The sequence below is a fragment of the Elusimicrobium simillimum genome (genome assembly GCF_049639735.1).
Classification (GTDB): Bacteria; Elusimicrobiota; Elusimicrobia; order Elusimicrobiales; family Elusimicrobiaceae; genus Elusimicrobium; species Elusimicrobium simillimum.
Genome location: NZ_JBEVVA010000003.1, coordinates 1 through 113,576, shown reverse-complemented (window position 1 = coordinate 113,576; position 113,576 = coordinate 1). Strand labels below are relative to the sequence as shown.

At 43.8% G+C, this 113,576-nt stretch carries 115 protein-coding genes, 7 tRNA genes and 3 rRNA genes (1 of these 125 running past the window's edge); 79 read left to right on the top strand and 46 right to left on the bottom strand.

The window, feature by feature from the left end:
• The 5 genes from AAIR98_RS01175 to AAIR98_RS01155 all read left to right on the top strand — a co-directional run.
• Positions 1-830: the 3' portion of a Gfo/Idh/MocA family protein gene (locus AAIR98_RS01175; protein ID WP_423970418.1), read on the top strand. 244 nt of this gene lie to the left of the window's left edge; only the last 830 of its 1,074 coding nucleotides appear in the window; its start codon lies off the left edge, out of view; the stop codon is at positions 828-830.
• 2 nt (positions 831-832) lie between these two features.
• Positions 833-1,972 carry a lipid-A-disaccharide synthase gene (lpxB, locus tag AAIR98_RS01170; RefSeq protein WP_423970417.1) on the top strand — a complete coding sequence of 380 codons (1,140 nt, stop codon included), beginning with the start codon at positions 833-835 and terminating at the stop codon, positions 1,970-1,972.
• 24 nt (positions 1,973-1,996) lie between these two features.
• Complete coding sequence (locus AAIR98_RS01165; RefSeq protein WP_423970416.1) at positions 1,997-3,454, top strand: RelA/SpoT family protein; 1,458 nt, start codon at positions 1,997-1,999, stop codon at positions 3,452-3,454.
• Complete coding sequence (locus AAIR98_RS01160; protein ID WP_423970415.1) at positions 3,454-3,816, top strand: hypothetical protein; 363 nt, start codon at positions 3,454-3,456, stop codon at positions 3,814-3,816. Before AAIR98_RS01165 ends, AAIR98_RS01160 begins: the two co-directional genes overlap by 1 nt.
• Before the next feature lie 254 nt (positions 3,817-4,070).
• Positions 4,071-5,396: a peptide MFS transporter gene (locus tag AAIR98_RS01155; RefSeq protein ID WP_423970414.1), complete on the top strand. Its 1,326-nt coding sequence runs from the start codon at positions 4,071-4,073 to the stop codon at positions 5,394-5,396.
• Positions 5,397-5,805: 409 nt separating this feature from the next.
• Here the strand turns inward: AAIR98_RS01155 and AAIR98_RS01150 are convergent, their stop codons facing one another.
• The 5 genes from AAIR98_RS01150 to AAIR98_RS01130 are packed head-to-tail and all read right to left on the bottom strand — an operon-like array spanning position 5,806 to position 9,439.
• Complete coding sequence (locus AAIR98_RS01150; RefSeq protein ID WP_423970413.1) at positions 5,806-6,069, bottom strand: hypothetical protein; 264 nt, start codon at positions 6,067-6,069, stop codon at positions 5,806-5,808.
• Positions 6,069-7,259 (bottom strand): tetratricopeptide repeat protein, encoded by a 1,191-nt coding sequence (locus AAIR98_RS01145; RefSeq protein ID WP_423970412.1) that lies wholly within the window; start codon positions 7,257-7,259, stop codon positions 6,069-6,071. Before AAIR98_RS01145 ends, AAIR98_RS01150 begins: the two co-directional genes overlap by 1 nt.
• Positions 7,259-8,542, bottom strand: a complete 1,284-nt coding sequence (serS, locus tag AAIR98_RS01140; protein ID WP_423970411.1) for a serine--tRNA ligase — start codon at positions 8,540-8,542, stop codon at positions 7,259-7,261. Before serS ends, AAIR98_RS01145 begins: the two co-directional genes overlap by 1 nt.
• A 2-nt stretch (positions 8,543-8,544) precedes the next feature.
• A complete protein-coding gene (locus tag AAIR98_RS01135; RefSeq protein WP_423970410.1) occupies positions 8,545-8,766 on the bottom strand; it encodes a hypothetical protein in 222 nt (73 codons plus the stop codon).
• A complete protein-coding gene (locus AAIR98_RS01130) occupies positions 8,753-9,439 on the bottom strand; it encodes a CsgG/HfaB family protein (protein ID WP_423970409.1) in 687 nt (228 codons plus the stop codon). Before AAIR98_RS01130 ends, AAIR98_RS01135 begins: the two co-directional genes overlap by 14 nt.
• 37 nt (positions 9,440-9,476) lie before the next feature.
• Between AAIR98_RS01130 and AAIR98_RS01125 the strand changes: the two genes are divergently transcribed.
• The 5 genes from AAIR98_RS01125 to tuf (AAIR98_RS01105) all read left to right on the top strand — a co-directional run bounded on the left by AAIR98_RS01125 (position 9,477) and on the right by tuf (AAIR98_RS01105) (position 12,211).
• A complete protein-coding gene (locus AAIR98_RS01125) occupies positions 9,477-10,082 on the top strand; it encodes a KdsC family phosphatase (RefSeq protein WP_423970408.1) in 606 nt (201 codons plus the stop codon).
• A 9-nt stretch (positions 10,083-10,091) separates the two neighbouring features.
• A complete protein-coding gene (locus tag AAIR98_RS01120) occupies positions 10,092-10,676 on the top strand; it encodes an outer membrane beta-barrel protein (RefSeq protein ID WP_423970407.1) in 585 nt (194 codons plus the stop codon).
• Between the two features lie 105 nt (positions 10,677-10,781).
• A tRNA-Gly gene (locus tag AAIR98_RS01115) sits at positions 10,782-10,852 on the top strand.
• A 47-nt stretch (positions 10,853-10,899) separates the two neighbouring features.
• Positions 10,900-10,972: transfer RNA gene (locus tag AAIR98_RS01110), tRNA-Thr, on the top strand.
• Between the two features lie 51 nt (positions 10,973-11,023).
• Positions 11,024-12,211, top strand: a complete 1,188-nt coding sequence (tuf, locus tag AAIR98_RS01105) for an elongation factor Tu (RefSeq protein WP_423970368.1) — start codon at positions 11,024-11,026, stop codon at positions 12,209-12,211.
• Positions 12,212-13,069: 858 nt separating this feature from the next.
• Here tuf (AAIR98_RS01105) and AAIR98_RS01100 read toward each other — a convergent pair.
• The gene (locus AAIR98_RS01100) at positions 13,070-13,567 is read right to left on the bottom strand and encodes a type IV pilin protein (protein ID WP_423970367.1); all 498 of its coding nucleotides are present in this window, start codon (positions 13,565-13,567) and stop codon (positions 13,070-13,072) included.
• A 315-nt stretch (positions 13,568-13,882) separates the two neighbouring features.
• Between AAIR98_RS01100 and rpmG (AAIR98_RS01095) the strand changes: the two genes are divergently transcribed.
• From rpmG (AAIR98_RS01095) to AAIR98_RS01040, 12 genes are all read left to right on the top strand, one after another.
• On the top strand, positions 13,883-14,044 hold the full coding sequence (gene rpmG, locus AAIR98_RS01095; RefSeq protein WP_423970366.1) for a 50S ribosomal protein L33: 162 nt from the start codon (positions 13,883-13,885) through the stop codon (positions 14,042-14,044).
• A gap of 96 nt (positions 14,045-14,140) precedes the next feature.
• Positions 14,141-14,215, top strand: a tRNA-Trp gene (locus AAIR98_RS01090).
• A 198-nt stretch (positions 14,216-14,413) separates the two neighbouring features.
• Positions 14,414-14,605, top strand: a complete 192-nt coding sequence (gene secE, locus AAIR98_RS01085) for a preprotein translocase subunit SecE (protein ID WP_423970365.1) — start codon at positions 14,414-14,416, stop codon at positions 14,603-14,605.
• Positions 14,606-14,607: 2 nt separating this feature from the next.
• Entirely contained in the window at positions 14,608-15,144 is a 537-nt protein-coding gene (gene nusG, locus AAIR98_RS01080) for a transcription termination/antitermination protein NusG (RefSeq protein ID WP_423970364.1), read from the top strand.
• A 71-nt stretch (positions 15,145-15,215) separates the two neighbouring features.
• On the top strand, positions 15,216-15,650 hold the full coding sequence (gene rplK, locus AAIR98_RS01075) for a 50S ribosomal protein L11 (protein WP_423970363.1): 435 nt from the start codon (positions 15,216-15,218) through the stop codon (positions 15,648-15,650).
• A gap of 29 nt (positions 15,651-15,679) precedes the next feature.
• On the top strand, positions 15,680-16,084 hold the full coding sequence (locus AAIR98_RS01070; protein ID WP_423970362.1) for a hypothetical protein: 405 nt from the start codon (positions 15,680-15,682) through the stop codon (positions 16,082-16,084).
• 46 nt (positions 16,085-16,130) lie between these two features.
• Positions 16,131-16,811: a 50S ribosomal protein L1 gene (rplA, locus tag AAIR98_RS01065; RefSeq protein ID WP_423970361.1), complete on the top strand. Its 681-nt coding sequence runs from the start codon at positions 16,131-16,133 to the stop codon at positions 16,809-16,811.
• A 46-nt stretch (positions 16,812-16,857) separates the two neighbouring features.
• Positions 16,858-17,172 carry a hypothetical protein gene (locus AAIR98_RS01060; RefSeq protein WP_423970360.1) on the top strand — a complete coding sequence of 105 codons (315 nt, stop codon included), beginning with the start codon at positions 16,858-16,860 and terminating at the stop codon, positions 17,170-17,172.
• Positions 17,173-17,560: 388 nt separating this feature from the next.
• Positions 17,561-18,304: an acyl-CoA dehydrogenase family protein gene (locus tag AAIR98_RS01055; RefSeq protein ID WP_423970406.1), complete on the top strand. Its 744-nt coding sequence runs from the start codon at positions 17,561-17,563 to the stop codon at positions 18,302-18,304.
• Entirely contained in the window at positions 18,304-19,200 is an 897-nt protein-coding gene (locus AAIR98_RS01050) for an acyl-CoA dehydrogenase family protein (protein ID WP_423972029.1), read from the top strand. The genes AAIR98_RS01055 and AAIR98_RS01050 overlap by 1 nt, the downstream gene beginning before the upstream one ends.
• An 8-nt stretch (positions 19,201-19,208) precedes the next feature.
• A complete protein-coding gene (locus tag AAIR98_RS01045) occupies positions 19,209-19,997 on the top strand; it encodes an electron transfer flavoprotein subunit beta/FixA family protein (RefSeq protein WP_423970358.1) in 789 nt (262 codons plus the stop codon).
• Positions 19,994-21,187: an FAD-binding protein gene (locus tag AAIR98_RS01040; protein WP_423970357.1), complete on the top strand. Its 1,194-nt coding sequence runs from the start codon at positions 19,994-19,996 to the stop codon at positions 21,185-21,187. The genes AAIR98_RS01045 and AAIR98_RS01040 overlap by 4 nt, the downstream gene beginning before the upstream one ends.
• Positions 21,188-21,656: 469 nt before the next feature.
• On the opposite strand, the gene AAIR98_RS01035 is transcribed toward AAIR98_RS01040, so the two are convergent.
• From AAIR98_RS01035 to AAIR98_RS01020, 4 genes are all read right to left on the bottom strand, one after another.
• Entirely contained in the window at positions 21,657-22,112 is a 456-nt protein-coding gene (locus tag AAIR98_RS01035; RefSeq protein WP_423970356.1) for a hypothetical protein, read from the bottom strand.
• A 9-nt stretch (positions 22,113-22,121) separates the two neighbouring features.
• The gene (gene pdxA, locus AAIR98_RS01030) at positions 22,122-23,051 is read right to left on the bottom strand and encodes a 4-hydroxythreonine-4-phosphate dehydrogenase PdxA (RefSeq protein ID WP_423970355.1); all 930 of its coding nucleotides are present in this window, start codon (positions 23,049-23,051) and stop codon (positions 22,122-22,124) included.
• Positions 23,052-23,133: 82 nt separating this feature from the next.
• Positions 23,134-24,315 (bottom strand): peptidylprolyl isomerase, encoded by a 1,182-nt coding sequence (locus tag AAIR98_RS01025; RefSeq protein WP_423970354.1) that lies wholly within the window; start codon positions 24,313-24,315, stop codon positions 23,134-23,136.
• Positions 24,302-25,159 carry a peptidylprolyl isomerase gene (locus AAIR98_RS01020; protein ID WP_423970353.1) on the bottom strand — a complete coding sequence of 286 codons (858 nt, stop codon included), beginning with the start codon at positions 25,157-25,159 and terminating at the stop codon, positions 24,302-24,304. The genes AAIR98_RS01025 and AAIR98_RS01020 overlap by 14 nt, the downstream gene beginning before the upstream one ends.
• 69 nt (positions 25,160-25,228) lie before the next feature.
• Here AAIR98_RS01020 and AAIR98_RS01015 point away from each other — a divergent pair, with 69 nt between their 5' ends.
• Both AAIR98_RS01015 and AAIR98_RS01010 read left to right on the top strand, forming a co-directional pair.
• Positions 25,229-26,425: a spinster family MFS transporter gene (locus AAIR98_RS01015; RefSeq protein WP_423970352.1), complete on the top strand. Its 1,197-nt coding sequence runs from the start codon at positions 25,229-25,231 to the stop codon at positions 26,423-26,425.
• 91 nt (positions 26,426-26,516) lie between these two features.
• Positions 26,517-27,662 carry a hypothetical protein gene (locus tag AAIR98_RS01010; RefSeq protein ID WP_423970351.1) on the top strand — a complete coding sequence of 382 codons (1,146 nt, stop codon included), beginning with the start codon at positions 26,517-26,519 and terminating at the stop codon, positions 27,660-27,662.
• A gap of 74 nt (positions 27,663-27,736) precedes the next feature.
• Here AAIR98_RS01010 and AAIR98_RS01005 read toward each other — a convergent pair whose 3' ends face one another.
• The 4 genes from AAIR98_RS01005 to AAIR98_RS00990 form a co-directional block, all read right to left on the bottom strand.
• The gene (locus AAIR98_RS01005) at positions 27,737-28,273 is read right to left on the bottom strand and encodes a 2-oxoacid:acceptor oxidoreductase family protein (RefSeq protein WP_423970350.1); all 537 of its coding nucleotides are present in this window, start codon (positions 28,271-28,273) and stop codon (positions 27,737-27,739) included.
• Position 28,274: 1 nt separating this feature from the next.
• Entirely contained in the window at positions 28,275-29,018 is a 744-nt protein-coding gene (locus tag AAIR98_RS01000; protein ID WP_423970349.1) for a thiamine pyrophosphate-dependent enzyme, read from the bottom strand.
• A gap of 2 nt (positions 29,019-29,020) precedes the next feature.
• Positions 29,021-30,145, bottom strand: a complete 1,125-nt coding sequence (gene vorB / locus AAIR98_RS00995) for a 3-methyl-2-oxobutanoate dehydrogenase subunit VorB (protein ID WP_423970348.1) — start codon at positions 30,143-30,145, stop codon at positions 29,021-29,023.
• Positions 30,146-30,295: 150 nt separating this feature from the next.
• Complete coding sequence (locus AAIR98_RS00990; RefSeq protein ID WP_423970347.1) at positions 30,296-30,499, bottom strand: 4Fe-4S dicluster domain-containing protein; 204 nt, start codon at positions 30,497-30,499, stop codon at positions 30,296-30,298.
• Between the two features lie 140 nt (positions 30,500-30,639).
• Between AAIR98_RS00990 and AAIR98_RS00985 the strand changes: the two genes are divergently transcribed.
• The 4 genes from AAIR98_RS00985 to AAIR98_RS00970 are packed head-to-tail and all read left to right on the top strand — an operon-like array spanning position 30,640 to position 35,217.
• Positions 30,640-32,118: a bifunctional metallophosphatase/5'-nucleotidase gene (locus AAIR98_RS00985; protein ID WP_423970346.1), complete on the top strand. Its 1,479-nt coding sequence runs from the start codon at positions 30,640-30,642 to the stop codon at positions 32,116-32,118.
• A complete protein-coding gene (locus tag AAIR98_RS00980) occupies positions 32,118-33,617 on the top strand; it encodes a bifunctional metallophosphatase/5'-nucleotidase (protein ID WP_423970405.1) in 1,500 nt (499 codons plus the stop codon). The genes AAIR98_RS00985 and AAIR98_RS00980 overlap by 1 nt, the downstream gene beginning before the upstream one ends.
• A complete protein-coding gene (dusB, locus tag AAIR98_RS00975; protein ID WP_423970343.1) occupies positions 33,614-34,570 on the top strand; it encodes a tRNA dihydrouridine synthase DusB in 957 nt (318 codons plus the stop codon). Before AAIR98_RS00980 ends, dusB (AAIR98_RS00975) begins: the two co-directional genes overlap by 4 nt.
• Positions 34,567-35,217, top strand: a complete 651-nt coding sequence (locus AAIR98_RS00970; RefSeq protein WP_423970342.1) for an NAD(P)H-hydrate epimerase — start codon at positions 34,567-34,569, stop codon at positions 35,215-35,217. Before dusB (AAIR98_RS00975) ends, AAIR98_RS00970 begins: the two co-directional genes overlap by 4 nt.
• A gap of 103 nt (positions 35,218-35,320) precedes the next feature.
• Here AAIR98_RS00970 and AAIR98_RS00965 read toward each other — a convergent pair whose 3' ends face one another.
• The 8 genes from AAIR98_RS00965 to AAIR98_RS00930 form a co-directional block, all read right to left on the bottom strand.
• Entirely contained in the window at positions 35,321-37,228 is a 1,908-nt protein-coding gene (locus AAIR98_RS00965; RefSeq protein WP_423970404.1) for a ComEC/Rec2 family competence protein, read from the bottom strand.
• An 8-nt stretch (positions 37,229-37,236) separates the two neighbouring features.
• Complete coding sequence (gene recR / locus AAIR98_RS00960) at positions 37,237-37,830, bottom strand: recombination mediator RecR (RefSeq protein ID WP_423970403.1); 594 nt, start codon at positions 37,828-37,830, stop codon at positions 37,237-37,239.
• Positions 37,830-39,758 (bottom strand): DNA polymerase III subunit gamma/tau, encoded by a 1,929-nt coding sequence (dnaX, locus tag AAIR98_RS00955; RefSeq protein WP_423970402.1) that lies wholly within the window; start codon positions 39,756-39,758, stop codon positions 37,830-37,832. Before dnaX ends, recR (AAIR98_RS00960) begins: the two co-directional genes overlap by 1 nt.
• A 12-nt stretch (positions 39,759-39,770) precedes the next feature.
• Entirely contained in the window at positions 39,771-40,217 is a 447-nt protein-coding gene (locus tag AAIR98_RS00950; protein ID WP_423970401.1) for a DoxX family protein, read from the bottom strand.
• 9 nt (positions 40,218-40,226) lie between these two features.
• Entirely contained in the window at positions 40,227-41,054 is an 828-nt protein-coding gene (locus tag AAIR98_RS00945; RefSeq protein ID WP_423970400.1) for a hypothetical protein, read from the bottom strand.
• Between the two features lie 26 nt (positions 41,055-41,080).
• Positions 41,081-41,722, bottom strand: a complete 642-nt coding sequence (locus AAIR98_RS00940) for a DUF7840 domain-containing protein (protein WP_423970399.1) — start codon at positions 41,720-41,722, stop codon at positions 41,081-41,083.
• Between the two features lie 20 nt (positions 41,723-41,742).
• The gene (locus tag AAIR98_RS00935; RefSeq protein WP_423970398.1) at positions 41,743-42,765 is read right to left on the bottom strand and encodes a lipoprotein N-acyltransferase Lnb domain-containing protein; all 1,023 of its coding nucleotides are present in this window, start codon (positions 42,763-42,765) and stop codon (positions 41,743-41,745) included.
• A gap of 123 nt (positions 42,766-42,888) precedes the next feature.
• The gene (locus tag AAIR98_RS00930) at positions 42,889-44,028 is read right to left on the bottom strand and encodes a 1,9-bis(guanidino)-5-aza-nonane synthase (protein ID WP_423970397.1); all 1,140 of its coding nucleotides are present in this window, start codon (positions 44,026-44,028) and stop codon (positions 42,889-42,891) included.
• 335 nt (positions 44,029-44,363) lie between these two features.
• Here AAIR98_RS00930 and AAIR98_RS00925 point away from each other — a divergent pair, with 335 nt between their 5' ends.
• From AAIR98_RS00925 to metG, 6 genes are all read left to right on the top strand, one after another.
• A complete protein-coding gene (locus AAIR98_RS00925; RefSeq protein WP_423972028.1) occupies positions 44,364-45,611 on the top strand; it encodes a serine hydroxymethyltransferase in 1,248 nt (415 codons plus the stop codon).
• A gap of 106 nt (positions 45,612-45,717) precedes the next feature.
• Positions 45,718-46,314 carry a KdsC family phosphatase gene (locus AAIR98_RS00920; RefSeq protein WP_423970396.1) on the top strand — a complete coding sequence of 199 codons (597 nt, stop codon included), beginning with the start codon at positions 45,718-45,720 and terminating at the stop codon, positions 46,312-46,314.
• Positions 46,315-46,336: 22 nt separating this feature from the next.
• Positions 46,337-46,951: a dTMP kinase gene (tmk, locus tag AAIR98_RS00915; RefSeq protein ID WP_423970395.1), complete on the top strand. Its 615-nt coding sequence runs from the start codon at positions 46,337-46,339 to the stop codon at positions 46,949-46,951.
• Positions 46,951-47,193 carry a hypothetical protein gene (locus AAIR98_RS00910; protein ID WP_423970394.1) on the top strand — a complete coding sequence of 81 codons (243 nt, stop codon included), beginning with the start codon at positions 46,951-46,953 and terminating at the stop codon, positions 47,191-47,193. Before tmk ends, AAIR98_RS00910 begins: the two co-directional genes overlap by 1 nt.
• On the top strand, positions 47,183-48,145 hold the full coding sequence (gene holB / locus AAIR98_RS00905) for a DNA polymerase III subunit delta' (protein ID WP_423970393.1): 963 nt from the start codon (positions 47,183-47,185) through the stop codon (positions 48,143-48,145). Before AAIR98_RS00910 ends, holB begins: the two co-directional genes overlap by 11 nt.
• Positions 48,146-48,154: 9 nt before the next feature.
• The gene (gene metG / locus AAIR98_RS00900; RefSeq protein ID WP_423970392.1) at positions 48,155-49,678 is read left to right on the top strand and encodes a methionine--tRNA ligase; all 1,524 of its coding nucleotides are present in this window, start codon (positions 48,155-48,157) and stop codon (positions 49,676-49,678) included.
• A gap of 232 nt (positions 49,679-49,910) precedes the next feature.
• Here the strand turns inward: metG and AAIR98_RS00895 are convergent, their stop codons facing one another.
• The 3 genes from AAIR98_RS00895 to AAIR98_RS00885 form a co-directional block, all read right to left on the bottom strand.
• Positions 49,911-50,387 carry an SEL1-like repeat protein gene (locus tag AAIR98_RS00895; protein WP_423970391.1) on the bottom strand — a complete coding sequence of 159 codons (477 nt, stop codon included), beginning with the start codon at positions 50,385-50,387 and terminating at the stop codon, positions 49,911-49,913.
• Entirely contained in the window at positions 50,387-50,776 is a 390-nt protein-coding gene (locus AAIR98_RS00890; protein ID WP_423970390.1) for an acyl-CoA thioesterase, read from the bottom strand. The genes AAIR98_RS00895 and AAIR98_RS00890 overlap by 1 nt, the downstream gene beginning before the upstream one ends.
• Before the next feature lie 211 nt (positions 50,777-50,987).
• Complete coding sequence (locus tag AAIR98_RS00885) at positions 50,988-51,404, bottom strand: secondary thiamine-phosphate synthase enzyme YjbQ (RefSeq protein ID WP_423970389.1); 417 nt, start codon at positions 51,402-51,404, stop codon at positions 50,988-50,990.
• Between the two features lie 34 nt (positions 51,405-51,438).
• On the opposite strand from AAIR98_RS00885, the gene AAIR98_RS00880 reads away from it, so the two are divergent.
• The 13 genes from AAIR98_RS00880 (at position 51,439) to AAIR98_RS00820 (ending at position 66,354) form a co-directional block, all read left to right on the top strand.
• Positions 51,439-52,185, top strand: coding sequence for a hypothetical protein (locus tag AAIR98_RS00880; protein ID WP_423970388.1), 747 nt, complete (start codon positions 51,439-51,441; stop codon positions 52,183-52,185).
• Positions 52,186-52,227: 42 nt separating this feature from the next.
• Positions 52,228-52,298: transfer RNA gene (locus tag AAIR98_RS00875), tRNA-Gly, on the top strand.
• 716 nt (positions 52,299-53,014) lie between these two features.
• A complete protein-coding gene (locus tag AAIR98_RS00870; RefSeq protein WP_423970387.1) occupies positions 53,015-54,994 on the top strand; it encodes an ATP-binding protein in 1,980 nt (659 codons plus the stop codon).
• Positions 54,995-55,147: 153 nt separating this feature from the next.
• A complete protein-coding gene (locus tag AAIR98_RS00865) occupies positions 55,148-55,504 on the top strand; it encodes a type IV pilin protein (RefSeq protein WP_423970386.1) in 357 nt (118 codons plus the stop codon).
• Between the two features lie 314 nt (positions 55,505-55,818).
• A complete protein-coding gene (locus AAIR98_RS00860; RefSeq protein WP_423970385.1) occupies positions 55,819-56,742 on the top strand; it encodes a TerC family protein in 924 nt (307 codons plus the stop codon).
• Positions 56,743-56,834: 92 nt separating this feature from the next.
• On the top strand, positions 56,835-58,097 hold the full coding sequence (locus AAIR98_RS00855; RefSeq protein ID WP_423970384.1) for a hypothetical protein: 1,263 nt from the start codon (positions 56,835-56,837) through the stop codon (positions 58,095-58,097).
• Positions 58,098-59,105: 1,008 nt separating this feature from the next.
• A 16S ribosomal RNA gene (locus tag AAIR98_RS00850) occupies positions 59,106-60,617 on the top strand.
• Positions 60,618-60,780: 163 nt separating this feature from the next.
• Positions 60,781-60,854 (top strand) — tRNA-Ile (locus tag AAIR98_RS00845).
• A gap of 30 nt (positions 60,855-60,884) precedes the next feature.
• Positions 60,885-60,957, top strand: a tRNA-Ala gene (locus AAIR98_RS00840).
• Positions 60,958-61,353: 396 nt separating this feature from the next.
• Positions 61,354-64,384: ribosomal RNA gene (locus tag AAIR98_RS00835) — 23S ribosomal RNA — on the top strand.
• Between the two features lie 239 nt (positions 64,385-64,623).
• Positions 64,624-64,742: ribosomal RNA gene (gene rrf, locus AAIR98_RS00830) — 5S ribosomal RNA — on the top strand.
• The 16S, 23S and 5S rRNA genes sit together here with 2 tRNA genes alongside, the layout of an rRNA operon.
• Positions 64,743-64,961: 219 nt before the next feature.
• Positions 64,962-65,165, top strand: a complete 204-nt coding sequence (locus AAIR98_RS00825) for a cold-shock protein (RefSeq protein WP_423970383.1) — start codon at positions 64,962-64,964, stop codon at positions 65,163-65,165.
• A gap of 217 nt (positions 65,166-65,382) precedes the next feature.
• Positions 65,383-66,354, top strand: a complete 972-nt coding sequence (locus AAIR98_RS00820; RefSeq protein WP_423970382.1) for a phosphoheptose isomerase family protein — start codon at positions 65,383-65,385, stop codon at positions 66,352-66,354.
• Positions 66,355-66,579: 225 nt separating this feature from the next.
• On the opposite strand, the gene AAIR98_RS00815 is transcribed toward AAIR98_RS00820, so the two are convergent.
• Positions 66,580-67,047 carry a type IV pilin protein gene (locus AAIR98_RS00815; protein WP_423970381.1) on the bottom strand — a complete coding sequence of 156 codons (468 nt, stop codon included), beginning with the start codon at positions 67,045-67,047 and terminating at the stop codon, positions 66,580-66,582.
• Between the two features lie 88 nt (positions 67,048-67,135).
• On the opposite strand from AAIR98_RS00815, the gene AAIR98_RS00810 reads away from it, so the two are divergent.
• A complete protein-coding gene (locus AAIR98_RS00810) occupies positions 67,136-67,597 on the top strand; it encodes an alanyl-tRNA editing protein (RefSeq protein WP_423970380.1) in 462 nt (153 codons plus the stop codon).
• Positions 67,598-68,206, top strand: a complete 609-nt coding sequence (locus tag AAIR98_RS00805) for an LA_2272 family surface repeat-containing protein (protein ID WP_423970379.1) — start codon at positions 67,598-67,600, stop codon at positions 68,204-68,206.
• On the opposite strand, the gene AAIR98_RS00800 is transcribed toward AAIR98_RS00805, so the two are convergent.
• Positions 68,203-68,625, bottom strand: coding sequence for a hypothetical protein (locus AAIR98_RS00800; protein WP_423970378.1), 423 nt, complete (start codon positions 68,623-68,625; stop codon positions 68,203-68,205). The two genes, AAIR98_RS00805 and AAIR98_RS00800, sit on opposite strands and share 4 nt — an antisense overlap.
• Positions 68,626-68,658: 33 nt before the next feature.
• On the opposite strand from AAIR98_RS00800, the gene AAIR98_RS00795 reads away from it, so the two are divergent.
• The 11 genes from AAIR98_RS00795 to tuf (AAIR98_RS00745) all read left to right on the top strand — a co-directional run bounded on the left by AAIR98_RS00795 (position 68,659) and on the right by tuf (AAIR98_RS00745) (position 85,191).
• Positions 68,659-69,204, top strand: coding sequence for a DUF4269 domain-containing protein (locus AAIR98_RS00795; RefSeq protein ID WP_423970377.1), 546 nt, complete (start codon positions 68,659-68,661; stop codon positions 69,202-69,204).
• Entirely contained in the window at positions 69,204-69,974 is a 771-nt protein-coding gene (locus tag AAIR98_RS00790; RefSeq protein WP_423970376.1) for a DUF4846 domain-containing protein, read from the top strand. Before AAIR98_RS00795 ends, AAIR98_RS00790 begins: the two co-directional genes overlap by 1 nt.
• 48 nt (positions 69,975-70,022) lie before the next feature.
• Positions 70,023-70,817 (top strand): EFR1 family ferrodoxin, encoded by a 795-nt coding sequence (locus AAIR98_RS00785; RefSeq protein WP_423970375.1) that lies wholly within the window; start codon positions 70,023-70,025, stop codon positions 70,815-70,817.
• Positions 70,818-71,106: 289 nt separating this feature from the next.
• Entirely contained in the window at positions 71,107-71,628 is a 522-nt protein-coding gene (gene rplJ, locus AAIR98_RS00780) for a 50S ribosomal protein L10 (protein ID WP_423970374.1), read from the top strand.
• Positions 71,629-71,786: 158 nt separating this feature from the next.
• Positions 71,787-72,167 (top strand): 50S ribosomal protein L7/L12, encoded by a 381-nt coding sequence (rplL, locus tag AAIR98_RS00775; protein WP_423970373.1) that lies wholly within the window; start codon positions 71,787-71,789, stop codon positions 72,165-72,167.
• A gap of 435 nt (positions 72,168-72,602) precedes the next feature.
• Entirely contained in the window at positions 72,603-76,415 is a 3,813-nt protein-coding gene (gene rpoB / locus AAIR98_RS00770) for a DNA-directed RNA polymerase subunit beta (protein WP_423970372.1), read from the top strand.
• Between the two features lie 17 nt (positions 76,416-76,432).
• Positions 76,433-80,590, top strand: coding sequence for a DNA-directed RNA polymerase subunit beta' (rpoC, locus tag AAIR98_RS00765; protein ID WP_423970371.1), 4,158 nt, complete (start codon positions 76,433-76,435; stop codon positions 80,588-80,590).
• 171 nt (positions 80,591-80,761) lie between these two features.
• A complete protein-coding gene (gene rpsL / locus AAIR98_RS00760) occupies positions 80,762-81,142 on the top strand; it encodes a 30S ribosomal protein S12 (RefSeq protein ID WP_423972027.1) in 381 nt (126 codons plus the stop codon).
• Positions 81,143-81,401: 259 nt separating this feature from the next.
• Complete coding sequence (rpsG, locus tag AAIR98_RS00755) at positions 81,402-81,881, top strand: 30S ribosomal protein S7 (RefSeq protein ID WP_423970370.1); 480 nt, start codon at positions 81,402-81,404, stop codon at positions 81,879-81,881.
• 11 nt (positions 81,882-81,892) lie between these two features.
• A complete protein-coding gene (fusA, locus tag AAIR98_RS00750; RefSeq protein WP_423970369.1) occupies positions 81,893-83,992 on the top strand; it encodes an elongation factor G in 2,100 nt (699 codons plus the stop codon).
• Between the two features lie 11 nt (positions 83,993-84,003).
• Positions 84,004-85,191, top strand: coding sequence for an elongation factor Tu (gene tuf / locus AAIR98_RS00745; RefSeq protein ID WP_423970368.1), 1,188 nt, complete (start codon positions 84,004-84,006; stop codon positions 85,189-85,191).
• Positions 85,192-86,049: 858 nt separating this feature from the next.
• Here tuf (AAIR98_RS00745) and AAIR98_RS00740 read toward each other — a convergent pair.
• Positions 86,050-86,547, bottom strand: coding sequence for a type IV pilin protein (locus AAIR98_RS00740; RefSeq protein WP_423970367.1), 498 nt, complete (start codon positions 86,545-86,547; stop codon positions 86,050-86,052).
• Between the two features lie 315 nt (positions 86,548-86,862).
• Here AAIR98_RS00740 and rpmG (AAIR98_RS00735) point away from each other — a divergent pair, with 315 nt between their 5' ends.
• From rpmG (AAIR98_RS00735) to AAIR98_RS00685, 11 genes are all read left to right on the top strand, one after another.
• Positions 86,863-87,024 carry a 50S ribosomal protein L33 gene (gene rpmG, locus AAIR98_RS00735; protein WP_423970366.1) on the top strand — a complete coding sequence of 54 codons (162 nt, stop codon included), beginning with the start codon at positions 86,863-86,865 and terminating at the stop codon, positions 87,022-87,024.
• A 96-nt stretch (positions 87,025-87,120) separates the two neighbouring features.
• A tRNA-Trp gene (locus tag AAIR98_RS00730) sits at positions 87,121-87,195 on the top strand.
• Between the two features lie 198 nt (positions 87,196-87,393).
• On the top strand, positions 87,394-87,585 hold the full coding sequence (gene secE / locus AAIR98_RS00725; RefSeq protein WP_423970365.1) for a preprotein translocase subunit SecE: 192 nt from the start codon (positions 87,394-87,396) through the stop codon (positions 87,583-87,585).
• Positions 87,586-87,587: 2 nt separating this feature from the next.
• Positions 87,588-88,124, top strand: coding sequence for a transcription termination/antitermination protein NusG (nusG, locus tag AAIR98_RS00720; RefSeq protein WP_423970364.1), 537 nt, complete (start codon positions 87,588-87,590; stop codon positions 88,122-88,124).
• Between the two features lie 71 nt (positions 88,125-88,195).
• Positions 88,196-88,630: a 50S ribosomal protein L11 gene (rplK, locus tag AAIR98_RS00715; RefSeq protein WP_423970363.1), complete on the top strand. Its 435-nt coding sequence runs from the start codon at positions 88,196-88,198 to the stop codon at positions 88,628-88,630.
• Between the two features lie 29 nt (positions 88,631-88,659).
• The gene (locus tag AAIR98_RS00710; RefSeq protein WP_423970362.1) at positions 88,660-89,064 is read left to right on the top strand and encodes a hypothetical protein; all 405 of its coding nucleotides are present in this window, start codon (positions 88,660-88,662) and stop codon (positions 89,062-89,064) included.
• 46 nt (positions 89,065-89,110) lie between these two features.
• Positions 89,111-89,791 carry a 50S ribosomal protein L1 gene (gene rplA / locus AAIR98_RS00705; RefSeq protein ID WP_423970361.1) on the top strand — a complete coding sequence of 227 codons (681 nt, stop codon included), beginning with the start codon at positions 89,111-89,113 and terminating at the stop codon, positions 89,789-89,791.
• 46 nt (positions 89,792-89,837) lie between these two features.
• On the top strand, positions 89,838-90,152 hold the full coding sequence (locus AAIR98_RS00700) for a hypothetical protein (RefSeq protein ID WP_423970360.1): 315 nt from the start codon (positions 89,838-89,840) through the stop codon (positions 90,150-90,152).
• Between the two features lie 388 nt (positions 90,153-90,540).
• Complete coding sequence (locus AAIR98_RS00695) at positions 90,541-92,181, top strand: acyl-CoA dehydrogenase family protein (RefSeq protein ID WP_423970359.1); 1,641 nt, start codon at positions 90,541-90,543, stop codon at positions 92,179-92,181.
• A gap of 8 nt (positions 92,182-92,189) precedes the next feature.
• Positions 92,190-92,978 (top strand): electron transfer flavoprotein subunit beta/FixA family protein, encoded by a 789-nt coding sequence (locus AAIR98_RS00690; protein WP_423970358.1) that lies wholly within the window; start codon positions 92,190-92,192, stop codon positions 92,976-92,978.
• Positions 92,975-94,168 carry an FAD-binding protein gene (locus AAIR98_RS00685; protein ID WP_423970357.1) on the top strand — a complete coding sequence of 398 codons (1,194 nt, stop codon included), beginning with the start codon at positions 92,975-92,977 and terminating at the stop codon, positions 94,166-94,168. Before AAIR98_RS00690 ends, AAIR98_RS00685 begins: the two co-directional genes overlap by 4 nt.
• A gap of 468 nt (positions 94,169-94,636) precedes the next feature.
• Here the strand turns inward: AAIR98_RS00685 and AAIR98_RS00680 are convergent, their stop codons facing one another.
• The 4 genes from AAIR98_RS00680 to AAIR98_RS00665 form a co-directional block, all read right to left on the bottom strand.
• On the bottom strand, positions 94,637-95,092 hold the full coding sequence (locus tag AAIR98_RS00680; RefSeq protein WP_423970356.1) for a hypothetical protein: 456 nt from the start codon (positions 95,090-95,092) through the stop codon (positions 94,637-94,639).
• A gap of 9 nt (positions 95,093-95,101) precedes the next feature.
• Positions 95,102-96,031 (bottom strand): 4-hydroxythreonine-4-phosphate dehydrogenase PdxA, encoded by a 930-nt coding sequence (gene pdxA / locus AAIR98_RS00675; protein WP_423970355.1) that lies wholly within the window; start codon positions 96,029-96,031, stop codon positions 95,102-95,104.
• Positions 96,032-96,113: 82 nt separating this feature from the next.
• The gene (locus AAIR98_RS00670) at positions 96,114-97,295 is read right to left on the bottom strand and encodes a peptidylprolyl isomerase (protein WP_423970354.1); all 1,182 of its coding nucleotides are present in this window, start codon (positions 97,293-97,295) and stop codon (positions 96,114-96,116) included.
• Entirely contained in the window at positions 97,282-98,139 is an 858-nt protein-coding gene (locus tag AAIR98_RS00665) for a peptidylprolyl isomerase (protein ID WP_423970353.1), read from the bottom strand. Before AAIR98_RS00665 ends, AAIR98_RS00670 begins: the two co-directional genes overlap by 14 nt.
• Before the next feature lie 69 nt (positions 98,140-98,208).
• On the opposite strand from AAIR98_RS00665, the gene AAIR98_RS00660 reads away from it, so the two are divergent.
• Both AAIR98_RS00660 and AAIR98_RS00655 read left to right on the top strand, forming a co-directional pair.
• Positions 98,209-99,405 carry a spinster family MFS transporter gene (locus AAIR98_RS00660; RefSeq protein ID WP_423970352.1) on the top strand — a complete coding sequence of 399 codons (1,197 nt, stop codon included), beginning with the start codon at positions 98,209-98,211 and terminating at the stop codon, positions 99,403-99,405.
• Positions 99,406-99,496: 91 nt separating this feature from the next.
• Positions 99,497-100,642, top strand: coding sequence for a hypothetical protein (locus AAIR98_RS00655; protein WP_423970351.1), 1,146 nt, complete (start codon positions 99,497-99,499; stop codon positions 100,640-100,642).
• 74 nt (positions 100,643-100,716) lie between these two features.
• Here the strand turns inward: AAIR98_RS00655 and AAIR98_RS00650 are convergent, their stop codons facing one another.
• The 4 genes from AAIR98_RS00650 to AAIR98_RS00635 form a co-directional block, all read right to left on the bottom strand.
• A complete protein-coding gene (locus AAIR98_RS00650) occupies positions 100,717-101,253 on the bottom strand; it encodes a 2-oxoacid:acceptor oxidoreductase family protein (RefSeq protein WP_423970350.1) in 537 nt (178 codons plus the stop codon).
• A 1-nt stretch (position 101,254) separates the two neighbouring features.
• Positions 101,255-101,998 carry a thiamine pyrophosphate-dependent enzyme gene (locus AAIR98_RS00645; protein ID WP_423970349.1) on the bottom strand — a complete coding sequence of 248 codons (744 nt, stop codon included), beginning with the start codon at positions 101,996-101,998 and terminating at the stop codon, positions 101,255-101,257.
• Positions 101,999-102,000: 2 nt separating this feature from the next.
• Positions 102,001-103,125, bottom strand: coding sequence for a 3-methyl-2-oxobutanoate dehydrogenase subunit VorB (gene vorB / locus AAIR98_RS00640; RefSeq protein WP_423970348.1), 1,125 nt, complete (start codon positions 103,123-103,125; stop codon positions 102,001-102,003).
• Positions 103,126-103,274: 149 nt separating this feature from the next.
• A complete protein-coding gene (locus AAIR98_RS00635) occupies positions 103,275-103,478 on the bottom strand; it encodes a 4Fe-4S dicluster domain-containing protein (protein WP_423970347.1) in 204 nt (67 codons plus the stop codon).
• A gap of 140 nt (positions 103,479-103,618) precedes the next feature.
• Between AAIR98_RS00635 and AAIR98_RS00630 the strand changes: the two genes are divergently transcribed.
• The 5 genes from AAIR98_RS00630 to AAIR98_RS00610 all read left to right on the top strand — a co-directional run bounded on the left by AAIR98_RS00630 (position 103,619) and on the right by AAIR98_RS00610 (position 108,195).
• Positions 103,619-105,097 carry a bifunctional metallophosphatase/5'-nucleotidase gene (locus AAIR98_RS00630; RefSeq protein ID WP_423970346.1) on the top strand — a complete coding sequence of 493 codons (1,479 nt, stop codon included), beginning with the start codon at positions 103,619-103,621 and terminating at the stop codon, positions 105,095-105,097.
• Entirely contained in the window at positions 105,097-105,852 is a 756-nt protein-coding gene (locus tag AAIR98_RS00625) for a bifunctional UDP-sugar hydrolase/5'-nucleotidase (RefSeq protein ID WP_423970345.1), read from the top strand. The genes AAIR98_RS00630 and AAIR98_RS00625 overlap by 1 nt, the downstream gene beginning before the upstream one ends.
• A gap of 182 nt (positions 105,853-106,034) precedes the next feature.
• The gene (locus AAIR98_RS00620; RefSeq protein ID WP_423970344.1) at positions 106,035-106,595 is read left to right on the top strand and encodes a 5'-nucleotidase C-terminal domain-containing protein; all 561 of its coding nucleotides are present in this window, start codon (positions 106,035-106,037) and stop codon (positions 106,593-106,595) included.
• Positions 106,592-107,548 (top strand): tRNA dihydrouridine synthase DusB, encoded by a 957-nt coding sequence (gene dusB, locus AAIR98_RS00615; RefSeq protein WP_423970343.1) that lies wholly within the window; start codon positions 106,592-106,594, stop codon positions 107,546-107,548. The genes AAIR98_RS00620 and dusB (AAIR98_RS00615) overlap by 4 nt, the downstream gene beginning before the upstream one ends.
• Positions 107,545-108,195, top strand: coding sequence for an NAD(P)H-hydrate epimerase (locus tag AAIR98_RS00610; RefSeq protein WP_423970342.1), 651 nt, complete (start codon positions 107,545-107,547; stop codon positions 108,193-108,195). The genes dusB (AAIR98_RS00615) and AAIR98_RS00610 overlap by 4 nt, the downstream gene beginning before the upstream one ends.
• 169 nt (positions 108,196-108,364) lie before the next feature.
• Here the strand turns inward: AAIR98_RS00610 and AAIR98_RS00605 are convergent, their stop codons facing one another.
• The 8 genes from AAIR98_RS00605 to AAIR98_RS00570 all read right to left on the bottom strand — a co-directional run bounded on the left by AAIR98_RS00605 (position 108,365) and on the right by AAIR98_RS00570 (position 112,647).
• On the bottom strand, positions 108,365-108,904 hold the full coding sequence (locus tag AAIR98_RS00605) for a hypothetical protein (RefSeq protein ID WP_423970341.1): 540 nt from the start codon (positions 108,902-108,904) through the stop codon (positions 108,365-108,367).
• A gap of 38 nt (positions 108,905-108,942) precedes the next feature.
• Positions 108,943-110,205, bottom strand: coding sequence for a ComEC/Rec2 family competence protein (locus AAIR98_RS00600; protein ID WP_423970340.1), 1,263 nt, complete (start codon positions 110,203-110,205; stop codon positions 108,943-108,945).
• Between the two features lie 8 nt (positions 110,206-110,213).
• Positions 110,214-110,291, bottom strand: a complete 78-nt coding sequence (locus tag AAIR98_RS00595; protein ID WP_423972026.1) for a hypothetical protein — start codon at positions 110,289-110,291, stop codon at positions 110,214-110,216.
• Between the two features lie 29 nt (positions 110,292-110,320).
• A complete protein-coding gene (recR, locus tag AAIR98_RS00590; RefSeq protein ID WP_423970339.1) occupies positions 110,321-110,806 on the bottom strand; it encodes a recombination mediator RecR in 486 nt (161 codons plus the stop codon).
• Positions 110,806-111,183 (bottom strand): hypothetical protein, encoded by a 378-nt coding sequence (locus AAIR98_RS00585; RefSeq protein ID WP_423970338.1) that lies wholly within the window; start codon positions 111,181-111,183, stop codon positions 110,806-110,808. Before AAIR98_RS00585 ends, recR (AAIR98_RS00590) begins: the two co-directional genes overlap by 1 nt.
• A 761-nt stretch (positions 111,184-111,944) precedes the next feature.
• Positions 111,945-112,103 (bottom strand): hypothetical protein, encoded by a 159-nt coding sequence (locus AAIR98_RS00580; protein WP_423972025.1) that lies wholly within the window; start codon positions 112,101-112,103, stop codon positions 111,945-111,947.
• Positions 112,104-112,115: 12 nt separating this feature from the next.
• Positions 112,116-112,355 (bottom strand): hypothetical protein, encoded by a 240-nt coding sequence (locus AAIR98_RS00575; protein WP_423970337.1) that lies wholly within the window; start codon positions 112,353-112,355, stop codon positions 112,116-112,118.
• Positions 112,324-112,647, bottom strand: coding sequence for an AAA family ATPase (locus AAIR98_RS00570; protein ID WP_423970336.1), 324 nt, complete (start codon positions 112,645-112,647; stop codon positions 112,324-112,326). Before AAIR98_RS00570 ends, AAIR98_RS00575 begins: the two co-directional genes overlap by 32 nt.
• 214 nt (positions 112,648-112,861) lie before the next feature.
• Between AAIR98_RS00570 and AAIR98_RS00565 the strand changes: the two genes are divergently transcribed.
• Positions 112,862-113,029: a hypothetical protein gene (locus tag AAIR98_RS00565; RefSeq protein ID WP_423970335.1), complete on the top strand. Its 168-nt coding sequence runs from the start codon at positions 112,862-112,864 to the stop codon at positions 113,027-113,029.
• Here AAIR98_RS00565 and AAIR98_RS00560 read toward each other — a convergent pair whose 3' ends face one another.
• Complete coding sequence (locus AAIR98_RS00560) at positions 113,030-113,167, bottom strand: hypothetical protein (RefSeq protein ID WP_423970334.1); 138 nt, start codon at positions 113,165-113,167, stop codon at positions 113,030-113,032.
• A gap of 9 nt (positions 113,168-113,176) precedes the next feature.
• The coding region (locus AAIR98_RS00555) for a hypothetical protein (RefSeq protein ID WP_423970333.1) at positions 113,177-113,576 on the bottom strand (400 nt) is incomplete at its 5' end.

Below are 113,576 nucleotides of genomic sequence, written 5' to 3'. Positions count from 1 at the left end.
TGTACTCTTTAGAACACGGCGTGCATACAATGATGGAAAAACCGATAGCCTCAAATATGGCCCAGGCCAGAGAAATGATAGACATGGCCAAAAAAAGAAATGTAGTGTTCCAAATAGGCCACGTAGAACGTTTTAACCCCGCGGTAGTAGAAGCCACCAAATATATTAAAAACCCCAGATTTATCAGCATCAACCGCCTTGGCCCCTATGACCCGCGCATGGCCGCCGTTGGCGTAGTGCTTGACCTTATGATCCACGACATTGACCTTATTTTAACTATGGTGGACAGCCCGATAGTAGATATTGAAGCCACCGGGCTTAGCGTATTTTCAGAAGCTGAAGACATTGCAAACGTACGCTTTAAATTTGAAAACGGCGCTATAGCGGACGTTACCGCGTCCCGCGCCAGCTTTGAGCGCGCGCGTTACATGCACCTGTACCAGCCAGACGCCTATATTTCAGTAGATTTTATGAACGCCGGCGTAAAAATTTATAAAAAAGAAAAACCGGTAATAAAAGACCTTAAAGACATTAGCGTTATTTACCCCGTTGTAAATAAGCAAATGCCTATTACGTCTGAACTTTTGCATTTTAAAGACAGCATTTTACATGCCAGCCCCACGGGCCCCAGCGGTGAACGCGGCGCCATGGCGTTGGAGATTGCCATGCAGATAGAAGAAAAAATTATGCGTTATGATTTGCCAAAATCCCCGTCTTCAGGCCCGGCCACGGCGCCGCAGTCTCTTAAGGCTGTGGTAGACGTTGCCCGCGCCGCCAAAATAGTTATGGACGAAGCCATAGGCAGCATTAGAGGAAAAGGAGAAAAATAGTTATGGCTACAATTTTGCCTACAAGCAGGAACGTTTTAATTATAGCGGGTGACGTAAGCGGCGATTTGCACGCCAGCAATTTAGTGCGTGAAATGAAAGCCCAGCACCCCGAACTTAACATTACCGCCATGGGCGGCCAGCGCCTTAAAGCGGTTGCCGATAATTTTTTGTTTGACCTTGCCGCCAAAGGCGCCAGCGGGTTTGTGGCACCGCTGCTCAAAATACCGTTTTGGATAAAACTGCTAAGCATGGTGCGTAATTATATGGACACACAGCACCCCGCTTGTGTAATTGTGGTGGATTTTTACGGGTTTAACTCACAGGTTTTGGGTATGGCCAGGCACCGCAAAATACCCGCCTACTACTACGTAACCCCGCAGGTTTGGGCCAGCAGGCAGTATAGAACCAAAAGCATCGCGCTTAATACCAAAAAAGCTATTACCATTTTCCCCTTTGAGCCTGAATTCCACGCCAAATACGGCGGCAACGCTGTATTTTTAGGCAACCCGCTTTTAGATATTATGCCCCAGCCGGAAGAAAAGGTTTTTGACGGTACATACCATTTAGGTTTGCTGCCCGGCAGCAGAGTGGGCGAGATTAAAAGGCATACAGAACTTTTTTACCAGACTTACAGAGAAGTGTTAAAACAATTCCCCAGCACAAAGGCGTATTTATTCTGCGTGCCGGAATTTGACGACGCTTACTACCGTGAGTTGCTTGGCGACAAAAGCGCCAGCGTAGAGCTTGTGCGCGAAACTAATTATGAACAACGCGCCAAGATGGACTTTTTAATAACCTGCTCCGGTACCGCCACCTTAGAAAACGCCTTGCTTGGCGTGCCCATGCTGGTGGCGTATAAAATGAGCGCTGTTACCTACCGTATAGCCAAGGCTATTATAAAAGTGCCTTATATTTCCCTTGTCAATATTTTGGCTAAAAAGGAAATTGTAAAAGAATTTATCCAAGACAGCGCGAATGTTAAAAACCTTTCCGGCGAGGTTATGTCATACTTCCAAAACCCCGGCAAGATGCAAAACATGAGAGAAGAATTGCTTAAAATAAGACACTCCTTAGGGGAGCCGGGCGTGGCAAAGCGCGCGGCCGAGCTTATTTTGGGCGAGGTTTTCCCACAGCAAAACTAACCCCTTGGCAACAGGAATCACGCTATGGCTAACATGACCAAGCAGGAAATGCTTGAAAAATTTAAAAGCTACAACCCCACGCAAGATACAGACCTTCTTGAGCGCGCCTATGAGTTTGGCAGAAAAGCGCATGAAGGGCAGATGCGCGCGTCGGGCGACCCGTACTTTGATAACCACTGTATGGCTGTTGTAGAAATACTGTTAGACCATAAACTTGATATGGAAACGCTGTGCGCGGGCCTCTTGCACGACATTTTGGAAGATACAAAGTATAAAGTAGCTGATATGGAAAAAATGTTTGGCAAAAACATTACCCATATGGTGCAGGGCGTTACCAAAATAAGTGACCTTAAATTTACCTCCAGCGACGAAGAAACCGTAGAAAACTGGCGCAAAATGCTTGTGGCCATAGCTAAAGACGTGCGCGTGGTACTGGTAAAACTGGCTGACAGAACGCACAATATGCGCACACTGGAATTTTTGCCTGACCCGGCCAGAAGAAAGCGCAAAGCTACCGAGACCCTTAACCTGTACGCGCCCTTAGCGCAGCGTCTTGGTATGTTCAGCTTAAAATCAGAGTTGGAAGACCTTTCTTTTAAACATTTACACCCGGAAGAGTTTAATAAACTTGTAGCGCAGGTAGAAAAAAGGAATAAAGACAGAGAGGCGTCTTTAGCTTCCTTCCGCGCAAAACTTACACAGATTTTAGAGCAGGAAGGCATACCGTACAGGCTGCTTTCAAGGGCGAAAAACTACTATTCTATTTACCGCAAAATGCAAAAGCAGGATTTGACTTTTATGCAAATCCAAGATTCTTTAGGCGTTAGGATTATTACGCAGACGGTTGGTGATTGTTACAGAGCGCTTGGTATAGTGCACAGCGCTTTCCGCCCGCTTACAGGCTCTTTTACCGACTATATCGCCATGCCTAAGGTAAACATGTACCAAAGTATACATACCACTATTATTTGGGAAACCGGCGACGTTATAGAAATTCAAATACGTACAGAAGAAATGCACAGAATTTGCGAGTACGGTATCGCCGCGCACTGGCGTTATAAAGTAGGCGCGACCAAATCGGATAAAAACTTTGACGAAAAGATTAACTGGCTGCGCCAGTGGATAGAGTGGCAGCAGGATATTACCGCGCCGAGGGAATTTTTAGAAGGTTTTAAAACAGACATCACCTTACAACAGGTATTTGTATTTACACCTAAAGCGGAAGTAAAAAGCTTGCCGGAGGGCTCCACACCTATAGACTTTGCTTACTCCATTCACTCTGACATTGGCGACAAATACTGGGGCGCCAAAGTTAATAATAAAATGGTGCGTATGGATTACGTTTTTAAAACAGGCGACATTTGCGAAATTATTACACGCAACGCCTCCGGCCCAAAATATGATTGGCTGGAATTTGCCAAAACCTCGCACGCCCGCTCCAGAATAAAACGCGTGCTTAAAGAAAAAGGAATACAATTCTAATGGACAATATCCCCGGGCAGCCGCCGCTTGCGGCGGCCACAAAAACTTGCTGGAAGTGTAGCTCCGCTATAGACGCGCAGGATAATTACTGCAAGTATTGCGGCGCGGGGCAGGGTAACCATGTGGCTTGGTATTACCAGCAGTGGGGTATAATACTTTTAATATTTTTAATAGGACCGTTTGCGCTGTACAGCGTTATCAAAAGCCCGGTGCTTAGCAAAAAAGCAAAATGGGGTTACGCTATAGCGGTGGCGGTCTTTACTTTTTATATAGGTTTTGAAATATACAGGCTTACAAACTTTTTAAATACCGCTATGGAAAATTTGCTCAACGGGCGTATTGACCAATTGCCCACGTTTTAGGGTGTTTGAAATATTTAAGAGCACGAACTGTAAAATAGAGTCATGTTGAGGAGGCGCGCCAACGCGCTGATGTGGCATCTGTCTTATAAATAACAACGGGCGGAGACAAGCTCCGCCCCTACAGTTTTTGTAAAGAAGATTTGCTTTTAACCCTTTAGGGTTGGTTTAAAAATAGGACTTTTTTTAACGTAATTACATAGTTATATTTTTGTAAAATTTAATTTTAGAGTAAAACTTAGGTGTATGGAGGAATAATGCAGTCTAGCCAAACAATACAAGAGAAGCAACCTGCAGGCTTGTACCTATTAGCTGCGACTGAAATGTGGGAACGTTTCAGTTATTATGCAATGAGAGGTCTTTTTGTACTCTATTTAGTGAACGCCTTGGGCTTTGCCCAAGATAAAGCCAGCAACTTATACGGCTCATTCACAAGTTTAATCTATTTAGCGCCTTTAGCGGGCGGTTTTATAGCTGACAAATACTGGGGCCAGAGAAAGGCCATTATAGTAGGCGCCTTATTTATTATAGCCGGCCAGGTTGTAATGGGTATTAAAGGCATCAGCTTCGCTTACGTCGCCATGGGCTTGTTAATTATAGGCAACGGTTTGTTTAAACCCAATATCTCCACCATCGTGGGCGAGCTTTATGAAAAGAACGACCCCAGACGCGACGGCGGTTTTACAATTTTTTATATGGGTATTAACTTAGGCGCTTTCATCTGTAACCTTATCGCCGGTACACTGGCCGAAAAAGTTGACTGGCACTGGGGTTTTTGGACAGCGGCTTTAGGTATGGTATTCGGCCTTGGTTTATTTTTATGGGGCAAAGACAAGTATTTACAGGGCAAAGGCTTGCCCCCGGCCCAAAACAAAGCTATAGCGGCTGAAAAGAAAGAAGAAAAGAAAGAAGCCGGTTCCGAAAAACTGACCAAGCAGGAATGGCAGCGCATCGCCGTTATCTTCATATTGGCCTTCTTCAGCATTTTCTTCTGGTCCGCTTTTGAACAAGCCGGCGCCGCGCTTAACCTGTTTGCTTACCAGCATACGGATAGAGTGATAAGCTTCCTTAATTGGGAAGTGCCCGCCACATGGTTCCAGTCTTTAAACCCCATGTTCATTATTTTATTTGCCCCCGTGTTCTCTAAAATGTGGGTAGGCCTTGCTAAAAAAGGTAAAGAACCTTCCACACCTATTAAATTCGTTATAGCTTTATGGCTGCTTGCCATAGGTTTTGGCGTAATGGTACTTGGCGCTATGGCTTTAGGCCCCGGCATCAAAATAGGTATGTACTACTTAGCGCTTGCGTACATGTTCCACACACTGGGTGAATTATGTTTATCACCCGTGGGTCTGTCAATGGTTACAAAGCTTGCTCCCGCAAAGTTTGTATCGTTGCTTATGGGCGTATGGTTCCTGGCTAACGCCACGGCCAACAAACTTGCCGGTACATACTCCAGCTTGTTTGGCAAAATAGATAACGTTCAGTTCTTCTTATGGTTAGTAATAGCGCCAATGGTAGCCTCATTTGTACTGTTAGCGTTAGTAAAACCCCTCAAGAAGTGGATGCACGGTATTAAATAAGTTTTATTTAAAAAGCCCCGCCTTTTGGCGGGGCTTTTTTGTATCACAAAAAAGATTTTGAATATTTTGGCTTTGCCAAAATAAAAGCTTTCAAAATCTACTTATTAATACGGCCGTCCAGTTGGGCGGCCTTTTTGCGCTTCGCGTCTTCCAGGTGTCGCTCTCTGCGTTCGCTTAGACTCATTAGCGGTATAAATTTTCTTCGGATTTTGGCGGATTTTTAATTTTTCTACTTCCACCACACCCACCGTGTTCCCGCACCAAGTGTGCCGGAAGTAGAAAAATTAAAAATCCACTCAAACTCCTGTGAAAATCACTTTCACAACGGCACTTATAAAAACATAAAAACAGCCTCGTCCTGTTATGGGAGCGGCTGTTTTTATGGGAGCAAAAACTATTTAGATGAGGATTATTTTTTAATTTCTTCTTTGAAGTATTTTGGTGTTTTTCCGGTGATGTTAAGCCTGTAGTAGTAGTTTTTATCCTTAGCGCTAATCCATCCGCCGCCGCTGCCGCTGTCAAACTCAACAGGAGTAAATATGAAGATATTGCTTTCTTGAGGGATAAAATATTGCCCCTTGTCAGTAAGTAAGAACCACAGGTTTGCAGGAGCTTGTGTAAAAAACAGTAAGTAAAATAATACGCAAGAGAATAATATTATAAGTTTTTTCATTATAGTGGGGGCAGGGGGCCTAGCTCTGTGTCTTTGGTAAAAGGCGTTTTAAGGTATTTTTTGGCCTCGCCGTTTATGTCCCAGGTGTCGTGCTGGCGCAGGATAAGCTTGTAGATGGCCTCGGCTTCCTTTCTCTGGCCAAGCGCGTCATAGGTTTGGCCCAGGCGCAGCAGGTTCCATACCGCCCAGCGGCTGGGTTCTTTGCCGTCAAAGGAAACTTCTTTAGCTTTTAAAAGTGTTTTTAGCGCCTCATTCCACTGCCCTTTGGCCATTTGCGCCGTGCCTATGGCGGTGTATGAGCGGGGGACGTACATTTCTGTAAAAAACGGTTTTTTGCCAATATTATTTAAAAATTTGCGGGCCAAAACTATAACGGTGTCATAGTTCTTATTTTCATACTGCACAATAATTTCTACAAAGCCCATCAGCGGGTTGGCGGGGTATTTTTTAGCTACTTCCCTTATATAACCCAGCGCTTCCTGCGGGTTGTAAAAAGCGGATATACGGCTGTTATAAATTTCTACCAACAGCAGCTTGGAAGCGTCTTTAGTAAACATGCCCTTTTCGCGCGAAGTGTTAAGATAGTCAACGCCTTTTTGCGGGTCGCCTTTCATAGCTACTATTTTGGCAAGTATTTTGACAACGCTCGGCAATGTGCCCGTATAATATTCAAACATGCCCAGGCCAAAATAGGCGTCGTAAAAATCAGGGTCAACCGCTACCGCCTTTTTCATGTAAGACACGCCTTTACGGGCTGAAAAATACGCAGTTACCCAGCTTTTATTATCCATGGCAAACAAACCGCGCAGTCCGTACGCGCCGCCAAGGGCCATAAAAGCCATAGGGTCGTCGGGGTGCGTTTTAAGCCAGGAGGAAATGCCAGTTATAGAGTCCTGCAAAACAGCTTCAAAAACCTTTTTTTGCTGGGGATTACTTTTTTCAAACTCATATTCAAAACGCCCCCACTCCACCAGCATGTTGCCAAAGTGAGCGTATGGGTGATTGGGATATTTTTCAAAAGCTATGTCTATGTTTTTGCGGGCTGTTTTAAAGTCCAGGTTATAAACGGCGGTAATGCCCTCCCCGCCGTATTTTAAAACGTCATCAAGATGCTTGTCTTTTTCTTGTGAGTCTGCCATAGCTGGCGCCGTAAGCAGCACCAGCATTAGCGCAGTCAAAAATTTTCTCATTATTTTACCGTAATTTTATCTTTGCCAAAATAAGGTTTTAACGCTTCAGGTATTGTTACCGAGCCGTCCTCATGTTGGTAGTTTTCTAATATAGCGGCCAAGGTTCTGCCTACCGCTATACCGCTGCCGTTAAGCGTGTGCACAAACTCTGGCTTGTCATCGGCGTTTTTATAGCGCATGTTCATGCGTCTGGCCTGAAAGTCCGTACAGTTTGAGCAGGAAGATATTTCCCTGTATTTATTTTCGCTTGGCATCCATACTTCTATATCATATGTCTTTGCTGAAGAGAACCCCATGTCCCCCGTACAAAGTTCCACCACCCTGTAAGCCAGGCCCAGGCCTTTTAATACGTCCTCGGCCGCGCCTGTCATTTCTTCAAGGCATTTAAAAGAATCATCTTTATTTGACAGCATTACAAGCTCCACTTTATCAAACTGGTGGTTGCGTATAAGGCCGCGCGTGTCTTTGCCGTAGGCGCCGGATTCCTTTCTAAAACACGGCGTGCAGGCCGTAAGTTTTACCGGTAAATCAGCGGCGGGCAAAATGCTGTCTCTGTTCATATTGGTTAAAGCAATTTCGGCGGTGGAAATTAAAAATTGTTTAGGTTCACCTTCAAGCGCGTACATGTCGTCCCTAAATTTAGGTAATTGGCCGGTGCCGTACATAACGTTTTCGTTAACGATAACCGGGGGCACAACTTCCATAAATCCTTTTTTGTAGTGCAGGTCTAACATATAGCTGATTAAGGCGCGTTCTAACCTGGCGCCGTCGCCTTTAATTAAAGAAAACCTGCTGCCGGATAGTTTGGCGGCTGTCTCAAAATCTAATATGCCAAGGCCCTCGCCCACGCCGTGGTGGTCAAGCGGTTTAAAATTAAACTGCGGCGGTGTGCCTATTTTGCGTATTTCTTTATTATCATTTTCGTCTTTGCCAACTGTAACGCTTGCGTCTGGCATATTGGGGATATTTAAAAGCATGTCTTCAACTTTTGTTTTAAGTTCTTCAAGTTTTACTTCGTTTTCAGACATTACGGCTTTTATTTGAGCTACTTCTTTGGTAACGGCTTCCGCTTTTTCAATTTCTTTTTGGGCACGTAACGCGCCTATGGTTTTGGAAAGGTCGTTTCTTTTTGCTCTAAGTTCTTCTACGGAGGTTAGAATCTTTTTATATTCCCCGTGCGCGGCTAGTACATTGTCTATGGCGTCCGCCAGTTTTGGGTTTCTGTTTGATAAAGCTTTTTTAACTTCTTCTGTATTTGCTGCTATAAGTCTGATGTCTAACATAATTACTCCGCGTTAACTATAATTGGTTTTGGAAAATATTTTTTGTAAGGGTCAGCCTTTTTCACGGCCGACTCAAAGGTGTAGTCTAACAAAACTTTAAAGTTGGGCGGGCAAAAAGACGTCTGCCCCACCGCCACCAAAGACGCCGCCAGCAAGGTTATAAAAATAATAACTCTGCTGGCCTTGCCTATAAAATTGATGATATCGTTGCTATTGGGCTGCATATTTTTTTTGGTTTTTTAATTCTTTATTAAAACTTTTGATAAGGCGTTTGGCTATAGAATCTACCGCCGTAAGAGAGTTGGAGCTGGACGCCGTGTCCGTGCCTATCCACACAATTTCCGCTGTCTGCACGTCTACCAATTTTGCCACTATGCCGACCTGGGCGTTTATGGTGTATTCGCTTGGCTGCACGTCGCTTTGTCTAGTAACTTTTTGGCCCACGGGGCGGGAGGAAACTGTCAGCTGGCCGTCGGGCCCTTTGGTGTATTGGGTGGAATAAACAGGGTCTGTTCTGTAATTGCGTGTTTCAACCATGGTTAAGGTCTTCTTCTCAGGCGAGTAGTTGGTAATCTCACCCATTAACAGCAAATCCACACCTAAAATTTTACCAAGCATCTTTGTTGTTTCAGGTGATAAATAACCTGTAATAGAAAGGTTGTGCTCTTCAAGCACTTGTTCTATTTTTGCCCTTTCCACCACTATAAAACCGCTTTCAAGCAGGTATTTGGCAAAAGTATTTTCCGTCCCCTGGAACGCCTGCCAAGGGGAATCAAAGGCCATTATGCCAATGCGTTTAACATTGTTAAAATTGTAACTAGGGCTTATAACCGTTTTTGTGCCGCACGCAGCCAACAGTAAAACGGAGACAAGTGAAAGTATAAAAATATTTCTCATATAACTATTATATAATAACTTTAAGGACAAAAATGATATGAAAAACATTGAAAGAGCAAAAAAAATTAAAATATTGATAACCGATGTTGACGGGGTGTTGACGGACGGTAAGCTGCAGTTTTTTAACCCGGCGGGGCTGGACCCTGCCAGCGTGGAAATAAAAAACTTCTATTCCTTAGACGGCATGGGGCTTATGGCCCTTAAACTTTGCGGAGTAAAAACGGGTATTATAACGGGCGGCTCGCTTAGCGCTACGGGCGTATTTTCCAAAATTACGGCTATGGACTATGTGTACCACGGCTTTCTTGCCAAAAAACCCGCGCTTGAGCACCTGGCCAATCTTACGGGTTTTAGTTACGAAGAAATGGCTTTTGTTGGCGACGACGTTATAGACCTGCCTATTTTAAAAAGAGTAGGCCTTGCCTGCGTGGTGCCAAACGCGGCGCAGGATATGCTAAACTATGCGCATTACAAAACAACAAACGCGGGCGGTTACGGCGCTATAAGAGAAGTGGCGGAGCTTATACTGCGTGCGCAGGGTAAGTGGCAGCATTTCTTAGACTTAATTGAAGAAGGGGATTTGTACGGCGGGGCGACGGGCCAGCCGCAGCAAATATTCAGCAGGAAAGATATTGAGAAATAAGGAGAAAGCATGAAAAAAATATTATTACTTGCAGTACTTTTTGTATCGGTAAGCGCTTTCGCCGGGATAGATTACGGCTTGGAAGCGGGGCAGACGCGTCTTGGCGTATACGGCGGTATTTCCGTTCCGCAAGACTGGGATTTAGCTAACGGCGCAAGTGAAGCGCCCGGTGAAACAGGCCCTTTATTTGGTATTGAGCTTATCAGAAACATTAATACCATTTTCGCTTTAGGTATAGATCTTAACTACGCTTCTTACGGAAACAATGATATTGGTAATGGCGGAAAAATAAAATCACACCGTTTTGGCGGCAACGTGGTAGGCAGAATTAATTTTTTCCCGGAACAGCCCACACGCATTTACATTCCTGCTGGCGTGGGTTTAAATTATTATAAAGCGGAAGATAATGCCGGTAATTCAGAAAACCAGACAGGCGTTGCCTTTTTTGGCGGTGTGGGCGTAGAGTTTGACTTAAGCCCCGTTTGGACATTAGGCATGGAGGGCAGATATACTTTTATGCCTTTGGATTCTGATAAATTTGCAGATGATTTTTCATCTTTGGATTTAGTGCTTAAACTTGGCGCGAGATTCTAGTTTTTACGTTTTACGCGCGAAACCCCGGGTGAACGCCCGGGGTTTCGCCGTCTTAAAATAACAAATAAGAAATAAATTTTTGTATAATATCTTGAAACGTCCTTTGCGGGCGTAGTTCAATGGCAGAACCTTAGTTTTCCAAACTAATGACGTGGGTTCGATTCCCATCGCCCGCTTGATTTTTGGCGAGAAGAATGCCCGCTTTTTTAATAAGCGAGTTTTTGCTGGGATAGCTCAGCTGGTAGAGCATCTCCATGGTAAGGAGAAGGTCGTGGGTTCGATTCCCATTCCCAGCTTATTTTTAAAAAACAAAGCAAACAGTTAAACAAATCAGGAGAAAAAACAATATGGCAAAGGAAAAATTTGTAAGAACGAAGCCACACGTAAACGTAGGCACAATTGGACACGTTGACCACGGTAAAACGACATTAACGACAGCGTTAACGAAGGTATTAGCAAAAGAAGGCAAAGCAAAAGAGATGGGTTACGCTGATATCGCCAAAGGCGGTGTAGTAAGAGACGCGTCAAAGATCGTAACGGTAGCGGTATCACACGTTGAGTACGAATCAGACAAAAGACACTACGCGCACATTGACTGTCCGGGTCACGCAGACTATATTAAGAACATGATCACGGGCGCGGCGCAGATGGACGGCGCGATATTAGTAGTATCAGCGCAAGACGGTCCTATGCCTCAGACGAGAGAGCACGTATTGTTAGCCAAGCAGGTAAACGTACCTAAGCTGGTAGTGTTCTTAAACAAAGTAGATTTAGCGGACGCTGATTTATTAGACCTCGTAGAAATGGAAGTACGCGAACTTTTAAGCAAATATGAATTTGACGGTGACAATACGCCGGTGGTAAAAGGTTCAGCTCTTAAAGCCATTGAGGGCGACAGCAGCGAAATTGGTGAACCTTCAATTAAAAGACTTTTAGACGCGTTGGACACATGGATCCCTGAGCCTAAGAGAGAAACGGACAAACCGTTCCTTATGGCAGTGGAAGACGTGTTCTCCATCACAGGCCGCGGCACAGTAGCCACAGGCAGAATTGAGAGAGGTGTCGTAAAAGTAGGCGATACGATAGAGATAATAGGTTTTAGAGACACAATGAACACAGTAGCTACGGGTATAGAAATGTTCCGCAAACTGCTTGACCAGGGTGAAGCGGGCGACAACGTAGGTGTGTTGCTTAGAGGTGTTGAAAAGAACCAGATAGAAAGAGGGCAGGTATTAGCTGCTCCTAAATCAATCAAACCGCACACGCAGTTTAAAGGGCAGGTCTATATCTTGAAGAAAGATGAAGGCGGCAGACATACGCCGTTAACACCTGGTTACAAACCGCAGTTCTATTTTAGAACGACGGACGTAACGGGCGAGCTTGCATTTAGCGGCGACATGATAATGCCTGGTGATAACGCTGAAATAGAAGTAAAGCTTATTACTCCTGTAGCTATGGAAGAAGGCTTAAGGTTCGCAATCCGTGAGGGTGGCAGAACAGTAGGCGCAGGCGTAGTAACCAAAGTAATAGCGTAAAAGATTGAAAAAATAAAAGAGCGTTCCGTTAGGAACGCTCTTTTTTTACTTTGTAAAAAAGATTTTGAATATTTTAGCTTTGCTAAAATAACTGTTTCAAAATCATCTTATTAATACGGCCGTCCAGTTGGGCGGCCTTTTTTATCAATCAATCCCCAAATCTTTGAGTTATTTTACGTTTTTATTTTTTGACCACACCCCGTCCGCCCTTTGGGCTCCTCGCGCAAGTGTGCCCAAAAAATAAAAACGTAAACTAATCTCAAATCTTCGGGGCCCCTGGTAATTTAGCAACAAAAAAGCCCCGCCATCCGGCGGGGCTTTTTTGTTTGTAAACAACTCTTTTTTCGCTTCGCGTATCCAATGTGCCGCTCCCTTTGTTCGCTAGGGTTTCAATAATCGGAATAAAATTTCTTCGGCTTTTGGCGTCTTTTTGACTTTTCCGGTTTCAACACACGCACCGTGTTCCCGCACCAAGTGTGCTGAAACCGGAAAAGTCAAAAAGCCACTCAAACCCCTGTGAAATTCACTTCTATAACAGCACTAATAACGACATAAAACATAAGCAGATAAAAATATCGTGGCCCCAAAGAATGAAAAAATAAAAGAGCGTTCCGAATAGAATGCTCTTTTTGTTGTTAAAATACTTACTGTGCTTTTATTAATACAATATAGGCAGTTACCTCAGCGAAGTATGAACGTGAGGGTCACAAGCCAAAGCTAGGAGGAATTGAAGATATTAAAACCCCATGCTTGTAATTAAGCTTGAGCCCCTCACGGGCCTGCAGCCCTGAGGGAACGGCACTTGTTAGATACAACAAAAAGCCCGCACAATTGTGCGGGCTTTTTGTTGCAAATATACTAATTTAGTTCATATTCTGTTCTGTCACCGCTTGCTGTGGGGTTTTTGCCGCCGATAGCCGCGCAAAGCTGTTTGCCCTTGTCGTTGATTGCGGTACAAAAACGTTTGTTGTTTTTTGTTGTGTCATTAGTGTAGTTGGGGCCAAAAAATTGGATGTGATAGTCATACGCGCTGTTAACACGCCACGCGTAAGCATTTTCCGCCCCGCCTTCATCCAAAGAGTATTCAAAATTCTTTGTAATCAAAAGCTCCCCGCCGCCATCGGACGTGTCAACATTAGGTAATTCTATGTCTAAATCATCATACCAACATGAAGACTCGCTGTTGGCCAGCCTGCAGGCCAGGCCTGCTGTTTGTAATGCCTTTAATGTTGTCATAGCCTCCGCCGCGCGGGACTTTTCCACCGCTTTTGTATATTGCGGCAGCGCAATGGCGGCCAAAATGCCTATAATTAATACTACTACCAACAATTCAATTAATGTAAAACCTTTTTTCATATAAACTCCTTAATATATAATTATTAATGATACTTTTTTTGTGACGGGGTGTCTAGCGGCTTGTATAAAAGGACTATAAATACTAAAATATATAAATAGTAGATTATGCAACATTAAAACGCCAGCAGAAAGAGCGCTTTTTTGTTATAATATCTATAAGCGGAATATGCAGCCGCTTGCAAATGCTTCTAGAGGACAGATTCCCCGACGGGAAATGATGCCCTCAAGGGCGTTTATTCTATGTTAAGCATAAGTGTCGGCTAAGCCGCACTAACTATAATGTCCAATCGTACGGATACTTAAGAGGAACAAAATATGGCTAATGAAAGACTTACAATCGTGCTCTCATGCACAGAATGCAAAAATAAAAACTATTACTATGCCCGCGGCAAAAAGAAAGATTTTAAACTTGAAATGAACAAATTTTGCAAAGCCTGCGGTAAATCAACCAAGCATAAAGAAGGCAAAGCCAACTAATTGGTTTTAAGTTTTAGCAGTATTGTTTTTTGACAATTTAGATTTAGAGTCTGCGGCATTTTTATGCGAGAGCATAAAAAACGCTTAAAGATTTATGGGAGCGTCGGTTAACTGGTAAACCACTGGTCTCCAAAACCAGGACTGAAGGTTCGAGTCCTTCCGCTCCTGCCATTTTCTTCGGATTTTGGCTTATTTTCCATTTTTTCTTATGTTCGGATATGTCCGCGCTTCGCGTGTTACTTCGTAAATATACCGAACAACGAAGAAAATGAAAAATAAACTCAAACTCCTGTGAAAATCCGCGGGTTTGTGTATCCGCGTTTCTAATCTAAATAATTTGATGTAAACTCAGTAATAGAGAGAAAAATAATGAATAAAATAATAAAATTTTTCCACGAAGCCTACGGCGAACTTAAAAAGTCTAAATGGCTTAGCAGGCAGGAAGTTATACAATCCACAATATTAGTTTTTATAGTGGTGGCAATCGCTTCCGCTTATGTGGGCGCTATAGATTTTGGCCTTTCTAAAGTTATAGGTTATATTTTGGGCAGAGGAGCTTAACCATGTCTGAAAATAAAGCTTGGTACATAGTACACACCCAAACAGGGCACGAAGACAGAGTAAAAGAAAAAATTTTACTTCAGGCTGAAGTGCAAGGTTTTAACGACAGGATTTTACAGGTTTTGGTTCCTACCGAAGACGTGGTGGAAGTAAAACAAAACAAAAAAATCCAGAGAAAAAGAAAGTTTTTCCCCAGCTATGTTTTAGTTGAAATGGACATGACGAGCGAAGCCTACTGGTTTATACGCAATATTTCCGGCGTAACAGGCTTTCTTGGCGACCCTAACCCGGTTGCTTTGCCTGAGGAAGAAATTGCGGGTATTTTAGAGCTTACCCAGCCCGGCGATGGCAGACCTAAACACGTTATTGAGTTTGAAACCAACGAAAGCGTGCGCATTACAGAGGGTCCGTTTAAACATTTTATCGGCGTTGTGCAGGAAGTTAACAACCAGAAGACAAAGCTTAAAGTTATGGTTAACGTTTTTGACCGTTCCACCCCTGTAGAAGTAGATTTCTTACAGGTAGAAAAAATAAACTAATTTGATGTAACCCGGTTTAACATTTTAAGCCGGCTTACAAAAGAAGTAAACTCAAGGAGTAGTTAAATAGTATGGCAAAAGAGAAGAAAATAAAAGGTTATATTAAACTGCAAATTGGCGCAGGGTCAGCTAACCCGGCACCCCCGGTCGGTCCCGCTTTGGGCCAGCACGGCGTTAACATCATGGAGTTCTGCAAACAGTTTAATGCTAAAACCGCAAAATTAGAAAAAGGGATTAAGATTCCTGTAGTCATCTCAGTTTATGAAGACAGAACTTTCTCCTTCATCACAAAAATGCCGCCTATGGCTGTATTAATTGTTAAAAAGCTTGGCGCCGCCAAGGGTTCCGGTACACCCCATAAAGATAAAGTGGGCAAACTTACCCAAAAGCAGTGTGAAGAAATCGCCGCGGAAAAACTGCCCGATTTAAACACAAAAGACATCAAGCAAGCAGCTGAAATGGTAAAAGGCACAGCCCGCAGCATGGGTGTAGATATCGCAGGTTAGAAACGAAAGCAAGATTGTCGGAGGCTTTTATGAGAAAAGTTTTTCTTGGAATATTGTTTTTTAGTATGTTTTCCTCTTTTGGTTTGAATGCCAAAGAGTATAATTACAATAAAGAAAATGTTACGGAAAAACAAATGTCAGTTTTTAAAAGTATTTTATTAATTGACTCAAGTATTGAATTGAATATAAAATTTTATAACAGTTTTTCTGATGATTGGTCCGTTAATCGGTATTTTATTCATACAGAAAAATATTCATACCAAAAAGATAAGAAATTTGGTTGTTTTGATATTAAATTCAACAGACATTCTCCTAATATGCCAAAGATGGACTACGCATGGTTGTGTACAGAAGTAAATTATAATGATGAAAAGGTTATTTACCCTATCACAAAAAAAACGTTCTGGCAAAAATTAAGAACAGTAAAACAGTGAGGCAGCGGGGTTGTCCCCGCGTTAGGACCTTTAATAAGGAGACAGTATGGGAAAAAGAATTGAAGCAGCAAGAAAAAATGTAGACGTTAAAAAACAGTATTTACTGCCTGAAGCGGTAGCTATAGTTAAAGACAACGCAAAAGCTAAGTTTGACGAAACAGTTGAACTTCACGTTGCCTTAGGCGTCGATACCAAAAAAGCAGACCAGCAGGTTAGAAGCACGGTAGTTTTACCTAACGGCACAGGCAAAACCAAAAGAATCGCCGTAGTAGCCAAAGGTGAAAAAGCTAAAGAAGCCCAAGACGCCGGCGCGGACATTGTAGGCGGTGACGATATTATTGAAGAAGTTATGGCAGGTAAAATTAACTTTGACGTACTTCTTTCAACACCCGACACAATGAAAGACCTTTCCAAAGCGGCAAAGGTGCTTGGCCCCCGCGGCTTAATGCCTAACCCCAAAAGCGGTACTGTTACATTTGATCTTGCCACAGCTATTAAAGAATTAAAAGCAGGCAGAATTGAATTTAAAGCAGACGCGTATGGTATAGTTCACACAATCGTAGGCAAAACAAGCTTTGACGCGGATAAATTAGCCGCTAATATCAAAGCCGTTATGGATACAATCCTCAGAATTAAACCCGCAACTGCAAAAGGCCAGTATGTTAAAAGCGTAAGCGTCAGCTCAACCATGGGCCCCGGCGTACGCGTAGACTCCAACAAAATATAAGTAACTCTTTTGCAAACTAAAAGCCCCGCCTAATGGCGGGGCTTTTTTGTATACCGTTGAAAATGACCGGCCTTGCGGGGGTGTTCAAAAAAGGTTCTACTGGGGAACAAAAAGTGTGTTAGTAATTGGTAATAAGAAAATGCAATTTAACTGCGCTAATGTTGCCTTTGCCACGCAAAGCGTAACAACCCAAGCGGTAGATGTTTACGTCGCGGCTTTGAAGCCGCTCCTCAACATGACAACTTTTTTATTAAACCCAAAAACAAAACAGCAAGAAAAGTACATGTTAGGGCAAGGTATTGACAAACAGCCGTTTTCTCCCTTTTGTAAAGGGAGTACGGCGCAGCCGGGAGGGATTTAATGAAGCGAGGTACGAGCTTTGCCGCGTAGTAGCGGAGCGAAGACGGGCGCAATTAATTAATGCCGTTATATTTTCTCCCCTTTATCAAAAGGGGAGTACCCGCAAAGCGGGGGTAGGGTTATAAATGCCGTTATAAAATAAAGTGCCGTTCCCTCAGCGAGGTACGAGCGTGAGGGGACCAAGTAAATTTTCAGCTAAGTTTGTATATATTAATACCGCGCTATTTCAGCATATCCCCAAAAGTTAGCTTAACCTAAAACATATATCAATACCTCCTAAAATGATAAAATATTTATAAGCTTAAAATCACAAGTGTTGCCTGCGCGCAGGGCTAGCAAGCCCGCTACGCAGCCGCTTGTATAAAGCTTATACTAAACCGGAGATATATATGGCAAAAATAGACGTTACCACACGTAACTTAATGCTGGACAGCTTAAGACAATACGCCAAAAATAATATTTCGTTCAACTTCCTTAGAGAACACGACGAGAAAAATGAAATCCCCCTCAGTCTTATTAAAGACATGTACGACCCCAATGTTTTGGGCGTTCATCTTCTTTTAATCCCCATAGAATACGGCGGCCTTGCAGGCAGCACAACAGACATTTACAGAATTTGTGAAGAACTTGCCAGGATTGATCTTGGCATAGGCACATCTGTATTCGCTACATTTTTAGGTTCTGACCCGCTTAACGTTGGCGGCACCCAGGAACAAAAGGCCAAATGGTTTGGCAAAATAGCCAGCGAACAACTTTTAGTAGCGTACGGCGCCACAGAGGCCGACGCCGGCAGTGACCTTGTGTCGCTCCGCACCCGCGCCGAACACGTTGTAGAAAACGGCGTACTTAAAGGCTATAAAATCACAGGCAGCAAAATGTGGATTTCTAATGGCGGCGTGGCCGATATTTACACAGTTTTAGCCATAGCCCCGGCGGCCCGTCATGGTTTATTATGGAGAAGGGCGCACCCGGTTTTACCCAGGACGCGCACGAAGATAAGCACGGCATCAGGCTGTCAAACACAACAGGCCTTTCCTTTGACGAAGTTTTTGTACCTGTCGAAAACCTTATCGGTCTTAAAGAAGGCCAAGGGTTATTACAGGCGCAGGCCGTATTCGGCTACACCCGTTTGATGGTGGCCGCTTTCGGTTTAGGCGCGGGCGAAGAAGCTGTAGAAACAGCCGTTCAGTATGCCCAGCAGCGTGTGCAGGCGGGCAGCCCGCTGGTTGATAAACAAGGCTATATGCTCAAGTTTATTACGCCGCACTATATCCGCTTTGAAGCCGTAAGGTCTTACATTGACTGGGTTGCCAAACAGTTAGACGTTAACAACCACGGCCTTGCTACAGAGGGCGCGATAGCAAAATACTACGCTACCGAAGAGGGCAACAACGCGGCCGAGCACGCCATACAGGCGCTTGGCGGCTTTGGCTATACTAAAGAATTTTCCGTAGAAAAAATAAAAAGGGACGTTAAAATTACCTGCATTTATGAGGGCACCAGCGAAGTTATGGAAATGACCATTTACCGCGGGCGCTGGCAGGAACATTTAAAAAGCCGCGGCCAGTATTACATAAACATGGCTGCAGAAATGGACGCCGCCCACGCCAAAAACCCTAATGTAGGCGCGGACAGCGTAGCCTTAGGTTTAAAAGCCTTGGCAAGAATACTTGAAGAATGCAGACTGCAAAAACTTACGAGGCACCAGTTTGTTACATTTAAACTTGGCGAACTTATTTCTAACGCCGAAGTGGCCTATATCTTTGCCAAAGACTGCGCCGAAGGTAAAATTACCGAGGGCTCCCGCTTTGACCTTGCCACATTACAAACAATGTCACGTGTTTTGGCGAGAGAGATGGCTTTTGACGTCGCTTCAAAAGGTTTAAAATACGTACTTGGCGCGGGCAACGCAAACGCGGCGCAGATGAGCCAGGACGTAAACCTTATTGCTATAGAAGACAAAATGCGCGGTATTATTGAAGACAGTGATACAGTATCACTCAAATTAAAAGAACTTTTCAAAAAATAGGAACGAATATGAATATAGTTGTTTGCATAAAACAAGTGCCGGACTCAACCCAGGTAAAAGTTGACCCTAAGACAGGCACATTAATACGCGCGGGCGTACCCAGCATTTTAAACCCGTATGACCACTATGCTCTTGAGCAGGCCATAGCTATCAAGGCAAAAACAGGCGCCACGGTTACCGTTTTATCCATGGGCCCGGCGCAGGCATTGGCGGTTATACGCTTAGCCTTAGCTTTAGGCGCGGATAGAGGCATTTTACTTTCAGGCCGCGAGTTCGCGGGCTCTGACACATGGGCAACATCTTACGCTTTGGCCCAGGCTATTAAAAAAATAGGCAAAACTGATTTAGTGCTTTGCGGCCAAATGGCAATTGACGGCGACACCGCCCAAACAGGCCCCGGCATAGCATACCACTTAGACATGCCCCAAATTACATTTTGCACCGCTGTAGACTCTGACGGCAGAAAAGCTGTTGTAAGTAAACTTATTGACGGCGGGCACCAGGTAATGGAAGCTGACCTTCCGGCCCTTATCACAACAACAATGCCGCATGATTACCAGGCCAAATACCCGTCATTCTTAGGCGCTTTTCACGCGCAGGAAAAACCTGTGGAAACATGGGGCGCGGCGGATATTAACGCCGACGCTAAAAAGCTTGGCTTAGACGGCTCGCCCACACGCGTGGGCCGCATTTTCCCGCCGCCGGCCAGGGCAAAAGGCGAGATTTTTACAGGCTCCGCGCCTGACCTTGCCGCCAGAATAGTGGACATTTTGAGAAAGGAGAGTTTGATTAAATGATTAACATAGGTTCTAATTGTATAGGCTGCGGCAAATGCGTACGCACATGCCCCTTTGGCGCGCTTACCATGGTGGATAAAAAGGCCGTGGTCAACTCTTCCTGCACAATGTGCGGCGCTTGTATACCCGAGTGCCCCATAAAGTGCATTACCATGCCCGCGCAGGCGGGCCCGGCGGCTGATATATCCGCCTACAAAGGCGTTTGGATTTTTATGGAAGTTATAACCGAGGGCGCTGTGCAAAAAATACGCCCCGTAGGTTATGAGCTGTTAAGCAAAGGGCGTGAGCTGGCCGCTTCTTTAGGCGAAGAATTATGCGCTGTTGTAATTGGCGATAGCATGCAAAATTCTTTTGCTGAAATTTCCTCATACGGCGCCAGCAAAATTTACAGTGTAAACGGCGCGGGTTATAAAGATTATAATACCGACGCTTACGCTAACGCCATGATACAGTTGATTAAAAAATATAAACCCAGCATTGTTTTGTTCCCGTCAACATATGTGGGCAGAGATTTATCGCCAAGAATATCATCTGAAATATTTGTAGGTTTAACAGCCGACTGTACCGCGCTTTCAATAAACGCGGACCGCAATTTGGTGCAAACACGTCCCGCTTTTGGCGGCAATATTATGGCGGATATTTTAACGCCTAACCACCGCCCGCAAATGGCCACCGTAAGACCTAATGTAATGAAGAAAGAAGTTTCGGCCCCCGGCGCGAATGCGGCGGTGATTGAAGAGGCTATCGCCATTACACCCAAAGCTGCCAGAGTAAGAATACTTAATAAACACATTGACCCTGTTAACGAAAGCGAGAAGCTGGATGAGGCGGAAGTTATAATTTCCGGCGGCAGAGGAATGAAGACGGAAGTCGGTTTTAGCTTGCTTGGTGATTTGGCCAAAGAACTTGGCGGAGCGGTTGGCGCAAGCAGAGCGGCCATAGACCTTGGCTTAATTGAAAAAGAAAAACAGGTTGGCCAAAGCGGCGTTACCGTACGCCCCAAACTTTACGTAGCGTGCGGCATAAGCGGCGCGGTACAGCATACCGTGGGTATGGACGCATCCGACACTATCATTGCCATTAACAAAGACCCGCAGGCGCCTATATTTAACGTCTGTAAGTTTGGTATAGTGGGCGACGCGCACCAGATACTGCCAAAAGTAATAGAAGAAGTTAAAAAATCTAAATAAAAAAAGCCCCGCTCAAATGAGCGGGGGTTTTTATATTTTTATTTCTTATTCCACGGCACACCAGCTTTCACTTTTGAGCGTTTTTTTATTTTCTTGACCTTGCCGTACGCTTCGCTTTTAAGTACTGTCTGCGGTCAAGAAAATAAAAAACCACTTCAAAATTGAAAGCGATGGATAAATGAAGTGTGGCACACTTCTGTTATGGATCTATGTATTCACCCTCACCCCAGCCCTCTCCCTCGGAAGGGCGAGGGGGATAAAAACCACTCAAAATCCTGTGAAATTCAGTAACACAACGACACTTATTTTTATTGCTTGAGACCCTCACGCTCGTGCCTCGCTGAGGGAACAGCTAACAGCACTTATTTTAGTTCCTCCCCCTCTTACGGGGGAGGAAGTTTTGACGCGGTGTTTTTTGCGAAGCAAAATGCGGCAAAGCAGGTGAGGGTATTTTTGCCGTAAGTGTTGATTATCTGAATCTACCCTCTTGGAAGTCTTTTACCATTTGCGCTATTTCCGGGCGCTTGAATTTGGTGACAAGCTGCACCGCGTCGTATTCGCGGTGGTTGAAGGAGGACTCGCTAAATATATACTGCTTACGCAAGTCTATTTTAGGAAAGCCGAGTAAAAACTTAACAATCTCAGGCTTTTCATAATGTATTGCCGCCGTAAGCAGTGTATGGCGTTCAAAGGTGTGGTGGTCTAACATGCGGTAATAGTATTTATTAATTTTCTTCTCGCCGCTTTTAATAATAAACTTTTTTACTTTTTCGGTTTCGCCGTTTTGTATGTAATCAAGCACGTAGTTATCGCCAAAGCTTTTATGCATTTTTACTATCATAAAAAGCGCGGGCAGCGCCATTAGCATTTGCATGTAAAAGCGCAGGTCCTGCGGTCTTAAGTATTTGGCTATGTTAGCTAACAATGTGCTCTCCTATTTACAATTGGCGGCCGCGTATAAAATAGCTGCTACCATACTTTCGGGGTCGGCCTCATTCTTACCCGCTATATCAAAGGCGGTGCCATGTGTGGGCGACGTTCTTACAAACGGCAGGCCGTAGGTAACGTGTACTATAGGTTCCTGCGCCGCCAGTTTTAGGCCTATCATAGCCTGGTCATGATACATACATATTATACCGTCAAAAGCGCCTTTTGTGTGTTTGGTCCAAAGCGCGTCTACTGATATTGGGCCCTGGACATTTAGGCCCTCTTTTTTAAGTACAGTTACCGCGGGGCGGATAATCTCGTTCTCTTCTTGTCCCAGCTTGCCGCCGTCGCCTGCATGCGGGTTAATGGCCGCTATGCCGATGCGGGGCTTTTTAATGCCTTTAGCGGTAAGCGCTTTTTCAAATAAATGCGCGGCGTGTATAATTTTTTTAGTGGTAATTTCTTTAGATAAATCTTTAATAGCAAAGTGTTCTGATACTAAAGCCACGTTTAATTTACCCGTGGTAAACATCATAAGCACGCGTTCAAGCTTTGCAAATTCTTTTAAAAATTCCGTGTGTCCGGTAAATTTTACGCCGGCCATATTCCAAGATTCTTTAGAAACAGGCGCGGTTACCATAGCTTTAACTTCCCCTTTTGATGTTAAGCGCGAGGCCATGGCAACGGCGTTAAAAGACGTAAGCCCGCCGTATATTGTGGGGCACGGTTCTGCGGGTAAAGCGCCGCTGAGTACCGCGGCGGTGTCTACAACAGTCCCCATGTCAGGCGTAAAACCAGCTTTTATAAGGGCGCTTTTATCACCTATTACTACGGGGGTGCACACGTTTTTTACGAGCGCGTTTTTTAATGCTTTTACTACAATTTCGGGCCCTATACCCAGAGGGTCGCCAGAGGTTATTGCTATTAACGGTTTCATTGCTTGTTCCTTTTAAAGTTAAAAAGGCTCTTAAACTTTTATATTTAAGAGCCTTTTACGTTTTATTGTTAATCACAAAAAACTATTTTTTAGGCTCTTCCTTTTTTACTTCTTTTTTAGGTTCTTCTTTATTGGCTGCGGCTTCTAAAGCTGTAAAGTCTTTATTAATTTTAATCTCGGCTTTGGAATGCAGGTCTTTAATATAATCTGTAATGGCTGTCTGTATTCTCTGCCCGGCTATATATTGGCCGAACTCACGGGCTGTTTTGTCAAAGGTTACTTCCTCGGCCGCGGCCTTTTCTTTAATTCTGACTATATGGAAGCCGGCGTCTGTTTTAATAACGTCGCTTGTTTTGCCTACGTCTAAAGAAAACGCTTTGTCTTCAAGGTTTTTAACTTCTTTAGGCAGTGTGCCTTTAACTAAAATCATGTCGCCGCCGGTCTGCATGCTTGCTTTATCGTCAGAGTATTTAAGCACCGCGTCTGAGAATGAGGCGCCAGCGTCAAGTTCTTTTTTAATTTCTTTGGCTTTGGCTTCTTTTTCTTTCAGTTCCGCCGCTGTCATTGTTTTGGGGGCTGATACAAATATGTGGCCTACTTTTACTTTAGGGGCGGCCATTTGGCTAAGGCGCGCCGCTATGTCTTCTACTTCCTGCTTATGTTGTTTGTCGGTAATTTTGGCAATCTTTTTTGTGTCTTTATCCATAACGGCCTTAACTTCATTAAACAGGCCTCTGGCGTCTTCTTCGGTTACAGGCGTAACTTTGCTTACTATAACTGTTTCAACAAATTTTCTGGACATAATCTGCTTGGTCAGGCGGTCTTTAAACTGTTTAAGGCTGAGGCCTTCTTTTTTAAGTTCCGCTTCAAAAAGTTTGTTGATGTCTTTATCGTTGCGTTTTTTGCCTGTTTTAGGGTCTGTGTCGGGGATTAACTGTTTTTTAGCGGCGTTAAGCGCTTCGGTAATTTCCTCGTCACGGGCTTTTACGCCTTCTTTTTCGGCGGCTTGGTAAAGCAGCTCGTCGTTAACCATTTGTTCCAAAATTTCCTGCTCCAGTTTAAGCTGGGCTAAAGGGTTTTCCATAAGCTGCGGCGCGGCAAGCTTATACTGCGCTACGTAAGCATTGGATACCTTGTCAAAATCTGACTGTAAAATAGGTTTACCGTTTACTGTGGCTACGGCGGCGTCTAATACAACCGCGCCCGCGTTGGCGCACATAAAAATGAGAGCGGCCGCAACTGCTAAAAATTTATTCCTGTTCATATTTTTTATATACCTCTACTTTATATTTTTCAGATAAAGAATTTAAATAGTCATCCAGCTTTTTTTGTTCTATTATCATGGCAATTCTGGGTTCTGCGTTTTTTTTGTTAATACGTTCTTCTTTCACTTTATATATTATATGAAATCCGCGCGGAGACTTGAAGAAACCTTGTACGGAGTTTGACGGGGTGTTAGCAACCGCGTTTTCAATCTCCGTTATAAACTCGCCCGGTATTATTGATACCGTTTTGCCTTTGTCGGCGTTTTCCACAGGGTCCATGCCAAACCTTTTGGCAAGTTCTATAAAACGTTTTTCCCTGTTGGCGCTGCTGGTGGCCTTTAGCTCCCTAAGTACTACGTTGGCGTCGTCCGCTTTGGCTAAAAGCATGTGCCTTATGGTAAATTCATAGGGGTATTTTTTGGCGTAATCGTCTATTTCTTTTTTTGTGGCTTTTATTGTGCCCTTTTCTTTAAGCTCTTCCAGCCACATGTTCATAAGAGTTTGCTGTTTAAGCATTTCAAGGCTTCTGTCAAAAGACTTTTGTATGTCCGCAACGGTTTTTGTGTACTTTTCGCTTCCGGCGGTGTCGGAGTTCTGTGCGGCGGTTTGCATAAGGCGTTCGCGCACCATAATGTTAAGCATGTTATCTTTGCCAAAATCAGTAGCTAAAAACTTTTTATAAGACGCGTCTTCCCCGGCTAGCGCGGCGTCAAAATCCTTCTGTAGGATAAAAGTATTGTCCACTCTGGCCAAGGCGTCCTGCGGGACAGGCGCGGGAACTTCCTTATTGCAGGAAAACCCGAGAATCAACAGTCCCAGAGGTAAAACAATAAATTTTCTCATATAATTAATTTACCATTTTTGAAAGTTCTTTTACAGCAGTATTATTTGTATTTTAATATAATAGATTTAATGACGACTAAACGCCTGTTCTGGCTGCTTTTTTTTATAAACCTGTTTAACTATATAGACAGGCAGATGCTGTTTGCCGTTTTTCCGTTGGTTAAGGCGGACCTTGGCTTAAGCGACGCGCAGCTGGGCAGTTTAGCCTCGGCATTTATGGTGGTGTATATGGTGTACGCCCCGGTGGCCGGGTATTTTGCGGACAGAACGCCCAGGCAATATTGGATGGGCGCCAGCGCGGTTTTGTGGAGTGTGGCCACTTCTCTTACAGCTTTTACGGGCAACTTTAAACAACTTCTTACCGCCCGCAGTTTAATAGGCGTAGGCGAGGCGGGCTTTACCACAGTGGCACAGGGTTACTTGGCCGAACAGTATCCCCGTGACAGACGGGCCAGAATACTGGCGGCGTTTGGGTTGGCTTTGCCGCTTGGCAGCGCGTTAGGTTATTTTTTAGGCGGGCTTTTGGGCGACCATTTTGGCTGGCGTGCGGCGTTTATGGCGCTGGGTATACCCGGGTTTTTCCTGGGTTTGCTTGCTGTTTTTAAAATTAAAGACGCAAGAAAGTTTGTAGAAGGGCAGTATGAAAAACCAAAGCTTATAGGCTATTGGATTTTGCTTAAAAATAAAAGTTTTATTTTTATTTGCCTTGCGCAGGCTTTTGCCACTTTTATTGTGGGCGGGCTGGCGGCGTGGCTGCCAACGTATTTTAACAGGTTTTTTGGTTATAGTGTGGCTAAGTCCAGCATGCTCTTTGGCATTATGATAATTTTGGGCGGTGCGCTGGGCACATTTTTGGGCGGGCAGATAGCTGATAGGCTGCTTAAAAAAACGCACAGAGCGTATTTTGTGACGGCGGGTACCAGTTTTATTTTAGCCATGCCTTTTGCCGTGCTGGCTGTAATGGTGTCCAGTTTTAAATTGTCGCTGTTTTTCTTTTTTGTGGCTATAATGTTTGCCTCTATGCAGACGGGGCCGCTTAACGCGGCTATTGTAAATACAACGTCGCGCGTAATGCGCTCAATGGCGTTTGCTTTAAATATTTTTATAATACACGCCCTTGGCGACGCCATATCGCCCATGATCATAGGTAAAGTGTCTGACTTGACTGATTTAAGAATAGCTATTTTGGTATGTTTGCTGGCCGTAGTGCCTGCCAGCATATTCTGCGCTTTGGCCGGATATACGGCAAAGAAACAATCGAATTAGTTTTATCCGGATTTTTGTGGGCCCAAAGACCTATATGTTTTTAGGTCTTTGGGCCCATGTTTTTTGATTGATTAAATATTATTCTTTTATTATGACAATATATAATATTTTAATAAAAAAGGTTGTAACTGTTGCGGTACTTCTTGCTGTTTTGGGCAATACCTGCGTATATGCACAAAACGGTGACGCTGTTTTACTTAAAAAAATACCACACAAAGGTAAACAACAGGCCGGCCCGCAAACACTTGCAGAATACATAGAAAGGGGCAAAAAAGATAATATCGTCCTTCAAGAGGAGGATATTGAGGACACTATCTACAAAGTGAGCCTGGTTGCAATGGGGAGTTATTATTTGGCGCGCGGCCTTTGGGGAAGGCACTCAAAAAAACAGGCTGCTAAAATGCTGGAAAATTTATCTTATAATAAGGAATTTATTAAAGACGCAATAGATTACTGCACACATACAAAAGATATTAAAATGCGTAACACACTGTTGGAGCTTGCTAAAGCCAAAGACGCCAGCTATATGAAAACCTTTTTAGCTTTAGAAGAGGCTGAGTTAGACTATAACATCAGAATAATAGAAAACTTTCAAAAATATATTGATGGTTTACCCGCAACTAAATTTGCAAAGGCAAAAACGCTGTCTTTAGCTAGGCTGAGAGCAATACGTTATGCTATAAAACAGGGTAATTTTACACACAATATATTTTTGGAAAAAGAAAATCTTTATAAACTTATAGAAAAGCATGAGCTGCCACAAAATATGTCTTTGTTGAGAGTCAGGGCGGATATTTATGCCCATGCCAAACCTAAACTGGCGGTAAACACTTCAGCATATTTAAATAAAGATTTTATGAGTTTTGAAATAAAGTTTATTAAAAAAGGCGCCCCCAGAGTAGCATTATATAAATGGCTTAATAGGTTTTTGCTGGCGGGGCTTTTTGTTGCGGTTGTAACAAGCGCCAATGCGGAAACAGAAAAGAAAGTTGAGCGTGTGCAAAATAATTTTTCCCTCTTGTTTAAAGCCGACGCGCAAACCGTGCAAGCGATAGAGGCTAATCCTGAGCTTTGCGGTCTTGTTAAGGCTATTTTAAACGAACGTCATAATCTTGCTGTGAGCAGCGCCGAAGAGCAGGAAGAATATAAGCGGGAAATGGAGCTTAAGAAAAAGCAAATAGATTTTAGTACAAGAAATAACAAGTTTTCTTCTTTAGGTGTTAAAACAAAAAGATAATTAATATTGCAAAATTATTTTTATAGGATATAAAAGCCCCGCTCTGTTTGAGCGGGGCTTTTATTTTAATCTTTTTATTTAGCCGCAGCTGCGCCGGCTTCTAACGCTTTTCTGTTTAGGTCAAGCATTTCCGGCTTAGCGCGTTTAAATACTTTTTTCATTGCCGCCGCTATGGCGTCTATGCTGACTGCGCCCGTGGCGCCGACAAACGCGCCCAACGCTATAAGGTTGGCCACTTTTGTGGTGCCTAACTGCGCGGCAAGTTCGTTACAGGCAATGTTTAAAACTTTAATGTCCGTTCTTGTAGGTTTGGAGTGTACGAGCGAGGTGTTTATTATAAGTAAACCGCCTGGCTTTATTGTAGGCTCAAACTTGGCAAGAGAAGGCTCGTTCATTACAATAACCGTATCGGGCGCGGTTACGATAGGGGTGTAAACTTCCTCAGATGCTACCACTACGGAACAGTTGGCTGTGCCGCCCCTCATTTCCGGCCCGTATGACGGGAACCAGCTTGCGTTTTTACCGTCTATTAGGCCCGCTTGGGCTAAAAGTACGCCGGCGGATACTACGCCCTGCCCGCCAAAACCTGATATTTTTATACCTTGATACATATTATTTGCCCCCTTCGTCTTTAAATACGCCCAGCGGGTATTGCGTCATCATATCCTTTTGTACAAATTCTAAGGATTTTATAGCGTCCGTACCCCAGTTTGTGGGGCATTGGGATAAAACTTCAATAAGGCTGAAGCCTACATTGTTAACCTGGTTTTCAAAAGCTTTTTTAATGGCTTTTTTAGCCTTGATAACGTTGGCGGGGACGTCTACGGCTACTCTTTCAAGGTACTTTGCGCCTTTAATTTGGCTGAACATTTCGCAAATGTTTATGGGGTAGCCTTGTAATAGCGGGTCACGCCCTTTGGGGGCTGTTGTCGCTACTTGGCCGACTAAAGTTGTCGGCGCCATTTGGCCGCCTGTCATACCGTAAATTGCGTTGTTTATGAAGATAACGGTAATGTTCTCGTTTCTGATAGCGGCGTGCACAATCTCGCCCATACCGATGGACGCTAAATCGCCGTCGCCCTGGTAGGAAAATACTATGCTTTCGGGTTTTGCTCTTTTAATGCCTGTTGCTATGGCCGGGCCTCTGCCGTGCGGGCCTTGTATTGTGTCGCAGTTAAAGTACGCGTCGGCAAATACGGCGCAGCCTACAGGGGCTACGGCGACAGTGCGCTCTCTAATGCCCAGCTCGTCCATGGTTTCGGCTACAAGGCGGTGCACTACGCCGTGGCCGCAGCCGGGGCAGTAGTGAAAAGGTACGTCTGTTAAGCTTTGCGGTTTTTTAGTAATAGGATTCATAATTATTTGCCTCCTTTGCAGCCGGTAGGATTGTGAGGAAATAATTCTTTGTCCCCGCCGGAAATTACTGAGTTTATGGCAACTTCAATCTGCTCGCCAGCGGGCATAGCGCCGCCCGGGCGTGCGTGTAAATAGACGGGCACTTTACCGTTAACGGCAAGTTTAACGTCCACTATCATTTGCCCCAAACTCATTTCAACGGCTAACATGGCTTTGCATTTGCCGTTGCCCGCAAGTTCGCAAATTCTTTTGTACGGGAAAGGCCATAAGGTTATAGGGCGGAAGAGACCAACTTTAATGCCTTTTGCCCTGGCCGCTTCTACGCCAGCCAGTGAGGCGCGGGCGGAAATGCCGTAGGCTACTATTATAACCTCAGCGTCTTCTGTGTAGCGTTCTTCAAAAAGTACTTCTTTTTCTTCTACTATGGAGTATCTGTCGGCTCTTTTAAAAACGGCTTTTTCAAGTTCGCCGTCTTTAAGCGCGTAGGAAAATACCATTCTTTTGTCTCTGCCCGGGTTGGGGCCTATGGCAAAGTCAGGCTCTTTTAAGTCTTTAGCCGGGTCTACGGCTTCAAAGTTAAATGACATGCCTTCCATCATTTGGCCCAGTACGCCGTCGGCCAAAATCATGGCGGGTATTCTGTATTTTTCGCTCAGTTCAAAGGCTAATTTAGGAAAGTTGCCCATTTCTTCTACTGAGTTAGGCGCCAAAACTATTGTTCTGTAATCGCCGTTGCCGCCGCCTCTGGTTGCCTGAAAATAGTCGCCCTGCGCGCCTGTAATATTGCCCAGGCCCGGGCCGCCGCGCATAACGTTGGCAATTAAGCACGGTAAGTCCGCGCCCGCTATATAGGAAATGCCCTCTTGCTTTAAGCTGATGCCGGGGCTGGAGCTGGACGTCATGCTGCGCACGCCGGTAGCGGCCGCGCCGTAAATCATGTTAATGGCGGATGTTTCGCTTTCCGCCTGTACAAACGCGCCGCCTCTGTCTTTCATATTAGCGGCCATATATTCGGGCACTTCGTTTTGCGGGGTAATGGGGTATCCTGCAAAAAAGCGGCACCCGGCGCGGATTGCGCCCTCGGCCAAAGCTTCGTTGCCTTTCATTAAAACTTTTTCATTTTTCATATCTGTAGCCTTATTTCCTTTTTTATTCCCTCTACCCACTGGGGGAGAGGGCAAGGGTGAGGGGGAATATACACAAAATGTACACAAATATGTGTTGTCCAACCCACCTAACTCGCTGTGCTAACGCGTATATATAACTACTATAAAATCCTACTTAAAAACCGTTATCGCCAAATCCGGGCAGACCAAGTAACACATGCCGCACCCTATGCAGGCGCTTTGGTCGGCCATTTCGGCGGGGTAATATCCTGTTTTGCTAAAATTTTCTGATTTTCTAAGACATTTCTTTGGACATGCTTTTACGCATAAGTAGCAGCCTTTACAAAGTTTATCACTTACTTCTATTTTTGGCATAAGTCCTCCATTGTACGGGAACCGTACATATAAAGTTTAATACTTTTAAGGGCAAAACACAATTTTGTTAGGTTAAGCAAACTTGTTAATAAGCACCGTTTTTGTTATTCTATAGTTGTTATGTTAATAAGGAGATAATTATGAAGAAACTGCTTATAGCTTTATTGGTTTTAGCTTTGCCTTTTTCCGTTTTTGCCAAAGAGCTGGTAATTTACCACACCAGCGACACCCACGGGTTTTTCTACCCTGAAAAAGATCCCAGAAATAACCGCATGTGGGGCGGGTTTGCCGCGGTAAAAAATGTGGTAAAAAAAGAAGCTTTGCCTCATATATTTTTAGACAGCGGCGACTATTCTAACGGCACGGCCGAAGTTAAAAATACCAAAGGTAAAGCGGCTATTACAATGATGAACGCCATGGGTTACCAGGCCACAACAATAGGCAACCATGAGTTTGATTTTGGGGAAGATAATTTTCTTGCCAATATAGCGTTATTTACATTCCCCGTTTTAAACGCCAATGTTTGGGACGCCAGAACAAAAGAACTTTTAACCGGTACCGCGCCGTATAAAATATTTATTGTGGACGGCATTAAAATAGCCGTAATAGGCATAGGCAAAGACGGCGCCAATAAACATTTTAAATTCAAAAACACAATTTCAACAATTAAAAAAATGCTGCCGGAAATTAAAACGCATAACCCGGACGTTATTGTGCTTTTAATACATGATTCCTACGGTGACGACCGTGAACAAAAAGGCGTAACTAATAAGCTTATAGCAGAAAAAATACCTGAAATAAACGTAGTACTTGGCGGCCACGCGCATAAAGAGTACCAGAATTTATATGTGGGCAGTACACTTTTGGCGGAGTCAGGCGCTAACCTTAAAACAATGTCTAAAATTATGATTACTTTAGACGATAAAACGGGTAAATACAAAAGCGCTTCCTCACAGTTAATATCTCTTTACATTGATACAGTTGGCGAAGACGCGGAAATTAAAACCCTTGCCGAAAGCCTGCGTATACCGGGCATAGACACTAAGCTTGGCAGCACGGCGGGCGAGGTAAGCAAATTCCCGGTAAAAGACGGATGTATGGATTCCCCTGTTAATAACTGGGTGGCGGACCTTATGGCCAAACATGTCAGGGCGGATTTTGCCATGCACAACGTAGGCGGCGCCAGAATCTCACTGCCCGCGGGTGATATTACTATGAGAGACATGGTAACCTTGTTCCCCTTTGACAATAAAATAGCTTTAGTCGAAGTAGACGGCAAATTTATTAAAAATCTTATACGTAACAGTATTAAAAACGGTAACAGGGCTTTGTATAATTTCCATGGGTTAACCGCTAAATTTAAACTTAAAAATAAAAAAGTTAAAAACCTGGAAGTATTTATAAACGGCATACCTGTTGACGATAAAAAAACATACACCATGGTTACCAACGAGTATATAGCCAACGGCAATACCGAGGGCTGGATGTTTAAGAAAATTGAAGACGACAAAAAAACTTTTGTAGACATGAGTATAAGAGGCATGTTGGTGGACGACCTTAAAGAACACAGCCCGCTTATACCTTTAAACAATGAGTGCAGGCTGCAAGTAGTTAAATAATGATAAGAACATGCAAGTTTTTAATAGTTTTTACAGTGGTTCTCCTGGGGTTTTCCTGCCGGGAGAGCCACCTTACGTCTATTAATATATACCACACCAGCGGCGCGGGCGGCATGTATTACAGCCGGCCCGAACCTGTGTATGACAACCAACAGGCGGGCGGTTACGGCGTATTAAAAAGTTATTATGAAAAAGAGTACGGCAAAAAAATACTACTGGACAGCGGCGACTGGTTTTCCCAAACACCCGAGGGCGCTATAGGCAAAGGCAGTGTGGCGCTTTCCGCTATGGGCAAAATAGGATATGACGGCACCGGTATAAGTTATACGGACCTGGTGATAGGCTGGACAGCTTTAGCCCAAAGCATAAAATCCGCGCAGTTCCCGGTAATCTCCTCAAATCTTAAAACATCAAAGGGCGCGCCGCCGGCGCATGTTAATAAATTTATAATAAAGGATGTTAACGGTATAAAAATAGGCATATTTTCGCTGGTGGTAAAAACCTCTCTGCCCGGCACGCAGACAAGGCTTGGCGACGTTACCATAACGCCTGACGTGGACGCCGCTTTACAAACGGTGGATGAACTTAAAAATAAAGAAGTTGACACTATTATCCTGCTGGCCGATATTGGTGAAAATGAAGAAAACTATTCCGAGCGTGATTTGGCCGAGCAGGTGGAAGGCATTGATATTATTTTAGGCAGCGCCTCCCCGGGGGAAGAAGCTGCTCTGGAAGAACATAATTCTGTTTATATAGTAAGAACCGCGCCGTTTTTAACAGAAGTCAGCAAACTGACAGTTAAGTATAATTCCGACAAAAAAATAAGCGCTATAGATTTTGACTCCATTCCTCTTTTAAAAGAACGTTACGGGGAAGATGAGGAAGTAAAAAAAGAAATTGATTCTCTGCGCCAGGTTACCCACAGAAAACTTAATAATATGGTTACTGACGCGCACGATGATATTGCTGATATTGATAATGCCCCCGCGTACCTTGGCGAGATTGTAGCGGGCTGCATGAAAGAATGGGGCAAAAGCGATATAGGAATAATAAACTCAGACTCTTTACGCGCGTCAATTAAAAAAGGGAAAATAACTGAATATTCTTTATATGAGCTTTACCCGTATAACGATACCATTATGTCCATACGCATAAGGGGCGACGAAATAAAAAATGTGCTTGAACGCAGTATTGTGTCCAGAAATAATTTCCCGCAAATTGCCGGCATGACTGTGGAATATGACAGCAAGGCCGCCGAAGGCGACAAAATAAAAAATATTTTGATAAATGGCCGCAAAGTAAGCCCCAATATGATTTACCGTATGTCCACCACGGACCATATTGTGGCGGGCGGTTTTGGCCATGACGAGTTTGTAAACGTGGTTGAGTTTAAAAACACCCGTGTGGACGTACGCACGGTGCTGCGCCAATGCTTATCTAAAAAGAAAAAGGGCATTAATAATCAAGAACCTTCCGGCTGGAAAGATATTTCTAAATGAACCCCAATATAAAAAAGCTACGTATAGGCACCTTTATAGCGCCCAACAATTTATTGCTTGCCCCTATGGCCGGCATTACAGACACGCCGTTTAGAATAATGTGTCTGGAAAACGGCGCGGGCATAGTATGCGCGGAAATGGTGTCGGCCAAAGCGGTGGAATATAAAAATGAAAAAAGCGTACGCATGCTTAATGTGGACGCTAAAGAGCACCCAGTGTCTATGCAGATTTTTGGCGGTGACGTAAATTCTATAAGCATAGCCGCCCGTATGGCGGAGCGCGCGGGGGCCGATATTATTGATATTAACGCCGGCTGCCCGGTTAAAAAAATTAACAAAGCAGGTGCCGGATGCGTGCTGATAAAGGACGAAAAAACTTTAGCCGCTATTGTAAGCGCGGCGGTAAACGCCGTTAAGGTGCCTGTAACTCTTAAAACAAGAATAGGTTTAACAGAAGGCAGTTTTGTGGGTGACCGTTTAGCCAAACTGGCGGCGGATGAAGGTGCCAGCGCAATTATAATGCACGCGCGTTATGCCAGTAATATACACAATGGACCCGCTGAATTGGACGCACTTGCCAAGGTTGTTGCGGCCGCCAAAATACCCGTAATAGGCAATGGTGGTATTGTGGATGTTGCGGGGGCGAATAAAATGTTTGAGACAGGTGTTGCTGGCGTTATGATAGGGCGCGGAGCGCTTGGCAACCCAAAGATATTTGAAAGTATTGTTAACGGTAAAGATACTCCTTTTACACAGCGTGAAAAAGTAAATACCTATCTAACGCTTATCAGAGAAAACGTAAAATTTTACGGCGAAAAATCAGGCGTGGCCCGCAGCCGCAAAACTGTCGGGTTTTGGTTAAGCGGTTTTCCCATGGCCAGCCAGATGCGCTCTAAATTTGTATTGATAGATAATTTAAAAGATATAGAAAGCTTGTTTCAGGAATACAGATGAAAATAGTAACCGCCCAAGAGATGCGTGATATTGAAGCCCGCGCCCAAAAAGAATTTGGCATGAGCGAAGAGTATCTTATGGAAAACGCCGGGCGCAGCATAGCCAATGAACTATTGGATAATTTTTATACAGAGATTTGCGGCAATAAAAAAATATTAATTATTTGCGGCAGCGGCGGCAATGGCGGCGATGGGCTGGTTGCGGGCAGGTTTTTGGCTGAGCAGGGCGCTTACGTGTGCTGTTATATGGTTAAACGGCATAAATATAAAGATGTTGTGCAAAACAATTTTGATAAAGCGCAAACCGCCAAAATGCACCTAGCATTTATAACAGATTTGGCGGAGCTTAAAGAACGCGCGGCGCAGGCCTATTTGATAGTGGACTGCCTGCTTGGTATCGGCCTGGATAAAGAAGTCAGCCCGGTTTATAAAGAAATTATTAATATTATTAATGAGGCGGACGCTAAAAGAATATCTGTAGACGTGCCCAGCGGCCTTAACGCCGACACCGGCGCGGCTATGGGCGCCGCCGTAAAGGCGGACTATACGTACGCCATGGGGTTTGTTAAAAAAGGCTGTGAAACGGGTAAGGAATATTGCGGCGCACTAAAACCGCTTTCAATAGGCCTGCCTGAAGATTTTATTTAAAATAAGTTTGTGCTTTTTCCTCTCCCTCTTAGGGGAGAGGTCGAGATGAACGAAGTGAATCCGGGTGAGGGTGCTATAGTTGTTATCAATAAAGGCACTTATTTTATAACGGCGCATGTTTGTGTATAACACCCTCACCCGGACTCGCTATGCTCGTCTCGACCTCTCCCCTAAGAGGGCGAGGGGGGATTCTCTTGTATACGCTGGTGTTTTTGGCGTTGGTTATAAGCTCTTCGTTAAATTTAATAAAATTATTTTCCCCGCCTGTAAATATTTTGTTTTCAGCTTCAAAAGTGTAGCTAATAGAATCTTTGTCCGTGCCGCTGTATCCTATATTTTCCCACATTCTGGCGTAGCCTTTATTCATGCCCCAATGCGCTGTTATTTTTATGGTCCCCTCGGTTATTTCTTCACCCGGCCAAAGGTCTTTAAACGGGACTATTTGTTTTTGCGCTAACGGTGTTTCGGAAGCGGAGAACTCCACATCCGCTTTGCTTAGTCCTAGCGAGAAAAGCGTGTTTTGCAAAATATTATCCGGAAAATCTTTTCTTGTTACAAAAGTTTTGCCGTCCATATTTATAACAACCGCGTTTTGGTTAAAAGCGTTAAGCATATAAACAAAATCACGTTGCTTGAACGGATTTATAAAAATGCTTGCCGTCATAATTACTAAAAGAATAGCCACCACAATCTTTTTATGTTTAAACATATTTGAGTTATAAATAAAGAATAAGCACACAAAGAAAATTACCACAACAGGCACGCTGAGCGCCGGCATATCCAGCGCGGAAAACGAGAAAGAACTAAAGAAATCCACCAGCAATTTAAACAGCCAAAGAACTGCGTAGCAAACTGCCCAAACAGCCTTAAATATAAATTTAACACCTATAACTTTTGCGCTGTAAAGTAAAAACCCCAGCCCCATTAGCACGGCGGACAGCGGCACCAAAAATATATTTGACACAACCGCCGTAACTGAAAACCTGTAGAAAATATTGGAATATATAGGCAGCAGCGCAAGCTGTACCGCCGTTGTAATTAAAAATATTTCAAGCGGCGCCTTTATATAAACAGGCCACTTGGGCGGCACGCGAAATGTAGTTACGGAAAGCAAAATAATGGCTGTAGCTAAAAATGACATTTGAAAGCCGACGTCGTTAATGCTCTTAGGGTTAATCAGCAAAATTATTAAAGCCGCCGCGGCCAGCCCGTGGAACGCACCCGAGTTTCTGCCCGCTTTTATACCGATAGATGCGCATATTGTCATAAGGTACGCCCTAACCAGCGGCGCGTCGGCCCCGGCAAGAACTGTGTAAATGCCGGCAAATACTAATGCCAGCGGTAAACGCAAATTATACTTAACGCCAAAAAGCACGCAAAGATAATAAATTATCAGCGTAATAAACCCCACATTAGCGCCTGACGCTACCAGCAAATGCATTGCGCCCGAATCATTAAACGCTTTGTGCAGTTCGGTTGGTATTTGCCCTTTTTCACCCAGCACCACGCCGCCAAGTATAGCGGCGGAGTCCGCGTCAAAGTTTGTTGTAAAAACATTTAAAATATCTTTTCTAACATAATTTAAAGCGCGCACGGGCAGCGGGGCGGGCTTGATAATGTCCACGGTATCGGCGTTAAGTTGTGTGTAAACGCCTTTGTTGGCTAAATATTTTGCCCAGTCAAAGTTGCCTTGAACAGAAATTGAAAACGGTTTTTTAAGGTAGCCGCGCAGCTCAACAGTGTCCATAAACTCCGCCGGGGAATATTCGGGCATATAGGCATAAGTGCGGGATTTTGTTTTAATACCGTCAATAGACTTCACGTTTATTATGGCGGTAGTTTTCTCGTTTTTAGTTTGCGGGTTTTGTGTGACAACGCCTGTTATTACAACTTCTTTAGGCGCGTCGTAGTAAATATCGGTGTCAGGTATGTTGGATGGTTTGGCAAGAATAAAGATTACATAGAATATCAAGAAAAGAAAAAGAGGTCTTTTATAATAGTCTATGTGCATAGGCCCTCTTATAGTTTGGTGCGGCCTTTGAGTGAGTATCCAAGCGTCATTTCGTCAAGATAGTCCAAGTCCCCGCCCAGCGGCACGCCGTAACCTATGCGGGTAACTTTGCCTACTAAACCGCGCAGCGCGTCGGCCAGGTATAGTGCGGTTGTCTCGCCCTCGGTGTCAGGGTCTGTGGCTATAATAACTTCTTTTATAGGTTCTATAGAGTTATGTATACGCTCAATAAGCTCTCTTATTTTTATGTTTTCCACGCCCCTGCCGTCTATGGGTGAGAGCGAGCCGTGCAGTACGTGGTACAGGCCTTTAAAGGCGCCTGTTTTCTCAATAGCTTCAATATCCTGCGGTTCTTCTACTACGCAAATTGTGTCCTGCTCGCGCGAGTCATCTTCACATATAGCGCAGGAGCCGTCCTCGCTGTAAGAATAGCAGATTGAGCATAGTTTAATATTTTCACGCAGAGCTTTGAGCGATGAAATAAATTCGTCTATTTCACTCTCACTGGTTTTTAAAAAGTAGGAAGAAAACCTCTCGGCCTGCCTGGGGCCTACGCCCGGCAAGCGTCTTAAAGCGCGTACTAAACGGTCAAAGCTTTTCATTAACTTATAACCTCACCGGGAATAATGTTTAAAATATTTTTTACATAAGCGGGTACTTCACGGTTAAGCGACGCTGCGGGGGCGTCAAACTCGGCCGAAAAGTCCGCCTTAACAAAAGGTTCTTCTTTATAAATTATTTTTTGCCCGTCTTCTTTTGGCTGCGGCGCGGGCGCGGAAGATTGGAAATATGTTTTTGTTCCCGCTTCGGGCGCGGCCGTCGTCAGAGGCGCTGCTTCGGCGTTTACTTTAAATGTGGGTTTAAATACGGGTTTAGCTTCTGTCTTTTTAACTTCGGCTTTAGTTATTGCAGGTGTTGCGTCAGCCACAAAAACAAAATCAAGGTTTTTGTTAAAAAGTTCTTGCGCTTTTTCTTCCAACTCAGCTATTTTTACCTTTAAAGCCGTTGCGTAAAAGCTGTTGGCTGAATTAAACGTTAATGTCCAGGTGTCGCCGTCAATATTTGGTGTGCAGTTGTTAAGCGCGTCAAAGATAAAAAAGTTATCTTTAAAACTTATTTTAAATTTTTGGTAGTCTTCGTTGGTTGCCTGCGCTTTTTTAAGTAAAGCGGGCGCTCTTTTGGGCGCAATAGCGGGGATAGGCTCCGCTATTTTGGCGTGCGCCACCTTGGTGGCTTTAGGTTTTGGTTCTTCCAATGGTTCTACTTTAGCTGTGGCGGTAACTTCTTTTGGCGTTATTACTACTTCAGCCACGGTTGGCTGTGGTTCCTGCGCGGGCGCGCTATTTAAAGTTTTTTTTTCTATATTATCAAACGCGCCGCCTTCTATAGCGCTTTCCAGCTGTTCAAGACGTTTGATAAAAGCGTCAATGTCTATGCAGGAGTCCATTACCGTAAACAAACCTACTTCGGCGGTAATAAGCGGGGTGTCGGCAAATTTGGTTTCTTCTATAACTTTGTTAATCTTTCTTGTAAACGCGGCTATAAAAGCGGGTGAGGAGGACTGCGCCATTTCTTTAGCGCCCGCAAACGGCTCGCTGCCGTGGCCTATGCTTAGGTAGAAAATGTTGCCAAGCGTATTTTTTAAATCACGTAAAAATGACAGCGGGTCATAGCCTTCTTTATCGATAGTTTCAAAAACGGCGTGCATGGCGCTGGAATCTTTTTTAAGTAAAGCGCTTACTGCCGCTTTTAAAATATCTTCAGGCATTAAACCAAGCATGTCTATAACTAAAGCTTCTGTTATAACACCGTCTGAAAACGATATCGCACGGTCCATCATGGTAAGCGCGTCGCGCAGCGCCCCGCCCGCCTGCGCCGCTATAACGGCAAGCGCTTTGGGTTCTATATTAATATTTTCTTTTTTAGCTAAACCGGCAAGGTGCGCGGCAATATCTTCTTGCGTAATAGGCCTGAAGCGGAAGGTTTGGCAGCGGCTTGAAATCGTGGCCGGCACTTTGTGTTTTTCTGTAGTGGCTAAAATAAAAACTACGTGAGACGGCGGTTCCTCAATAGTTTTAAGTAAAGCGTTAAAAGAACTGTCTGAAAGCATGTGTACTTCGTCCAGAATAAAAACTTTAAAACGGTCGCGCGACGCGGCGAGTGACACTGTGTCTATAATAACTTCTCTTATTTTTTCAACCTGCGTGTTAGACGCGGCGTCCAGCTCTAATACGTCCATGTCTGAGCCGGCGGCAATTTCAAGACATTGCGGGCATTTGCCGCAAGGCGTGGGGGTAGGTTTGTCGCCGTGGCCTGTGCAGTTAAGCGCTTTTGCAAAAATTCTGGCGGACGTTGTTTTACCGCAGCCTCTGGGCCCGTAGAACAGGTAGGCGTGGCCAATGCGGTTAAGTTTAATAGCGTTGGTTAAAGTTTTTGATATGGTTTCTTGGCCGACCATATCCTCAAAAGTCTGCGGCCTGTATTTGTTAGACAGGCTGACGTACCTGTCGGAATCATTAAACATGTCCATTATTTACTCCGGTTATTTACTTAAAAATTGTTTAGACTCTATAACTGCTTTTCTAAAGTCCAGGCTGTATTTGCCGGGGCCTAAAAGTATTACAGTTATAAGCGGGGCCAAAGATAAAAGGATAAAAAACAAAAACACCATATTTGTATGGCCCGCGTTAAAAAAGAAGCCGTTAATTATATTAAAAACTATTACGCCAATTGCCGCCGCCCGTGTTCTATACCCCAGCAGCAGCGCAAAGCACGCACATAATGCCAGCAGACACAATACGATTACCACGCCTGAGGGCACTGCAAAGCCGGTAAGCGCGGCGTAATTATGCGCCAGCGTTCTAAAATTAAGCATTATGCCGATAACAAAATAAAGCACCGCGCCCGAAACTAACAAACGGGATATAAGCATGGCTATAGAGAACATGGTTTCATCTACTACGCAGCGGCATTCTGTCTGTATCTTCATAAGCCCTCATTATTTAAAATATAAGCTGGATGAGAGAGAATAATAAGTTCTTCTTTTAGAGGAATCAATATCTCTTATTTCCACATTGCCCGTGACTGAAACGCCCCAAAGTTTAATTGTAAGACCGGCGTTAACAGACTGGTAATCATTACTAGCCCAGTATTCCTTAGAAAGAGAATAGCTGCTGTGCAGGTCAAAATATTCCGTGGGGAATACGGCGTAAGTATCCCAGTAATAATCTAAAAAAGAGCGGTTAACCGTAACAAAGTACGGCATATCTATCCATACATTGCCAACTTCGGGCGGGTCTTCACTAAAATATGCTTTTGCAAAAACAGTTCTTATTTTAACGGGTTTGATTGTGGCGCCGGCCATAACGCTGGGCCTGTATTCGTCCAGCTCATAGTCCGCTATAGCGTTGTTGCCTGTGTCAAAATAGCCGGGCCTTTGCTCGTGTCTTAGATATTTGCCGGCAACGCCAAGGTAAATCATTTCATACCAGGTTTTTGTGCGGCCTACCAGGTAATACTTTATGTCGCCCTCGGCGGAATAATTGAGGTAGCCGTTTTTTCTGGGGACGAACCCGCCCTCTACGCCAAAGGCTATTCTGTTAGGCTGGTAATCAAGCCTAAGGCCGAATTTGTTTATACTGGGGGATTCATCAGTATCTTTATAATAAGAATATTTAGGTGTTATTGTAAGATTTTCGTCGTACTGATACGCCAGAGAACCGCGCACCGCGGCAAACCCGCTCTCGCCCGTAACGGCGGATACGGACACCTGCGCCGCGCCATATACCGGCAACAGCAAAACAGCTAATAATAATACCCTTTTCATAATATTATCTTAGCAATTTTTGAGCGTTAAAAATACAGCGAGAGGCCTGCGTCAAAAATGTAGGCGTCATCTCTAAATTTATATTTATAATTGCCAAATAAACTTAAGTTTTTTGACAAATACACGCTTTGCGCGGCTGTAAGGTAGTCGCTTTTGGCGTAGTGGCCGTCTGTGCCTACCTCGTAATGATATTCAATAGCTGTTTTTAAGGAAGTGTCCCAGTTTATTACAAGCCTGCCAAGAGCGCCGGTGCCCAGGTAATAACCGTTAGAGGAGTTGTTGGCCTCGGCGTCCGCCTTGATAAGGGCAGAGAAATCAGCCATTTTGCCAAGCGGCAGCGTTAAACCAAAGTTGTTTTTAAACTCAAGGCCTTTGCTTCTGGCCCCGCTGTAATTTTCTTTATCATAATAGTAGCCAAGCATGCTTGAAAAAGATAATTTGTTGGAAAACCTGTCAAAGTATGGCAAGGCCGATAAAGACAGAAAAGCAACACTAAAGTCAAAGTTTTCCGGAGACGGATAATATTTAAGCTGCACATCCATAAGTTTAAGGTTAAGCTTATGGGGGTAGCCTGCTTCGTTATCCATAAGGTCATGGGAAAACGCGCTGAATTTTAATTTTACAAACCCGGTGTCGCGGTAGCGGCTGTAACCGTAAGATACGTCCACGCGGGCTGGGTCGTGCGCGTTTAAGGGGATTGGTCTTCTATAGGTACGTATACATTATATGTGGGTTGGTCATCTGTGGTTACAGGGGCCAGTTCCACTTTTGGTTTAGCGGGTTTTTGGGGCGCCGGCGCGGCGGTTTGTTTGGATATTCTGGGGTGGTGCGCCTCTCCTATAATTAAACCTTTTTCATTTAATTTTTTTGTCATGGTTATAGGGGTGTCTCGCAGAATAGAACTCTTTGCCAAATCAGGCACCGCCACCATTAATATTCTTTCCACAGCCTGCGCGCCGTTTAGCGATAGTAAACTGTGTCTTGTTTCGGCGTTTCTAAGTTCCCATACGTGTAAAACAACTTTATTAACTTGTTCCTGCGTAAGGTTTAAATCATATTCCCAAATATCCCTGTCTTGCTCAATATTAAACATTTTGGCTATATCGTCAAATGACGTCATGGAAAAACTGCCGCTGTGCCCGCCTGTTACGCTTCTGTAAACGGTAACAGGCGTTGCTTCTGTTTCCATATTTGACACGTAACAGCAAGTGTTATCGCCGGAGGCTCCTTCTGTTCTGTTTATTCTAAGGCCCAAGTGGCCGAACAGGTTTTTAAATGAAAACGATTCCGGGCTTATATAAAAAAGCGAAATTGATTTAGGGTGAGTGTATTTAAGATATTCCTCTAGCTGCCCGCATTTTGGTTCTGGCGCGTCGGTTATCATTAACTGTTCTTTAATCCATTGTGTTCTTAACGGGAACAGGCAGGATGGGTGATTTTCTTTTTTATCTGAATAAATGGCGTCTATGGTAGCGTTAAGTTCGGCCGCGGGGTCAGTCATGCCTTTGGGAGAGATAAAGAAAGATTGTGAAATTACCTCGCTTTTATTGCCGTTATAATGTAAAAGCTTTGCCCAGTAAGGGTTTTTGCTAAGGCGTTTTTGTACGGCTAAGGTTTTTGCCGCCTGCACGTTAGCGTGCGCGGCCGACGCTAAAAATAAAACAGAAAATATAATAAACGCGTATTTTGTGACGTATTTTAGTGATTTCATATTTGCCCCGTGTATGTAATATAGATTATCTCAACACAAGCATAGCATATTAGCTCAAATTTGTTTAGAGGCAAAATAATAAAAAACCCCCGCCGTTTGGCGGGGGTTTTTGTTTAAATAAACTTATTTCTTTTTAGCTTTTTTAGCCGGTTTTGCGGGTTTGTCTTCACAACCGCAACCGCAGCCGCCAAGTTCTTTGGCAACCAGCTTTGCTATTTTAAGGTCTTCATTCTGTAAGAATTTTATGTAGTTAAAACCTTTTCTGGCTTTCCACGCTTTCTTGTGGTAAGCATAGCCCGCTATTAAAGGCAGCGCCATGGTGCATTCCGCGTATACCATCTGCTCAAGAGCGGTGGATACTTTGCCCCATGAAGAAGCTTCTTTAAGGGTGGAGCCTGAAAGGGCGCCGTCTCTTTCATCGGCAACTGTGATTTGCACGGCGTATTTGTGCATGGGTGAGTCCTGGCCCAAAATTTCCGCCGCTACCACTGTGTCCTGTACAAAGTTCTTAGGCACGCCGCCGGCGCACATTAAGAGGCCTGTTTCTTTAGCGTGTATTTTGATTTTTGTAAGTTCTAAAAAGTCTTTAGCGCCGTCAAGCGTTACGTGCCAAACAGGGTTTTCTGTCTGGTGCGCGACAAAGCCGAAGCCGGCTGAGCAGTCAGCAAAAGCGGGCACAAATATCGGCACGCCTTTTTTGTAGGCGGCTAAGGTTATGCTGCCAGCGCCTTTCTTTTTAGCTTCTAACCAGCGGCCCATTTCCCAAACTATTTCTCTGGAAGAGTAGGGGCGGGGCTCTAGCGTGTTAAGAATTTTGTGTATTGTTTCGTCGCACACTTTCAGTTCGTCTTCGTTGATGTATGTGTCGTAAATTCTGTCTATGTGCAGGTCTCTGAGCAGGTTGTCGTCAGCGTTATGCTGGTCGCCTTTGTAATGTTTGTACCCGAGGGCTTCAAAAAAGTCCTGGTCAACAATGTTTGCGCCTGTGGATACAATGGCGTCAACCATGTTGTTTTCAATCATGTCTACGATAATTTTTTTGAGACCGGCTGAGACTAATGAACCGGCTAAACACAAAATAACCGCGCAGTTTTTATCTGTAAGCATCATGTTGTAAATTTTGCTTGCTCTTGCCAGATCTCTTGAAGAGTATGCCATATTACTAAAGTCTTCAACCATGTTAACCACGTTGTACTTTTTAATATCGATGTGTTTAATTAATTCTTTAGGATTTAAAAAGTCCTTTTGTGTCTTTTTTGCCATTTTCTTTATTCTCCTATACGCGGTAATTTGCCGTTATAGACTGCAAATTTTACTGCGTTTTTCACTTTTATTTTGTATTGTATAAATTATACGAAATTAACAATACAAATTGTTGTTTTTTACAATAGGTTGCCAACAGTCTCTGAGCGCAATGTTCACTGAGGTTGTTTTTTTAATATTTTAATTTTATTTGTGACGATAATAGTGTGTGCTATTTGAGGAGCAAAAAAATTAAAATATTAAAAAAACAACCCAGCCCGCAGGGGGAGCCGGTTTTTAGGTGAATGAACATTGTGTTCAGAGACTGTTGGCAACCTACAATTTGGAGGCCCGAAATGTACCCCAACCTTAAGCAAAAAGACCCCGCAGTTTTTGACGCCGTTTCTAAAGAATTAAACCGCCAGCGCACCAAGCTGGAACTTATAGCAAGCGAAAATTTTACATCACTGCCCATAATGGAAGCGCAGGGCGGCGTAATGACAAATAAATACGCGGAGGGGTACCCCGGCAAACGTTACTACGGCGGATGCGAGTTTGTGGATATCGTAGAAAATTTAGCCATAGAACGCGCTAAACAAATTTTTGGTGCGGACCATGCCAACGTGCAGCCGCACTCCGGCGCGCAGGCAAATATGGCCGCGTACCTTGCCCTAATTAAACCCGGCGACACTGTGCTGGGCCTTAACCTTTCGCACGGCGGGCATTTAACGCACGGGCATCCTATGAATTTTTCCGGCAAGTTTTTTAACATCGTGGCCATGAACGTGCGCAAAGATAATGAAGAAATAGATTATGAAGAAGCCGCCAAGCTGGCGCTTGAACACAAGCCTAAAGTTATTATGGCCGGCGCGTCAAACTACTCCAGAATATGGGACTGGCAGAGATTAAGAGATATCGCTAACAGCGTTGGCGCGTACCTTATATGTGACGTGGCGCATTACGCTGGCCTTATAGCGGCGGGCGAATATCCTAACCCGGTGCCGTATGCCGATGTTGTTACAACAACAACTCATAAAACCTTAAGAGGGCCAAGGGGCGGGCTTATACTTTGCAAAGAAGAGCACGCTAAGGCTATTAACTCATCCGTTTTCCCGGGCCAGCAGGGCGGGCCGCTTATGCATGTAATAGCCGCTAAAGCTGTTTGCTTTGGCGAGGCTCTTACCCCTGAATTTAAAGACTATCAAAAGCAGGTTAAAAAGAACGCTAAAGAACTTGTGGCACAACTGCAAAAACGCGGTTACCGTATAGTTTCTGGCGGTACGGACTGTCACCTTTTATGTATAGATTTAACAGATAAAGGCATCACAGGCAAAGCGGCTGAGGAAGCCTTGGATAAAGCGGGCATAACCGTAAATAAAAACACAATACCTTATGACACGCAAAAGCCGTTTATAACAAGCGGCGTGCGCATAGGCACCCCCGCCGTTACAACAAGAGGCATGAAAGAAGTGGATATGGATATTGTGGCTGGGTTTATAGATGAGGTTTTAACCAATCATACAGATGAGGCGCTGCTTGCGGATATTTCTGAAAGAGTAGCTAAAATGCTGGAGTCTTTCCCGCTTTACCCTACGCTTGACTAATGTTTTACGTAAATGGCGCGGATTATTCCGCGCCATTTGTCTAATATCTCCAAAAATGCGACAATATAATTCTGCAAAAGCAATTCACTAAAGGTAAACTAACAATATGGATAAGGTAATAGAAAGAGCAAAAAAAATCAAAATTTTAATAACCGACGTTGACGGTGTGCTTACAAACGGCAAGCTTAACCTGTTTATAAACGCCAAAGGCGAATTGGACGAGTTTAAAAGCTTTTCAGCAGTTGACGGCCTTGGTTTCTTAATTTTAAGCGACGCCGGTATAGGCAGCGCCATTATAACAGGCCGCACGCATAAAACTACAGAGTTAAGGGCGACATTTTTAGGTTTTAAATATATTTACCAAGGCTATTTGGATAAAAAAGACCCTTTTGAAGATATTTTAAAAAGAGAAAATATTACGGCGGAAGAAGTTGCTTATATAGGTGACGATATTATAGATTTGCCGCTGCTTACCAAAGTGGGTTTAGCCATATGCCCCGGCAACGCGCGTGAAGACGTTAAAAAATACTGCCACTATATAACAGACGCAAACGGCGGTGACGAGTGCGCCAGAGAAGTGGTGGAGATGATTTTAAACTCACAGGGTAAATGGCACCCTTTTGTAGAAGATATTAAAGAAGCCCGCTGGCAAAGAAAACCCAAGGCCAAAACACAGGTTTTTACATCAACAGGCTCACACTAAATTTTATATTTGGAGTATTTAGATGTCAGGTAAATTTATAGTTTTTGAAGGGCCCGACCGCGGGGGGAAGAGCACCCAGGCAAACTTGCTTAGAGAGGTTTTAGAGCAAGCGGGTTACAATGTGCTCCTCACGCGCGAACCTGGCGGTACGCCTGTGGCGGAGGGCATTAGAAATATTTTGTTAGACCCCGCCAATATGGTTACGCCGAGAGCGGAACTTTTGCTGTACGGCGCGTCACGCGCGCAACATACGGAAGAGCGTATTATGCCCGCTTTGGCTGAGGGTAAAATAGTAATTTGTGAGCGTTACACCATGTCAACCTGCGCCTACCAGGGTTATGGGCGCGGTATTGATATGAACATTATCAACAACGTCAACTTTATAGCCACACACGGCTTGCAGCCGGACTTAACTTTGGTTTTTTTAATGTCTGACAAATATTTTGCCCAGCGCGGAGAATATTTATTTTCAGACCGTTTGGAGTTAGAGGCCGATGAATTCCGCAGTAAAATGAGAGAGGGGTATAAAGAGCTGGTAAAGCAAACCCCCGGCGCCGTGTTAATAGACGCGGACAATACCGTGGAAGAAATACACGCTAAGGTTTTAGGTTATTTAAGGGAATATAAGGTATTGTAATGCAAGCAGAAAAAGTTTTTATGGGTGTTGTCACAATTTGTGTAGGTTTATTTGGCATTTTTCTTTTTTATAAAAGCGGTTACGTACGCTCAGAAACCTGGCGCAAAACCCCGCCTTTAAGTTTAGTGCGCAGGCTGGCCCCGCAGGAAATTGATTCTTACGTTAAACTTCGCTTTGTTACAAGTATAATTATTGTTATTTTAGGCGTTTTGTTACTGTTTAGAGGTTTAAATGTTTTCTAAGGTTCTTGGACAAACAAAAGCAATCACACAACTTAAAAAGTTTATATTGTCGGGCCGTATACCGCCCGCCATGCTTTTTTATGGCCCGCAGGGCGTGGGTAAAGCTATGTCGGCGCAGTATTTTGCCATGGCGCTTAATTGTGCTGACTCTGCCGCAAAAGAATCCGGCGACGCCTGCGGCGTTTGCCTTAGCTGTAAAAATATTTTAGCCGGCACCCACCCCGATTATATTTTCGCAGGTTTTAACTACCAAGCCCAGCTTACGGGTAAAGAAGTGGAAAAACAACAGCATATTAATGTTGAGACCATCCGTTCCATAACCGCCAAATCACAGCAAAAGGCCGTGCTTGGTGGGTACAAAATAATAGTGGTGGACAGGGCCGAAACCATGCAGAGCGAGGCCGCCAACGCGTTATTAAAATTTATAGAAGAACCGCCGTACAAAACTGTATGGATACTTATAAGTTCTAAACGTGAAAGCATGCTTTCCACCATTAAATCCCGCTCACAGGCCGTGACATTTGCCAGCTTGCCGGAGGACGTGATGGTAAGAATTTTAGAAGGTTTTGGGCATGATGAAAGCGTGATAAAAAAGGCGGCAAAGTACTGCGGCGGCTCCGTCAGCAGGGGGATCGCTGTGATAGATGTACTATCTTCTTTAAACTCTCTTAATCCGGCGGAAGAAACTTTTCCATATGAGGTTGCCGCTACTTTAAACAGAACTTTAGCCGTCGGCAGGATAGAAGCTTCGCTTATACTTGACATACTTTCAACGGGGCTGCATAATATGTGGGCCACTTCAAAAGATGATAAAATAAGAGAAAGTATTAAAACTAAGCTTAACCAAATTTCGCATTATAAAAAAGCTGTTTGGCGCAATGTTTCCCCCTCTATGGTTGTGGAAGCCGCGCTGATGGAAACTGATAAATTTAACGAAGAAGTATTTAAATAACGAGGAAATATGACAAAGAAATTTTTTATAACCACCCCAATCTACTATGTAAACTCTTACGCGCACATAGGCCACGCTTACACAACTGTAGCGTGTGACATAGTGTCCCGTTATAAAAAATCAAAGGGCGAAGCTGTACACTTTTTAACAGGCACCGACGAGCACGGTATTAATATAGAAAAAGCCGCCGCCGCCGCGGGCAAAACACCTAAACAGTGGAGTGACGAAGTTTCCGCCACCTTTAGAGATTTATGGAAAGTTTTAAATATTGAGTATGATGATTTCATCCGCACTACAGACGAACGCCATGAAAGAACAGTACAAACAATTTTTGAAATTTTGCTTAAAAAAGGCGACATTTATTTAGGCCATTACAGCGGTATGTACTGCAACTCCTGCGAAACTTACATGGACGAAACGGAAGCCCCCGGCTGCGTTTGCCCTATACATAAAAAACCGCTTACAGAAGTTAAAGAGGAAACATACTTCTTTAAACTTTCCAAATATCAGGACGCTTTGCTTAAATTTTACGAGGCTAACCCTACATTTTTAAGCCCCAAATCAAGAGCGACTGAAATTATTAATTTTGTTAAAGGCGGCTTAAAAGATTTGTCTGTTACCCGTACAAAAGTTGCTTGGGGTATACCGGTAATCAGCAACCCCGCGCACACAATTTATGTATGGTTTGACGCGCTTATAAACTACGCCAGCGCCGCCGGCCTGGGTACAAAAATAGCCGAAAAACCTGAAGACAAAGAATATTTTCAAAAAGAATTAGAAAAGTCTGGCATTAAAAATTTTGAGGAAGTCTGGCCCGCCGACGTGCATGTTATAGGTAAAGAAATTTTCCGCTTTCACGCCGTTATTTGGCCCGCCATGCTTATGGCGCTGGGCGTGCAAACGCCTAAAAAAGTTTTTGCCCACGGCTGGTGGACTGTAGAGGGCGAAAAAATGTCCAAAACCCTCGGCAATATTATTGACCCTGCCAAAGTAGCGGCCGAGTACGGCCTGGACCCGCTGCGTTTTTTCCTTTTTAGAGAAGTGCCTTTTGGCGCCGACGGCGATTTTAGCATGGACGCCTTTAAAAGGCGTTACAACGCTGACCTGGCAAACGACCTTGGCAATCTGCTTTCCCGCACGCTTAATATGGCGGGTAAATATATGGAATTGCCCGCTTACGGCGAGCACAAGTCTGCCTTAACAGACAAAGCCGCCGCATTAGATATTGAAATAGAAAAGCATATGGGCGACATGGCGCTTGACAGAGCGCTTGAGGCTATATGGTCATTAATCGGCGATATGAACCGCTATATTGACGAAACCAAACCTTGGACAATGGCAAAGACTGATGTTGAGGGCGCTAAAGCTGTGCTGACAGATTTAATATTTGCGCTGCGCAGTGTAGCCGCGTGGGTGGAGCCTTTTATGCCCGCCACAGGCGCTGAGATAAAACGCAGGCTGGCCCCGGGACCCGTGGAAAAATACGCGCCGCTGTTCCCCAGGCTTGAAGATAAAAAAGAAGAAGCCAAATAATGTTTATAATAAAAAACACCCTCCAACCGGAGGGTGTTTTTTATTGCTAAATCTTTGCCGGGCAAGCTATAAATAAGGTTATGTTGAGGAGGCGCGCCAACGCGCCGACGTAGACATCTACCGCTTAAAAACTATAGTTCTTTTTATAAGGTAGATCCTCACATTTTTGCGTTGACGCAAAAATTCAGGATGACTGCTTGCATAAACAAATTTATGTAAAAGGTTTTTACTATTAAAGCTGTTGGTCTTTATTGTTTTCAGCGTCTTTGGCTATTTTGTTTCTTAGTTTATGAATTTGCGCTGTTAGGTGGCCGGTGCCTTCAGATGATAGTATAGCATCCTCGCCCAAATCAAGCTCGCGCTTTAACGCTTTTTCATACCAAAATAACGCGCGTTCGTCGCTTTGTTCTATACCGTCACCGGCGTAGTACATATCGGCAACCTGCAGCATAACGCCGGAGTCATACTCCTGGTGTGCCACACTAAGCGCCCATCTGAAAGCTAAAGGATAAAATGTTTTGTCTTTGTCGTTGTAATAAATCATTAACAAATCATAAAGTGCTTTTTCGTCGCCTTGTTTGGCGCGTTCTTCAAGTTCGGCGTAGTCTTCCGCGCGTTCATCTTTGGTTGGGGTTTTGTGTTTTAATATAAAACCTAACCCCACCACAACCATAGCCACAGAAAGTAAAAATATAGCAAGTAAGTCCATTATCTGGTCAACGCCTCCATAATTTCTTTTGGCATAGGCGTGGGTACGCCCATGCGGTTTACCGCTACCATAGTTGTTTTGCCTTTGGTTGTAAGGCGGCCGTTTTGGTTGGTTATAGTGTTTTCAAAAACCAGTCTTATTGAAGATGTCTCCACAAGTTTTGTTTCTATTGTAAGTTCATCCATATACTGCGCGGGGTATTTGTATTCCACTTCTTGGCGGGCCACTACAAATAAAATATTTTGGTCCATTAATTTTTTAAGGTCAAAGCCTTTGGCGGCTATAAATTCCGTCCTGCCAATCTCAAAATATTTCAAATAATTACCGTAATAAACCACATTGCCGCAATCAGTGTCGGCATAATAAATCTTAACCTTAGTAGTATGCATTCTCTTTTGTCTCCTGCTGTTTTAGTTTGCCTTGGAACTTTGAAATAAACCTTGGGCAGTCGGTTTCTATAATAAAGGCTTTACTCGCCTATTATTTTTATTAAAATTTTTTTGTTACGTTGTCCGTCGAACTCGCCGTAGAAAGTGAGGCAAGCCTGCCGAGCGTATCAATAAGTTTACGCCGAAGGCGCAATTTTTATGTTTGACTGCTTTACTCGCCTATAATTTTAATTAAAATTTTCTTGTTGCGCTGGCCGTCGAACTCGCCATAAAAAATTGTTTCCCACGGGCCAAAATCAAAACGACCGTTGGTTACTGCTATCACAACCTCGCGGCCCATTATGGTGCGTTTTAAATGCGCGTCGCCGTTATCCTCGCCCGTTAAATTATGCTCGTACCCATTAATGTCGTAGGGCGCCAGACGCTCTACCCATTTTATAAAATCTTTGTGCAGGCCGCGTTCATTGTCATTAATAAACACGCTTGAGGTTATGTGCATGGAGTTAATTAAACAAAGACCTTCTTTAATGCCGCTTTTGGCCAACGCTTCCTCGGCTTTGGCGGTAATATTAACTATTTGGTAACGCTCTGTTGTGTTAAGCGTAAGGTATTCTGTATATGATTTCATAAAATTATGATACTAATTTTGTTAGAATATATTCATGAACTCAGATACACAACAAAAAATGATTTACGGTATCGGCATACTTTTGCTTTTTTTACTTATTGCTTTGCCTGTGTCTTACGCCGTCAAAAAAGCAAAAAATATAGACTCCGCCATTGACCCTGTTATTATAGAAGGTTTAAAGGTAAACGTTGATGTTAGAAAGCCAAGCAGCGGCGGCGTGATAACCGGTGACATTATAGGCAGCGGGCTGCGCGGCGTGGAATATGTTGACACAGGTTCCGCAATAGTTATACCCGTGCGCTCCAACATTAATACTTTTGTTGAAAAAGATTTTAAACTTATAGGTACCGCGCCGTGGGCGCTTTTAAACACGGTGCATACAAACCTTGACGACGCCGCGGTAATACGTTTTGTTTTTAACACCGTAGCCGTTAACGATGCATTTATGGCGCGTAAAGACGTAAACGCGCTTTTGCAGGACCCTAAAGCGCTTTACGCCGTTGCATTAGATGAGGCCGCGCTTCAAAAGTTTTTTAATTATACCGCCGTAAAAGCCGCTTTGGCCAACCCCAAAGTGGTTGAAACTATAGCCGCCAGCAGGATAATGGACTCCGTTCTCAGAAGTCCCGCGGTGCAGTATTTTATAAAAAATCCTAAGAGTACAGCCGCTACAATTAATAAGAGCCCCACGCTGTCCGCGCTTAAAAATAACCCCGCGATAGCGAACGCGCTTAAGACGAACAAGCACACAAAAAATGTAGCATCTATAATTTTAAAATAAAATTTGCTATAATATTTTAGTAGTCATTAATCAACAATTTCCGCGGGCGTGGTTCAATGGTAGAACATAACCTTGCCAAGGTTGAGACGAGGGTTCGATTCCCTTCGCCCGCTAAATATAAATAAAAAGGCCTCCAGTAGTACGGAGGTCTTTTTATTTATATTTAGTCGAGCGCAGGCGAGACAAGAAAACCTTGATTCCCCCCGTTGGGGGGCAGGGGGGATAAATGGACGGGCAAAATTTCGCCGTTAGGAGCGCAGCGACTTAAATTTTGCGACCCTTTTGTCTTGATAAAAGGGTCGGGTTCCCTTCGCCCGCTGAGTTAAAAAGGCCTCCCTTAAAGGAAGGCGTTATTGTTATGTTTAATTAAGTAAAAACCCTGCAAATATTCCTATAGTAACTATCGCGTAACTAATAAGCGTTTTTTTGGAATAGAAATTAGGGTAGAATTTATGTGCGATATAAGCAAAAATATTAGCCGCCAGCGCAAAAGGAATATACACAATCTCCTGCACCATACGCGAATTGAAATTAAAGTAAAAAAGAACCAATATGCCTGCAATTACAGATGAAAAAGTGAGTATTGTGAAGAAGGAATTTAGCCAAAGATATTTTGTTTTCATAAAAAATATTAGCATTGTTGTTTTAAATTTTCAAGACTGAGACAAAAGGGTAGGATTCCTTTTACCCGTGAGGTATATGTAAATATGTCTGAGTGTTTTCTAATTGAAAGTGTGGCAGATTTCTGATAGACTATTTTAATATAATAACTCTTAGCGTAATCTAAGAGTTTTTTGCAGGCATTTCATACTTAGCACCGAGGGTTTATATGGGACGTTATTTTTTTAAAACAATACAGGGCAGAATTGTGGGACTTTTTGTTGTTTTTATGACATTAATGTTCGCGGTATCGTTTTATACTATACGTTACGCGTCCCAAAACGCGATGGAAAAAGAAAAAGAAACAAAGCTTTTATCCGTGGCGAAATATCAGGATTACATGCTTGGCGCACAGAACTATGACGCTATTCTTGCAAATGCCGGCGCGTCCAACGCTTCTAGAGAAAACCAAATAGCCGCTTTAAACAGCGCGTTAAAATCTAAAACAGATGAAGTTGCCTCCTTATTCCCCGGCCTTGGTACAGGGTATTACTCTCTTGAGCTTGATTCTATTGTTACCTACGGTCCGTCGGCCGAACATTCTGACGCTGTGGGTGTTTCTATCCCGGTTGACCACCCGGGGCGCACTGTTATGAAAGAGAATAAAGGCATGGTGCAAACAGGTTCTATGGTGCGCGGGCATATTATGAACGCTATGTACCCTATAGAACGTGACGGAAAAGTTATAGGTTACGCGTGGGCAAACGAGTTAACCTCCGGCATTGAACAGGAATATAGAGATTTTTCAAACGGGATAATAATGTTCCTGGCTTTTTTCTATTTTGCTTCACTTTTTATAGCTATAATGCTGTCCCGCCGTATGATGCGTAATATTGACACCATTATTGACGGCGTTAAAAATATGCGTAGAGACATAACTGCGCGTATTGAAAATGTAGAGGGAGAATTAGGCGAAGTAGCGAACAATATTAACAATATGGCGCGCGACATTGAAAAAAACGCGGAAGAACACGAGCTGCTGCTTAGGGCCGAGGCAGCTACCGAGGCACAAAGAGATTTTCTCTCCCACATGAGTCACGAAATGCGCACCCCTATGAACGCGGTTATAGGCATGTCCAACATTGCCAGGCAAACTAATGATATAGAAAAAATGCATCATTGTCTGGTAAAAATAGACACCGCCGCAAACCACCTGTTGGGTGTTATTAACGATGTGTTGGATATGTCCAAAATTGAGGCGGGCAAACTGGAGCTTAGTAAAATAAACTTCTCATTTAAGCAAATGCTGGACCAGGTGGTTACAGTAATAACATTTAAAATGGAAGAGAAGAAGCAGAATTTAAAATTGGAAATATATGATAATGTGCCCGAATATCTGCTGGCAGACCGCCAGAGGCTGGCGCAGGTTATTACCAACTTACTAAGCAACGCTAACAAATTTTCGCCCGTTAACGGCAATATTTATCTGCGCGTAAACCGCCTGGATGATGAGGATGGAATGTGCCGGCTGCGTATTGAAGTGGAGGATGACGGTATAGGTATTTCACCTGAGCAACAGGCCAGGCTGTTTCAATCGTTTAAACAGGCAAATAACAGTATTTCGCGCCAGTATGGCGGCACGGGGCTTGGCCTTGTTATTTCTAAACGTATTGTTGAGATGATGCAGGGCAGAATATGGATTGAATCCGAACTGGGACGCGGCGCTAAATTTATATTTGAAATTAAAGCAGATTTTAGTAATGCCGCTGAAAACGCGGATGACGACGCGCAGGCAGGTAAAGCTGTGCCGGCGCCGGAGGAAGGAATTCTAAAAGGCAAACGTATTCTGCTGGCTGAGGATGTGGAGATAAACCGCGAGATTGTGCTTGCGCTGCTTGAGCCTACGGGCGTGGAAATAGACTCCGCCGAAAACGGCGCGGAAGCTTTGCGTATGTTTAGTGAGTCTCCGGAAAAATATGATTTAATTTTTATGGATATGCAAATGCCCGAAATGGACGGCTTTGAGGCGACGCGCCGCATAAGAGCGCTTGACATGGATAAAGCTAAAAAAATACCGATTATCGCTATGACGGCTAACGTGTTTAAAGAGGATATTGACAAATGTCTTGCCGCCGGCATGAACGGGCATATCGGCAAACCGTTAGATTTTGAAGAAGTTTTGGCGGAGCTGCACAATTGGCTTGCCTAAAAAAGAACATTATTTTGTTGTGCCGCCAATATTAACAAAGCGGAGAATTAAATAAACTTACTTTTATAAAATAATTTATCAGGTTTTTTGATATGCTATAACAATAATATAAAAGGTTAAATTATAAAAAAGAGTTACGGTGCGGGGGAGTAAATGAGGAAAGGTTTTACTTTAATAGAGTTACTGGTTGTAGTTTTAATAATAGGCATATTGGCGGCAATCGCGTTACCGCAATACCAAAAAGCGGTTGAAAAAGCCAGAGTGGCGGAAGCATATACTAACCTTGCGGCAATACACGCTTCTATGCAAAGGTATTACCTTGAGCACGGCGCCTGGCCCGCAAGCATAGGGGATTTGGATATTGATTTGCCGGGTACTGTCGGCGGGGAGTTGCCGGCCACACATATTGGTACTTCTTATGTTATATCCCCGTCGGGGAAAAGACGCTACACCATTACGGGCAACACTACGGCGGTTCCAAGTGAAACTTCCGGAATGGGTTGCGTTTGAGCTAGCTGGAACCATAAGCCCTTTACATATGACTCTTTTATACTTGGGCTTGGCCCCACGGGCCAGGAATTATGCGCGGCTAATGCTGCTAAGCCCGAGCTGGTTAAAAAATGCACAAATTTGGGCTATACCATTCTGGCAAGTGAAAAAATAACCTGGCCCCAATGTCAGTCCTCCACAGTTTTGGCATATACAACGCCGTATATGAAACCATAAATACATTTTCATTTTATTTTTAAAAGTCCGCTTAAAGCGGGCTTTTTATTTTTGAAAGGATGCTAAACAACAGAAATTAAAAAAGATATAATTTACTTATGACTATACATACAATTATGTGGATCGCTTTTTGGGTAATTGTCGCTGTTGCCCTTTTTGTTGACCTTGCTATCATGAATAAACATCATGGTAAAGTTACTATTAAAGAAGCTTTAACTATGGTTTCTTGCTGGGTGGGGCTTGCCCTGCTCTTCGGGCTTGCTATATTTTTAACTTTAGGGCACGGCAAAGGGCTTGAATATTTAACAGGTTACGTTGTTGAGTATTCTCTATCAATAGACAATATGTTTGTGTTTATTATGATATTTACATATTTTGCCATACCTCCGGAAAATCAGCCCACGGTGCTTTTGTGGGGTATTTTGGGTGCGGTGGCGATGCGCTTTTTATTCATATTCTTAGGCGTAAAAATTATAACCGCTTTCTGGCCTACAATGATTTTATTCGGCGGCATACTTATTTTTACGGCTGTTAAAATGGTAGTCAAACAGGACGAAGAATTTGACCCCGGTAAAAATATCGCGTATAGAGCTTTGAAAAAAATTATTCCTTTAAAAGAACATTACAGCGGAAATAACTTTTTTACAAGAGAAAACGGCAAACTTTTTGCCACGCCGCTGTTGGCTGCGGTAGTTGTGGTAGAAATGTCTGATTTAGTTTTTGCCATAGATTCTATCCCGGCGGTGCTGTCTATAACGCAAGATACTTTTATAGTTTATACTTCAAATATTTTTGCTATTATCGGGTTGCGTTCTTTATACTTTTTACTGTCGGGTATGGCGGGGAAATTTCCGTATCTTAAATATGGTATCGCTATCATTTTAGGTTTTGTCGGTATTAAAATGATAATAGCGCATTGGGTTCATGTACCTACGGTACTTTCTCTGGCGGTAATTGTAAGTGTATTGGTTATGTCCATATTAGCCAATAAAATATGGCCGCCTAAAGAAGAAGCAAAATAAAATCTCAGTATTGAAAAATGGGCCTAAAGACCTAGATGTATATAGGCCTTTAGGCTCATGTTTTTTATTGTCTTAATATATACATTATAAGTATGAAAACACTTAAATATATAACACTTCTCACAACCCTTTTAATTTCTGTCCAGTCCTTCGGGCAGAATAATACCGATTGGAAAAACTACAAAATGCCGCTTAAATCCTCGCAGGATTTAATGGAAAATTTTAAAGCGGTTAACGATAGAATTCCGCACCCCAAAGCGCAAATAAAAACAGTGCCCAAGCATGAGTTAGTGCGTGATGTTAACCCCATGCTTAAAAATGTTTTCTCCGTAGTAACCAGGCGTCCTATGTCTGGCGATGAATCCAGCGACGAACAGTTGGTATGCCAAGGTTTAAGAATAAGCAAAAGATGGGTAATGATGCCTGTCGACTGCGTATTTCCGGAAATGAAATCCGCCTGGATAAGCATTTTAAAACCTTCATTGGAAAATAAGAGCGTAAAAGACGCCATTCTCCCAGGCGGCGAGACATTAAATAACTTTGTTATATTTTTAGAATCCGAAAATTACTATCATGAACAAAAATTTATAGACGAAGATAATGAAGTAAAAAGACAAAGAAGACTTAATCCCGGATACGCGCCGGATCACGTTTTTTACACGCCGGAAGACCCCGATTTAGTTAAAGTCAAAATACACGCGCTTAGAGACAATAGCGGCAAAATAAACCAGGGCGGACAAATTGTTCTCATAGAAATTCCTGAATATACAGAAGCAATGTTTCAAAAGAAGCTTGCCGAGAAAAAGCAAAAATATCCTAATTATGACCATGATAGATTTGCCAGAACATTCTTTATGGGCGCGGCCTTTGTCGGCTCTCCAATGAAAGACTTCAAGCTCTTCTGGGACAATGGCAATAACACCGCCAATTTTAAAGGGCATGTGCTGGAAGCGCTTTTTGTACAAAATGCCGACGTGCTCGGGTTTAAAGACTCTTCCTATAATGAATGGTTTGAAGTTGTGGGCACACAGGCCAGATATTTAGTGGTTAACGGCAAGCTGCACGACGGTTATTGGAGCGCGCCTTTATTTTACAAAGACACCTTCGGCGGTTTCCTTATAAAACCGCAAAAGCCCGCCAGAGTTTCCCATATGGAAGGCGGCTCGCCCCAGGCGTGGCTTGAAGAGAAATATTTCCAGGCTAAACAAGGCGCCAAGGATATATTAAATATCGGTGAAAATGTTTTAGCGGAACCTTTAGATAATAATACCGCGTCTTTTATGAAAAGAGCTATGGGTGCGGAGTATAATAAACTGAAATGGAATAACACAATCCCGCAGCCATCCATAAGATAATACTTAAATAACACTTTTAAGCCGGGCTATTTAGCCCGGCTTTTTTATACCTATATATAATGTGTGTGCATGTAAAGTTATAATATGTCAAGTATTTTGCAGCATATTTCTCAGACGGTAAAAATAAATAGTATTGACAAATATATAAATATTGTGATAAACTTTATACATACTAAAAAGCTTAACGCGAAAAATAGTATCAATACAAAATGCCTTTTCTATCTGCCTCTGTTTTAGGACATGCAGCTGAAAGTAAAGAAAAAGGTTGACATTTTTTTCTGTTCTTTGTTATAATATATAGGTACCAAGCAAATACCTGATCTTTTTAAACACAAACTAAGTTAAACCTTATATATAAGTATATGACCGGCCAATATAATAGAGCTTAAGGCATTACTAAAAAATAAGAGTTGACAAAATAAATTTTAATTTGCTACAATATATAGGTACTTGAAAATAGATTTTTAAATTTTACAAAAAGAAGTTGACACACTTTAAATTTTTTATTAGAATATTTAAAAGCAATAAAAAAGAAGTTGACAAACTTAAAAATTTTTGTTACAATATTTAAAAGCAATAAATAAAGAAGTTAAATTTTGACAAGCGTTGTTAAAGCAAACCCTTTTTGAATATTATCAAAAAGTTATAAAAATAATGCTTGACAAGTTTTAAAAACTTTGTTAGAATATTCTTACGGTTCAATAGCAACTGTAAGAAACTTAGTAAAATTTCCTTGGCTTCCTCTCAAGAGGAGGAAAGCGGAGAGGAAATTTCGCTCTCTGAAAATTTGATGCAATGTGCGAATGGGCAACTTGAAACAAACTAATACATCAGTATTAAACAGTATCAGGTTTCTCAAACGAAGTAATAACGAAAAAAACAATAAATGTTATATATACACCTTATATATAACACCAAGTTAATTCAAAAAGTATAGAGTCAAAAGTCAACATGCTCGCTGTAACGATTGGTAGTCTTTAAGCAGTTCGCTGTTTAAAGGTTATTAATTTTATGGAGAGTTTGATCCTGGCTCAGAGTTAACGCTGGCATCGTGCATAACACATGCAAGTCGAACGAGAAGTTCTTGTGTAGCAATACATGAGAAATTCTAGTGGCAGACGGGTGAGTAATACATAAGGAATCTACCTTGAAGCGGGGAATAACTTATCGAAAGATATGCTAATACCCCATAGTATCAACTAGTGGCATCATTAGTTGATTAAAGATTTATCACTTCAAGACGATCTTATGGTCTATCAGCTAGTTGGTGGGGTAATGGCCTACCAAGGCGACGACGGATATCCGGCCTGAAAGGGCGACCGGACACAGGGGCACTGAGACACGGGCCCCACTCCTACGGGAGGCAGCAGTGGGGAATTTTGGACAATGGGCGCAAGCCTGATCCAGCAACGATGCGTGGAGGATGAAGGTTTTCGGATTGTAAACTCCTTTTGCAGGGGAAGAAAAAAATGACGGTACTCTGCGAATAAGCCACGGCTAACTACGTGCCAGCAGCCGCGGTAAGACGTAGGTGGCAAGCGTTACTCGGAATTACTAGGCGTAAAGCGCGCGTAGGCGGATTGTTAAGTCTGTTGTGTAATCTCTGGGCCCAACCCAGAAACTGCAATTGAAACTGGCGATCTTGAGTGAGGCAGAGGAAATCGGAATTCCAAGTGTAGCAGTGAAATGCGTAGATATTTGGAGGAACACCGGTGGCGAAGGCGGATTTCTGGGCCTTTACTGACGCTGAAGTGCGAAAGCTAGGGGAGCAAACGGGATTAGATACCCCGGTAGTCCTAGCCGTAAACGATGATAACTAGGTGTGGGAGGTATCGACCCCTTCCGTGCCGACGCTAACGCATTAAGTTATCCGCCTGGGGAGTACGGCCGCAAGGTTAAAACTCAAAGGAATTGACGGGGACCCGCACAAGAGGTGGAGTATGTGGTTTAATTCGACGCTACGCGAAAAACCTTACCTGGGCTCGAACGACTTATGGTAATCCTTATGAAAGTTTGGATGACCCGCAAGGGAGTAAGCCGAGGTGCTGCATGGTTGTCGTCAGCTCGTGTCGTGAGATGTTGGGTTAAGTCCCGCAACGAGCGCAACCCCTATCCTGTGTTGCCTAGCAATAGGATCTCTCAGGAGACTGCCGCGGATAACGTGGAGGAAGGTGGGGATGACGTCAAATCATCATGGCCTTTATGTCCAGGGCTACACACGTACTACAATGGCATAGACAGAGGGCAGCAATACCGTAAGGTGGAGCCAATCCCTAAACTATGCCCCAGTTCAGATTGTGGGCTGCAATTCGCCCACATGAAGTTGGAATCTCTAGTAATCGCAGATCAGCACGCTGCGGTGAATACGTTCCCGGGTCTTGTACACACCGCCCGTCACACCACGAAAGTTGATTGCAACAGAAGTGCTCAGGTCGTCTGGGCCCTAAGTTGTGATCAGTAATTGGGGTGAAGTCGTAACAAGGTAGCCGTACCGGAAGGTGCGGCTGGATCACCTCCTTTATTCTTTTTTTATAGCAATATAAAATTAAGAATAGGTCGGTAATCTGGTAATGGAGCGCTTAGAGCGCTATTTGTTTCAGGTTGGCCACTCGCACATTTATGACAATCGATTATATAGAGTATTTAATATTCTATGCAATCTAACCACCTAAATTTAAAGCATGGGCTCATAGCTCAGCTGGTTAGAGCGCACGCTTGATAAGCGTGAGGTCGGTGGTTCGATCCCACCTGGGCCCACTTAATTCTTTACATGTTTAAAATGATTTAGGGGCTGTAGCTCAGCTGGGAGAGCGCCTGCTTTGCAAGCAGGAGGCCGTCGGTTCGATCCCGATCAGCTCCACTTTTATGAGTGAAACTGTCATATGAAATGTGAAATCGCGTCGTAGCTTTTAGCGAAGACGGATTGCGTCAAATTTGTTGTTCTTTGAAAATTAGATATAACTTTACAATTTTATTTTTTCGGTAAATCTCCATAAAAAGGGTTGACACTTCTTAATATAAGAAGCGAGATTCTTGGCAGTGCGAAAAGAATAAATGTATTTTTAGAAAACCAAGCGTCTGTTATTTCCCGCGCAGGGAAATACACAGCACTTACACAATTGAATAGTTAAACAATATTGAAGTACAAGTAGTAAATTAGTAAATAATTACAATAATCATAGATAAATGTTATCTAGCAAAAACTCAAAGACCAAAATTTTGTTTTGATCGGTTTTCCGGTCAGATTAAAGAATATGGTCAAGCTACAAAGGTGTATGGTGAATGCCTTGGTGCCAGAAGTCGATGAAAGACGTGATAAGCTGCGATAAGCCTCGGGTAGAAGCAAATATTCTGTAATCCGGGGATTTCTGAATCGGGAAACCGTTATGGGTGTGAGCCCATAAACCATAACTTGAAGGTATTGTCTTCGGACAGTAAGATAGGGTTATAGGAGACAACCCAGGGAAGTGAAACATCTCAGTACCTGGTGGAAAAGAAATCAAAGAGATTCCGTAAGTAGTGGCGAGCGAAAGCGGAACAGCCTAAACCATCTCCCGCACTGTATATATTAAGGTGTATACGGTGCGTGGGATGGGGTTGCAGGGCTTGTTCGTGTTAGACACAAAGAGTTACCAATCTGGAAGTTAGCTGAACGGTCTGGAAAGTCCGACCATAGAAGGTGATAGTCCTTTAAGCGAAAACTTATCAGACTCTTAACAAGTTCCTAAGTACTGCCGGGCACGTGCAATCCGGTAGGAATCAGGGGAGACCACTCTCCAAGGCTAAATACTCTCTGGCAACCGATAGTGAACCAGTACCGCGAGGGAAAGGCGAAAAGAACCCCGAGAGGGGAGTGAAATAGAACCTGAAACCGTACATCTACAAGCTGTCGTAGCACTATGATACACTTCGGTGTATAATGTGCGACGGCGTGCCTGTTGAAGAATGATCCAGCGAGTTAATGTGTCTAGCAAGGTTAAGGGCAGTGATGTCTGAAGCCGTAGTGAAAGCGAGCCCGAATAGGGCGATTAGTTAGCCATATTAGACCCGAAGCCAAGTGATCTAACCCTGTCCAGGATGAAGTTCTCGTAACAGAGAATGAAGGTCCGGAGTGTTGAACGTTGAAAAGTTCCTACATGAGGTGGGGTTAGGGGTGAAAGGCCAATCGAACTTGGTGATAGCTGGTTCTCCTCGAAATAGCTTTAGGGCTAGCGTTGTAATTTAACCCGCAGGGGTAGAGCACTGGTTGATCTAGGGGGAGCGACCCTCTTTCCGACGTCAGTCAAACTCCGAATACTGCGGCGAATATTACAGCAGTCAGTTCGTGAGGGATAAGCTTCACGAGCAAAAGGGAAACAACCCAGACCGTCAATTTAGGTCCCAAAATATATACTAAGTGGTAAAGGATGTGGATTTACTTAAACAGCTAGGAGGTTGGCTTAGAAGCAGCCATCCTTTGAAGAGTGCGTAATAGCTCACTAGTCGAGTGAATCTGCGCCGAAGATGACTCGGGGCTAAGTATATTACCGAAATTACGGGTTGCGATTTTCTTCGGAAAGTCGTAGCGGTAGAGGAGCGTTATTAGCAGCAGTGAAGGTATACCGTAAGGAGTACTGGAGCGCTAATAAGTGAGAATGCTGGAATGAGTAGCGATAAGGAAGGTGAGAATCCTTCCCGCCGAAAATCTAAGGTTTCCTTGAGCAACGTTCGTCGGCTCAGGGTCAGTCGGGCCTAAGCTCAGGCCGAAAGGCGTAGGCGAAGGACATCAGGTTAATATTCCTGAACTATAATGTGCGCGTCATAACTCAGGGAGGGACGCAGAAAGGTAAACCATCGTGCTATATGCACGTCTAAAGTCGTAGGCATTGTCTGATAGGCAAATCCGTCAGGCTGCTAAGCCGAACACTGAATGCGAGGTGTAGTAATACACTGAAGTGGTCCAACTACGCTGCCAAGAAAAACTTCGTGGGGAGTTCACATTATAACCGTACCGTAAACCGACACAGGTGGATGGGGTGAGAATCCTAAGGCGCGCGAGATAACCATCGTTAAGGAACTAGGCAAACTAGCTCCGTAACTTCGGAAGAAGGAGTACCATAGTATGGCTGTAGCAATACAGTTTGAATTGGTCGCAGTGAAATGGGCTTCGTGACTGTTTAACAAAAACTTAGGGCTCTGCTGAAATCACAAGATGATGTATAGGGCCTGATGCCTGCCCGGTGCCGGAAGGTCAAGGGGATCCGTCAAACGCAAGTTGAAGCGGTGAACTTAAGCCCCGGTAAACGGCGGCGGTAACTATAACCGTCCTAAGGTAGCGAAATTCCTTGTCGGGTAAGTTCCGACCTGCACGAATGGCATAACAAAGAAGCCGCTGTCTCAACGATGGGCTCGGCGAAATTGTGGTGCAAGTGAAGACGCTTGCTGCGCGCAACAAGACGAAAAGACCCTATGGAGCTTTACTGTAGCTTGATATTGGATTATGATTTATAATACGTAGGATAGCTGGGAGACTTTGAAGTAGCCTTTGAGGAGGCTATGGAGTCAACCGTGAAATACCAGCTTTTGTGAATTGTGATTCTAACCTATACCCGTGAATCCGGGTTGGGGACAGTTTCAGGTGGGCAGTTTGACTGGGGCGGTCGCCTCCTAAAGAGTAACGGAGGCGTTCCAAGGTTCCCTCAGGCTGAATAGAAATCAGCCACTGAGCGCAATGGTAGAAGGGAGCTTGACTGTGAGGATGACAATCCGAACAGGTGCGAAAGCAGGACATAGTGATCCGGTGGTACCTCGTGGGAGGGCCATCGCTCAACGGATAAAAGCTACCCTGGGGATAACAGGCTGATCGGGCCCAAGAGTTCACATCGACGGCTCGGTTTGGCACCTCGATGTCGGCTCATCACATCCTCCCGCTGAAGCAGGTGGGAAGGGTTGGACTGTTCGTCCATTAAAGTGGTACGTGAGCTGGGTTCAGTACGTCGTGAGACAGTACGGTCTCTATCTGTTGTGCGCGCAGGAAACTTGAGAGGAGTTGTCCATAGTACGAGAGGGCCTGGATGAACGAACCTCCTGTATATCAGTTGTCTGTAAACAGGCATAGCTGATTAGCGGTGTTCGGTAGGGATAAACGCTGAAAGCATATAAGCGTGAAACCCGCCTCAAGATAAGGTTTCCCTGGAGAATTAATCTCCCATAAGACCCCCGGAAGACTACCGGGTTGATAGGCTGGGTGTGTAAGCACAGTAATGTGTTCAGCTAACCAGTACTAATAGGTCGTGAGGCTTGGCCGTATTCTTTAATCTACACTAACACAATTTTGGCTTTGAGAACAAAATCTTAACTGCTTAATTTGTGAGTGAGCTTGGTTTTTCTAAAATAATATGATACAATAGATTTATGTTAACTGTGATGTAGCAGTTGATATGTGAGAAGGAGTAAACCGCGTAGAGTAACTGCTTGATGAGGCGGTCCTTCTCCACCCCCGATTTAGTTATATCTGGTTTTCCTATAATAAAGGGGAACCTATTAGACTGATGGTAATTCCAACGAGGCAACACCCGTTCCCATTCCGAACACGGCAGTTAAGCTCGTTAGGGTCGATGGTAGTAACGCCCAACTCGGCGTTGTCAGAGTAGATCGCTGTCAGTCTTATAGGTTCCCTTTTTTTTATAAATATGTATGGGTTTTAAGCAGGAAATGTTTCAAGTTGTACAAGAGTTTGTTAAGTAATATTTTTAATACTTTTTCTTTTGCCAGAAATATTTGATATAATTTACTTAATAAGCATAAGATTTATTATAAGCAGCAAAGGTAATAAAGGGGTTTTGCAAAAAACCTTAAAAATTAACACAAGGAAGTAATTAACACATGGCACAAGGTAAAATCAAATGGTTTAACGACCAAAAAGGCTACGGCTTTGTAACACCGGAAGATGGATCTGCTGATCTTTTCGTCCACTATCAGGAAATTCAGGGCGAAGGTTTTAAAACCTTAGCAGAAGGTCAGTCAGTTGAGTTTGATGTTGCTCAGTCTGAAAAAGGCCCCAAAGCTGTAAATGTTAGAAAAATCTAATTTTTTAATATTTTCAAGAGCCGCTACTATATAGTAGCGGCTTTTTTGTTTTATATTCATCTATTTAATATAATATTTAAAATAATTTGATCTCTATAAAGCTATATACAATTTATTAGTATGGTTTGTTTTTCTTCTTTAGTTTGTTTTATTACGTCTTATGGATGGAATATAATTGCTAAAAAACAGGTTAGTGCTTTTTGCTCAGGAGACTCCGATGAAAAAATATCTTTTAATTTTATTGTTTTTACTCTTTTCTATACCATTGTTTTGTAAAGATGCCGCAGATAAGCGATATGCCACATTTTCTATAAACGCGCCTTATTCGGCGGCAATTTATAGAATAGACGCCGCCCCGGAAAAAGGTTTTAATTACCCATACTTTCTTATGGTGCCTGACAATATAAATAAAAGCATTAAAAAAACGCTACTTGTCGAAACTAATAATACTAGTGTGAGGGACAGAGATTTTGCTGAAGAAGAATCAATAACACTTAGCAGGATGGGAGAGTCTAGGTATATTGTTGTAAAAGAGTTAGACACACCATTTTTAATGCCTGTTTTCCCACGTCCGGGATACGCCTATACTCATGCGCTAAGCAGAGAAGCTATTCTTATTGAAGCCGGCCCGTTGCAACGCCTTGATCTGCAGCTATCCGCTATGATAAAAGACGCTAGAAAACGCCTTAAGAAAATGAGTATAAGAACTAGTAAACAAGTTTTTATTATGGGAAACTCAGCTTCTTGCCAGTTTGCCAACAGGTTTGTTCTTTTACATCCCAAATTAATTGCCGCCGCAGTATGTGGCAACACCTCGGTATTGACAATGCCTTTTGAAGAGTTTGGCGGAGTTGCGCTGCCTTATGCAGCCGGAGTTGCTGACTTAAAAGGTATAACAGGAAAAAATTTTGATTTAAAAAATTATCAAAAAGTACCGCAGTTTTTTTACCGTGGAGACGTCGATGATAATGAGACTTTAAATTATAAAGACTGCTTTTCAGAGGTTGAAAAAACGGCTGTCATGCAAACCTTTGGGAGTGACACCAACACACGATGGATAAAATACAAAGAAGTGCTTGAATCTTTTAGCCCCAACGTTAAGGTAACTATTTATCCAGGGTTGGATCACTCTTCCAAGGATGATGAGGCGGTTAAGTTTTTTAAGTCAGTTTTAGATGGAAAAAACTAAAATTTAAAATAGTTAAGCATTAATAAAAGGGGGGATAAATTATGTGCGGATGCGGATGTAATAAAGATAAAAAAGGAATTAAACACACTGCGGTGTGTGATTGCACCCCGCAAAAACATTGCGGCTGCTTCGACGGCAAACTATGTAAATGCGGTTTTTAATAAACTAATCCCCTCAAACATTTGAGGGGATTAGTTATTTGTACCAACAAAAATGCCTTCCTTATTACATTCCTAAACTTTTACATAATCCGTTTGTGGTGCTAATGCAAGCGGTTTCTCCGGGTTTGCCGGATTTGTCTAAATATACAGTATATTTATGCTTATATTTTCTATCTTCACCCACCCCATAATTTTTGTTGTCAAAAATATCAAAGCCTTCTATCCCGGCGTTGGAGATGGCGTTTGTATTTAAATCTGCCGAGAAATTTTGGCACCACAGCATAAAATAGCCTGAAGGTGATTCCGTGCAACCGCTAAAATCTATATCGAGGTCGGACCATTTTGCGGGGTAAGCGTCATTGGCTAAATAGTATCTTTCCAAAGAATCTTTTAACGATTTTCCCGCGGTTATATACTGCGTAAAACGGGATTTTTCTACTGCTTTTTGGTATTGCGGCAGCGCTATTGCCGCCAAAATACCTATGATAAGCACCACTACTAAAAGTTCTATTAATGTAAACCCTTTTTTCATAAAATCTCCTAAATTTAACAATATTATAATAACATTTTTGTAATAAAAGAAAAAGTTTTTATACTCTCAAATTGCTAAAATAAAATATATGGAAAACAGCAACTTTACCCCTAAAAAAGATTATCACGCCCCTATGCACACGGCCGAGCATATACTTAACCAAACCATGGTGCAAACTTTTGGCTGCGCCAGAAGTAAAAACGCGCATATAGAAAAAACCAAATCAAAATGTGATTACTTTTTACCCGCCGCCCCAACGCAGCAGCAATTGGAAGAGGTAGAGAAAAAAGTTAACGAGGTTATATCGCAAAACTTACCCGTAACTGAGCGCATTATGCCGCGCAACGAAGTTGCCAAGATATCCGATATCAGCAAACTACCCGCAGACGCCGGTGACAGCCTGCGTGTGATTTTTGTAGGGGACTATGATGTTTGCCCCTGCATTGGCATGCACGTGCAAAATACATCCGAAATAGATAAATTTAAAATTACCACCTGGGATTATGAAAACGGCCGCTTAAGGCTCAGGTTTAAACTGGAGCCTAAATAAATGAAAAAACTTATTTTTACCTTTGTATTAATTATGCTTGCCGCCGCGTCTTACGCGCAACGCGGGATAACAACGCCTGTTAAACTTTCATTTTTCGGTAATAACGGCCCTACAGATTCTATCCCCGGCAATGTACTTACTGTAATGGGGCTGGATATCGGCCTTTTGGGCACAACTACACCGTATGTTTACGGGTTACAGGCGTCTATAATTAACTCGATATCAGACGATTTAAAAGGTGTGCAGCTTGCCGCGCTTGGCGCGGCCGGTAAAACCACGGGTATTGTGCTTTCCCCCACGGTTAGAGGCAAGGCTTTTGGCTTGGCGGCCTCAGCAATAAGTGTAAACGAAACCACCGGCCTGGAAATAGCCGCTTTAAAGTATTCTGATTTTTATAATATGGGCGTACTGATAAACGGCATAAGTTATACCGACGGGTTTGGCGGGCTGCAAATAGGTCTGCTTAATATTAACAAAGGCATGGTTGTCGGCGTGCAAATAGGCTTGATAAATTACGCCAGGCAGCTGCACGGCGTGCAAATAGGTTTAATAAACGTTGCCTATAACGGTTATGTGTTGGCATTGCCAATATGTAATTTTAGGTTTTAAATATTTTCTTCTTGCGGCGGTATGTATAAATTAACCGGGTCACAGTTGGGGGTTAAGGTAAGGTCCTTTTCTGTGGCTTTTGTTATTGCGCCAGTCATGCCCCAGTCTACAATTAATACTGATATCACGCCCCACAAAAATATAAGCCCAACCAAAGATATAGAATCAAAGTCATGCGGTATAGCCATATTAGCGTCGCCGCAGCCGGTTTTCTTGGCGGTAAGCACGGCTTTACGCAGTTTGCGTTTGGGTATGCGGAAGGCAATGCTGTCTTTGCCTATTTCTTTATTGTTCAAATAAAACGTGGTTTCACGTTCTTCTGAGTTTAAGGTCAAATGTTCTTTGGTGCCGTGGAATATTGTGGCGCAGCCGTTAAACGATAGCATGGACGCAAGCAGTAATGATAAAAACTTTTTCATTTAATAATTATATAAAAGTATAATAGGTGTAGCATGACAGTATTCTCAGATATTAAATATTTAGCTGACGGTACCCCGGTACAACAAGCGGCGCATGCCGCGATAGTTAGCCTTGGCATTTTGCAAGATTTAGCGGTGCACGAGCCGCTGGTTGCGGGCACAATACCAATAGATATTAATATCCCGGGCAGCGACATTGATATTATTTGCCGCGCGGCTGACTACGCGAAATTTTCTAAATTAATAAATAAGCTTTACGGCGGCAAGAAAAAATTTAAAGAAAATATTTTTGAAAACCATTACGTATGTGGTTTTGAATTTGAAAATTTTATATTTGAAATTTACGCTCAAAATATTCCCCCGCAAAAACAAAACGCCTACCTGCACATGCTTATTGAGGGCAGAATTTTAAATTTAAAAGGCCAAGATTTTAAAAAAGAAATAATAAAATTAAAAATTAACGGCATTAAAACAGAACCCGCTTTTGGCAAGCTTTTAAATTTAGTGAACCCATATACAGATTTACTTGAGCTGCAAAAAATGACAGACGCCGAACTTAAAAAATTTTTGGAGTTATAATGAAGAAACTATTATCAATTATATTTTGCGTATTTATCTGCTTCGCCTGCAACGCCGAAAACGGCAGCGGCCTTACGGACACAAAAGGCAATACAATAGCAACACGCTTCGCCCCGCCCGCGGGCTTCACGCGCACGGCCGAATCGCAAAACAGCTTTGCCGCGTATCTGCGTAACTTACCGCTAAAGAAAGACGGTGCGCTTGTAAAATATTTTAACGGTAAAACAAAACCCAACCTCAGCACCTACGTCGCCGTAGTAGATATGGAAATTTCCCCCAAAGACCTGCAGCAATGCGCCGATGCTGTTATGCGCCTGTACGGTGAATACCAGTTTGCAGAGAATAAAATAAACGATATTAAGTTTAACTTTGTATCAGACGGCAAACCAAGATATTTTAAAGATTACGCCAAAGGCGACACGTCTTACAAAAACTTTCGTAAATATATGGACTATGTTTTTGCGTACGCCAACACGGCGTCATTGCTTAACCAGCTGCGCCCGGTAAAAGATATTAACGATATGAAGATAGGCGACGTTTTTATACAAAAGGGCCGCCCGTTCGGCCACGCGGTAATAGTTGTGGATATGGCGCAAAATAAAGAAGGCAAAAAAGTTTACATGCTTGCGCAAAGCTACATGCCCGCGCAGGAAACGCAGGTTCTTTTTAACCCCATGAACGTAAAACTAAGCCCGTGGTACGATCTTAATGGTAAAACAATAGTAACCCCTGAATGGGTATTTCAGCCGGCAGACTTAAGGAGATTTTAGGCTGGCCAAACTCTCCCAAATATAATCTAAAAAAGCTAAAATGTAAATATGGAAAAATACATAATATTATACTTTTCCGGCAGTGGTAATACTAAACACATGGCGGAAGTTTTACATTCCAATCTTATCAAACAAGGCCAGCAGGCCGATTTGGATAAGATTTTAGGGTATGATTATGCCAAACTGGACAGTTACAGCACATTTATATTCTGTTACCCTATTTATGGCTTTGGTATGCCGGTGGCGGTGCAAAAGTGGCTTGAGGGTATGCCAAGACTTAGGAACAAAAAAGTCTGCGTATTTACAACATTCGCTAACAAACTTCACGTAGGCTGGGCCTTATCTAAGGCTAAAAAAATATTGTGGCGCAAAAAGTACAATATTACCAACGCCACCACAATCCTCATGCCAAGCAGCTATACAATGTTCACGCCCGAAACCCCGCCCGAAACCGCCAAAAGGCTTATTACAATAGCGGACCGCACCGTTTGCCGCCTGGCTTTGGACATTATTAACGGCAAGTCCAACATGCGCAGCTTTAAAACGCCGTTTTACCTTAAACTGCACTATAGAATCATGTACAAGTTCTTTAGAAAGTACTGGGTGCCTAAGTTTTGGAAGTATTTTAAGGTGTCGGACGAGTGCATATCTTGCGGCCTTTGCGCCAAAGAGTGCCCTGTGGGCGCCATTACTATGGAAAACGGCCGCCCCGTTTGGCACGATGGCTGCCAGCAATGCGGGCGCTGTTTTAACCTTTGCCCAAAACGCGCGATAACCCAGTTTGACTGGATAGGCCGCGGCAGCACCAGGGGCAGATATATATTTAAAGAACCTAAAAAATAACAAAAAACACCGCTTAGCCTTAAGCGGTGTTTTTTTATGTTTGTATTGTTAATCTAACCAATTTATGGTACAATATTTATAAGAAAAAGCTGTGGATAAAACGTTATAAGATTAACTTGTAATTGACAGCCCAAATTGATATAATATATAAGAATTTTTTAAACAGATTTTAGCACTGCACAAGCACCTTACGGCGAGAAACAAAGCGTGGGGTAAGCTTGCGCTGTCTTTTCTTTTCTGTAAAAAACAGACAAAAAAAGATAAAAAAGCGGTGTTAATTAGGTAAACAATGAACCTGACAAAACAACAAAAAGTAGAAAAGTCACAAAACTTATCTAAAGAAATCAAAGATGCAGGCGTCTTATTTTTTGCGGCCTACCAGGGCCTCAAATTCGTAGACATGGCTGAACTTAGAGCGCAGTTAATCCCCACGGGCGCAAAATTCCGTGTGGAACGCAACGCTATAGTTGACCATGCCGTAAGACAGGCTGCAATTGAAGGTGCCGATGAAAAGCTTTTCAAAGGCCCTACGGCAATTGCTATTGGCGGCGATATCGCGGCCGTGGCAAAAACTATGGTTGATTTCTCCAAAAAGTTTGGTGCTTTAAAGCTTAGGGCTTGTTTTAGTGACGGGGTCTGGTATAATGAAGCACAAGTTCAGCAACTTGCTACCATTGGCAGCAAAGAAGATAACTTGTCTAAACTTGCCGGCGCGCTTTACAGCGCGGTTGCCCAGTCCGCACAAGTCTTACAAGCTCCCATCAGGGATCTTGCTTATGTTCTTAAAGCCGTTGAGGACTCTAAGAATTAAGTTGTTTTGCGCACCGGCTTTAACGCCGTGTGCGCAGGCAATGTAAGCAGTCTCAAACCCGCCAAGTGCGGTGGTAGTCTCTTAGGAGATAAATGTACGGGCCTGAGCTCGGCTTAGGCAGAAGGCAGCTACCCTAAAAATAAAAGGAAATAAATACAATGGCAAAATTATCACAAGCAGAAATACTTGAAGCAATAGCCGGTATGACAGTTCTGGAACTTTCCGAACTCGTTAAAGCCGTAGAAGACAAATTTGGCGTAAAAGCCGCTGCTCCCGCAGTAGCCGTAGCCGCCGCTGCACCCGCAGCCGCAGCCGCTGAAGAAAAGTCAGAATTTAACGTTGAGCTCACAAGCGCAGCCGCAGACAAAAAAATCGCCGTAATTAAAGTTGTCCGCGAAATCACAGGCTTAGGTCTTAAAGAAGCTAAAGACTTAGTCGATGGCGCTCCTAAAGTAATCAAAGAAAACGTTGCCAAAGCCGAAGCTGAAGAAATGAAAAAGAAAATAGCTGAAGTCGGTGGCGTAGTAACACTTAAATAAGAGTTCATCTCTGTTTAGTTTTTCCCGCCCCGTTATGCGGGGCGGGATTAATAAGCAAAAAATAGCAGTATCTTGAAAATAGTTGTGAATATCGGGAATAATTCCCGTTAATTTCACATAAATAAATTAAAAGCTTTTCGTATTAAATTTACCGGGCGGACTACCGTCTGAAAGAAACAGCAGTTTTTAAAGTAAATTTACACGAACGCAATATTAAAGCATTTCGCACAAAGCTTGTTTCGCGGTTACGCCGCTTAACATGTTAAAGGAACAAAGTTCCTGACACAAACTTCACGCGAAGCGCGCCAAATAAAACCTTTGGGACATAAAATTAAATATTTGAGTTTAAAAGGTAGCGGGTTTAACAATTTATCTTTACCCTCAGCGGGTGTAATGATAAGCTGTTAAACCTTAAACATTCCAGGAAAAGTGTAAATGAGACAATTAAACTTTGGTAAAATTTCTTCCAAGCTACAATTACCTGATTTGTTGGAAATGCAGAAGCAGTCTTTCGTAGACTTTTTACAGTTAGACACTGCGCCAACCAAAAGGGATCTTAAAGGTCTTCAGGCAGCGTTTGAAGACGTATTCCCCATAGAAGCGCCGGACGGCAGCATGAAACTTGACTTCGTTAAGTACGAACTCTGCCCGCCCCGCTACACAACACCGCAGCAAGCAATTGTACGTGACGGCACCTACAGCGCCCCGTTAAAAGCGGTACTCAGACTTTCTGTTAAAAAAAGAGACGGCAAACTTAAAGAAGCCTCAGAGCAGGACGTTACGCTTTGCGACCTTCCTTTAATGACAGACGCCGGCTGCTTTGTCTTTAACGGCGCGGAACGCGTGGTAGTCAGCCAGTTACACCGCTCCCCGGGTATTATTTTTGAAGAAGACGAAGAAAAAAAGCAGTCTACTTTAGGTAAAAAACTTTATGTAGCCAGAATCATACCTTACAGAGGCGCCTGGATCGAATTTTCTTTCGACCTTATGAACGCCCTTTGGGTACGTATTGACCGCAAGAAAAAAGTTTTAGCTACCACATTTTTACGCGCCTGCGGTTTAGAAACCAACGCGCAAATTATACAAGCCTTCTACAATTGTGAAGATGTCGACATCAAACCTGCTGAAATTGACAATGTAGTGGGCCGCTACGCCGCGGACGATATCGTTGACGCAACGACAGGCGAAGTTCTTTGGAACCTTGACGACAAGGCCGCCATACCGGTGGACGACAAAGTGTTCAAAGAAATGGTGGAACGCAAAATTAAAAAAATTAAAGTCATTTCCGGCAACCCCAGACAGGACGACCCGGCTATTTTGGCTACGCTTGAGAACCGCAAAGACACAATAAGAACCGCTAAAGAAGCCCAGGCGGACATTTACAAAAAAATGCGCGGACAGGATTTCGTTGTAAAAGACCAGGCTGAAACATTCTTAGACAACCTGATTTTTGACAATATCAGACGTTACGACCTCAGCTACGTAGGCCGTTACAAAATCAACAAAAAATTTGAGGCCCTTTTTGATATTATCGGCAACCTTAAATTTAAAAAATTCGCCACACCTACAGACAAACGCAGAACATTATCCCCGGAAGACATTATAGTTACGGTTAAATACCTTTTAGCCCTTAACGCCGGCGAAGACGCGCAGAAAATGTACGGCGACGAACTTATTTTCAAGACAGACGATATCGACCACTTAGGTAACAGACGTGTAAGAGGCATCGGCGAACTTTTGGAAAACCAGATAAGAGTTGGTCTTTCCCAAATGGCCAAAACGGTACGCGACAGAATGAATAAAGAGTTAACCTCTCATACACCGCGCGCCTTGGTAAACGCCCAGCCCGTACAGGCTATTATAAGGAAGTTCTTTGGTACGTCACAGCTTTCACAGTTCATGGACCAAATTAACCCGTTATCAGAACTTACGCACAAACGCAGACTTTCTGCCTTAGGCCCCGGCGGTCTTAACAGAAAGAGAGCCGGCTTTGAAGTGCGCGACGTTCACCACACACATTACGGCCGCGTTTGCCCTATTGAGACGCCTGAAGGTCCGAACATCGGTCTTATTACCTCTTTGGCTTGTTACTCTAAGGTTAACCAGTACGGTCTTATTGAAACACCGTACAGAAAGGTTAACAACTCTAAAGTAACGGACAATTTTGAGTATTTAACAGCGGACCAGGAAGACGATCTTATGGTCGCCCAGTCCAACACACCGCTTACAGACGGCGGCAAAATTAATACAGATATGGTGTATTGCCGTGTAAGAAGTGACTATCCTATCGTCGCCCCTACAGAGGTTGACTATATGGACGTTTCACCCTTACAGGTTATCAGCGTATCAGCCGCTTTAATACCGTTCTTAGAACACGACGACGCCAACCGCGCGCTCATGGGTTGTAACATGCAACGCCAGGGCGTACCGCTGCTCTTAACTGATGCCCCGTTAGTAGGCACGGGTATTGAGCATGAAGTCGCGCGTGACTCAGGCGCTACACTTACAGCCCAGCGCGGCGGTAAAGTAGTGTTCGCGTCCGCCGACATGGTCGCTATAGAACCTGAAAACGGCCCGTTAGATTTTTATGAACTTATTAAGTATAAACGCTCCAACCAAGACACCTGTATTAACCAGAGACCCTTAGTTAAAACAGGCGACACGGTTAAAAAAGGCGCTATACTTGCAGACGGCCCCGCCATGCAGGACGGACACCTGGCTCTTGGTAAAAACCTTTTAGTAGGTTTTATGAGCTGGGAAGGTTATAACTACGAGGACGCTATCTTAGTTTCACACAAGCTGGTTAAAGAAGACGTTTTTACCTCTATCCACTTGCATGAATTCAGCGTAGACGCCAGAAACACAAAGCTTGGCGCTGAAGAAATAACAAGAGACATCCCCAACATAGGCGCGGAAGCCCTGTCACACCTAGACATTGACGGTATAGTTATACCTTCAACCGTTGTGGAACCGGGTGACATTTTAGTAGGTAAAGTTACGCCTAAGGGCGAACAGCAGCTTACGCCTGAAGAAAGACTGCTTAAAGTAATCTTCGGCAAGAAAGCTGACGACGTGGTGGACGCTTCACTGCGCGTACCCCCGGGCACCAGCGGCAAAATCATAGGCACAAGAGTTTTTGTAAGAAAAGAAAAACTTACCAAAGCCGAAGAAAAAGCCAGAATTAAAGCCCTGGAAGACGACAAAAACGCTAATTTGGACGCTATTAAAGAACAGCGCAAGCTTGCTCTTGAAAGCGCCAAAGAAACCTTCTCTAAAGAAGCTGACCGCAAGAAAGAAGAAGACAGAGTTAACACTTTCTACAAAAAGCTTGAAAAGAAAGTTTTAGAAGATTTTGAAAGAGAAATGGAATTCTCCAGACAAGGTGACGAGTTGGCGGTTACGGTTAACAAATCCGTAAAAGTATTTATCGCCAGCAAGCGCAAACTGATGGTGGGCGACAAATTGTCCGGCCGCCACGGTAACAAAGGTGTTGTGGCAAAGATTCTCCCTGAAGAAGACATGCCCTTTATGCCGGATGGCACACCGCTTGACATTGTGCTTTCACCTTTGGGTATTCCTTCTCGTATGAACGTAGGCCAGTTGTTTGAAACAATGCTGGGCTGGGCAGCTAAGAACTTAAATTATAACGCCGCCACCCCTGTATTCGACGGTCCTATAGAAGAAACAGTTAAAGAAGAAGTAAGAAAAGCCAAAAAGGCGCTTATTGCCAAAGGCGTACCGGAACATCATTTGCCGGACGACTACTGCCGTATTACATTATACGACGGCAGAACAGGTTTACCTTTTGATGAAAAGGTTACCATCGGCTACATGTATATCATGAAGCTTATTCACTTGGTAGAAGATAAGGTTCACGCCCGTTCCACTGGGCCGTACAGCTTAATCACAAGGCAGCCCTTGGGCGGTAAAGCGCAGTTTGGCGGACAGAGATTTGGTGAAATGGAAGTATGGGCCATTGAAGGTTATGGCGCTACATATACATTGCAAGAGTTCTTAACAGTAAAGTCTGACGACTTTGCCGGCAGAACCAAAATGTATGAATCCATTGTCCGCGGCGAAGCGCCGCAACAGCCCGGCGTGCCGGAATCCTTTAAAGTATTAGTAAAGGAACTTCAGGCATTAGGCCTCAGTGTTGAACTGCTGAAAGATAACAAAGAGCAGGAAGTGGAAGAAATGACAGTAGCAGCCCACGCCGCCGAAATTATCGATGAAAGTAAGGACAACTAGGTTAACGGAGAATTTAAATGTCAGATAAAAACAAAAAAACAAAAAGACTGGACGATCTTAACTTCTTTGACTTTGACGCTATTAAACTTGGTATAGCCAGCCCTGAGCAAATCATGGCATGGTCCCACGGCGAAGTTAAAAAGCCCGAAACCATCAACTACCGCACACTTAAACCGGAAAGAGACGGTTTATTCTGCGAACGTATTTTCGGCCCTACTAAGGACTATGAATGTTCTTGCGGTAAATACCGCTGGGTAAAATACAAAGGCATGCAGTGCGACCGCTGCGGCGTTGAAATTACAGAAGCCAAAGTAAGACGCGAACGCATGGGCCACCTGGAACTTGCGGTACCCGTGGCGCACGTTTGGTTCCTGCGCAAAAACCCGTCAAGAATCGGCATCATGCTTGACATGAGAACGACCGATCTTGAAAGAGTGGTTTACTACGCCAGCTACGTTGTTATTGAAGACTGCGTAGACTCCGTTACAGGCCGCACAGACTTTAAAAAAGGCGAACTTCTTAACGACGTGCAAGTGCGCGAAGCGCGCAAAAAGCACGGCGCCAGGCTTAAAGTTGATATCGGCGCGCCGGCTATCAAAACATTGCTCTCTTCTATAGATTTTGACAAAGAAATCCCGCAGCTTCATGAAGACCTGCGCGAAACACAGAGCGAGCTTGAACGCACAAAATTAATCCGCCGTATTAAAACGATGGAAGAATTTAAAGCCAGCGGCAACAGACCGGAGTGGATGATTTTATCAGTACTTCCCGTTATTCCGCCGGATTTAAGGCCTTTAGTACCGCTTGACGGCGGCAGATTCGCCGCTTCTGACCTTAACGATTTATACAGAAGAATCATTAACCGCAACAACCGCCTTAAGCATATTGAATCCTTAAGAGCGCCTGAGGTTATGATTTATAACGAAAAGAGACTTCTTCAAGAAGCCGTGGACGCTTTAATTGAAAACGGCGCCAGAGGCAAGTTCTTTATCGGTGCCGGCGGCAGGCCGCTTAAATCCCTTTCAGACGTTATTAAGGGTAAGCATGGCCGCTTCCGCCAAAACTTGCTTGGTAAACGTGTGGACTACTCCGGCCGTTCAGTTATCGTAGTAGGCCCCAGCTTAAAACTGCACCAGTGCGGTTTGCCCAAGCTTATGGCTTTGGAACTTTTCAAACCTTTTATTATCGGCGAACTTATGAAAAAAGAGGGTGTTACCCTTAAAGCCGCTAAAAAAATGTTAGAACGTGTCAGACCGGAAATTTGGGACATTTTAGAAACCGTTACCAAACATCATCCGGTAATGTTAAACCGCGCGCCAACGCTGCACAGGCTTGGTATTCAGGCGTTTGAACCGGTGTTAATTGAAGGTAAAGCTATACAGCTGCACCCGTTAACATGCGCCGCGTTTAACGCTGACTTCGACGGTGACCAGATGGCTGTTCACGTTCCGCTGTCTCTTGAAGCGCAGCTTGAAGCGCGTACGCTGATGTTAGCCACAAACAATATTTTATCACCCGCGTCCGGCCGCCCTATAGCGGCGCCGTCCCATGACATTGTTATGGGTATCAGCTTCTTAACCAAAGTCAAACTTAATGACAAAGGTGAGGGCGCTGTATTTGGCAGCAAAGACGAAGCTTTAATGGCTTACGCCTATAACAGAGTTTCTTTACATGCCAGAATTAAAGTACGCGGCCTTAACGAAATTAAAGAAGCCGGTCTTTCCGATAAAGAAGCGCTTGACGTTAATAAATGGAAAGATTACACAACAGTGGGCAAAATTATTTTTAACAGCAACCTGCCCGAAGGCTGGCCTTATATCAACACACCTGTTGGTAAAAAGGAACTTGCCGGTATAGTTGACGAATGTTACAAGAGCAAAAAGTACGGCAGATACGAAGCCGTGCAGCTTTTGGACAGAATAATGAAGCTTGGCTATAACTACGCCACACGCTCAGGTCTTTCTATATCTATAGCGGACATGATCGTGCCGGAAATCAAACAGAAATATATTGATTCCGCCAAAAAGAGAATTAAAGAAATTCAAGCCCAGGCCGAAGCCGGTATCATTACCGAAGGTGAAAGATACAATAAAGTTATCGACATCTGGACCCGCGTTACGGACGACGTCGCCGTAGAACAGTTTAAAGAGATGAAAAAGTTTGAAGAAGCCGCCTACAGCGGTGAAGGTCAAAAGTTCAACTCAGTGTTCTTAATGGCAGATTCCGGCGCCAGAGGTTCCAGGCAGCAGGTCAGACAGTTGGCCGGTATGCGCGGTCTTATGGCTAAGCCGCAGAAGAAACTTACAGGCGGCCAGGGCGAAATTATCGAATCCCCCATTACAGCTAACTTTAGAGAAGGTTTGTCTGTGCTGGAATACTTTATTTCCACTCACGGCGGACGTAAAGGTCTTTCCGATACCGCTTTGAAAACAGCCGACGCCGGTTATTTAACCAGACGTCTTGTTGACGTTGGTCACAACCTGGTTGTTACACAGGCTGACTGCGGCACAACCAACGGCATCGTAGTAACGTCACTTATGAGCGGCGAAGAAATAGTAGAGCCTATTGAAGAAAGAATTTTAGGCCGCGCCAGCTTAGAAGACGTTATAGTAAAAGCTAAAAAAGCCGACGGCTCCGAAGAAGATAAAGTCATTATTAAAGAAGGCGACATTATCTCACTTGAGCAAAGCAAACAGGTTAAGAAGTACGGCGTACAAAGCGTACGCATCCGTTCAGTTCTTACCTGCGAAGCCAAAACCGGCGTTTGCGCAAAATGTTACGGTATCAGCCTTGCCACAGGCACCATGTCAAGCGTGGGCGATTCAGTTGGTATTATAGCCGCCCAGTCAATTGGTGAACCTGGTACGCAGCTTACACTCAGAACCTTCCACATTGGTGGTACGGCCTCACGTGTGCTCAGCCGCTCACAGGCCGTGTCTGAAATAGCAGGTAAAGTAACGTTTAAAGATATTAAAGTTATTACCAACCGCATGGATAATAAAATTTGTATTTCCAGAAACGGCTCTATCTTTGTAGAAGCCACAAATGGTACAATAAAAGAATACAGAATCCAGTACGGCGCCAACCTGCTTGTTGCTGATAAAGCCACAGTAGAAAAAGGCGCTTTAATGGCGGAATGGGATCCGCACTCAATACCTGTGCTGTCAGAAACAGACGGTACGGTAAGACTTACGGACGTGTCCGAAGGTATTACCCTGCAGGAAGAACGCAACAAAGTTACAGGCGTTATTGAGCGCAAAATTATAGCCAGCCGCATGGGTAAAAAGAACCCCCGCATTGTTATTGAAGCTAAAGGCGGAAAGAAGCTCAGCTTACCGTTGCCTATAGATACAATCTTATTGGCGGAATCAGGGGAAGAAGTCCTAGCGGGTGATATTTTGGCAAAAATTGCCAGAGCCACCGGCGGTACCAAGGACATCACGGGCGGTCTGCCCAGAATCGCGGAGCTTTTCGAAGCGCGCAAACCCAGAAACGCGGCCATTATGTCAGAGTTCGCGGGTGTAGTCAGCCTCGAAACATCGCCTAAAGGTTTGGTTGAAATCGTTGTCAGAAGCGAAGAAACCGGCCAGGTTAAACAATACGCCGTACCGCAAGGTAAACATTTGGTTGTTTATGAAGGCGACCACGTGGGCGTAGGCGAAGCTCTTACAGACGGCGCCATTGACCCGCACGACGTACTGCGTGTTAAAGGTATTAAAGAAGTACAAGAATTTTTGCTTAACGCAATTCAGGAAGTTTACCGCTTGCAGGGCGTTACTATTAACGACAGACACATTGAAGTTATAGTCCGCCAAATGCTTGGTAACCTAAGAATAGTTGACGCCGGCGACACAGGCCTGTTAAAAGGCGAAATTGTCAGCCGCAGCACATTCCAGAAAGAAAACGCGAAAGCGGAAGCTAACGGTAAAAGAGCCTCTATAGGCGAGCCGATACTTTTAGGTATCAGCAAAGCGTCATTGGCTTCAGACTCCTTTATCTCCGCGGCGTCCTTCCAGGAAACAACAAAAGTTCTTACGGACGCGGCCATAACAGGCCAGGTAGACACCTTGCAAGGTCTTAAAGAAAACGTTATCGTCGGTCATTTAATACCCGCCGGTACCGGTATTTCCGCAAGGGAATTTGCAAAAGAGTTTGACGTAAATAAAAAGAAATAAATTAACCCCGGCTGCCGTATGCAAGTACGGCAGCCGGAAAAATACAGATTTTTGTGTAGCCCCGCGGTAAATGGGGGCGCATAAATAATGCGCGTGGGCGGGGATGTTAAGCGTTCACCCGTGTATTATACCGGGGCGGTTGTAACCGCTCCACCAGGAGAAAATAAAGTAATGCCTACAGTAAACCAATTAATCAGACAGGGCAGAACGGCTAACAGAACCAAAACAAAGTCACCTGCTCTTATGTCATGCCCTCAGAGGCGCGGCGTCTGTACTCGTGTCTATACGACAACACCTAAAAAGCCTAACTCTGCTTTAAGAAAAGTTGCTCGTGTTAAATTAACATCTAAAGTTGAAGTCACAGCCTATATTCCCGGCGTCGGCCACAACTTACAGGAACACAGCATTGTGCTGGTCCGCGGCGGTCGTGTAAAAGACTTGCCGGGTGTAAGATATCACATCATACGCGGCGCGCTTGACGCTTCCGGCGTAGAAAACAGAAAACAAGGCCGCTCACTCTACGGTGTGAAAAGGCCCAAAGCTGCTAAATAAAATAATTTAACAGTCTGCGTTACATGACATGACGTATGCGACGCTAATTGAATAATAATTTAATAGACTATCGCTCCATGGCGTAAAAAACTAAATGTTTAATTTAGCCAAGCGGCCGCAGGCCGCGAGTTACGCAGGACGCGAAGCGAGAATAATTTAAGCCTAAAGGAGTTGGTTTGAGTCGGACATTATATGTCCTTAACTAGTTAAAGCGGCAACGCCGCTGACAAAAACTTCACCCAGAGGGCAGGAGAATAAAATGCCTAGAAAAGGTTTGAGACCCAGAGACAGAAGACCGGCACCGGAAGCTGACTATAAATATGGTTCAGTTTTGGTGGCCAGGTTTGTAAATAAAATTAACTTTGAAGGTAAAAAAGCGACAGCTGAAAGAATAGTTTCCGACAGCATGGATATTATCGCTGAAAAAACCAAAGAAGATGCTATGACAGTGTTTAACCGCTGTATCGAAACAGTGCGCCCTTTACTCGAGCTTAAAGCAAGAAGAGTCGGCGGCGCTACCTACCAGGTACCGGTTGAAGTAAAAACAGTAAGAAGCACCTCTCTTGCCATGTGCTGGCTGCTTGACGCGGCCCGCTCACGCAAAGGCCGCCCTATGGCTGAAAAGCTTGCCGAAGAAATCATCTTAGGTTCTAAAAAAGAAGGCGCCGCTTTTAAGAAAAGAGAAGACACTCATAGAATGGCTGAAGCTAACAGAGCTTTTGCCCACTTTAAATGGTAAGGGATAATTAAATGGCTGATTTTAAAACATACCCAGTAGAGAAGATTAGAAACATCGGTATTATCGCTCACATTGACGCGGGTAAAACCACCACATCCGAACGTATTCTGTATTACACAGGTAAAACCCACAAAATCGGTGAAACGCACGACGGCGCGTCCGTAACCGACTGGATGGAACAGGAAAGAGAAAGAGGTATTACAATTACCGCTTCCGCTATTTTCTGCGTTTGGAAAGACTGCCAGCTTAACATTATTGACACCCCCGGCCACGTGGACTTCACGGCCGAGGTTGAACGTTCACTTCGCGTTTTAGACGGCGCCATCACATGTTTTGACGGCGTGCAGGGCGTGGAACCCCAGTCTGAAACAGTTTGGCGTCAGGCTGACAAATACCATGTTCCCAGAATTGCTTATATTAACAAGATGGACAGAATCGGCGCCAGCTTTGAAAAATCTTATATGTCTATAAGAGAAAAGCTTGGTGCTAACGCTGCCCCTATTCAGTACCCTATCGGCGCGGAAGACCAGTTTAAAGGCGTGGTTGACCTTATTACTATGAAAGCTTTAATATGGGAAGGCGACCATACGGGCGCCCCTTTTGCGGAACATGAAATTCCCTCGGATATTAAAGACGAATGCGAAGCGCTCAGAACAGAACTTATTGAAAAAATAGCTGATTTTGACGAAGCTCTTATGGAACGCTATTTAAACGGTGAAACCAACTTTACCGTTGAAGAAATAAGAGCCGCCATAAGAAAAGGCACATTAACGGGTAAGTTTTTCCCTGTTACATGCGGTTCTTCTTACAAGAACAAAGGTGTGCAGCCGCTTTTAGACGCGGTTACATATTACCTGCCCTCACCTAACGATTTGCCTGCTGTCAAAGGCACAAACCCCGATACAGGTGAAGCTATTGAAAGAAAACTTGTAAAGACAGAGCCTTTCAGTGCGCTGCTTTTCAAAATTCAGACAGACCCTTACGTTGGTAAATTATCATTCTTCCGCATTTACTCAGGCACATTGAGCGCGGGTGACACAATTTACTTCCCGGGCAAAAACGCCACGGAACGCGTGGGCCGCATCATGCGTATGCACGCGGACAAACGTGAAGAGGTTAAATATCTTGAAGCCGGCGAAATCGCCGCCACAGTAGCTTTAAAAAACGCTCAGGTGGGGCAGACAATTTGCTCACCCGATAATCCAATCATGCTGGAAAGTCTTACATTCCCTGAGCCTGTTATTCAAATTGCTGTTGAGCCTAAGTCTAAAGATGACGAAGAAAAAATGGGCAACGCCTTATCAAGGTTAGCCGAAGAAGACCAGACATTCCGTATTAAAACGGATGAAGAAACCAACCAAACCATTATTTCAGGTATGGGTGAACTTCACTTGGACATCATTGTTGACCGTATGAAGAGAGAGTTCAACGTACAGGCTAACGTGGGCAAACCGCAGGTTGCTTACAGAGAAACTATAACCAGAACAGTTGAAAACGAAACCAAATACGTCAGGCAGTCCGGCGGCCGCGGTCAGTATGGCCACGTAGTGCTTAGACTTGAACCTAACGAAAAAGGTAAAGGTTTTGAGTTTATCAACGAAATCACACAGGGCCGTATTCCTAAAGAATACATTCCCGCCATTGAAAAAGGCGCCAAAGAAGCCACAGATACAGGCGCTCTGGCCGGGTACCCGCTGGTTGATATTAAAGTAGCCGTAATAGACGGCTCTTTCCATGAAGTTGACTCTTCAGAAATGGCGTTTAAAATCGCCGCTTCCATGTGTTTAAAAGAAGGCGCCAAGAAGGCCGGCGCTGTTATCTTAGAACCTATCATGAAAGTAGAAGTTGTCGCCCCGGAAGCCAACCTTGGCGATATCATAGGTGATTTAAGCGCAAGACGCGCACAGATAGGCGAAATGGGTATGAGAACCAACGTCCGCTTTGTAAGAGCGGAAGTGCCTTTATCTGAAATGTTCGGTTACGCTACAACAGTACGCTCACTTTCACAAGGCAGAGCCAGCTTTACGATGGAACCCAGCCACTACGCTGAAGTTCCTGCTAACGTAGCAAAAACAATTATTGAGAAGAAAACAGAAGCTGTAAAAGCTTAGGAGATTATAATATGGCAAAGGAAAAATTTGTAAGAACGAAGCCACACGTAAACGTAGGCACAATTGGACACGTTGACCACGGTAAAACGACATTAACGACAGCGTTAACGAAGGTATTAGCAAAAGAAGGCAAAGCAAAAGAGATGGGTTACGCTGATATCGCCAAAGGCGGTGTAGTAAGAGACGCGTCAAAGATCGTAACGGTAGCGGTATCACACGTTGAGTACGAATCAGACAAAAGACACTACGCGCACATTGACTGTCCGGGTCACGCAGACTATATTAAGAACATGATCACGGGCGCGGCGCAGATGGACGGCGCGATATTAGTAGTATCAGCGCAAGACGGTCCTATGCCTCAGACGAGAGAGCACGTATTGTTAGCCAAGCAGGTAAACGTACCTAAGCTGGTAGTGTTCTTAAACAAAGTAGATTTAGCGGACGCTGATTTATTAGACCTCGTAGAAATGGAAGTACGCGAACTTTTAAGCAAATATGAATTTGACGGTGACAATACGCCGGTGGTAAAAGGTTCAGCTCTTAAAGCCATTGAGGGCGACAGCAGCGAAATTGGTGAACCTTCAATTAAAAGACTTTTAGACGCGTTGGACACATGGATCCCTGAGCCTAAGAGAGAAACGGACAAACCGTTCCTTATGGCAGTGGAAGACGTGTTCTCCATCACAGGCCGCGGCACAGTAGCCACAGGCAGAATTGAGAGAGGTGTCGTAAAAGTAGGCGATACGATAGAGATAATAGGTTTTAGAGACACAATGAACACAGTAGCTACGGGTATAGAAATGTTCCGCAAACTGCTTGACCAGGGTGAAGCGGGCGACAACGTAGGTGTGTTGCTTAGAGGTGTTGAAAAGAACCAGATAGAAAGAGGGCAGGTATTAGCTGCTCCTAAATCAATCAAACCGCACACGCAGTTTAAAGGGCAGGTCTATATCTTGAAGAAAGATGAAGGCGGCAGACATACGCCGTTAACACCTGGTTACAAACCGCAGTTCTATTTTAGAACGACGGACGTAACGGGCGAGCTTGCATTTAGCGGCGACATGATAATGCCTGGTGATAACGCTGAAATAGAAGTAAAGCTTATTACTCCTGTAGCTATGGAAGAAGGCTTAAGGTTCGCAATCCGTGAGGGTGGCAGAACAGTAGGCGCAGGCGTAGTAACCAAAGTAATAGCGTAAAAGATTGAAAAAATAAAAGAGCGTTCCGTTAGGAACGCTCTTTTTTTACTTTGTAAAAAAGATTTTGAATATTTTAGCTTTGCTAAAATAACTGTTTCAAAATCATCTTATTAATACGGCCGTCCAGTTGGGCGGCCTTTTTTATCAATCAATCCCCAAATCTTTGAGTTATTTTACGTTTTTATTTTTTGACCACACCCCGTCCGCCCTTTGGGCTCCTCGCGCAAGTGTGCCCAAAAAATAAAAACGTAAACTAATCTCAAATCTTCGGGGCCCCTGGTAATTTAGCAACAAAAAAGCCCCGCCATCCGGCGGGGCTTTTTTGTTTGTAAACAACTCTTTTTTCGCTTCGCGTATCCAATGTGCCGCTCCCTTTGTTCGCTAGGGTTTCAATAATCGGAATAAAATTTCTTCGGCTTTTGGCGTCTTTTTGACTTTTCCGGTTTCAACACACGCACCGTGTTCCCGCACCAAGTGTGCTGAAACCGGAAAAGTCAAAAAGCCACTCAAACCCCTGTGAAATTCACTTCTATAACAGCACTAATAACGACATAAAACATAAGCAGATAAAAATATCGTGGCCCCAAAGAATGAAAAAATAAAAGAGCGTTCCGAATAGAATGCTCTTTTTGTTGTTAAAATACTTACTGTGCTTTTATTAATACAATATAGGCAGTTACCTCAGCGAAGTATGAACGTGAGGGTCACAAGCCAAAGCTAGGAGGAATTGAAGATATTAAAACCCCATGCTTGTAATTAAGCTTGAGCCCCTCACGGGCCTGCAGCCCTGAGGGAACGGCACTTGTTAGATACAACAAAAAGCCCGCACAATTGTGCGGGCTTTTTGTTGCAAATATACTAATTTAGTTCATATTCTGTTCTGTCACCGCTTGCTGTGGGGTTTTTGCCGCCGATAGCCGCGCAAAGCTGTTTGCCCTTGTCGTTGATTGCGGTACAAAAACGTTTGTTGTTTTTTGTTGTGTCATTAGTGTAGTTGGGGCCAAAAAATTGGATGTGATAGTCATACGCGCTGTTAACACGCCACGCGTAAGCATTTTCCGCCCCGCCTTCATCCAAAGAGTATTCAAAATTCTTTGTAATCAAAAGCTCCCCGCCGCCATCGGACGTGTCAACATTAGGTAATTCTATGTCTAAATCATCATACCAACATGAAGACTCGCTGTTGGCCAGCCTGCAGGCCAGGCCTGCTGTTTGTAATGCCTTTAATGTTGTCATAGCCTCCGCCGCGCGGGACTTTTCCACCGCTTTTGTATATTGCGGCAGCGCAATGGCGGCCAAAATGCCTATAATTAATACTACTACCAACAATTCAATTAATGTAAAACCTTTTTTCATATAAACTCCTTAATATATAATTATTAATGATACTTTTTTTGTGACGGGGTGTCTAGCGGCTTGTATAAAAGGACTATAAATACTAAAATATATAAATAGTAGATTATGCAACATTAAAACGCCAGCAGAAAGAGCGCTTTTTTGTTATAATATCTATAAGCGGAATATGCAGCCGCTTGCAAATGCTTCTAGAGGACAGATTCCCCGACGGGAAATGATGCCCTCAAGGGCGTTTATTCTATGTTAAGCATAAGTGTCGGCTAAGCCGCACTAACTATAATGTCCAATCGTACGGATACTTAAGAGGAACAAAATATGGCTAATGAAAGACTTACAATCGTGCTCTCATGCACAGAATGCAAAAATAAAAACTATTACTATGCCCGCGGCAAAAAGAAAGATTTTAAACTTGAAATGAACAAATTTTGCAAAGCCTGCGGTAAATCAACCAAGCATAAAGAAGGCAAAGCCAACTAATTGGTTTTAAGTTTTAGCAGTATTGTTTTTTGACAATTTAGATTTAGAGTCTGCGGCATTTTTATGCGAGAGCATAAAAAACGCTTAAAGATTTATGGGAGCGTCGGTTAACTGGTAAACCACTGGTCTCCAAAACCAGGACTGAAGGTTCGAGTCCTTCCGCTCCTGCCATTTTCTTCGGATTTTGGCTTATTTTCCATTTTTTCTTATGTTCGGATATGTCCGCGCTTCGCGTGTTACTTCGTAAATATACCGAACAACGAAGAAAATGAAAAATAAACTCAAACTCCTGTGAAAATCCGCGGGTTTGTGTATCCGCGTTTCTAATCTAAATAATTTGATGTAAACTCAGTAATAGAGAGAAAAATAATGAATAAAATAATAAAATTTTTCCACGAAGCCTACGGCGAACTTAAAAAGTCTAAATGGCTTAGCAGGCAGGAAGTTATACAATCCACAATATTAGTTTTTATAGTGGTGGCAATCGCTTCCGCTTATGTGGGCGCTATAGATTTTGGCCTTTCTAAAGTTATAGGTTATATTTTGGGCAGAGGAGCTTAACCATGTCTGAAAATAAAGCTTGGTACATAGTACACACCCAAACAGGGCACGAAGACAGAGTAAAAGAAAAAATTTTACTTCAGGCTGAAGTGCAAGGTTTTAACGACAGGATTTTACAGGTTTTGGTTCCTACCGAAGACGTGGTGGAAGTAAAACAAAACAAAAAAATCCAGAGAAAAAGAAAGTTTTTCCCCAGCTATGTTTTAGTTGAAATGGACATGACGAGCGAAGCCTACTGGTTTATACGCAATATTTCCGGCGTAACAGGCTTTCTTGGCGACCCTAACCCGGTTGCTTTGCCTGAGGAAGAAATTGCGGGTATTTTAGAGCTTACCCAGCCCGGCGATGGCAGACCTAAACACGTTATTGAGTTTGAAACCAACGAAAGCGTGCGCATTACAGAGGGTCCGTTTAAACATTTTATCGGCGTTGTGCAGGAAGTTAACAACCAGAAGACAAAGCTTAAAGTTATGGTTAACGTTTTTGACCGTTCCACCCCTGTAGAAGTAGATTTCTTACAGGTAGAAAAAATAAACTAATTTGATGTAACCCGGTTTAACATTTTAAGCCGGCTTACAAAAGAAGTAAACTCAAGGAGTAGTTAAATAGTATGGCAAAAGAGAAGAAAATAAAAGGTTATATTAAACTGCAAATTGGCGCAGGGTCAGCTAACCCGGCACCCCCGGTCGGTCCCGCTTTGGGCCAGCACGGCGTTAACATCATGGAGTTCTGCAAACAGTTTAATGCTAAAACCGCAAAATTAGAAAAAGGGATTAAGATTCCTGTAGTCATCTCAGTTTATGAAGACAGAACTTTCTCCTTCATCACAAAAATGCCGCCTATGGCTGTATTAATTGTTAAAAAGCTTGGCGCCGCCAAGGGTTCCGGTACACCCCATAAAGATAAAGTGGGCAAACTTACCCAAAAGCAGTGTGAAGAAATCGCCGCGGAAAAACTGCCCGATTTAAACACAAAAGACATCAAGCAAGCAGCTGAAATGGTAAAAGGCACAGCCCGCAGCATGGGTGTAGATATCGCAGGTTAGAAACGAAAGCAAGATTGTCGGAGGCTTTTATGAGAAAAGTTTTTCTTGGAATATTGTTTTTTAGTATGTTTTCCTCTTTTGGTTTGAATGCCAAAGAGTATAATTACAATAAAGAAAATGTTACGGAAAAACAAATGTCAGTTTTTAAAAGTATTTTATTAATTGACTCAAGTATTGAATTGAATATAAAATTTTATAACAGTTTTTCTGATGATTGGTCCGTTAATCGGTATTTTATTCATACAGAAAAATATTCATACCAAAAAGATAAGAAATTTGGTTGTTTTGATATTAAATTCAACAGACATTCTCCTAATATGCCAAAGATGGACTACGCATGGTTGTGTACAGAAGTAAATTATAATGATGAAAAGGTTATTTACCCTATCACAAAAAAAACGTTCTGGCAAAAATTAAGAACAGTAAAACAGTGAGGCAGCGGGGTTGTCCCCGCGTTAGGACCTTTAATAAGGAGACAGTATGGGAAAAAGAATTGAAGCAGCAAGAAAAAATGTAGACGTTAAAAAACAGTATTTACTGCCTGAAGCGGTAGCTATAGTTAAAGACAACGCAAAAGCTAAGTTTGACGAAACAGTTGAACTTCACGTTGCCTTAGGCGTCGATACCAAAAAAGCAGACCAGCAGGTTAGAAGCACGGTAGTTTTACCTAACGGCACAGGCAAAACCAAAAGAATCGCCGTAGTAGCCAAAGGTGAAAAAGCTAAAGAAGCCCAAGACGCCGGCGCGGACATTGTAGGCGGTGACGATATTATTGAAGAAGTTATGGCAGGTAAAATTAACTTTGACGTACTTCTTTCAACACCCGACACAATGAAAGACCTTTCCAAAGCGGCAAAGGTGCTTGGCCCCCGCGGCTTAATGCCTAACCCCAAAAGCGGTACTGTTACATTTGATCTTGCCACAGCTATTAAAGAATTAAAAGCAGGCAGAATTGAATTTAAAGCAGACGCGTATGGTATAGTTCACACAATCGTAGGCAAAACAAGCTTTGACGCGGATAAATTAGCCGCTAATATCAAAGCCGTTATGGATACAATCCTCAGAATTAAACCCGCAACTGCAAAAGGCCAGTATGTTAAAAGCGTAAGCGTCAGCTCAACCATGGGCCCCGGCGTACGCGTAGACTCCAACAAAATATAAGTAACTCTTTTGCAAACTAAAAGCCCCGCCTAATGGCGGGGCTTTTTTGTATACCGTTGAAAATGACCGGCCTTGCGGGGGTGTTCAAAAAAGGTTCTACTGGGGAACAAAAAGTGTGTTAGTAATTGGTAATAAGAAAATGCAATTTAACTGCGCTAATGTTGCCTTTGCCACGCAAAGCGTAACAACCCAAGCGGTAGATGTTTACGTCGCGGCTTTGAAGCCGCTCCTCAACATGACAACTTTTTTATTAAACCCAAAAACAAAACAGCAAGAAAAGTACATGTTAGGGCAAGGTATTGACAAACAGCCGTTTTCTCCCTTTTGTAAAGGGAGTACGGCGCAGCCGGGAGGGATTTAATGAAGCGAGGTACGAGCTTTGCCGCGTAGTAGCGGAGCGAAGACGGGCGCAATTAATTAATGCCGTTATATTTTCTCCCCTTTATCAAAAGGGGAGTACCCGCAAAGCGGGGGTAGGGTTATAAATGCCGTTATAAAATAAAGTGCCGTTCCCTCAGCGAGGTACGAGCGTGAGGGGACCAAGTAAATTTTCAGCTAAGTTTGTATATATTAATACCGCGCTATTTCAGCATATCCCCAAAAGTTAGCTTAACCTAAAACATATATCAATACCTCCTAAAATGATAAAATATTTATAAGCTTAAAATCACAAGTGTTGCCTGCGCGCAGGGCTAGCAAGCCCGCTACGCAGCCGCTTGTATAAAGCTTATACTAAACCGGAGATATATATGGCAAAAATAGACGTTACCACACGTAACTTAATGCTGGACAGCTTAAGACAATACGCCAAAAATAATATTTCGTTCAACTTCCTTAGAGAACACGACGAGAAAAATGAAATCCCCCTCAGTCTTATTAAAGACATGTACGACCCCAATGTTTTGGGCGTTCATCTTCTTTTAATCCCCATAGAATACGGCGGCCTTGCAGGCAGCACAACAGACATTTACAGAATTTGTGAAGAACTTGCCAGGATTGATCTTGGCATAGGCACATCTGTATTCGCTACATTTTTAGGTTCTGACCCGCTTAACGTTGGCGGCACCCAGGAACAAAAGGCCAAATGGTTTGGCAAAATAGCCAGCGAACAACTTTTAGTAGCGTACGGCGCCACAGAGGCCGACGCCGGCAGTGACCTTGTGTCGCTCCGCACCCGCGCCGAACACGTTGTAGAAAACGGCGTACTTAAAGGCTATAAAATCACAGGCAGCAAAATGTGGATTTCTAATGGCGGCGTGGCCGATATTTACACAGTTTTAGCCATAGCCCCCGGCGGCCCGTCATGGTTTATTATGGAGAAGGGCGCACCCGGTTTTACCCAGGACGCGCACGAAGATAAGCACGGCATCAGGCTGTCAAACACAACAGGCCTTTCCTTTGACGAAGTTTTTGTACCTGTCGAAAACCTTATCGGTCTTAAAGAAGGCCAAGGGTTATTACAGGCGCAGGCCGTATTCGGCTACACCCGTTTGATGGTGGCCGCTTTCGGTTTAGGCGCGGGCGAAGAAGCTGTAGAAACAGCCGTTCAGTATGCCCAGCAGCGTGTGCAGGCGGGCAGCCCGCTGGTTGATAAACAAGGCTATATGCTCAAGTTTATTACGCCGCACTATATCCGCTTTGAAGCCGTAAGGTCTTACATTGACTGGGTTGCCAAACAGTTAGACGTTAACAACCACGGCCTTGCTACAGAGGGCGCGATAGCAAAATACTACGCTACCGAAGAGGGCAACAACGCGGCCGAGCACGCCATACAGGCGCTTGGCGGCTTTGGCTATACTAAAGAATTTTCCGTAGAAAAAATAAAAAGGGACGTTAAAATTACCTGCATTTATGAGGGCACCAGCGAAGTTATGGAAATGACCATTTACCGCGGGCGCTGGCAGGAACATTTAAAAAGCCGCGGCCAGTATTACATAAACATGGCTGCAGAAATGGACGCCGCCCACGCCAAAAACCCTAATGTAGGCGCGGACAGCGTAGCCTTAGGTTTAAAAGCCTTGGCAAGAATACTTGAAGAATGCAGACTGCAAAAACTTACGAGGCACCAGTTTGTTACATTTAAACTTGGCGAACTTATTTCTAACGCCGAAGTGGCCTATATCTTTGCCAAAGACTGCGCCGAAGGTAAAATTACCGAGGGCTCCCGCTTTGACCTTGCCACATTACAAACAATGTCACGTGTTTTGGCGAGAGAGATGGCTTTTGACGTCGCTTCAAAAGGTTTAAAATACGTACTTGGCGCGGGCAACGCAAACGCGGCGCAGATGAGCCAGGACGTAAACCTTATTGCTATAGAAGACAAAATGCGCGGTATTATTGAAGACAGTGATACAGTATCACTCAAATTAAAAGAACTTTTCAAAAAATAGGAACGAATATGAATATAGTTGTTTGCATAAAACAAGTGCCGGACTCAACCCAGGTAAAAGTTGACCCTAAGACAGGCACATTAATACGCGCGGGCGTACCCAGCATTTTAAACCCGTATGACCACTATGCTCTTGAGCAGGCCATAGCTATCAAGGCAAAAACAGGCGCCACGGTTACCGTTTTATCCATGGGCCCGGCGCAGGCATTGGCGGTTATACGCTTAGCCTTAGCTTTAGGCGCGGATAGAGGCATTTTACTTTCAGGCCGCGAGTTCGCGGGCTCTGACACATGGGCAACATCTTACGCTTTGGCCCAGGCTATTAAAAAAATAGGCAAAACTGATTTAGTGCTTTGCGGCCAAATGGCAATTGACGGCGACACCGCCCAAACAGGCCCCGGCATAGCATACCACTTAGACATGCCCCAAATTACATTTTGCACCGCTGTAGACTCTGACGGCAGAAAAGCTGTTGTAAGTAAACTTATTGACGGCGGGCACCAGGTAATGGAAGCTGACCTTCCGGCCCTTATCACAACAACAATGCCGCATGATTACCAGGCCAAATACCCGTCATTCTTAGGCGCTTTTCACGCGCAGGAAAAACCTGTGGAAACATGGGGCGCGGCGGATATTAACGCCGACGCTAAAAAGCTTGGCTTAGACGGCTCGCCCACACGCGTGGGCCGCATTTTCCCGCCGCCGGCCAGGGCAAAAGGCGAGATTTTTACAGGCTCCGCGCCTGACCTTGCCGCCAGAATAGTGGACATTTTGAGAAAGGAGAGTTTGATTAAATGATTAACATAGGTTCTAATTGTATAGGCTGCGGCAAATGCGTACGCACATGCCCCTTTGGCGCGCTTACCATGGTGGATAAAAAGGCCGTGGTCAACTCTTCCTGCACAATGTGCGGCGCTTGTATACCCGAGTGCCCCATAAAGTGCATTACCATGCCCGCGCAGGCGGGCCCGGCGGCTGATATATCCGCCTACAAAGGCGTTTGGATTTTTATGGAAGTTATAACCGAGGGCGCTGTGCAAAAAATACGCCCCGTAGGTTATGAGCTGTTAAGCAAAGGGCGTGAGCTGGCCGCTTCTTTAGGCGAAGAATTATGCGCTGTTGTAATTGGCGATAGCATGCAAAATTCTTTTGCTGAAATTTCCTCATACGGCGCCAGCAAAATTTACAGTGTAAACGGCGCGGGTTATAAAGATTATAATACCGACGCTTACGCTAACGCCATGATACAGTTGATTAAAAAATATAAACCCAGCATTGTTTTGTTCCCGTCAACATATGTGGGCAGAGATTTATCGCCAAGAATATCATCTGAAATATTTGTAGGTTTAACAGCCGACTGTACCGCGCTTTCAATAAACGCGGACCGCAATTTGGTGCAAACACGTCCCGCTTTTGGCGGCAATATTATGGCGGATATTTTAACGCCTAACCACCGCCCGCAAATGGCCACCGTAAGACCTAATGTAATGAAGAAAGAAGTTTCGGCCCCCGGCGCGAATGCGGCGGTGATTGAAGAGGCTATCGCCATTACACCCAAAGCTGCCAGAGTAAGAATACTTAATAAACACATTGACCCTGTTAACGAAAGCGAGAAGCTGGATGAGGCGGAAGTTATAATTTCCGGCGGCAGAGGAATGAAGACGGAAGTCGGTTTTAGCTTGCTTGGTGATTTGGCCAAAGAACTTGGCGGAGCGGTTGGCGCAAGCAGAGCGGCCATAGACCTTGGCTTAATTGAAAAAGAAAAACAGGTTGGCCAAAGCGGCGTTACCGTACGCCCCAAACTTTACGTAGCGTGCGGCATAAGCGGCGCGGTACAGCATACCGTGGGTATGGACGCATCCGACACTATCATTGCCATTAACAAAGACCCGCAGGCGCCTATATTTAACGTCTGTAAGTTTGGTATAGTGGGCGACGCGCACCAGATACTGCCAAAAGTAATAGAAGAAGTTAAAAAATCTAAATAAAAAAAGCCCCGCTCAAATGAGCGGGGGTTTTTATATTTTTATTTCTTATTCCACGGCACACCAGCTTTCACTTTTGAGCGTTTTTTTATTTTCTTGACCTTGCCGTACGCTTCGCTTTTAAGTACTGTCTGCGGTCAAGAAAATAAAAAACCACTTCAAAATTGAAAGCGATGGATAAATGAAGTGTGGCACACTTCTGTTATGGATCTATGTATTCACCCTCACCCCAGCCCTCTCCCTCGGAAGGGCGAGGGGATAAAAACCACTCAAAATCCTGTGAAATTCAGTAACACAACGACACTTATTTTTATTGCTTGAGACCCTCACGCTCGTGCCTCGCTGAGGGAACAGCTAACAGCACTTATTTTAGTTCCTCCCCCTCTTACGGGGGAGGAAGTTTTGACGCGGTGTTTTTTGCGAAGCAAAATGCGGCAAAGCAGGTGAGGGTATTTTTGCCGTAAGTGTTGATTATCTGAATCTACCCTCTTGGAAGTCTTTTACCATTTGCGCTATTTCCGGGCGCTTGAATTTGGTGACAAGCTGCACCGCGTCGTATTCGCGGTGGTTGAAGGAGGACTCGCTAAATATATACTGCTTACGCAAGTCTATTTTAGGAAAGCCGAGTAAAAACTTAACAATCTCAGGCTTTTCATAATGTATTGCCGCCGTAAGCAGTGTATGGCGTTCAAAGGTGTGGTGGTCTAACATGCGGTAATAGTATTTATTAATTTTCTTCTCGCCGCTTTTAATAATAAACTTTTTTACTTTTTCGGTTTCGCCGTTTTGTATGTAATCAAGCACGTAGTTATCGCCAAAGCTTTTATGCATTTTTACTATCATAAAAAGCGCGGGCAGCGCCATTAGCATTTGCATGTAAAAGCGCAGGTCCTGCGGTCTTAAGTATTTGGCTATGTTAGCTAACAATGTGCTCTCCTATTTACAATTGGCGGCCGCGTATAAAATAGCTGCTACCATACTTTCGGGGTCGGCCTCATTCTTACCCGCTATATCAAAGGCGGTGCCATGTGTGGGCGACGTTCTTACAAACGGCAGGCCGTAGGTAACGTGTACTATAGGTTCCTGCGCCGCCAGTTTTAGGCCTATCATAGCCTGGTCATGATACATACATATTATACCGTCAAAAGCGCCTTTTGTGTGTTTGGTCCAAAGCGCGTCTACTGATATTGGGCCCTGGACATTTAGGCCCTCTTTTTTAAGTACAGTTACCGCGGGGCGGATAATCTCGTTCTCTTCTTGTCCCAGCTTGCCGCCGTCGCCTGCATGCGGGTTAATGGCCGCTATGCCGATGCGGGGCTTTTTAATGCCTTTAGCGGTAAGCGCTTTTTCAAATAAATGCGCGGCGTGTATAATTTTTTTAGTGGTAATTTCTTTAGATAAATCTTTAATAGCAAAGTGTTCTGATACTAAAGCCACGTTTAATTTACCCGTGGTAAACATCATAAGCACGCGTTCAAGCTTTGCAAATTCTTTTAAAAATTCCGTGTGTCCGGTAAATTTTACGCCGGCCATATTCCAAGATTCTTTAGAAACAGGCGCGGTTACCATAGCTTTAACTTCCCCTTTTGATGTTAAGCGCGAGGCCATGGCAACGGCGTTAAAAGACGTAAGCCCGCCGTATATTGTGGGGCACGGTTCTGCGGGTAAAGCGCCGCTGAGTACCGCGGCGGTGTCTACAACAGTCCCCATGTCAGGCGTAAAACCAGCTTTTATAAGGGCGCTTTTATCACCTATTACTACGGGGGTGCACACGTTTTTTACGAGCGCGTTTTTTAATGCTTTTACTACAATTTCGGGCCCTATACCCAGAGGGTCGCCAGAGGTTATTGCTATTAACGGTTTCATTGCTTGTTCCTTTTAAAGTTAAAAAGGCTCTTAAACTTTTATATTTAAGAGCCTTTTACGTTTTATTGTTAATCACAAAAAACTATTTTTTAGGCTCTTCCTTTTTTACTTCTTTTTTAGGTTCTTCTTTATTGGCTGCGGCTTCTAAAGCTGTAAAGTCTTTATTAATTTTAATCTCGGCTTTGGAATGCAGGTCTTTAATATAATCTGTAATGGCTGTCTGTATTCTCTGCCCGGCTATATATTGGCCGAACTCACGGGCTGTTTTGTCAAAGGTTACTTCCTCGGCCGCGGCCTTTTCTTTAATTCTGACTATATGGAAGCCGGCGTCTGTTTTAATAACGTCGCTTGTTTTGCCTACGTCTAAAGAAAACGCTTTGTCTTCAAGGTTTTTAACTTCTTTAGGCAGTGTGCCTTTAACTAAAATCATGTCGCCGCCGGTCTGCATGCTTGCTTTATCGTCAGAGTATTTAAGCACCGCGTCTGAGAATGAGGCGCCAGCGTCAAGTTCTTTTTTAATTTCTTTGGCTTTGGCTTCTTTTTCTTTCAGTTCCGCCGCTGTCATTGTTTTGGGGGCTGATACAAATATGTGGCCTACTTTTACTTTAGGGGCGGCCATTTGGCTAAGGCGCGCCGCTATGTCTTCTACTTCCTGCTTATGTTGTTTGTCGGTAATTTTGGCAATCTTTTTTGTGTCTTTATCCATAACGGCCTTAACTTCATTAAACAGGCCTCTGGCGTCTTCTTCGGTTACAGGCGTAACTTTGCTTACTATAACTGTTTCAACAAATTTTCTGGACATAATCTGCTTGGTCAGGCGGTCTTTAAACTGTTTAAGGCTGAGGCCTTCTTTTTTAAGTTCCGCTTCAAAAAGTTTGTTGATGTCTTTATCGTTGCGTTTTTTGCCTGTTTTAGGGTCTGTGTCGGGGATTAACTGTTTTTTAGCGGCGTTAAGCGCTTCGGTAATTTCCTCGTCACGGGCTTTTACGCCTTCTTTTTCGGCGGCTTGGTAAAGCAGCTCGTCGTTAACCATTTGTTCCAAAATTTCCTGCTCCAGTTTAAGCTGGGCTAAAGGGTTTTCCATAAGCTGCGGCGCGGCAAGCTTATACTGCGCTACGTAAGCATTGGATACCTTGTCAAAATCTGACTGTAAAATAGGTTTACCGTTTACTGTGGCTACGGCGGCGTCTAATACAACCGCGCCCGCGTTGGCGCACATAAAAATGAGAGCGGCCGCAACTGCTAAAAATTTATTCCTGTTCATATTTTTTATATACCTCTACTTTATATTTTTCAGATAAAGAATTTAAATAGTCATCCAGCTTTTTTTGTTCTATTATCATGGCAATTCTGGGTTCTGCGTTTTTTTTGTTAATACGTTCTTCTTTCACTTTATATATTATATGAAATCCGCGCGGAGACTTGAAGAAACCTTGTACGGAGTTTGACGGGGTGTTAGCAACCGCGTTTTCAATCTCCGTTATAAACTCGCCCGGTATTATTGATACCGTTTTGCCTTTGTCGGCGTTTTCCACAGGGTCCATGCCAAACCTTTTGGCAAGTTCTATAAAACGTTTTTCCCTGTTGGCGCTGCTGGTGGCCTTTAGCTCCCTAAGTACTACGTTGGCGTCGTCCGCTTTGGCTAAAAGCATGTGCCTTATGGTAAATTCATAGGGGTATTTTTTGGCGTAATCGTCTATTTCTTTTTTTGTGGCTTTTATTGTGCCCTTTTCTTTAAGCTCTTCCAGCCACATGTTCATAAGAGTTTGCTGTTTAAGCATTTCAAGGCTTCTGTCAAAAGACTTTTGTATGTCCGCAACGGTTTTTGTGTACTTTTCGCTTCCGGCGGTGTCGGAGTTCTGTGCGGCGGTTTGCATAAGGCGTTCGCGCACCATAATGTTAAGCATGTTATCTTTGCCAAAATCAGTAGCTAAAAACTTTTTATAAGACGCGTCTTCCCCGGCTAGCGCGGCGTCAAAATCCTTCTGTAGGATAAAAGTATTGTCCACTCTGGCCAAGGCGTCCTGCGGGACAGGCGCGGGAACTTCCTTATTGCAGGAAAACCCGAGAATCAACAGTCCCAGAGGTAAAACAATAAATTTTCTCATATAATTAATTTACCATTTTTGAAAGTTCTTTTACAGCAGTATTATTTGTATTTTAATATAATAGATTTAATGACGACTAAACGCCTGTTCTGGCTGCTTTTTTTTATAAACCTGTTTAACTATATAGACAGGCAGATGCTGTTTGCCGTTTTTCCGTTGGTTAAGGCGGACCTTGGCTTAAGCGACGCGCAGCTGGGCAGTTTAGCCTCGGCATTTATGGTGGTGTATATGGTGTACGCCCCGGTGGCCGGGTATTTTGCGGACAGAACGCCCAGGCAATATTGGATGGGCGCCAGCGCGGTTTTGTGGAGTGTGGCCACTTCTCTTACAGCTTTTACGGGCAACTTTAAACAACTTCTTACCGCCCGCAGTTTAATAGGCGTAGGCGAGGCGGGCTTTACCACAGTGGCACAGGGTTACTTGGCCGAACAGTATCCCCGTGACAGACGGGCCAGAATACTGGCGGCGTTTGGGTTGGCTTTGCCGCTTGGCAGCGCGTTAGGTTATTTTTTAGGCGGGCTTTTGGGCGACCATTTTGGCTGGCGTGCGGCGTTTATGGCGCTGGGTATACCCGGGTTTTTCCTGGGTTTGCTTGCTGTTTTTAAAATTAAAGACGCAAGAAAGTTTGTAGAAGGGCAGTATGAAAAACCAAAGCTTATAGGCTATTGGATTTTGCTTAAAAATAAAAGTTTTATTTTTATTTGCCTTGCGCAGGCTTTTGCCACTTTTATTGTGGGCGGGCTGGCGGCGTGGCTGCCAACGTATTTTAACAGGTTTTTTGGTTATAGTGTGGCTAAGTCCAGCATGCTCTTTGGCATTATGATAATTTTGGGCGGTGCGCTGGGCACATTTTTGGGCGGGCAGATAGCTGATAGGCTGCTTAAAAAAACGCACAGAGCGTATTTTGTGACGGCGGGTACCAGTTTTATTTTAGCCATGCCTTTTGCCGTGCTGGCTGTAATGGTGTCCAGTTTTAAATTGTCGCTGTTTTTCTTTTTTGTGGCTATAATGTTTGCCTCTATGCAGACGGGGCCGCTTAACGCGGCTATTGTAAATACAACGTCGCGCGTAATGCGCTCAATGGCGTTTGCTTTAAATATTTTTATAATACACGCCCTTGGCGACGCCATATCGCCCATGATCATAGGTAAAGTGTCTGACTTGACTGATTTAAGAATAGCTATTTTGGTATGTTTGCTGGCCGTAGTGCCTGCCAGCATATTCTGCGCTTTGGCCGGATATACGGCAAAGAAACAATCGAATTAGTTTTATCCGGATTTTTGTGGGCCCAAAGACCTATATGTTTTTAGGTCTTTGGGCCCATGTTTTTTGATTGATTAAATATTATTCTTTTATTATGACAATATATAATATTTTAATAAAAAAGGTTGTAACTGTTGCGGTACTTCTTGCTGTTTTGGGCAATACCTGCGTATATGCACAAAACGGTGACGCTGTTTTACTTAAAAAAATACCACACAAAGGTAAACAACAGGCCGGCCCGCAAACACTTGCAGAATACATAGAAAGGGGCAAAAAAGATAATATCGTCCTTCAAGAGGAGGATATTGAGGACACTATCTACAAAGTGAGCCTGGTTGCAATGGGGAGTTATTATTTGGCGCGCGGCCTTTGGGGAAGGCACTCAAAAAAACAGGCTGCTAAAATGCTGGAAAATTTATCTTATAATAAGGAATTTATTAAAGACGCAATAGATTACTGCACACATACAAAAGATATTAAAATGCGTAACACACTGTTGGAGCTTGCTAAAGCCAAAGACGCCAGCTATATGAAAACCTTTTTAGCTTTAGAAGAGGCTGAGTTAGACTATAACATCAGAATAATAGAAAACTTTCAAAAATATATTGATGGTTTACCCGCAACTAAATTTGCAAAGGCAAAAACGCTGTCTTTAGCTAGGCTGAGAGCAATACGTTATGCTATAAAACAGGGTAATTTTACACACAATATATTTTTGGAAAAAGAAAATCTTTATAAACTTATAGAAAAGCATGAGCTGCCACAAAATATGTCTTTGTTGAGAGTCAGGGCGGATATTTATGCCCATGCCAAACCTAAACTGGCGGTAAACACTTCAGCATATTTAAATAAAGATTTTATGAGTTTTGAAATAAAGTTTATTAAAAAAGGCGCCCCCAGAGTAGCATTATATAAATGGCTTAATAGGTTTTTGCTGGCGGGGCTTTTTGTTGCGGTTGTAACAAGCGCCAATGCGGAAACAGAAAAGAAAGTTGAGCGTGTGCAAAATAATTTTTCCCTCTTGTTTAAAGCCGACGCGCAAACCGTGCAAGCGATAGAGGCTAATCCTGAGCTTTGCGGTCTTGTTAAGGCTATTTTAAACGAACGTCATAATCTTGCTGTGAGCAGCGCCGAAGAGCAGGAAGAATATAAGCGGGAAATGGAGCTTAAGAAAAAGCAAATAGATTTTAGTACAAGAAATAACAAGTTTTCTTCTTTAGGTGTTAAAACAAAAAGATAATTAATATTGCAAAATTATTTTTATAGGATATAAAAGCCCCGCTCTGTTTGAGCGGGGCTTTTATTTTAATCTTTTTATTTAGCCGCAGCTGCGCCGGCTTCTAACGCTTTTCTGTTTAGGTCAAGCATTTCCGGCTTAGCGCGTTTAAATACTTTTTTCATTGCCGCCGCTATGGCGTCTATGCTGACTGCGCCCGTGGCGCCGACAAACGCGCCCAACGCTATAAGGTTGGCCACTTTTGTGGTGCCTAACTGCGCGGCAAGTTCGTTACAGGCAATGTTTAAAACTTTAATGTCCGTTCTTGTAGGTTTGGAGTGTACGAGCGAGGTGTTTATTATAAGTAAACCGCCTGGCTTTATTGTAGGCTCAAACTTGGCAAGAGAAGGCTCGTTCATTACAATAACCGTATCGGGCGCGGTTACGATAGGGGTGTAAACTTCCTCAGATGCTACCACTACGGAACAGTTGGCTGTGCCGCCCCTCATTTCCGGCCCGTATGACGGGAACCAGCTTGCGTTTTTACCGTCTATTAGGCCCGCTTGGGCTAAAAGTACGCCGGCGGATACTACGCCCTGCCCGCCAAAACCTGATATTTTTATACCTTGATACATATTATTTGCCCCCTTCGTCTTTAAATACGCCCAGCGGGTATTGCGTCATCATATCCTTTTGTACAAATTCTAAGGATTTTATAGCGTCCGTACCCCAGTTTGTGGGGCATTGGGATAAAACTTCAATAAGGCTGAAGCCTACATTGTTAACCTGGTTTTCAAAAGCTTTTTTAATGGCTTTTTTAGCCTTGATAACGTTGGCGGGGACGTCTACGGCTACTCTTTCAAGGTACTTTGCGCCTTTAATTTGGCTGAACATTTCGCAAATGTTTATGGGGTAGCCTTGTAATAGCGGGTCACGCCCTTTGGGGGCTGTTGTCGCTACTTGGCCGACTAAAGTTGTCGGCGCCATTTGGCCGCCTGTCATACCGTAAATTGCGTTGTTTATGAAGATAACGGTAATGTTCTCGTTTCTGATAGCGGCGTGCACAATCTCGCCCATACCGATGGACGCTAAATCGCCGTCGCCCTGGTAGGAAAATACTATGCTTTCGGGTTTTGCTCTTTTAATGCCTGTTGCTATGGCCGGGCCTCTGCCGTGCGGGCCTTGTATTGTGTCGCAGTTAAAGTACGCGTCGGCAAATACGGCGCAGCCTACAGGGGCTACGGCGACAGTGCGCTCTCTAATGCCCAGCTCGTCCATGGTTTCGGCTACAAGGCGGTGCACTACGCCGTGGCCGCAGCCGGGGCAGTAGTGAAAAGGTACGTCTGTTAAGCTTTGCGGTTTTTTAGTAATAGGATTCATAATTATTTGCCTCCTTTGCAGCCGGTAGGATTGTGAGGAAATAATTCTTTGTCCCCGCCGGAAATTACTGAGTTTATGGCAACTTCAATCTGCTCGCCAGCGGGCATAGCGCCGCCCGGGCGTGCGTGTAAATAGACGGGCACTTTACCGTTAACGGCAAGTTTAACGTCCACTATCATTTGCCCCAAACTCATTTCAACGGCTAACATGGCTTTGCATTTGCCGTTGCCCGCAAGTTCGCAAATTCTTTTGTACGGGAAAGGCCATAAGGTTATAGGGCGGAAGAGACCAACTTTAATGCCTTTTGCCCTGGCCGCTTCTACGCCAGCCAGTGAGGCGCGGGCGGAAATGCCGTAGGCTACTATTATAACCTCAGCGTCTTCTGTGTAGCGTTCTTCAAAAAGTACTTCTTTTTCTTCTACTATGGAGTATCTGTCGGCTCTTTTAAAAACGGCTTTTTCAAGTTCGCCGTCTTTAAGCGCGTAGGAAAATACCATTCTTTTGTCTCTGCCCGGGTTGGGGCCTATGGCAAAGTCAGGCTCTTTTAAGTCTTTAGCCGGGTCTACGGCTTCAAAGTTAAATGACATGCCTTCCATCATTTGGCCCAGTACGCCGTCGGCCAAAATCATGGCGGGTATTCTGTATTTTTCGCTCAGTTCAAAGGCTAATTTAGGAAAGTTGCCCATTTCTTCTACTGAGTTAGGCGCCAAAACTATTGTTCTGTAATCGCCGTTGCCGCCGCCTCTGGTTGCCTGAAAATAGTCGCCCTGCGCGCCTGTAATATTGCCCAGGCCCGGGCCGCCGCGCATAACGTTGGCAATTAAGCACGGTAAGTCCGCGCCCGCTATATAGGAAATGCCCTCTTGCTTTAAGCTGATGCCGGGGCTGGAGCTGGACGTCATGCTGCGCACGCCGGTAGCGGCCGCGCCGTAAATCATGTTAATGGCGGATGTTTCGCTTTCCGCCTGTACAAACGCGCCGCCTCTGTCTTTCATATTAGCGGCCATATATTCGGGCACTTCGTTTTGCGGGGTAATGGGGTATCCTGCAAAAAAGCGGCACCCGGCGCGGATTGCGCCCTCGGCCAAAGCTTCGTTGCCTTTCATTAAAACTTTTTCATTTTTCATATCTGTAGCCTTATTTCCTTTTTTATTCCCTCTACCCACTGGGGAGAGGGCAAGGGTGAGGGGGAATATACACAAAATGTACACAAATATGTGTTGTCCAACCCACCTAACTCGCTGTGCTAACGCGTATATATAACTACTATAAAATCCTACTTAAAAACCGTTATCGCCAAATCCGGGCAGACCAAGTAACACATGCCGCACCCTATGCAGGCGCTTTGGTCGGCCATTTCGGCGGGGTAATATCCTGTTTTGCTAAAATTTTCTGATTTTCTAAGACATTTCTTTGGACATGCTTTTACGCATAAGTAGCAGCCTTTACAAAGTTTATCACTTACTTCTATTTTTGGCATAAGTCCTCCATTGTACGGGAACCGTACATATAAAGTTTAATACTTTTAAGGGCAAAACACAATTTTGTTAGGTTAAGCAAACTTGTTAATAAGCACCGTTTTTGTTATTCTATAGTTGTTATGTTAATAAGGAGATAATTATGAAGAAACTGCTTATAGCTTTATTGGTTTTAGCTTTGCCTTTTTCCGTTTTTGCCAAAGAGCTGGTAATTTACCACACCAGCGACACCCACGGGTTTTTCTACCCTGAAAAAGATCCCAGAAATAACCGCATGTGGGGCGGGTTTGCCGCGGTAAAAAATGTGGTAAAAAAAGAAGCTTTGCCTCATATATTTTTAGACAGCGGCGACTATTCTAACGGCACGGCCGAAGTTAAAAATACCAAAGGTAAAGCGGCTATTACAATGATGAACGCCATGGGTTACCAGGCCACAACAATAGGCAACCATGAGTTTGATTTTGGGGAAGATAATTTTCTTGCCAATATAGCGTTATTTACATTCCCCGTTTTAAACGCCAATGTTTGGGACGCCAGAACAAAAGAACTTTTAACCGGTACCGCGCCGTATAAAATATTTATTGTGGACGGCATTAAAATAGCCGTAATAGGCATAGGCAAAGACGGCGCCAATAAACATTTTAAATTCAAAAACACAATTTCAACAATTAAAAAAATGCTGCCGGAAATTAAAACGCATAACCCGGACGTTATTGTGCTTTTAATACATGATTCCTACGGTGACGACCGTGAACAAAAAGGCGTAACTAATAAGCTTATAGCAGAAAAAATACCTGAAATAAACGTAGTACTTGGCGGCCACGCGCATAAAGAGTACCAGAATTTATATGTGGGCAGTACACTTTTGGCGGAGTCAGGCGCTAACCTTAAAACAATGTCTAAAATTATGATTACTTTAGACGATAAAACGGGTAAATACAAAAGCGCTTCCTCACAGTTAATATCTCTTTACATTGATACAGTTGGCGAAGACGCGGAAATTAAAACCCTTGCCGAAAGCCTGCGTATACCGGGCATAGACACTAAGCTTGGCAGCACGGCGGGCGAGGTAAGCAAATTCCCGGTAAAAGACGGATGTATGGATTCCCCTGTTAATAACTGGGTGGCGGACCTTATGGCCAAACATGTCAGGGCGGATTTTGCCATGCACAACGTAGGCGGCGCCAGAATCTCACTGCCCGCGGGTGATATTACTATGAGAGACATGGTAACCTTGTTCCCCTTTGACAATAAAATAGCTTTAGTCGAAGTAGACGGCAAATTTATTAAAAATCTTATACGTAACAGTATTAAAAACGGTAACAGGGCTTTGTATAATTTCCATGGGTTAACCGCTAAATTTAAACTTAAAAATAAAAAAGTTAAAAACCTGGAAGTATTTATAAACGGCATACCTGTTGACGATAAAAAAACATACACCATGGTTACCAACGAGTATATAGCCAACGGCAATACCGAGGGCTGGATGTTTAAGAAAATTGAAGACGACAAAAAAACTTTTGTAGACATGAGTATAAGAGGCATGTTGGTGGACGACCTTAAAGAACACAGCCCGCTTATACCTTTAAACAATGAGTGCAGGCTGCAAGTAGTTAAATAATGATAAGAACATGCAAGTTTTTAATAGTTTTTACAGTGGTTCTCCTGGGGTTTTCCTGCCGGGAGAGCCACCTTACGTCTATTAATATATACCACACCAGCGGCGCGGGCGGCATGTATTACAGCCGGCCCGAACCTGTGTATGACAACCAACAGGCGGGCGGTTACGGCGTATTAAAAAGTTATTATGAAAAAGAGTACGGCAAAAAAATACTACTGGACAGCGGCGACTGGTTTTCCCAAACACCCGAGGGCGCTATAGGCAAAGGCAGTGTGGCGCTTTCCGCTATGGGCAAAATAGGATATGACGGCACCGGTATAAGTTATACGGACCTGGTGATAGGCTGGACAGCTTTAGCCCAAAGCATAAAATCCGCGCAGTTCCCGGTAATCTCCTCAAATCTTAAAACATCAAAGGGCGCGCCGCCGGCGCATGTTAATAAATTTATAATAAAGGATGTTAACGGTATAAAAATAGGCATATTTTCGCTGGTGGTAAAAACCTCTCTGCCCGGCACGCAGACAAGGCTTGGCGACGTTACCATAACGCCTGACGTGGACGCCGCTTTACAAACGGTGGATGAACTTAAAAATAAAGAAGTTGACACTATTATCCTGCTGGCCGATATTGGTGAAAATGAAGAAAACTATTCCGAGCGTGATTTGGCCGAGCAGGTGGAAGGCATTGATATTATTTTAGGCAGCGCCTCCCCGGGGAAGAAGCTGCTCTGGAAGAACATAATTCTGTTTATATAGTAAGAACCGCGCCGTTTTTAACAGAAGTCAGCAAACTGACAGTTAAGTATAATTCCGACAAAAAAATAAGCGCTATAGATTTTGACTCCATTCCTCTTTTAAAAGAACGTTACGGGGAAGATGAGGAAGTAAAAAAAGAAATTGATTCTCTGCGCCAGGTTACCCACAGAAAACTTAATAATATGGTTACTGACGCGCACGATGATATTGCTGATATTGATAATGCCCCCGCGTACCTTGGCGAGATTGTAGCGGGCTGCATGAAAGAATGGGGCAAAAGCGATATAGGAATAATAAACTCAGACTCTTTACGCGCGTCAATTAAAAAAGGGAAAATAACTGAATATTCTTTATATGAGCTTTACCCGTATAACGATACCATTATGTCCATACGCATAAGGGGCGACGAAATAAAAAATGTGCTTGAACGCAGTATTGTGTCCAGAAATAATTTCCCGCAAATTGCCGGCATGACTGTGGAATATGACAGCAAGGCCGCCGAAGGCGACAAAATAAAAAATATTTTGATAAATGGCCGCAAAGTAAGCCCCAATATGATTTACCGTATGTCCACCACGGACCATATTGTGGCGGGCGGTTTTGGCCATGACGAGTTTGTAAACGTGGTTGAGTTTAAAAACACCCGTGTGGACGTACGCACGGTGCTGCGCCAATGCTTATCTAAAAAGAAAAAGGGCATTAATAATCAAGAACCTTCCGGCTGGAAAGATATTTCTAAATGAACCCCAATATAAAAAAGCTACGTATAGGCACCTTTATAGCGCCCAACAATTTATTGCTTGCCCCTATGGCCGGCATTACAGACACGCCGTTTAGAATAATGTGTCTGGAAAACGGCGCGGGCATAGTATGCGCGGAAATGGTGTCGGCCAAAGCGGTGGAATATAAAAATGAAAAAAGCGTACGCATGCTTAATGTGGACGCTAAAGAGCACCCAGTGTCTATGCAGATTTTTGGCGGTGACGTAAATTCTATAAGCATAGCCGCCCGTATGGCGGAGCGCGCGGGGGCCGATATTATTGATATTAACGCCGGCTGCCCGGTTAAAAAAATTAACAAAGCAGGTGCCGGATGCGTGCTGATAAAGGACGAAAAAACTTTAGCCGCTATTGTAAGCGCGGCGGTAAACGCCGTTAAGGTGCCTGTAACTCTTAAAACAAGAATAGGTTTAACAGAAGGCAGTTTTGTGGGTGACCGTTTAGCCAAACTGGCGGCGGATGAAGGTGCCAGCGCAATTATAATGCACGCGCGTTATGCCAGTAATATACACAATGGACCCGCTGAATTGGACGCACTTGCCAAGGTTGTTGCGGCCGCCAAAATACCCGTAATAGGCAATGGTGGTATTGTGGATGTTGCGGGGGCGAATAAAATGTTTGAGACAGGTGTTGCTGGCGTTATGATAGGGCGCGGAGCGCTTGGCAACCCAAAGATATTTGAAAGTATTGTTAACGGTAAAGATACTCCTTTTACACAGCGTGAAAAAGTAAATACCTATCTAACGCTTATCAGAGAAAACGTAAAATTTTACGGCGAAAAATCAGGCGTGGCCCGCAGCCGCAAAACTGTCGGGTTTTGGTTAAGCGGTTTTCCCATGGCCAGCCAGATGCGCTCTAAATTTGTATTGATAGATAATTTAAAAGATATAGAAAGCTTGTTTCAGGAATACAGATGAAAATAGTAACCGCCCAAGAGATGCGTGATATTGAAGCCCGCGCCCAAAAAGAATTTGGCATGAGCGAAGAGTATCTTATGGAAAACGCCGGGCGCAGCATAGCCAATGAACTATTGGATAATTTTTATACAGAGATTTGCGGCAATAAAAAAATATTAATTATTTGCGGCAGCGGCGGCAATGGCGGCGATGGGCTGGTTGCGGGCAGGTTTTTGGCTGAGCAGGGCGCTTACGTGTGCTGTTATATGGTTAAACGGCATAAATATAAAGATGTTGTGCAAAACAATTTTGATAAAGCGCAAACCGCCAAAATGCACCTAGCATTTATAACAGATTTGGCGGAGCTTAAAGAACGCGCGGCGCAGGCCTATTTGATAGTGGACTGCCTGCTTGGTATCGGCCTGGATAAAGAAGTCAGCCCGGTTTATAAAGAAATTATTAATATTATTAATGAGGCGGACGCTAAAAGAATATCTGTAGACGTGCCCAGCGGCCTTAACGCCGACACCGGCGCGGCTATGGGCGCCGCCGTAAAGGCGGACTATACGTACGCCATGGGGTTTGTTAAAAAAGGCTGTGAAACGGGTAAGGAATATTGCGGCGCACTAAAACCGCTTTCAATAGGCCTGCCTGAAGATTTTATTTAAAATAAGTTTGTGCTTTTTCCTCTCCCTCTTAGGGGAGAGGTCGAGATGAACGAAGTGAATCCGGGTGAGGGTGCTATAGTTGTTATCAATAAAGGCACTTATTTTATAACGGCGCATGTTTGTGTATAACACCCTCACCCGGACTCGCTATGCTCGTCTCGACCTCTCCCTAAGAGGGCGAGGGGGGGATTCTCTTGTATACGCTGGTGTTTTTGGCGTTGGTTATAAGCTCTTCGTTAAATTTAATAAAATTATTTTCCCCGCCTGTAAATATTTTGTTTTCAGCTTCAAAAGTGTAGCTAATAGAATCTTTGTCCGTGCCGCTGTATCCTATATTTTCCCACATTCTGGCGTAGCCTTTATTCATGCCCCAATGCGCTGTTATTTTTATGGTCCCCTCGGTTATTTCTTCACCCGGCCAAAGGTCTTTAAACGGGACTATTTGTTTTTGCGCTAACGGTGTTTCGGAAGCGGAGAACTCCACATCCGCTTTGCTTAGTCCTAGCGAGAAAAGCGTGTTTTGCAAAATATTATCCGGAAAATCTTTTCTTGTTACAAAAGTTTTGCCGTCCATATTTATAACAACCGCGTTTTGGTTAAAAGCGTTAAGCATATAAACAAAATCACGTTGCTTGAACGGATTTATAAAAATGCTTGCCGTCATAATTACTAAAAGAATAGCCACCACAATCTTTTTATGTTTAAACATATTTGAGTTATAAATAAAGAATAAGCACACAAAGAAAATTACCACAACAGGCACGCTGAGCGCCGGCATATCCAGCGCGGAAACGAGAAAGAACTAAAGAAATCCACCAGCAATTTAAACAGCCAAAGAACTGCGTAGCAAACTGCCCAAACAGCCTTAAATATAAATTTAACACCTATAACTTTTGCGCTGTAAAGTAAAAACCCCAGCCCCATTAGCACGGCGGACAGCGGCACCAAAAATATATTTGACACAACCGCCGTAACTGAAAACCTGTAGAAAATATTGGAATATATAGGCAGCAGCGCAAGCTGTACCGCCGTTGTAATTAAAAATATTTCAAGCGGCGCCTTTATATAAACAGGCCACTTGGGCGGCACGCGAAATGTAGTTACGGAAAGCAAAATAATGGCTGTAGCTAAAAATGACATTTGAAAGCCGACGTCGTTAATGCTCTTAGGGTTAATCAGCAAAATTATTAAAGCCGCCGCGGCCAGCCCGTGGAACGCACCCGAGTTTCTGCCCGCTTTTATACCGATAGATGCGCATATTGTCATAAGGTACGCCCTAACCAGCGGCGCGTCGGCCCCGGCAAGAACTGTGTAAATGCCGGCAAATACTAATGCCAGCGGTAAACGCAAATTATACTTAACGCCAAAAAGCACGCAAAGATAATAAATTATCAGCGTAATAAACCCCACATTAGCGCCTGACGCTACCAGCAAATGCATTGCGCCCGAATCATTAAACGCTTTGTGCAGTTCGGTTGGTATTTGCCCTTTTTCACCCAGCACCACGCCGCCAAGTATAGCGGCGGAGTCCGCGTCAAAGTTTGTTGTAAAAACATTTAAAATATCTTTTCTAACATAATTTAAAGCGCGCACGGGCAGCGGGGCGGGCTTGATAATGTCCACGGTATCGGCGTTAAGTTGTGTGTAAACGCCTTTGTTGGCTAAATATTTTGCCCAGTCAAAGTTGCCTTGAACAGAAATTGAAAACGGTTTTTTAAGGTAGCCGCGCAGCTCAACAGTGTCCATAAACTCCGCCGGGGAATATTCGGGCATATAGGCATAAGTGCGGGATTTTGTTTTAATACCGTCAATAGACTTCACGTTTATTATGGCGGTAGTTTTCTCGTTTTTAGTTTGCGGGTTTTGTGTGACAACGCCTGTTATTACAACTTCTTTAGGCGCGTCGTAGTAAATATCGGTGTCAGGTATGTTGGATGGTTTGGCAAGAATAAAGATTACATAGAATATCAAGAAAAGAAAAAGAGGTCTTTTATAATAGTCTATGTGCATAGGCCCTCTTATAGTTTGGTGCGGCCTTTGAGTGAGTATCCAAGCGTCATTTCGTCAAGATAGTCCAAGTCCCCGCCCAGCGGCACGCCGTAACCTATGCGGGTAACTTTGCCTACTAAACCGCGCAGCGCGTCGCCAGGTATAGTGCGGTTGTCTCGCCCTCGGTGTCAGGGTCTGTGGCTATAATAACTTCTTTTATAGGTTCTATAGAGTTATGTATACGCTCAATAAGCTCTCTTATTTTTATGTTTTCCACGCCCCTGCCGTCTATGGGTGAGAGCGAGCCGTGCAGTACGTGGTACAGGCCTTTAAAGGCGCCTGTTTTCTCAATAGCTTCAATATCCTGCGGTTCTTCTACTACGCAAATTGTGTCCTGCTCGCGCGAGTCATCTTCACATATAGCGCAGGAGCCGTCCTCGCTGTAAGAATAGCAGATTGAGCATAGTTTAATATTTTCACGCAGAGCTTTGAGCGATGAAATAAATTCGTCTATTTCACTCTCACTGGTTTTTAAAAAGTAGGAAGAAAACCTCTCGGCCTGCCTGGGGCCTACGCCCGGCAAGCGTCTTAAAGCGCGTACTAAACGGTCAAAGCTTTTCATTAACTTATAACCTCACCGGGAATAATGTTTAAAATATTTTTTACATAAGCGGGTACTTCACGGTTAAGCGACGCTGCGGGGGCGTCAAACTCGGCCGAAAAGTCCGCCTTAACAAAAGGTTCTTCTTTATAAATTATTTTTTGCCCGTCTTCTTTTGGCTGCGGCGCGGGCGCGGAAGATTGGAAATATGTTTTTGTTCCCGCTTCGGGCGCGGCCGTCGTCAGAGGCGCTGCTTCGGCGTTTACTTTAAATGTGGGTTTAAATACGGGTTTAGCTTCTGTCTTTTTAACTTCGGCTTTAGTTATTGCAGGTGTTGCGTCAGCCACAAAAACAAAATCAAGGTTTTTGTTAAAAAGTTCTTGCGCTTTTTCTTCCAACTCAGCTATTTTTACCTTTAAAGCCGTTGCGTAAAAGCTGTTGGCTGAATTAAACGTTAATGTCCAGTGTCGCCGTCAATATTTGGTGTGCAGTTGTTAAGCGCGTCAAAGATAAAAAAGTTATCTTTAAAACTTATTTTAAATTTTTGGTAGTCTTCGTTGGTTGCCTGCGCTTTTTTAAGTAAAGCGGGCGCTCTTTTGGGCGCAATAGCGGGGATAGGCTCCGCTATTTTGGCGTGCGCACCTTGGTGGCTTTAGGTTTTGGTTCTTCCAATGGTTCTACTTTAGCTGTGGCGGTAACTTCTTTTGGCGTTATTACTACTTCAGCCACGGTTGGCTGTGGTTCCTGCGCGGCGCGCTATTTAAAGTTTTTTTTCTATATTATCAAACGCGCCGCCTTCTATAGCGCTTTCCAGCTGTTCAAGACGTTTGATAAAAGCGTCAATGTCTATGCAGGAGTCCATTACCGTAAACAAACCTACTTCGGCGGTAATAAGCGGGGTGTCGGCAAATTGGTTTCTTCTATAACTTTGTTAATCTTTCTTGTAAACGCGGCTATAAAAGCGGGTGAGGAGGACTGCGCCATTTCTTTAGCGCCCGCAAACGGCTCGCTGCCGTGCCTATGCTTAGGTAGAAAATGTTGCCAAGCGTATTTTTAAATCACGTAAAAATGACAGCGGTCATAGCCTTCTTTATCGATAGTTTCAAAAACGGCGTGCATGGCGCTGGAATCTTTTTAAGTAAAGCGCTTACTGCCGCTTTTAAATATCTTCAGGCATTAAACCAAGCATGTCTATAACTAAAGCTTCTGTTATAACACCGTCTGAAAACGATATCGCACGGTCCATCATGGTAAGCGCGTCGCGCAGCGCCCCGCCGCCTGCGCCGCTAACGGCAAGCGCTTTGGGTTCTATATTAATTTTCTTTTTTAGCTAAACCGGCAAGGTGCGCGGCAATATCTTCTTGCGTAATAGGCCTGAAGCGGAAGGTTTGGCAGCGGCTTGAAATCGTGGCCGGCACTTTGTTTTTTCTGTAGTGGCTAAAATAAAAACTACGTGAGACGGCGGTTCCTCAATAGTTTTAAGTAAAGCGTTAAAAGAACTGTCTGAAAGCATGTGTACTTCGTCCAGAATAAAAACTTTAAAACGGTCGCGCGACGCGGCGAGTGACACTGTGTCTATAATAACTTCTCTCTATTTTTTCAACCTGCGTGTTAGACGCGGCGTCCAGCTCTAATACGTCCATGTCTGAGCCGGCGGCAATTTCAAGACATTGCGGGCATTTGCCGCAAGGCGTGGGGGTAGGTTTGTCGCCGTGGCCTGTGCAGTTAAGCGCTTTTGCAAAAATTCTGGCGGACGTTGTTTTACCGCAGCCTCTGGGCCCGTAGAACAGGTAGGCGTGGCCAATGCGGTTAAGTTTAATAGCGTTGGTTAAAGTTTTTGATATGGTTTCTTGGCCGACCATATCCTCAAAAGTCTGCGGCCTGTATTTGTTAGACAGGCTGACGTACTGTCGGAATCATTAAACATGTCCATTATTTACTCCGGTTATTTACTTAAAAATTGTTTAGACTATAACTGCTTTTCTAAAGTCCAGGCTGTATTTGCCGGGGCCTAAAAGTATTACAGTTATAAGCGGGCCAAAGATAAAAGGATAAAAACAAAAACACCATATTTGTATGGCCCGCGTTAAAAAGAAGCCGTTAATTATATTAAAAACTATTACGCCAATTGCCGCCGCCCGTGTTCTATACCCCAGCAGCAGCGCAAAGCACGCACATAATGCCAGCAGACACAATACGATTACCACGCCTGAGGGCACTGCAAAGCCGGTAAGCGCGGCGTAATTATGCGCCAGTTCTAAAATTAAGCATTATGCCGAAACAAAATAAAGCACCGCGCCCGAAACTAACAACGGATATAAGCATGGCTATAGAGAACATGGTTTCATCTACTACGCAGCGGCATTCTGTCTGTATCTTCATAAGCCCTCATTATTTAAAATATAAGCTGGATGAGAGAGAATAATAAGTTCTTCTTTTAGAGGAATCAATATCTCTTATTTCCACATTGCCCGTGACTGAAACGCCCCAAAGTTTAATTGTAAGACCGGTTAACAGACTGGTAATCATTACTAGCCCAGTATTCCTTAGAAAGAGAATAGCTGCTGTGCAGGTCAAAATATTCCGTGGGAATACGGCGTAAGTATCCCAGTAATAATCTAAAAAAGAGCGGTTAACCGTAACAAAGTACGGCATATCTATCCATACATTGCCAACTTCGGCGGGTCTTTCACTAAAATATGCTTTTGCAAAAACAGTTCTTATTTTAACGGGTTTGATTGTGGCGCCGGCCATAACGCTGGGCCTGTATTCGTCCAGCTCATAGTCCGCT

Excerpts from the sequence above, each read along its gene's own strand:
- lpxB (WP_423970417.1), top strand. The coding sequence starts at position 833 with ATGGCTACAATTTTGCCTACAAGCAGGAACGTTTTAATTATAGCGGGT.
- AAIR98_RS01165 (WP_423970416.1), top strand. The coding sequence starts at position 1,997 with ATGGCTAACATGACCAAGCAGGAAATGCTTGAAAAATTTAAAAGCTAC.
- AAIR98_RS01160 (WP_423970415.1), top strand. The coding sequence starts at position 3,454 with ATGGACAATATCCCCGGGCAGCCGCCGCTTGCGGCGGCCACAAAAACT.
- AAIR98_RS01155 (WP_423970414.1), top strand. The coding sequence starts at position 4,071 with ATGCAGTCTAGCCAAACAATACAAGAGAAGCAACCTGCAGGCTTGTAC.
- AAIR98_RS01150 (WP_423970413.1), bottom strand. The coding sequence starts at position 6,069 with ATGAAAAAACTTATAATATTATTCTCTTGCGTATTATTTTACTTACTG.
- AAIR98_RS01145 (WP_423970412.1), bottom strand. The coding sequence starts at position 7,259 with ATGAGAAAATTTTTGACTGCGCTAATGCTGGTGCTGCTTACGGCGCCA.
- serS (WP_423970411.1), bottom strand. The coding sequence starts at position 8,542 with ATGTTAGACATCAGACTTATAGCAGCAAATACAGAAGAAGTTAAAAAA.
- AAIR98_RS01135 (WP_423970410.1), bottom strand. The coding sequence starts at position 8,766 with ATGCAGCCCAATAGCAACGATATCATCAATTTTATAGGCAAGGCCAGC.
- AAIR98_RS01130 (WP_423970409.1), bottom strand. The coding sequence starts at position 9,439 with ATGAGAAATATTTTTATACTTTCACTTGTCTCCGTTTTACTGTTGGCT.
- AAIR98_RS01125 (WP_423970408.1), top strand. The coding sequence starts at position 9,477 with ATGAAAAACATTGAAAGAGCAAAAAAAATTAAAATATTGATAACCGAT.
- AAIR98_RS01120 (WP_423970407.1), top strand. The coding sequence starts at position 10,092 with ATGAAAAAAATATTATTACTTGCAGTACTTTTTGTATCGGTAAGCGCT.
- tuf (WP_423970368.1), top strand. The coding sequence starts at position 11,024 with ATGGCAAAGGAAAAATTTGTAAGAACGAAGCCACACGTAAACGTAGGC.
- AAIR98_RS01100 (WP_423970367.1), bottom strand. The coding sequence starts at position 13,567 with ATGAAAAAAGGTTTTACATTAATTGAATTGTTGGTAGTAGTATTAATT.
- rpmG (WP_423970366.1), top strand. The coding sequence starts at position 13,883 with ATGGCTAATGAAAGACTTACAATCGTGCTCTCATGCACAGAATGCAAA.
- secE (WP_423970365.1), top strand. The coding sequence starts at position 14,414 with ATGAATAAAATAATAAAATTTTTCCACGAAGCCTACGGCGAACTTAAA.
- nusG (WP_423970364.1), top strand. The coding sequence starts at position 14,608 with ATGTCTGAAAATAAAGCTTGGTACATAGTACACACCCAAACAGGGCAC.
- rplK (WP_423970363.1), top strand. The coding sequence starts at position 15,216 with ATGGCAAAAGAGAAGAAAATAAAAGGTTATATTAAACTGCAAATTGGC.
- AAIR98_RS01070 (WP_423970362.1), top strand. The coding sequence starts at position 15,680 with ATGAGAAAAGTTTTTCTTGGAATATTGTTTTTTAGTATGTTTTCCTCT.
- rplA (WP_423970361.1), top strand. The coding sequence starts at position 16,131 with ATGGGAAAAAGAATTGAAGCAGCAAGAAAAAATGTAGACGTTAAAAAA.
- AAIR98_RS01055 (WP_423970406.1), top strand. The coding sequence starts at position 17,561 with ATGGCAAAAATAGACGTTACCACACGTAACTTAATGCTGGACAGCTTA.
- AAIR98_RS01050 (WP_423972029.1), top strand. The coding sequence starts at position 18,304 with ATGGTGGCCGCTTTCGGTTTAGGCGCGGGCGAAGAAGCTGTAGAAACA.
- AAIR98_RS01045 (WP_423970358.1), top strand. The coding sequence starts at position 19,209 with ATGAATATAGTTGTTTGCATAAAACAAGTGCCGGACTCAACCCAGGTA.
- AAIR98_RS01040 (WP_423970357.1), top strand. The coding sequence starts at position 19,994 with ATGATTAACATAGGTTCTAATTGTATAGGCTGCGGCAAATGCGTACGC.
- pdxA (WP_423970355.1), bottom strand. The coding sequence starts at position 23,051 with ATGAAACCGTTAATAGCAATAACCTCTGGCGACCCTCTGGGTATAGGG.
- AAIR98_RS01025 (WP_423970354.1), bottom strand. The coding sequence starts at position 24,315 with ATGAACAGGAATAAATTTTTAGCAGTTGCGGCCGCTCTCATTTTTATG.
- AAIR98_RS01020 (WP_423970353.1), bottom strand. The coding sequence starts at position 25,159 with ATGAGAAAATTTATTGTTTTACCTCTGGGACTGTTGATTCTCGGGTTT.
- AAIR98_RS01015 (WP_423970352.1), top strand. The coding sequence starts at position 25,229 with ATGACGACTAAACGCCTGTTCTGGCTGCTTTTTTTTATAAACCTGTTT.
- AAIR98_RS01010 (WP_423970351.1), top strand. The coding sequence starts at position 26,517 with ATGACAATATATAATATTTTAATAAAAAAGGTTGTAACTGTTGCGGTA.
- AAIR98_RS01005 (WP_423970350.1), bottom strand. The coding sequence starts at position 28,273 with ATGTATCAAGGTATAAAAATATCAGGTTTTGGCGGGCAGGGCGTAGTA.
- AAIR98_RS01000 (WP_423970349.1), bottom strand. The coding sequence starts at position 29,018 with ATGAATCCTATTACTAAAAAACCGCAAAGCTTAACAGACGTACCTTTT.
- vorB (WP_423970348.1), bottom strand. The coding sequence starts at position 30,145 with ATGAAAAATGAAAAAGTTTTAATGAAAGGCAACGAAGCTTTGGCCGAG.
- AAIR98_RS00990 (WP_423970347.1), bottom strand. The coding sequence starts at position 30,499 with ATGCCAAAAATAGAAGTAAGTGATAAACTTTGTAAAGGCTGCTACTTA.
- AAIR98_RS00985 (WP_423970346.1), top strand. The coding sequence starts at position 30,640 with ATGAAGAAACTGCTTATAGCTTTATTGGTTTTAGCTTTGCCTTTTTCC.
- AAIR98_RS00980 (WP_423970405.1), top strand. The coding sequence starts at position 32,118 with ATGATAAGAACATGCAAGTTTTTAATAGTTTTTACAGTGGTTCTCCTG.
- dusB (WP_423970343.1), top strand. The coding sequence starts at position 33,614 with ATGAACCCCAATATAAAAAAGCTACGTATAGGCACCTTTATAGCGCCC.
- AAIR98_RS00970 (WP_423970342.1), top strand. The coding sequence starts at position 34,567 with ATGAAAATAGTAACCGCCCAAGAGATGCGTGATATTGAAGCCCGCGCC.
- AAIR98_RS00965 (WP_423970404.1), bottom strand. The coding sequence starts at position 37,228 with ATGCACATAGACTATTATAAAAGACCTCTTTTTCTTTTCTTGATATTC.
- recR (WP_423970403.1), bottom strand. The coding sequence starts at position 37,830 with ATGAAAAGCTTTGACCGTTTAGTACGCGCTTTAAGACGCTTGCCGGGC.
- dnaX (WP_423970402.1), bottom strand. The coding sequence starts at position 39,758 with ATGGACATGTTTAATGATTCCGACAGGTACGTCAGCCTGTCTAACAAA.
- AAIR98_RS00950 (WP_423970401.1), bottom strand. The coding sequence starts at position 40,217 with ATGAAGATACAGACAGAATGCCGCTGCGTAGTAGATGAAACCATGTTC.
- AAIR98_RS00945 (WP_423970400.1), bottom strand. The coding sequence starts at position 41,054 with ATGAAAAGGGTATTATTATTAGCTGTTTTGCTGTTGCCGGTATATGGC.
- AAIR98_RS00935 (WP_423970398.1), bottom strand. The coding sequence starts at position 42,765 with ATGAAATCACTAAAATACGTCACAAAATACGCGTTTATTATATTTTCT.
- AAIR98_RS00930 (WP_423970397.1), bottom strand. The coding sequence starts at position 44,028 with ATGGCAAAAAAGACACAAAAGGACTTTTTAAATCCTAAAGAATTAATT.
- AAIR98_RS00925 (WP_423972028.1), top strand. The coding sequence starts at position 44,364 with ATGTACCCCAACCTTAAGCAAAAAGACCCCGCAGTTTTTGACGCCGTT.
- AAIR98_RS00920 (WP_423970396.1), top strand. The coding sequence starts at position 45,718 with ATGGATAAGGTAATAGAAAGAGCAAAAAAAATCAAAATTTTAATAACC.
- tmk (WP_423970395.1), top strand. The coding sequence starts at position 46,337 with ATGTCAGGTAAATTTATAGTTTTTGAAGGGCCCGACCGCGGGGGGAAG.
- AAIR98_RS00910 (WP_423970394.1), top strand. The coding sequence starts at position 46,951 with ATGCAAGCAGAAAAAGTTTTTATGGGTGTTGTCACAATTTGTGTAGGT.
- holB (WP_423970393.1), top strand. The coding sequence starts at position 47,183 with ATGTTTTCTAAGGTTCTTGGACAAACAAAAGCAATCACACAACTTAAA.
- metG (WP_423970392.1), top strand. The coding sequence starts at position 48,155 with ATGACAAAGAAATTTTTTATAACCACCCCAATCTACTATGTAAACTCT.
- AAIR98_RS00895 (WP_423970391.1), bottom strand. The coding sequence starts at position 50,387 with ATGGACTTACTTGCTATATTTTTACTTTCTGTGGCTATGGTTGTGGTG.
- AAIR98_RS00890 (WP_423970390.1), bottom strand. The coding sequence starts at position 50,776 with ATGCATACTACTAAGGTTAAGATTTATTATGCCGACACTGATTGCGGC.
- AAIR98_RS00885 (WP_423970389.1), bottom strand. The coding sequence starts at position 51,404 with ATGAAATCATATACAGAATACCTTACGCTTAACACAACAGAGCGTTAC.
- AAIR98_RS00880 (WP_423970388.1), top strand. The coding sequence starts at position 51,439 with ATGAACTCAGATACACAACAAAAAATGATTTACGGTATCGGCATACTT.
- AAIR98_RS00870 (WP_423970387.1), top strand. The coding sequence starts at position 53,015 with ATGGGACGTTATTTTTTTAAAACAATACAGGGCAGAATTGTGGGACTT.
- AAIR98_RS00865 (WP_423970386.1), top strand. The coding sequence starts at position 55,148 with ATGAGGAAAGGTTTTACTTTAATAGAGTTACTGGTTGTAGTTTTAATA.
- AAIR98_RS00860 (WP_423970385.1), top strand. The coding sequence starts at position 55,819 with ATGACTATACATACAATTATGTGGATCGCTTTTTGGGTAATTGTCGCT.
- AAIR98_RS00855 (WP_423970384.1), top strand. The coding sequence starts at position 56,835 with ATGAAAACACTTAAATATATAACACTTCTCACAACCCTTTTAATTTCT.
- AAIR98_RS00825 (WP_423970383.1), top strand. The coding sequence starts at position 64,962 with ATGGCACAAGGTAAAATCAAATGGTTTAACGACCAAAAAGGCTACGGC.
- AAIR98_RS00820 (WP_423970382.1), top strand. The coding sequence starts at position 65,383 with ATGAAAAAATATCTTTTAATTTTATTGTTTTTACTCTTTTCTATACCA.
- AAIR98_RS00815 (WP_423970381.1), bottom strand. The coding sequence starts at position 67,047 with ATGAAAAAAGGGTTTACATTAATAGAACTTTTAGTAGTGGTGCTTATC.
- AAIR98_RS00810 (WP_423970380.1), top strand. The coding sequence starts at position 67,136 with ATGGAAAACAGCAACTTTACCCCTAAAAAAGATTATCACGCCCCTATG.
- AAIR98_RS00805 (WP_423970379.1), top strand. The coding sequence starts at position 67,598 with ATGAAAAAACTTATTTTTACCTTTGTATTAATTATGCTTGCCGCCGCG.
- AAIR98_RS00800 (WP_423970378.1), bottom strand. The coding sequence starts at position 68,625 with ATGAAAAAGTTTTTATCATTACTGCTTGCGTCCATGCTATCGTTTAAC.
- AAIR98_RS00795 (WP_423970377.1), top strand. The coding sequence starts at position 68,659 with ATGACAGTATTCTCAGATATTAAATATTTAGCTGACGGTACCCCGGTA.
- AAIR98_RS00790 (WP_423970376.1), top strand. The coding sequence starts at position 69,204 with ATGAAGAAACTATTATCAATTATATTTTGCGTATTTATCTGCTTCGCC.
- AAIR98_RS00785 (WP_423970375.1), top strand. The coding sequence starts at position 70,023 with ATGGAAAAATACATAATATTATACTTTTCCGGCAGTGGTAATACTAAA.
- rplJ (WP_423970374.1), top strand. The coding sequence starts at position 71,107 with ATGAACCTGACAAAACAACAAAAAGTAGAAAAGTCACAAAACTTATCT.
- rplL (WP_423970373.1), top strand. The coding sequence starts at position 71,787 with ATGGCAAAATTATCACAAGCAGAAATACTTGAAGCAATAGCCGGTATG.
- rpoB (WP_423970372.1), top strand. The coding sequence starts at position 72,603 with ATGAGACAATTAAACTTTGGTAAAATTTCTTCCAAGCTACAATTACCT.
- rpoC (WP_423970371.1), top strand. The coding sequence starts at position 76,433 with ATGTCAGATAAAAACAAAAAAACAAAAAGACTGGACGATCTTAACTTC.
- rpsL (WP_423972027.1), top strand. The coding sequence starts at position 80,762 with ATGCCTACAGTAAACCAATTAATCAGACAGGGCAGAACGGCTAACAGA.
- rpsG (WP_423970370.1), top strand. The coding sequence starts at position 81,402 with ATGCCTAGAAAAGGTTTGAGACCCAGAGACAGAAGACCGGCACCGGAA.
- fusA (WP_423970369.1), top strand. The coding sequence starts at position 81,893 with ATGGCTGATTTTAAAACATACCCAGTAGAGAAGATTAGAAACATCGGT.
- tuf (WP_423970368.1), top strand. The coding sequence starts at position 84,004 with ATGGCAAAGGAAAAATTTGTAAGAACGAAGCCACACGTAAACGTAGGC.
- AAIR98_RS00740 (WP_423970367.1), bottom strand. The coding sequence starts at position 86,547 with ATGAAAAAAGGTTTTACATTAATTGAATTGTTGGTAGTAGTATTAATT.
- rpmG (WP_423970366.1), top strand. The coding sequence starts at position 86,863 with ATGGCTAATGAAAGACTTACAATCGTGCTCTCATGCACAGAATGCAAA.
- secE (WP_423970365.1), top strand. The coding sequence starts at position 87,394 with ATGAATAAAATAATAAAATTTTTCCACGAAGCCTACGGCGAACTTAAA.
- nusG (WP_423970364.1), top strand. The coding sequence starts at position 87,588 with ATGTCTGAAAATAAAGCTTGGTACATAGTACACACCCAAACAGGGCAC.
- rplK (WP_423970363.1), top strand. The coding sequence starts at position 88,196 with ATGGCAAAAGAGAAGAAAATAAAAGGTTATATTAAACTGCAAATTGGC.
- AAIR98_RS00710 (WP_423970362.1), top strand. The coding sequence starts at position 88,660 with ATGAGAAAAGTTTTTCTTGGAATATTGTTTTTTAGTATGTTTTCCTCT.
- rplA (WP_423970361.1), top strand. The coding sequence starts at position 89,111 with ATGGGAAAAAGAATTGAAGCAGCAAGAAAAAATGTAGACGTTAAAAAA.
- AAIR98_RS00695 (WP_423970359.1), top strand. The coding sequence starts at position 90,541 with ATGGCAAAAATAGACGTTACCACACGTAACTTAATGCTGGACAGCTTA.
- AAIR98_RS00690 (WP_423970358.1), top strand. The coding sequence starts at position 92,190 with ATGAATATAGTTGTTTGCATAAAACAAGTGCCGGACTCAACCCAGGTA.
- AAIR98_RS00685 (WP_423970357.1), top strand. The coding sequence starts at position 92,975 with ATGATTAACATAGGTTCTAATTGTATAGGCTGCGGCAAATGCGTACGC.
- pdxA (WP_423970355.1), bottom strand. The coding sequence starts at position 96,031 with ATGAAACCGTTAATAGCAATAACCTCTGGCGACCCTCTGGGTATAGGG.
- AAIR98_RS00670 (WP_423970354.1), bottom strand. The coding sequence starts at position 97,295 with ATGAACAGGAATAAATTTTTAGCAGTTGCGGCCGCTCTCATTTTTATG.
- AAIR98_RS00665 (WP_423970353.1), bottom strand. The coding sequence starts at position 98,139 with ATGAGAAAATTTATTGTTTTACCTCTGGGACTGTTGATTCTCGGGTTT.
- AAIR98_RS00660 (WP_423970352.1), top strand. The coding sequence starts at position 98,209 with ATGACGACTAAACGCCTGTTCTGGCTGCTTTTTTTTATAAACCTGTTT.
- AAIR98_RS00655 (WP_423970351.1), top strand. The coding sequence starts at position 99,497 with ATGACAATATATAATATTTTAATAAAAAAGGTTGTAACTGTTGCGGTA.
- AAIR98_RS00650 (WP_423970350.1), bottom strand. The coding sequence starts at position 101,253 with ATGTATCAAGGTATAAAAATATCAGGTTTTGGCGGGCAGGGCGTAGTA.
- AAIR98_RS00645 (WP_423970349.1), bottom strand. The coding sequence starts at position 101,998 with ATGAATCCTATTACTAAAAAACCGCAAAGCTTAACAGACGTACCTTTT.
- vorB (WP_423970348.1), bottom strand. The coding sequence starts at position 103,125 with ATGAAAAATGAAAAAGTTTTAATGAAAGGCAACGAAGCTTTGGCCGAG.
- AAIR98_RS00635 (WP_423970347.1), bottom strand. The coding sequence starts at position 103,478 with ATGCCAAAAATAGAAGTAAGTGATAAACTTTGTAAAGGCTGCTACTTA.
- AAIR98_RS00630 (WP_423970346.1), top strand. The coding sequence starts at position 103,619 with ATGAAGAAACTGCTTATAGCTTTATTGGTTTTAGCTTTGCCTTTTTCC.
- AAIR98_RS00625 (WP_423970345.1), top strand. The coding sequence starts at position 105,097 with ATGATAAGAACATGCAAGTTTTTAATAGTTTTTACAGTGGTTCTCCTG.
- AAIR98_RS00620 (WP_423970344.1), top strand. The coding sequence starts at position 106,035 with ATGGTTACTGACGCGCACGATGATATTGCTGATATTGATAATGCCCCC.
- dusB (WP_423970343.1), top strand. The coding sequence starts at position 106,592 with ATGAACCCCAATATAAAAAAGCTACGTATAGGCACCTTTATAGCGCCC.
- AAIR98_RS00610 (WP_423970342.1), top strand. The coding sequence starts at position 107,545 with ATGAAAATAGTAACCGCCCAAGAGATGCGTGATATTGAAGCCCGCGCC.
- AAIR98_RS00605 (WP_423970341.1), bottom strand. The coding sequence starts at position 108,904 with ATGTTTAAACATAAAAAGATTGTGGTGGCTATTCTTTTAGTAATTATG.
- AAIR98_RS00600 (WP_423970340.1), bottom strand. The coding sequence starts at position 110,205 with ATGCACATAGACTATTATAAAAGACCTCTTTTTCTTTTCTTGATATTC.
- recR (WP_423970339.1), bottom strand. The coding sequence starts at position 110,806 with ATGAAAAGCTTTGACCGTTTAGTACGCGCTTTAAGACGCTTGCCGGGC.
- AAIR98_RS00570 (WP_423970336.1), bottom strand. The coding sequence starts at position 112,647 with ATGGTCGGCCAAGAAACCATATCAAAAACTTTAACCAACGCTATTAAA.
- AAIR98_RS00565 (WP_423970335.1), top strand. The coding sequence starts at position 112,862 with ATGGCCCGCGTTAAAAAGAAGCCGTTAATTATATTAAAAACTATTACG.
- AAIR98_RS00560 (WP_423970334.1), bottom strand. The coding sequence starts at position 113,167 with ATGAAGATACAGACAGAATGCCGCTGCGTAGTAGATGAAACCATGTTC.